We start from the raw sequence: 115343 nt of genomic DNA on the forward strand, positions 1-115343 counted from the left end.
TCGGAGAGGTCGAGCTGGCGCTGGGACGCACCACACGGAACGGCGATTTCGAGGCCTCGTTCAACACCTCGGCACAGCTCGACGGCTCGGGCCGCGTACGGAGGTTGCTGATCTGCCGCACACCCGAGATCTCGTTCCCCCTCTGAAACAGCTGTGAGTACTTGTTAACCGCGGGCGGTTAACAAGTACTCACAGCCGGTTTCGGTCAGGACATGAGGTCGTACAGGGTCACGCCGTCGACGGTGACGGCGGTGAAGTTCTCCTGCACCCAGGTGGAGATCTCCGATGCCGTTCCGTCTCCACCCATTCCGCCGCCTCGGCCGCCGGAGATGAAGTAGTGGATCTTGCCGTCCGCCACGTACTGCTGGAACTGCTCCGGCGTGGGTGACGGATCGCTGCCGTTGAATCCGCCGATCGGCATGACCGGATCCTCGGTGGCGAGCTGGTAGCCGGATGCACTGTTGGATCCGATGGCCGCTGCCACCCAGGTGTAGTTGCCGGAATCCTGTTCGAGCAACGCCACCAGCTCGGCGCCCGGCTCGCTGCCGGAGAGCAGTCCCCCGGCGGCGCCGCCCATGGCACCCATACCGCCCATGCCGTCGGTGGCTCCTGCCGCCGCGCCGTCCGTTGCGCCGGCAAGGGCACCGCCCGGCAAGGTGGGCACCGCGGCACCGTCGGTGCGTCCAGCACCCCCCATGCCGCCAGGGCCACCCATCCCGCCGGGGCCTCCGTGGGCGCCTTCGACGTTGGGTCCGGCCGAGACGATCGAACCGGTGTGCGGCGTCGCGATGGTGTCGACGGCGTAGGCCGTCGGACCGGCGAGGCCGGTGAACAGCGCGGCCAGCGTGACCACGGCACCGATCCGGCCTCGGGTCAGCGCCGGGACGAGCACGGCAACCGCAGCGACGACGCCGACGACGACCACGGCCCACTTCAGCCACGGCACGAACGACGCGCTGCGTCCGAGCAGAACCCAGGACATGGCAGCGGTGGCCAGCAGTGTCGTGGCGAGAACCGCTCGCACCCACAGCGTGTCCCGTCGACGCCACAGCGTCGCCGAACCGATCGCCACCAGCGCGGCCACGGCAGGTGCGAGTGCGACGGTATAGTACGCGTGGAAGATGCCCGCCATGAAGCTGAAGGTCAGTCCGGTCACGAGCAGCCAAAGACCCCACACGAGGAACGACGCACGCTGGGTGTCGACGCGAGGTGCCCTGCCGCGCAGTGCGAGACCGGCGACCAGCAGGATCAGTGCGGCCGGCATCAGCCAGGCGATCTGACCGCCCTGAGCCGACTCGAACATCCGCGTGATGCCGGTGCTACCCCACATACCGCCACCGCCGGGGGCGCCTCCTCCGGGGAAGCGGCCGCCCGCCATGGCCTCGCCGGCACCGCCCATGGCCGCTGCCACCTCCCCTCGACCGCCCCCGGGCATGACACTGCCGGTCTCCTCACCGTTCAACCGGCCGAGACCGTTGTAGCCCAGCGTGAGTTCGAGGATCGAATTGTTCTGCGAACCGCCGATCCAGGGCCGCGACGACGCCGGCCACAGTTCGACGATCAGCAACCACCAGCCCGCGGAGACGATCATCGCGCCGAGCGCCGCGAAGCACTGGGCGAGGCGCTTGCCGAACTTCGGCGGTCCCGCGACGAGATAGGTCAGAGCGAGCGGCGGGACGACGAGCATCACCTGAAGCTGCTTGGTCAGGAACCCCAAACCGACGAACACGCCGGTCAGCACCATCCACCGGGTGCGTCCCTCCTCCACGGCCCGCAGCATCGCCCACACGGAGGCGATCATCAGCAGCACCAGCAGGGCGTCGGGGTTGTTGAACCGGAACATCAGCACCGCGATCGGCGTCAGCGCCAGCACGAGACCCGCGAGCAGACCCGCCGGGGCGCCGAACCACCGCTTCACCGTGGCGTACAGCAGGGCGACGGAACCGACCCCGAGGAGGGCCTGCGGTACCAGCATCGCCCACGAGCTGAGCCCGAAGACCCGGACCGACAGCGACATCAGCCACAGCGACATCGGGGGCTTGTCGACGGTGATGGAGTTGGCGGCATCGGAGGATCCGAAGAAGAACGCCTTCCACGACTCCGAACCCGCCTGGACCGCGGCGGCGTAGAACGAGTTGGCCCAGCCGGAGGCGCCGAGCCCCCAGATGTACGCGACCGCGGTCCCGACCAGGAGTGCGGCGAGCGCCCACGGCTCCCACCGCATGCGGGCGGGAGGTGGTTCGGCCCCTTCGACCTTCGGTTGTTCGAGGGTCGTCGTCATGCGTGAGCTCCTTCGGGGCGTGCGTTCCGGAACACCCAGCGAAGGGCTATGAAACGACTGATGGTGGCAACGAGATTGGCGAGGACGAGGACGGCGAGTTCGACGTGCTTGGACACGTCCGGGGCCGCCGAGTGGAGGACGTACAGCGAACCGCTGGTGAGCAGCAGTCCGAAGGCGAACACGAGCAGCCCCTGCATCTGATGCCGGGCGGCGCCCTGGGATCCGCGGACACCGAACGTGAACGCGCGGTTCGCGGCCGTGTTGAGCACGGCCGTGACGAGCAGTGAGACGGCGTTGGCCCACTGCGCGCCCACGATCGGATGCAGGATCAGGTAGAGCAGCGCGTACGCGACGGTCGACGCGACGCCGATCACGGCGAACCGGGCCAGCTGCCCGACCATGCCACGCGGAACTCCGGGCACCAGCGGCTCGCGGCCGAAACTGTCGCGCAGGCTGCCGATGGGCAGCGATCCGGTGGACAGTGCCCGGCCCACCCGCCACACGCCCTTGAGGTCGGCGACGGCGGTCGCGACGATGTCGACGCGACTGTCCGGGTCGTCGACCCAGTCGACGGGGACCTCGTGGATGCGCAGGCCGGCGCGTTCCGCGAGCACCAGCAGCTCGGTGTCGAAGAACCATCCGGTGTCCTCGACCAGCGGCAGCAGGCGCTGCGCGACGTCCGCCCGCATGGCCTTGAACCCGCACTGCGCGTCGGAGAACCGCGCGTGCAACGCGCTGCGGAGGATGAGGTTGTAGCTGCGGGAGATGAACTCGCGCTTCGGTCCCCGGACCACCCGCGACGAGCGGGCGAGACGGGACCCGATCGCGATGTCCGAATGCCCCGACAACAGGGGCGCAACGAGCGGCATCAGGGCGTTGAGGTCCGTCGACAGGTCGACGTCCATGTACGCCACCACCTCGGCGTCGGAGCCGCTCCACACCGCACGCAGAGCACGGCCGCGCCCTTTCTCGTCGAGGTGCACGACACGGACGCCGTCGATCTCGGCGGCCAGACGGTGCGCCACTGCGAGGGTGGCGTCGACGCTGGCATTGTCGGCGATGGTGATCCGGGCGGAGTAGGGAACGTTCTCGTCGAGGTGCCGCCGCAGCCGGCGCACGCAACGTTCGAGTCCGGCTTCCTCGTTGTAGACCGGCACGACAACGTCGAGCACGGGCGCGGTCTCGGAGGTTTCGGGGGTCTCGAGTCGTCCCATGGCGCCCGGTGCGCGGGAGAGGGAATTCGTCGTCATGCGTCCAAGATTCGTCCCGTACGCTCCGATGACTCTGGACGCAGGCTGGGAGTTTCCTGTGCGCTTCGCGCCCGTGAGTACTTGTTAACCGCGGGAGGTTAATAAGTACTCACGGGGGGCGAAGCCGCATAATGGCGGCCATGGGATCTGTATTCAGCGCCATCATCAACGGAGATCTGCCCGGACGTTTCGTGTGGGAGGACGAGGACGTCGTCGCGTTCCTCACGATCGCCCCCGTCACGCAGGGCCATGCGCTCGTCGTACCCCGCAAGGAGGTGGACCAGTGGCAGGACGTCGACGGTGAGATCTGGACGAAGGTCATGGACGTCGCCCGCACGATCGGACAGGCCGTCCGCCCCGCTTTCGACGCACCGCGGGCGGGTCTGCTCATCGCCGGTCTCGAGGTGCCGCACCTGCACGTACACGTCTTCCCGGCCTACGACCTCGGCGATTTCAACATCAGCAACGCCGAGCAGAATCCGTCCCAGGAATCGCTCGACGAGGCGCAGTCGAAGCTCAAGGCGGCGCTGCGCGAACTCGGCCACGGCGGCAACGTCCCCGACTGACGGTCAGCTCGACCGCGGCAGTTCCACCCGGAACGTGGCACCCTCACCGGGCCGGCTGTCGACGGTCACCGACCCGCGGTGGGCGGCGACCAGGGCCGCCACGATCGACAGGCCCAGCCCGCTGCCGCCGCTCTCCCGGGTGCGGGAGGCGTCGGTGCGGTAGAACCTCTCGAACACCCGGGCCGCGTCCTCCTCGCTGAGTCCGGGTCCGGTGTCGGCCACCTCGAGCACGACGCTGTGTTCGGTGGTGCTCAGCCGCACCGTCACGTCCGCGGTGGCGGGGGTGTGTTTGACGGCGTTGGCGAGCAGGTTGCCGAGGACCTGCCGCAGCCGGGCCTCGTCACCGATCACCTCCGGTGTCCCGGGTCCGGGGCGGACGTCGAGCGCGATGGACCGATCGGGGGCGAGAGCGCGTGCCCCGTGCACGGCGTCCGAGGCCACCGACAGCAGGTCGACGGGCCGGGTCTCGAGGGGGCGCTGGGCATCGAGCCGGGCGAGCATCAGGAGATCCTCCACGAGGAGTCCCATCCGCGACGCCTCCCCTTCGATGCGACTCATCAGGGTTTCGGTGTCGGTCATCGCGCCTTGTCGATACAGTTCGGCGAAGCCGCGGATCGTGGTGAGCGGGGTGCGCAGCTCGTGGCTCGCGTCGGCGACGAATCGCCGCATCTTCTCCTCGGAGCGCCGCGCCGATTCCTCCGACGCCTCGGTGGCGGCGAACGCGTGCTGGATCTGAGCGAGCATTCCGTTGAGCGCCACGGACAGTCGTCCGATCTCGGTACGGTCGTCCCGTTCCGGAACACGCCGGTGCAAGTCACCCGACGCGATCGCCGCTGCGGTCTCCTCCACTTCGACGAGGGGTCGCAGACTGCGCCGGACCACGAAGTACGCGACCACTCCCAGCGCGATCAGCACCACCACACCGATGATGAGTTGCAGGACGATCAAACGGTTCACCGTTTCGTCGTTCTCGGTGAGTGTCATCGCGACGGTGGTCTCGGTTCCGTCCGGCGCGGTCGTCGTCAGCACCCGCCACCGCACGTCGGAGTCGTCGGTCGAGCCGACCGTGTCGGGCCCGGCCGCCGGGTTCTCGGGCAGCGCGGGGGAGACGGATTCGTCGTTGATCTCGCGCAGGACCGTTCCGTTCGGCAGCGTCGTGCGGACGTAGAACGGGCTCGGTGGGCGGCCGAGGTTCGGTTCGACCGGCGGCGGCAGCGGGCGCGATTTGCCAGGCTTCGCCCACCCCTGAGCCGCGTCGTGCAGTTGGTGATCGACGCGGTTGGTCAGCGAATTTTCGAGCGCCGACGTCACTGCGACACCGGATGCGAGGAGCCCGAGCGCAGCGAGCAGGAGCACGGCACCGACGAGGGTGATGCGCAGCGGCATCGAGCGAATCCACCGTCGCGCAGGCCTGTTCGGGACAGCGGCGACCGCCTCGGCCGACTCCCGCGGAGCCGCAGGCGCGGTCATCGCCGCGGTTCTCGCATCACGTAGCCGACTCCGCGGAGGGTGTGGATCAGCGGCGTCTCACCCGTGTCGACCTTCCGGCGAAGGTAGGACACGTACGACTCGACCACCCCGACCTCACCGCCGAAGTCGTAGTTCCAGACGTGGTCGAGGATCCGCGGCTTGCTCAGCACGGTGCCGGCGTTGACCATGAAGTACCGCAGCAGCGTGAACTCCGTCGGCGACAGCGACACCAGGTCACCCGCCTTCCAGACCTCCCGCGTGTCGTCGTCGAGTTCGATGTCGGCGAACTTGATGCGGGCGGACTGTTCCTCCACCGACACCTTGCCTGCCCGCCGCAGGATGACGCGCAGCCGGGTCACCACTTCTTCGAGGCTGAACGGCTTGGTGACGTAGTCGTCCGCGCCGAGGGTGAGTCCGCTGATCTTGTCCTCCACCGCGTCCTTCGCGGTGAGGAACAGCACCGGAGCGTCCACACCGTCGGCGCGCAGCCGCTTGAGCAGGCCGAACCCGTCCATTCCCGGCATCATGACGTCGAGGATGACAGCGTCCGGGCGGAACGTGCGGGCCGTGTCGAGTCCCTCGGCCCCGGTCGACGCCGTCGCCACCTCGAATCCCTGAAACCGCAGACTCACGGACAGCAACTCGAGGATGTTCGGTTCGTCGTCGACGACGAGGACGCGGGCTTCGACAGGCTTCTCATTCACGCAACCCATCATCACTCGCGCCGCTGGATCGTCGCTGTAGGTTTCCTGGGAGATTCCTGGGAGCCGGTACCGTCGGCCCGTGCGGTCGGTTTCCGGTCGTCAGTTCACCACGATGTTGAGGTTGAGTACTACCCCGCCGAACGTCAGGATCGTGTTGGCCAATCCGAGTGTGACACCGCTGTTGAGTGCCCCGAGCAGTCCGAGCATCGTGACCTCCATCGTTGCCCCTGGGAAGGGGTGGTTGCGCGCTGTCCGTGCGCGTTGCAGATGACACTAGGTCAACTCCGATGAATTCGCGGCGACACACGCACGCGAATTCCCCGAATAAAATCACCCATTCTTCTTTACCGAAAAAGGGGGAAATTCTCGGCGCATGAGCAAGGATGGGAAAGTTGCGCTCCGCGTGCCGTCGCCTCCGGTCGTCGAACGCACGAGACAACCCCGCCGTCTATCCGACAGCGGGGTTGTGGGAGCGGAGTTGCCTTGACAGGCAGGAAGTTCAGGCTACGACGTTCAGGTTGAGTACCACTCCACCGAACGTCCCGATCGTGTTGGCGAGTCCGAGGGTGAATGCGCTGTTGATTGCCGCGAGCAGTCCGAGCATCATGATGTGCCTCGTTATCTTCCGTGGTATATGCACAGAATTCACTGTTTCGCTCGACAATAAATGAGGCGACCTCGATCTGCGAGATAATCGGCGCATTCGCAACCCGTGCGCGTCCGAGGAGTGTGTGTACTCGCTCACCACTCACAGGCGCGGAGCGCCCCGTTGGGTACCGTGGAAATCGTCGACACGACATCCGGACGAGCGCACCGTACCCGGCCAGCGACAAGACGGTGCCCGGAGGTTTGTCATGGCGTGGATCGTGCTTGTGCTGTCGGGAGTCCTGGAGGCCGTCTGGGCCACCGCCCTCGGCCGATCGGACGGGTTCAGCAAACTCGGACCCAGTGTCGTGTTCGGCGTCGCGTTGATTCTCAGCATGGCGGGTCTGGCGTTCGCGATGCGCAGTCTCCCCATCGGAACGTCGTACGCGGTCTGGGTCGGCATCGGCGCAGCCCTCACGGTCGGGTTCGCGATGGTGACCGGCGCCGAGAGTTCCTCGCTGGTGAAGATCCTCCTGATCCTGGGCATCGTGGGATGCGTCGTCGGACTGAAGGTTCTGCACTGACCGGATCGCGACACTCGATGCTTGTGTGTCGCGGGTTACAGTAATTCCATGAACCTGGTGTCGTTGATGACCCTCCCGGTGCGTGTCGGTCTCGCGGCGGCCGATGTCGGTCTCGGAATCGCCGAAGCGAGCCTGGTGACCGTCCGGACGGCGGTCGCCGGAACCGGTGTGGTCACGGGGATGAGCACCCAGGGCAGCCCGCTGCAGGTGATCAGCCAGCTGTCGTCGCTCGCGGCCAACGACCGGCCGCTCGGGCAGGCCCTCCAGCCGGGTGGTCCGCTCGACCGCCTGCTCGCTCCGGGTGGTCCCGTCGACCGACTCACCTCGGAGGGCGGCACCCTCGAACGGTTGCTCGAGCCGGGCGGCCCGCTCGAGCGGGTTCTCGCCAAGGACGGCCCGCTCGACCGGGTGCTCGCCGAGGACGGAACCCTGGAACGGCTTCTCGCGAAAGACGGCCTGCTCGACCGTCTCACCGCCGAACAGGGACCGCTCGAACGGCTGACCGCGCAGGACGGTGCGGTCGAGCGGCTCACGGCGCCGGGTGGACTCGTGGACCGGGCGCTCGCCGAGAACGGCATCCTCGAGACCCTGCTGTCGGAGGGTGGCGCGTTCGAACGTCTCATCGCCGAGGGCGGCCCGCTCGACCAGATCGTGGCGCTGTCCGAGACGCTGACGGCGCTGGCTCCCAACCTCGAGCGGATGAGCGCCAGCATCGACCTGCTGCAGGAAACGGTGGGGATTCTCAGCGCCGCGGTCGGGCCGCTCGGCGACCTCGCCGGCAAGTTGCCAGGACGCTGGCTCAAGGGCAAGGGCGACCGCCCAGGCGTCGACTACACACTCGGGCCCGCCTGACGCCTTGACCTGAACGTGACTCGAGGTTTTACGGTCGGTTGATGACTCGCATCGAAGGCCTCGGACCAATCGGCATCTCCCTGAACATCTCACCGGACGAGACGTACCTCGACGAGGCGGCCCGGCTGGAATCCCTCGGCTATTCGGCGATCTGGCTGCGGGGCGGTCAGATCGACAGCCTGGACCGGATCTCGGCTGTCGTCCGGGCGACCGACTCGATCCCCGTCGCGACCGGCATCATCCCGGTCGGCGTGTACGACTCGGGCGCCGTCGCACAGCTTCATGCGGATCTGCAGACCACGGCGCCGGACCGGTTCGTCGTCGGACTGGGTGGCCCGCAGGTCCCCCGGCCGTTCCGGGCGTTGAACGACTATCTCGACAGGCTCGACCGGTTCGATCCGCCGGTGCCGGCGGAGCGACGGATTCTGGCCGCGCTGGGCCCGCGCAAGCTGGAACTCGCGCGGGACAGGGCCGCGGGGGCCGTCTTGCTCCTCGTCACCCCCGACTACACCGCCGAGGCGCGGCGCATCCTCGGTCCGGACGCCACGCTCGTCGTCTCGCTGATGACGGTGCTCGGCGCCGACGCCGCGCAGGCCCGCGACACGGCCCGCGTTCCGCTCCGCTTCCTGTCCGGGGTGGGCGGCTACGCCACCAACTTCGTACGGATGGGTTTCGGCGCCGACGACATCGCGGGGTTGAGCGACCCGCTCGTCGACGACCTGGTCGCCTGGGGCGACGCGGACGCGATCGTCGCGCGGGTCCACAGCCACCTCGCGGCCGGTGCCGATCATGTCGTCGTCAACGAACTGGGTGAGCGGCCGGACGAGGCGGCCCGGCAGCTCGCGAGACTGCTGCCACTTCGTGCATAGGACCGACCGGCCGACAGCAGCCGACCCGTGCCTCTGGTATGTATTTCGCATGACACGAACCATCGTTGCGCTGTTGATCCCTGCCGCCCTGCTGCTCGGGGCATGCAGTTCCGAATCGACCACCACCCAGGCCGAGTCCCCGGCGAGCGCAACGATCGAGGCCACCGAGGCATCCTCCGCAGACCTGCCCGCCGTCGCGGACCTGTGCAAAGGCCTGCTCCAGTACGCGAACGGCGCGGAGGCTCGCGCGCAGCAGAGCGGCGAGACGTTCGACCGCACGAAGGCCCTCGACGACCTGTTCACCCAGTCGGCCGAGACGCCGGAGTGGAAGGACGCCCCGCAGGAGCGCAAGGACCAGATGATCCAGGCCTACGACGCCGCCAAGACCGGGGCCTGCTGACCCGGATCGCAATCGAGGACCGGAACTGTCCTCAACCCTTCGTAGCGTGCCCGGTATGACCGACACGACGAAGACCATCCGTCCGTTTCGCATCGACATCGCGCAGGAGCAACTCGACGATCTCGCCGATCGCCTCGCGCGCACCCGGTTCGGCACACCCCTCCCGGGTGACGACTGGGCGAGCGGTGTGCCCACGTCCTACCTGGTCGAACTCGTCACGTACTGGCGCGACGAGTTCGACTGGCGAGCGCAGGAGAAGTCGCTCGACACCATCCCGCAGTTCGTCACCGAGATCGACGGTCAGAACATCCACTTCCTCCATGTGCGCTCACCCGAACCGGACGCATTGGCCCTCGTCCTCACCCACGGCTGGCCGGGTTCGTTCGTCGAGTTCCTCGACGTGATCGGGCCCCTCACCGACCCCGCAGCGCACGGGGGCAACCCCGCCGACGCGTTCCACGTGGTCGTGCCGTCGCTGCCCGGATTCGGGTTCTCCGGACCGGTCCGCGAATCGGGCTGGGACACTACCCGTATCGCCACGGCGTGGGCTGAGCTGATGAGCCGGCTCGGCTACCACCGCTACGGTGTCGCGGGATCGCCTGAACCGGGTGTCCCGGTACATGTCCGAGGAGTTCGGCTACATCTCCATCCAGTCCACGGGACCCGCGACTCTCGGTGCCGCGCTGGCTGATTCGCCGGTGGGGCCAGCTCGCCTGGATCGTCGACAAGTTCCGCGAGTGGACGCATCCCCGCGAGGCGCTCCCCCACGACGTCGTCGGCATCGACCGGCTGCTCACCAACGTCATGCTGTACTGGCTCACCGACACCGCGTCTTCGTCCGCGTACGTCGGCTACATGCAGGAATCATCCTGGGGCGCCGCCAAATCCGCGTCCGGGATCCCGACCGCGGTCATCGTCTTCGCCCACGACGTCGGCATCCGTCGCTACGCCGAGCAGGAACACGCGATCACGCGGTGGACCGACGTCGAGGACCGTGGCGGTCAACTTCGCCGCACTCGAAGAGCCCGAGACCTTGACCGCGGACATCCAGGAGTTCTTCGCCGGACTCCGCTGAGCGGGACACGACGAACTCGCCGGCCCCGGGCATCGGGACCGGCGAGTTCGTCGACGGTGTTGCGTCAGTTGCCGATACCGGCAACCTCCTGGGCAATGCCGGCCAGTCGCGTCTGGGCCGCGGAGACCACGCCCTGACGGTCCTTGTGGGCTTCCTCGTAGGCGACGACGGTGCGCACGTCGGAGGGATCGGTCAGTTCCTTGACGGCGGCGACGGCCTGGGACACGTTGAGGTCGTCGTAGTCGGCGATCGGGAGTTCATCCGCCTCCAGGACGCCACCGGCGGCGCGTGCGGAATGAATCGCGTCTGCGACTCCATCAGCGCCTTCGTTGCGAGTGACCTGCTCGGCCGTTTCGAGGGCGGCATCACGCGATGCCGCGAGCGTCTTCACCGCGACGTCGCCCGCGTGGGCGCCTCGCCCGAGCAACGCGCTCAGCATCGGCGGGGTGGTGCGGGCCGTGTCGAGAGCACGGTCGATGCCGCGCGCGGACCACGAGACGGGGACGTTGATCAGCCGGATCGTGGCGCCGGTCGCCGCCTGGAACAGGGTGCGTCGCAGTGCCGCCGGTCCGCCGAGCGCCTCCTCCGCGAGCACCGTGGTCAACCAGTCGACGGTCGCGGCGTGCGCGGTGACCAGCCGATCGGCCAACCGGACGACGTCCTGCTTCCCAGCCGCGGTCGCGAGGGCCTTCACGTACCGCGCCCGGTCGAGCAGCTGGTGCTCGAGGGCGAGGTCGCCGAGCAGGGCCTCGTCGAACGGCTGTGCCTGCTCCGCCATCGCCTTCAGCGCCGCTGCCACCCGGCCGAGCAGGGGGCCGACGATCTCCGGCACTCCCCCGAGATCGCGGATGGCGCGTGAGATCGCCTCCGCGCGGAGGCGTCCGTTTTCGGCGTTCTCGGTCAGTTCTCGGCGCACGGCCTCCGTGCGCGCCTGCGTGACGCGCGTTTCGGCAACCTGGATTTCGGTATTGGTGAGATCGAGGACGGCGTGCAGCTGGGTGATCAGTGTGGGGACGGTGGTGACGGTCATGGTGTGTCCTTCCAGTACGTGGGATGCGGTCAGATCAGGCTGGAGATGAGATATGCCGCGAGTAGGACGCCGATCAGAACGGACGCACCGGTGACGGCCGCGAGGACCGCCGATCCGGTCACGGACACCGCGGGCACGGCGGCAACGAGCGCAGCGATGAGAGCGGTCCCGAGCGAGAAACGACGGTCGGGCTCGTCCTGCTGATTCTTCGCGTGCCGGGGAGTGCGCGTGCGGAGTGCATTGTGGGCAAGGGTCATGGTTCGATTTCCCGTCTGGAGTCGAATGCGGACCAGAGTCGGGACTACACGAGAGGACGTTCGCCGGACGACGCTGTCGGCGCCTTCGCGCAGTGCCCGGGTTTCGCGATATACAGCGGTAGCGCGCTGACGACATCGACTGGACGGGCAGTGTCTCGTTCGGCCATTGCTTGTTCTCTCCCTGCCGCAACGTCACATGCTCATATGCGTGCGGCTCGTTCGGGTCGTCAACTTATCTGCTCTGGCTGATACAGATTTCATCATAACTACTCGACAGTAAAGTTCAACCCTTGCGAGCAAGAGAATCGACCGACGCGAGGATCACCGCTCTGAAACCCACCAGGACCAGCAAAGATGCTCTCGAATGTCGGAGGCCGAGACCGACGTCGATCGTGGAATTCGTCGATCCCCAATGGCATGGCCGTACGGATCACTCTCCGGCCGAGTCGCCCCCCGAGCCTTCCAACCGGGACGCCAGATCCGCATTCTCGGATTCGAGCGCGAGGATCCTCCGAATACCCGGGACGTTCACTCCGTCCTCCATGAGCTGCGCTATGCGCGCCAGCCTGACCAGATCGTCTTCGCTGTATCTACGGGTGCCGCCGCTGGTCCGGGCAGGGGTCAGCAATCCGCGACGTTCGTACAGCCGCAGGGTCTGCGGGCCGATGCCCGTCAACTCCGACGCCACCGCAATTCCGTAGACCCCGCGACACGAGCGAGGTAGGGCATCGATGGTCATAACAGGCTCCCTTCTGCTTAAGGAACACCTGATGTTAACAAACGAATGAAACGAATCTGCAATTGGAGATATAGATTTTGCATATTGCACTCAGCACGCACCCTCGGCTGCGGCGAGGATCAGGACCGGGTGACGTAATCTCGGATCCGAACCGAACACGAACCGAGGCCGTCCAGGCAGGGTTCGTGGAGGTGTCGTGGCCGCGAGTGCCACGGCCTCTGCCCCAGAGACGAGAAGACGGTGCCCCGCACTCAGGAACACGCAGACCGCTACCGCGACGCTCTCACCGCGCTCGCCGCGGCAACTCAGCGACCGGCAAATGTGGTCAACACCGGTGCGGGCTATGCGATCCGGGTCGATTTCGAGTACAACCGCTACCTTCTCGCATCCAACGCCGCCGACGGACTGACCGACACGGTCGAGAACACGTCCGAATGGCGGGTCAGCCTCTACCAGGGCGTCACCGACGGAACGTCCGACGAACTTCTTGCCGCCGCCGAGCACGCATGGCTGGTGGACGCGTTCGACCTCGCGTTCGCCGATATCCGGGCGAAGGGCAAATGGCAGTCGGCCGACGCGTCGTTCGACGAGTTCACCCCCACCAACGACCAGTCTGCGAGCTGAGCCGGTAGGCGCGGCTCAGGCGCGATCCGGAACCTCGGACTGCACGAGCCGCTCGAGTTCGGCGTTGCGCGCCGCAAGGATCGCGTTCTCGGCTTCGAGCTGAAGGATCTGACCGATTCCGATCAGATTGACACCGGCCGCGACGAGTTCGGTGATCTTCTGGAGGCGCGCGACATCGTCCTCGCTGTACCGGCGTGTTCCACCGCCCGTGCGAGTCGGTGTGATCAACCCTCGCCGCTCGTACAAGCGCAGCGTCTGCGGCCCGATACCCGTCAACTCCGACGTTACCGAGATCCCGTACACACCCCGCTGCGAACGAAGCGGCACATGAGAGGACGTCACCGGATCTCCCTTCTTCTCAGGGCGCATCAATCCTACCAAGGTTCGGTAGACACAATGTGCCGCAGGGGGTGCAGGTTCGCTCCGCCCTGCGCGTACCGCGCTGTCCCCACTCCTGCATCGCAGTTCTCGGCAGCCGGAGGGCCACCCGGCGTCATCTGATCTCTTCCCGGTCCGGTTCTCCGGCCCGGCGAAGCACCGTCTCGAGCAGCTATCTTGCCGATTCCGCTTGAACTTCCTGCGCTATGACTGTAGAACAAATCTATATCCTTCAACGCAGATAAGTTCTCACCACGAGTTGGGCACCAAGGAGAAGCGATGACCACACACAACCCGCAGAACGCTCCCCACGACGGCGAAGTCCTCGTTCTCGGCGCACGCAGTGGTGGAGCGATCGCCGGCGGCCTGATCGCCACGCTGGCCCTCAGCGCACTCACCCTCCTCTCCTCCCTGCCGACCTGACGGCCGGCCCGGCCACCGCTCTCCGTCTCATACCGCCCCTTCACACCCGACAGGACACATCGCTCATGCCCGCCAGTTCCACATCCCACGCTTCCGCCACCACTACTGCCTCGCGAGGCGGAGCAACGATGAGCACCGAGGAAATCAAGGCCCGGATCGAGGCGATGTTCGCCGACGAGGCCGCCGACACCTCACCCGCACTCGTCGAATAGCGACGCCATTGCCGATGCCGGCCGGTCAGAGAAGGGCAGAGCCATGAATGTGTCCACCCAGCTCCTAGCACCATCCTGCGAGATCCGTCGCATCCCCCCGAGGACGACGCCGACGCGTCGCACGAAGCCTGCGGCGGAGGTCGCAACAGACGAACGACGACTGGAACGCCCGCAGGCCGCGCGCGGCGAGCGCGACCAGTACCGTGACGTGCCCGCACAGTGCGAGGCCATCGGCCGGCTCGCCGCCTCCGACCCCCGCCGCGAAGTGTTGCGACAGCGACTGATCGAACGTTGCCTGCCGCTCGCCGAACACATCGCCCGGCGTTTCCACGGTCGCGGCGAACCACTCGACGACCTGATCCAGGTCGCCCGCCTCGGCCTGGTCAAGGCCGTCGACCGCTTCGACGCCCGCTGCGGAGGGAACTTCGTGTCCTACGCCGTCCCGACCATCACCGGCGAGGTGCGCAGGCACTTCCGCGACACGGGCTGGGCCATGCGCGTCCCGCGCAGCATGCAGGAACTGCACCTCTCCCTCACCAACGCGACAACCGACCTGACCACGACGCTCGGACGCGCTCCGACGGCGAGCGAACTGGCCGAGGCCCTCGGGATCGACAAGGACGAAGTAGTCCAGGGGCTCCGGGTCGCCGACGCGTACAGCACCCTGTCCGTCGATTTCCCGCTCGGTGAGAACGAACGCCCGCTGTCGGAGACGATCGGCGACGTCGACCCCGCCCTCGCGCACGTCGAGGACCACGTGGTCCTCGCACCTCTGCTGGAATCACTTCCCGACCTCGAACGCACTGTGCTGGTCCTGCGCTTCTTCGGCAACATGACCCAGTCGCAGATCGCAGCGCGGGTGGGTGTCTCGCAGATGCAGGTGTCTCGGCTCCTGACCAAGACCCTGGCGGATCTGCGCGGGAAACTCGCCGACGTCGGCGGTCAGATGCTCTCGTAGTCGGCCAGGAAATCCTCCCACGTCCGCTTGCCCGTCGCTGCGACGTCGAGTGACAGGTTCGCGCCCTCCCGGTACGCGCGGCCGGCCTTTCCCGGCATCCGGACCGGCATCATCAGCCGATGCCTTCCGGTCGCCTTCAGGTATCCGCGCATCAGATCGGCCATGCCGTACACGGTCGGCCCGGGCAGGTCGGGTACGAGGCCGGCCGGTGCCGCGAGCGTCAGTTCCACCAGTCGCGCCGCGACCTCCCCCGAATCGACCGGCTGGAAGCGCAGTCCGCCCGGCACCGGGATCACCGGCAGTTTCACCATCTTCTGCAGCATGGTCAGCACCAAATCGTGGAACTGGGCCGCGCGCAGCGTCGTCCACGGCACACCCGAGTCGGCCACCGCTCGTTCCGCTGCCAGCTTGGATCCGAACCAGCCGAGCGGAACGCCGTCGGCGCCGATCACCGAGATGTACACGAGGTGCTGCACCCCGGCGCGCGAGGCGGCCTCCACCAGGTTCCGCGTCGCGACCTCGTCACCCTTGGGTCCGCCCGCCAAGTGCAGAACGATCTCGACCCCCTCCAGCGCAGGCTCTATTCCCTTGCCCTCGAACAAGTCACCGGCCAGGTACTCGACGCCGTCGCCGGGCTCGCGGCCGTGCCTGCTGAGAACCCGCACGTCCCGACCCGCTGCCCGCAGCAGTGGGACGACCTGACGTCCGAGCGTGCCCGTACCGCCGGTGATCAGAATGGGTGATGTCATGATCTCTCCAGATTCGTTGGATGCGGGACTCGGTTTCCCGGTCTCGGCAGCTGGTTTTCGGTGGATCTACTGCTAAGACACGCGGCGAGGAAGGAATGTGACACGGTGGACGACCGCGATCGGCTGACGGAGCGTTTCGAGGAACACCGGCCCCGGCTGCGGGCCGTCGCGTACCGGATGCTGGGCTCGGTGACCGAAGCCGACGACGCCGTCCAGGAGGCGTGGCTGCGCATGAACCGCGCCGACACCGGCGACGTGGACAATCTCGAGGCGTGGCTGATCACCGTGGTGTCGCGGGTGTGCCTGAACGTGCTGCGATCACGCGAGCAGCGGCGCGAGGAACCTCTCGACGTGCAGGCGCACGATCCGGTCGTCGGTCACGAGGACGGTGGCGACCCCGAACACGCAGCGATGCTGGCCGACTCGGTCGGGCTGGCCCTGCTCGTGGTGCTCGACACGCTGACCCCGGCCGAGCGGCTCGCGTTCGTGCTGCACGACATGTTCGACGTGCCCTTCGACGACGTGGCTCCCATCGTGGGCCGGTCCTCCACCGCGGTGCGACAGCTCGCCAGCCGCGCCCGCCGACGGGTGAAAGGAGTCTCGCCGGCGCCGGACACGGCGGATCTGGCACGCCAGCGCCGCGTCGTCGACGCCTATCTGGCCGCCACGCGCGGCGGCGACTTCGACGCGCTGGTCGCGCTGCTCGATCCGGATGTTGTGCTCCGCGCGGATCCGGCTGTCGGCCCCACCCCGGCCCCACTCGTGATCCGGGGTGCCCGCGTCGTGGCCAGGGGCGCGCTCGCCTCCTCGGAACGGGCCAGGTTCACCCAGGTCGCCCTGGTGAACGGGGCGGCCGGGCTCGTAATGGCCCTCCACGGGCGGTTGCACGTGGTGCTGGCGTTCACCATCGCGGACGGCCGGATCACCGAGATCGACGTCATCGCGGAACCCGATCGGGTCCGCCGACTCGATCTCGCGGTTCTCGGTGACTGACGGGACCCCGGTCACCCGTACAGGGTGATGACCCTGCGCGCCCCGACCCGCAGCATGGAGGTGGCCGACACTGCCGGGAGAGGGGCGCGAACGTGACTACTGCCTCGGACGACGACGCCCCACCCCAGAGCGCGGCCGCGCCGTCGCCGTTCCCGCCCATCGCCGACTACGCCTTCCTCTCGAACTGTCACACCGGGGCGCTGATCGCGCCGGACGGTTCCGTCGACTGGCTGTGCGTGCCCCGTTTCGACTCGCCCAGCGTGTTCGGTTCCCTCCTCGACCGCGAGGCCGGGATGTTCCGGATCGGCCCGTTCGGGCTCAACGTTCCGGCATCCCGGCAGTACGAGCCGGGAAGCAACACCATTTCGGCGGTGTGGAACACGCCGACCGGCTGGGTGACCGTGCGCAGTGCACTGACGATGGGGCCGAGCCGCGGCGAGGACACGATCACTCCCCACACGCGGCCGCCTGCAGACGAGGACGCCGATCACATGCTGGTCCGCACGGTCACCTGCCTCGACGGCACTGTGGAGGTGGAGTTGGTGTGCGAGCCCGTGTTCGACTACGGGAGAACACCGGCGGAGTGGGTTCTCGTGGACGGCGATCGGCACACCGCCGACGCGAGCGGCGCGGGGCGGACCCTGCGTCTGCAGACGGACATGGCGCTCGGCATCGAGGGTGGGCGGGTGCGCGCCCGGCACGTGCTCGAGAAGGGTGAAACCCTCTACTGCGCGCTGTCGTGGGCGGCGGAACTCGCCGCACCGGAAACTGCGGAAGAGGCTGTCGCGCAACTCGATGCAACCTCGGCGTTCTGGCGGCGCTGGTTCAGCCACGCACGTTTTCCCGATCACCGGTGGCGGGAGGCGATTCAGCGGTCCGCCCTCACCATCAAGGGACTCACGTACATGCCGACCGGCGCCACCGTCGCAGCCCTCACCACCTCCCTACCGGAAACTCCGGGCGGCGAACGCAATTGGGACTACCGGTACACGTGGATGCGGGACTCCACGTTCACACTGCAGGCTCTGCACTATCTGAACCTGGACTGGGAGGCCGACGAATTCATGCAGTTCATCGCAGACCTCGAGTCGAACGGCGATGGCGCACTGCAGATCATGTACGGGATCGACGGCACCCGCGACCTGACGGAGTCGACCCGCGACGACCTGTCCGGCTACGCGGGCGCGCGTCCGGTGCGCATCGGCAACGGCGCGTTCGACCAGCGGCAGAACGACGTGTTCGGCGCCGTCCTCGACTCGATCCTGTTGCACACGGTGCGCAGCAAGCGCCTCCCCCGCCGGCTGTGGCCGCTCGTACAGCAGCAGGCGACGTGCGCGTCCGCGGTGTGGCGCAACCCCGATCAGGGGATCTGGGAGGCTCGCGGCGCACCGCAGCACTACGTGTCGTCGAAGCTGATGTGCTGGGTGGCACTCGACCGGGCGTCGAAGATCGCGGGCATCCGCGGCGATCGCTCGGCCGAGGAAACCTGGCGCGCCACAGCCGAAGAGATCCGCGCTGACATCCTCGAGCACGGGGTGAAGAACGGGGTTCTGCGCCAGCACTACGACACCGAGGCGCTGGACGCGTCGACCCTGCTCGCCGCGGTCTTCGGCTTCCTTCCCCGCGGGGACGCCCGCCTGCGCGCCACCGTCGACGCCATCGCGAACGATCTCACCGAAGACGGATTCGTCCTGCGCTACCGCACCGGCGAAACCGACGACGGGTTGTCGGGCAAGGAAGGCAGTTTCCTGATCTGCTCGTTCTGGCTGGTGTCGGCACTGACCGTGGTCGAACAGGTGCAGGAGGCAACCGATTTGATGGAGCGGTTGGTCAGCGTGTCCTCTCCCCTCGGGCTGTACGCCGAGGAGTTCGACACGAGCACCGGCCGTCATCTCGGCAATTTTCCGCAGGCGTTCTCCCACCTCGCGCTGATCGAGGCCGCGGGGCGCATCATCCTGCACGAACGGATGCGGGAACTGATGTGAGCCGAGGCGGACCTCGACGTCCCGTCACCGTAGGCTGAGATCGTGTCCCGAGCAGAGTCGAATCGGACGTACAGCGGCCAACCGGTTGCGGAACGTCGCGTAGCCCGCCGGGCACGGTTCCTCGACTCCGCCCTGTCGGTCTTCGCGGAGAAGACGTACGCCCACAGTTCGATCAGTGACATCTGCGCCCACGCCGGACTGTCGCGTCGCCAGTTCTACGAGGAGTTCGGCAGCCGCGAGGACATCCTCCTCGCGCTCTACGACACGATTCAGGACGAGGCCCGGGACGCGGTGCTCGCCGCGAACGACCGGGCGCCCTCGCGCGATCCCCGGACCGTCGCCGGCACCGTCATGACGGCCTACATCGAATCGGTCGGCACGGACGAGCGGCGGGCCAGGATCATCTTCGTGGAGGTGGTCGGCGCGGGCCCCCGGGTGGAGCAGTACCGCCTCGCGCGCCGCACGCAGTGGGCCGAACTCTTCGAAGCGGTCACCCGCACGATCGACGGTGGCGTCGTCGACCCGCCCGAGCGGTTCGCGATGGTGTCGATCGCCTTCATCGGGGCGGTCAACGATCTCGCCCATCACTGGAGCACCGCCTCCCCCAGACCGTCCGCCTCGGTCCTGGTGGACGTTCTGAGCACGATGCTCATCGCGCTGGTCACCGACCAGACCTGAGCCGAACTTACTCGCGAGTATTGCGATACCCGTCACACCTGATCTATGGTCTGCTCTCAAAGTGAGACATAGACGTCTCACTTCGGCCCGGGGAGGACCACATGATCGGAACGAGAGCGCTACGACGTCGAATGCTGCTGGTGGGAGCGATGGTGGTGGGCGCACAACTCGCCGTCGCCACGCCGTCGGTCGGGGCTCCCACCGACGGCGGAACGTCGGTGGACGTGCAGCCGGCCCTTACCGTTCCCGCCTGGCCCGAGGTCGGCCGGGGTTTCTACGAACCGCCTGCGGACGTGGTCGCGGCGGCCGAGCCGGGCGAGATCATCGCCGCCCGCGAAGTGCACCTGGCGAACCTGTCGGTACTTCCGGTGAACGTCGACGCGTGGCAGCTGTCGTATCGCTCCAACAATTCGCGGGACGAGGCGATCCCTGCGGTCGCGACGGTCGTCAAGCCCCGGGGCACGATCGACGGCGTCCGTAATCTGCTCTCGCTCCAGCCGGCGGAGGACTCCCTCGGCAAGTACTGCGCCGCCTCGTACGCACTGCAGCAGTGGTCCGTTCCCGCGCCGTTGACCGGTCAGATCGTCGCGCCGCTGCAGTTCCTCGAGGCGCAGGCCGCCCTCGCCCAGGGATGGGCCGTCGTGATGCCGGATCACCAGGGCCCGAACGCCGCGTATGCGGCCGGGCCCCTCGCGGGCCGCATCACCCTGGACGGGATCCGCGCGGCGGAGAACTTCGACCCCCTGGGTCTGACGGGCCGGCAGACTCCGGTCGGGTTGATGGGCTACTCCGGAGGCGCGATCGCGACGGGTCACGCCGCCGAACTCCACGCGAGCTACGCACCGGACCTGAACATCGTCGGCGCGGCCGAAGGCGGCATCCCCGCCGATCTCGGCGCCCTCGTCGATCTCGCCGACAACAATCTGGGCGCGGGAATCGTGCTGGGCGGCGTGTTCGGCGTGAGCCGTGACTATCCCGAGCTCGCGGAGTATCTCGACACGCACCTGAACCCACTCGGCAAGCAGCTCCTTGCCGCCAAGAGCAACCTCTGCGTCAGCTACCAGTCGGCGCTACTGCCGTTTGCGAACCTGAGGGGCCTGTTCGACAGCCCGAGCGGCGACCCGCTTCGCGATCCGGTGGTCGAATCGGTACTCGACCGGACCGAGATGGGTCACCGGGTCCCGGACGTGCCGATGTTCATGTACCAGGCGAATCCGGACTGGCTGGTGCCGGTCGGGCCCGTCGACACACTCGTCGACACCTACTGCCAGGACCCGAACGCCCGGGTGACGTACACCCGCGACCACGCCAGTGAGCATCTGTCCCTCGAACCGGTCGCAGCCGCGAGCGCTCTGATGTGGCTGCGGGACCGGTTCGCCGGGGTGCCCACCGACGCCGGATGCATCACCCACGACGTGGGATCGATGGCCCTCGACCAGGCGACGTGGCCGGTGTGGTCGTCGATCGTCGGCGACACGATCGCGAGCCTGCTCGGTCAGCCGATCGGCACGTGAGGGCGCGGTCCCGATCAGAGGTCGCCGACACCGGCGAGCAGTCTGCGCGCCCCCTCGTGAAGGCGGTCCCGGACGGTGGCGACGCTGATCTGCATCGTGTCCGCCACCTCGTCGCAGGACATTCCCCGGTAATACACGAGGGCCAGTGTCTCCCGCTCGAGGGCGGGCAGCGCTTCCACCGCGTCCAGTACCACCGACCTGCACGAATTCACTTGCATGCACTCATCGTCAATGACCGGCGGGGTCGGAGACAGGGACCCCAGGGTGACGAACTGCCCACCCAGGGGTGAGCGTGCGGGAAACACAGAGGGCCACCTTCCCGGGAGAAGGTGGCCCTCTGTGTGCGGAGGTAATTCCGCGGTGGAGCCTCCTGTCAGGATTGAACTGACGACCGCTCGCTTACAAGGCGAGTGCTCTACCACTGAGCTAAGGAGGCGGACACGCGCGCCCATCATATCCATTGCAGGAACGACGGCTACTTCCGCCCACATTGGATAGCGTTGGAGCCATGAGTACCTCGGAGATCGCCACTGTCCTCGCTTGGCACGACGCCCTCAACTCCGGCGACATCGACACTCTGCTGTCGCTGTCGAGCGACGACATCGAGATGGGTGGGCCGAAAGGCGCCACCCAGGGCCTGGCGGCGCTGCGGGAATGGGCGTCTACCGCGGGCATCACGCTGATTCCGCAGCGAATGTATTACTACGACGGGGTGCTGGTGGTCGAACAGCAGGCCACGTGGGCCACGGACCCCGAGGAGACGCGTATCCTGGCCTCTGCATTCCGTGTCGTCCACGATCAGGTCATCTCCACGTTCCGCCACGAGACACTCGAGTCTGCACTCTCCGCCACCGATTTGACCGAGAAAGATCTTGTCTCCGACACGTAGTATGGCCAAGCTCACAGAATCCCTCCAACGTCTCACAGGCGACCGTCGCGCAACGGTCGATGCGGTCACCGCTGCACCCACACCGCTGCAGCCGATCGACCTCACCGACGACGCGGTGGTCGCCGAAGTACTCGACCTCGCCGTGCGAGTCGGTGAAGTGCTCCTCGCGTCCGGCACCGGTGCGATGGACACCGCCGAGCAGGTGCAGTTCATCGCCGCCACGTACGGCCTCGCTCAGTGCGATGTGGATGTCACGTACAACTCCATCGTGCTGTCCGCGTACCGCGGGCCGACGCTCCCGCCGGCGAGCACGATGCGGATAGTGCACTACCGCTCGATGGACTTCACCCGCCTCGCGGCGGTGGACCGGCTCACGCGGCGGATCCGCCGGGAGGCCGTCACCCCCAGCGAGGCGCACGAGGCCCTGACCGCGGTCACCACGGCGCCGCACCCGTACAACCGCTGGATCGCGACGCTCGCCTGGGCGTCCATGGCCGCGTCGGTCTCCGTGTTGATGGGTGGTGGTGTGCTGGTCGCATCGGTCGCCTTCCTGACGACGATGGTGATCTACCGGGTCAACCGCGTCCTCAACCGCATCGGTCTGCCGTTCTTCTTCCAGCAGGTGGCGGGCGGTCTGGTGGCGGCGACCCCGGCGGCGACGCTGTACACGTTCCAGGATCAGCTGGGTGTCGAGATCAGACCCTCACAGATCATTTCGGCCGGTGTGGTGGTGCTGTTGTCCGGGTTGTCGCTGGTCGGTTCCGTGCAGGACGCCATCACCGGAGCACCGATCACCGCGGCGGCGCGATTCTTCGAAGTGGTCATGATGACCGGCGGCATCATCGCCGGTGTGGCCATCTCGTTGCGTCTGACCGGTGTGCTGGGTTCGACCCTGCCACCCGTCAACGTCGAGATCACGGAACTCGTGCAGCTACCCGTCCTGGTGATGTCGGGCGCTTTCGCGTCGATGTTCTATGCATTGGCCTGCTACGCCGAGCAGCGTGCCCTCACGGCCGCGTGGTTCGGTGGCGCGGCCGGCGCCCTGGTCTACATGGTGGCGCACCAGTTCGGCATCGGCCCCATCATCGGTTCGGCACTCGCGGCCACGGTGGTCGGTTTCGCCGGTGGTCTGATGGCCCGCCGCGCGCTCACGCCGCCGCTGGTCGTCGTGGTGGCGGGTATCACGCCACTGCTGCCGGGTCTGTCTCTGTACCGGGGTCTGTACGCCCTGCTCAACAACGAGGTGGTGATCGGACTCAGCTCGCTGCTGGCGGCGTTCGGTATCGGCTGCGCGCTCGCGGCGGGCGTCACGCTGGGCGAGTGGATCGCCCGGACCCTGCGGAGGCCGCGCATCCTGCGTCGCACAGACGACATCCGCCGCCCCGTCTTCAAGACGAGGCGGCGGAAGCCGGTCGAAACACACACACAGAAGGCGGCCTGAGGCAGTTTCAGGTGACGGCCTCTCGGCCGTCTGCCGGGTACGACCGCCGGTGTCTCACCGGACGGTCGTCCCGGCACATCGTCGCCGAAACGCGGCGCCCGGGGAGGTCAGCTCTTGTCGACGCTGTGCCGTCCGCCCGACTTCTCGTCGGCCTCCATGGCCTCACGCAGGCTCTTCGGCCGCATGTCGGTCCAGTTCTTCTCCACGTACTCGAGGCACGCGGCCCGGCTTTCCTCGCCGAAAACTACGCGCCAGCCTGCCGGCACCTCAGAGAACGTGGGCCACAGTGAGTGCTGGTCCTCATCGTTCACCAGCACGTAGAAGCGGCCTTCTTCGTCATCGAATGGATTGGTGCTCATCTCGCCTCGCTTGTCGCATACGTGTCCTGTGCGTTCACACTAGCAAGCGTGCCGTTGCGGCCACGCCTTGTTACGACAGATGTAACGATCTCTCCCGCCCGCACGGCAACGTTCGACAGGAGCGACGACGTGATTCCGTGCGTTTTCTCCGTGCCGCCCTGCAGATAGATTCCCGCTGTGACGTCCGGTGAAACCGCCAATCTGTAATCTCGGCCCACGTCGCGCGGCGGGTGGGTTTGCGGCGCGAGATCGCCGAGTAGAGGTTCGAGGGGTGCGGGGGTGAAACCGGTGGCCAGAATCAGTGCGTCGCAAGCGAGAGTGTCGGTGAGGCCGTCCACGCCGCTGCGGACAGCCACCTCGATTCCGTCCGAAGTCTCGTCGACGGCAATGATCTCCGACGCGCGACGCATGAACAGGCGACGACGCCCACGAACGCGTTCCTGGTATTCGGTCGCGTAGAGCTCGTTGATGAGCTCGATGTCGACCACCGAATAGTTAGTACTCCTATGGACATCCAGCAATCGCAGACGCTCCGCCTCCGGGGCACCGTGCAGATCGTCCACCGCCTCCGGATCGAAGATGCGGTTGGCGTACGGACTGTCGTCGGCCGGGCTGTACCCGTACCGCGAGAAGACGCTGTGGACTTCGGCTTCGGGGTAGTTTCCGTGCAGGTACTGCACAATCTCGGCGGCACTCTGACCCGCTCCGAGGACGACGAACCGATGGTGGACCGGGGCCGGCATCTCACCGAGCCGGAACAGGAACTGGTGGTTGTGGAAGCACCGCGCAGAGGGGTTGGCCCACTCGGGGATTCGTTCCCGCAGACCGGCGCCCATCACGACGTTGCGCGCGATCACCGTGCTGCCGTCGGCGGCGCGGACCTCGAAACGGTCGATCACCCCGTCGTCGCCGCGGATTCCGCGCACGGTCTCCACCGCGGTGCCGTATCGCACGTCGGCGTCCACTCGGCGTGCCGCCCACTGCAAGTAGTCGTGAAACTCGTGACGAGTCGGGAAGAAGGTCTGGTGATTGACGAAGTCGACGAGGCGACCCTGATCGAAAAGGTAATTGAAGAAGGTGAATGCGCTACGCGGATTCCGGAACGTCACCAGGTCCTTCGGAAACGCGATCTGCATCGTCGCGCCGTCGAGAAGCATCCCAGGATGCCACCCGAACCGATCCTGCTTCTCGAAGAACTGCGCGCTGATCCGCTCGCGCGGGGGGCACTCCGCATTGTGCTCCTCGATGGCAATGGCCAGGGCGAGGTTAGCGGGACCGAATCCGACACCCACGACATCTCGCACCGGGAGATCTGTACCGACCGTTTCCGGCGATTCACTCATAGCTCGTTGTCCGTCCTCGACGCCGCGCCGCACCCGACCCAGCCGCCGTCCGCCTTCGAAAAGATAGTGAAGCCTATCCTTATTTCCAGCACAGTACCAAGTACTTCCGGCCCTCGCGGCGGCGAACTCCGCCCCGGAACTGCGATCTGGATCACTCTTGATCATCGGGATCCTTCCGCCCACACGGTGACCAGCGACGACAACTCCGACGCCCAGCCACGAACCGTCTCGGCGTCCAGCACATCCGAGGAGAACGAGAAATACGCGTGGACGGGTCCGTCGCCGATCGGCTCGTAGAAACTCAGCGTCAGGTCCGAATCCGGAACACCCACCGGCACCGGCATCAACCCACCCAGCGCGTCGAGACGACCGAGCCTGGCCTGCTCGTGATGAACGAGCATGACCTGCGGACGCAGCACCGCGGTCTCACCGACCGCCTCCACGACGTCGGCGAACGCCACATCCTGGTTGTCCAGCGCGTCGAGATTCGCGGTACGGACACGCCGCAGCAACTCCACGGGATCGGGATCACCGCTCGTATCCGTTCGCAACAGAACGATATTGAAGAAGCAGCCGACCAGCGCGTCCAGCGCCTCCTCCGTGCGTCCCGCGACGAGTGACCCCAGCGGAATGTCCGTGCCCGCGCCGTGCCGTGTCAGCACGGTGGCGAGTGCGGCCTGCAACACCATGAACAGGCTGGTGCCCGTGTCGCTCGCGAACCTCCGGGCCGCGCTGTGGAGTTCCGCGTCGATCTCGACCGGCACGATCTCCGCCGTCCGCGGTCCGCGCCCGGCCGGGGCGGGCAGGTCGAGCCGGGACGGCATGCCGTCCAGCGTCTCCCGCCAGTAGTCGAGCTGACGCGACCGACGGCTGTCCGGGTCCTCGGGATCGCCGACGAGTGCCTGCGACCACACGACGTAGTCGGCGTATCCGACGGGCAGCGGTTCCCACCCGGGTTCCTCGCCGTGCGAGCGCGCTGCGTATGCGCCCATCAGATCACCGAGCAACGGCACCACGGACCACTCGTCGACGGCGATGTAGTGCATCGCGAGGAGCAACACCTGGGTGCCGTCGGCGCCGGTCACGAGATGCACCCGGAGCGGTGCGTGCTCGGTGAGATCGAGGGGTTCCTGCGCCAATTCGAAGACGGTGCGGTGAACGTCTCCGTCCCCGACGTCGACGAGTTCGAGGGCGGGCCGCACCGCTTCCTGCGCGACGACGGTGTCCCCGGCCTCTACGTACACGGTCCGCAGCGGTTCGTGCCGGGACGTGACGTCGTCGAGAGCCTGCGCCAGGATCTCGACATCGACGGTATCGCGAAGCTGCAGCGACAGTGCGTGACTGGCCCGCGCCTCGGCGCCGGCCGCCCGGAACTGCTTCCAGAACCGGCGTTGCGGCCCGGACAACGGCAGCGCCTCCGGTCTCGGGTCCGCTGCCGTCAGCACCGGCCTGCCGGTGGACGAGGCCCCCGCGACGAGTGCGGCGAGTTCGGCCACCGTGGAATTGTCGAACACGTCCCGGATACCGATGTCGACGGCGAACCGCCCGCGGATCCGTCCCACCACCCGCATCGACGCCATGGAGTTGCCGCCGAGGTCGAAGAAGTTGTCGTGGATGCCCACCGACGGCAGATGCAGGATGTCGGCGAACACTGCGGCGATCTCCTTCTGCTCCGACGTCTGCGGGGCGCCGTCCCCGGTCAGGGCCGACCAGTCCGGCAGCGGAAGCGCCTTGCGGTCGAGTTTGCCGTTGGGTGTCAACGGGAGATCGCCGTCCAGCACGACCACGAGAGTCGGCACCATGTAGTCGGGCAACCGCGCGGCGGCGTGTTCCCGCACCGCCTGCGGATCGATCTGCCCGGCTCCGTGACCGTCGGCCGGTGTCACATAGCCCACGAGCCGGACGATGTCGCCGGACCGGTCCGCGACGACCGCCGACTGCTTCACCACCGGATGGCTTCCGAGGGCCGCGATGATCTCGCCGAGTTCGATGCGGAATCCGCGGATCTTCACCTGGTCGTCGACGCGTCCGAGGAAGTCGATGTTGCCGTCGGCCCGCCAGCGCGCCCGGTCACCGGTCCGGTACATCCGGGTGCCCGCGTCGCCGAAGGGGCTGGGCAGGAACCGTACCGACGTGAGGTCGGGCCGGCCGAGGTAGCCGCGGGCCAGTCCGCGTCCGGCGATGTACAACTCGCCCGCCACTCCCGGCGGTACCGGCTGCAGGCGGTCGTCGAGGACGTACGCCTGCTCGTTGGGATCGGGGATGCCGATCGGCACGGCCGAGTTCCATCCGGGTTGCGCCTGCCACAGCGTGTTGTTGACGGTGGCCTCGGTGAGGCCGTACGCGGCCAGCAGGTTGAGCCGTTCCGCCCAGCGTCCGATCAGTTCCGGCGGCACGGTCTCGGTGCCCACCAGCACGGTGCAGCCCTCGGGGACGTCACACCCCGACGGCAACGCCGCCAGCAGTGACGGCGGAATGATCGCGTGCGTCACGGCGTGTGCGGCCATGAAGTCGGTGAGTTCCGGTCCGGCGACGCGGGACTCGTCGGGCACGATCACCAGGCGGGATCCCGTGCACAGTGCCATCGACAACTCGAAGACCGCGACGTCGAATCCGATCGACGCGAACTGCATCACCACCGAACCGGGGACGAGCTTCATCCGCTGTTCGGCGGTCGCGACGAGGCTGGGGATCCCGTCGTGAGTGAGGATCGCGCCCTTGGGTTTACCGGTGGAGCCCGACGTGTAGATGACGTACGCGGCGTGGTCCAAGCCCTGCGGGGGCTGCGGCACCTGCGGGGCGGGGCCGGTCTCGAGTTCCGCGACGACGGACGCGTCGTCGAGGAGAACGCGAGCGAGGCTGCCGACGTCCGCGATGCGCGGGCTCTCCCCCACCGTGGTCACCAGCACCCGCGCGGCGGAGTCGGCGAGCATGTAGGAGATGCGGTCGGATGGGTGGTTCAGGTCGAGCGGAAGGTACGCGGCCCCGAGTTTCAGCACCCCGAGCACGACCGAAACCATCTGCGCCGACCTCGGGACCGCGAGTCCCACAACGTCTTCGGCGCAGACGCCGCGGCGATGCAGCAGTGCGGCGATTCGGTCGGCGCGAACACTCAGTTCCGCGTAGGTAACCTCGCCGTCGCCGTCGACGACGGCCACGACGTCCGGGGTCGCGGCCACGTGGCGGGCGAATGCCTCGTAGAACGTCTCCTCCGCCACCGGCTGTGCGGTGTCGTTGAACCCGCGCACCACGAGTTCGCGTTCGTCGCCGAGGAACACGTCGAGGTCGCCGACCGTGCGACCCGAGTCCGACGCGAGGGCGTCCAGCACCACGACCTGCCTGCGCGCGATCTTCTCCGCGGTGGCCCGGTCGAACAGGTCGGAGCCGTATTCGAAACGCAGCTCGACCCGGTCGTCGTCGAGGTACTCGGTGAAGTTGAACACCAGGTCGAACTTGGCGGTGCGTTCCTCGAACGCCACCGGGGCGAGGGCCAGTCCGGGTGCGAGCGCCGAATCGGACGTCCGGCTGTGGTAGCCGACCATCACCTGGAACAGCGGGTTCCGGGCCAGGGTCCGCGCCGGATTCACCTTCTCCACGACGGTTTCGAAAGGGACGTCCGCATGCGAGAACGCCGCCAGGTCGGTGTCGCGGACCCGTGCCAGCAGCTCGTCGAACGTGGGGTTGCCGGACACGTCCGTCCGCAGCACCACGGTGTTGACGAAGAATCCGATCAGGTCGTCGAGACCCTGTTCGCTGCGACCGGCGACCGGCGCGCCGATCGGCAGGTCGTCGCCCGCTCCGAGACGGTGCAGCAACGCCGCCGACGCCGCGTGCAGCACCATGAACATGCTGGTTCCCGACGTCCGCGCGAGCGCACGCAGGGCCCGTGTCGTCGCGGCGTCGAGCGTCGTCTCGATCGCGCCACCGGCGAAGCTGGGCCGCGCGGGCCGGGTGCGGTCGGTGGGGAGCACCAACTCCTCCGGCGCACCGTCGAGAGTCGTCGCCCAGTAGTCGAGTTGACGGCTGACGAGGCTGGACGGGTCCTGCGGATCACCCAGAACGTCGCGCTGCCACAGCGTGTAGTCGGCGTACTGCACGCCGAGCGGCTCCCACGCCGGCGCCGAACCCTGCGCGCGAGCGGCGTACGCCGTCATCAGGTCCCGCAGGAACGGGCGGTCCGACCATTCGTCGGTGGCGATGTGGTGCAGCACGATGGCCAGCACGTGTTCGTCCGCGACCCGGATGAGGCTCGCGCGCACCGGGATCTCCGTGGCCAGGTCGAACGGGCGGCCGACGGTCTCGGTGATCAGCCGGACCAGATCGGCCTCGGTGCCGTCCACCACCGCGACGTCGGGGCGGGCGTCGTCCAGGATCACCTGCACCGGTTCACCGTCGTGCTCCCCGAACACCGTTCGCAGCGATTCGTGCCGCGACACGACGTCGGTCAGCGCCTGCTCGAACAACCCGGGGTCCAGTGCACCCTGCAGTCGCAGGACGATCGGGAAGTTGTACGCGACGGCGGGGCCCGCCCCATCCCGAACCGACGCGCCCTCCATCTGCTGGAGCAGCCACAGTCGTTGCTGCGCAGCGGAGAGCGGCAGGTGCTCGGGACGCGGCCGAGCCACCAGTACCGGACGCGTCGATCCGGTGTCGTCGCCGATCCGGGCGGCGAGTTCCGCCACGGTCGGTGCCTCGAACAGGTCGCGCATGGTGAGGTCGGTGTCGAGTGCGGCCCGTGCCCGGCTGATCAGCCTGGTGGCCAGCAACGAGTGACCGCCGAGGTCGAAGAAGTCGTCGTCGACCCCGGGGGCGGGGACGCCGAGGACCTCACCGAACAAGGCGGACAGCACCCGTTCGGTGTCGGTGCGCGGTTCCGTGCGCGCGCCGCCGCTGCGGCCGAGCACGTCGTCCGCCGACGGCAGCGCCTTGACGTCGAGCTTGCCGTTGACCGTCATCGGCAGGCTGTCGACCTTGATGACCGCGGCGGGCACCATGTAGTCCGGCAACGTTGCGCGCAGCGCCTGTGAGTACTTGTCAACGTCCCGCGGTTGATAAGTACTCACGGGGACGGCGTAGCCGACCAGTCGCTTGAATCCACCCGCACCGGAGTCGACCACGACAGCCGCCTGGCGCACGCCGTCCAGCGCTTCGAGCGCGGACGCGATTTCGCCGAGTTCCACCCGGTGACCGCGGATCTTCACCTGATCGTCGGTCCGGCCGAGAAAGTCGAGATTCCCGTCCTCACGTCTCCGGACGAGATCACCCGTCCGATACATACGTACGGATTCCCGGAACGGGTCGGCGACGAACCGCTCCGCCGTCAGTGCGAACCGGTCGAGGTAGCCGCGCGCCAACCCGACCCCGGAGATGTACAACTCACCGGGAACGCCGTCCGGGACCGGACGCAACCAGGCGTCCAGCACGTAGGCGGACGTATTCCAAATCGGGGTGCCGACGGTGGGTGTCGCGCTGTCCGCGGTGCCGGCGCCGAGGGTGTTGATCGTGTACTCGGTGGGACCGTACAGGTTGTACCCGACCGTTCCGTCCGTGTCGCGCAACCGGTTCCACACCGAATCCGGCACTGCCTCACCGCCGAGGAGCACCAGCGGCGGCCGGTGCCGCCCCGGACCGTCGTCGAGCAGACCCTCCTCGACGAGGTGCTGGGCGTACGTCGGCGTCACGTTGACGACGTCGATCGCGTGGGCGTCGCAATAGGTCACGAGCGCCTCGGCGTCACGCCGCAGATTCTCGTCGCAGATGTGGACCTCGTGACCTTCGACCAGCCACAGCAGTTCCTCCCACGACATGTCGAACGCGAACGACACGCTGTGCGCGATGCGCAGTCGCCGGCCGCCCGCAGCGGCCACGACGGGTTCGAAGATCGCCTCACGATGGTTGAACTGCATGTTGGTCAGGCCGCGGTACGGGGTGACGACGCCCTTCGGCTTGCCCGTGGACCCGGACGTGTAGATGACATACGCCGGATGGTCCAGGCGCCCGGGGGTTCCGGGCGCGAATCCGCCGAGTTCGGCCTCCGACAGCGGTCCGGACGCGACCGCGCCGACGTCCAGAGTGTCGACGGTCAGCGTGTCGACCGTCGCAGCGGCGAGGGTTCCCGCGACGTCCGACGTGGTGACCAGGACCGTCGGACGCGCGTCGTCGAGCATCGCGACGAGGCGCTCGGCGGGGTGGTCCAGTTCGAGCGGCAGATACGCGGATCCGGTGCGCAGCACGGCGAACAGCGCGACCACCATCTCCACCGCCCGCGGCAGCGCGAGTGCGACGATCCGCTCCGGGCCCGCGCCGCGGCCCAGCAGGAGCCGGGCCATCCGGTTCACGTCGGCGTCGAGTTCGGCGTAACTCACGGTGCGGTCCCCGAACACCAGGGCCGTCTCGTCCGGTCGGAGTCGGGCCGCGTCGGCGAACAGATCGGCGATGGTTCTGTCGGGCAGAGCCTTCCGTTCGAACGGCGCGGGCGTTGCGGCACCGGCGATTCCGCCGACCACACCCGACAGGTCGGTGGACCACTCCTCGAGCACGGTCAGGTACCGCGACAGCATACGTTCGACCCGCGACTCCGAGATCTTCTCGGGGTGGAACTCGAACTTCACCTTCACGCTCGCGCCCGGCGTCACGACGACCGTGACCGGGTAGTGCGTGTGATCGATGCTGTCGCCGCCGCTGATGTCGTGCGCCGCATCGAGCGCCGCCACCTGCTTCTCGTCCACGAAGTTCTGCAGGACGTACAGCACGTCGAACAGCTGCCGGTGCTCGGAGACCCGCTGGATGGAGGCGAGCCCGAGGTAGTCGTACGGGGTCAGCGCCAACCTCTCCGACTGGATTCGCCGGAGCAGGTCGGCGACGGTCTCGCCGGCGCGCAGCGTCGTCCGGACGGGGACGGTGTTGAGGAACATTCCCGCCACCGCGTCGATGCCCGGGACCTCCGGTGGGCGCCCGGCCACGGTGGTGCCGAACACCAGGTCCCGGCGTCCGGTCTCGATTCCGAGCACGACGGCCAGCGCGGCATTGAGCACCGCGTTGAACGTGACACCGGCACCGCGGGCACCGGCACGGAGCCGTTCGCTCAGTTCCTCGGACAGCACCGCGTCCCGGCGCTGGGGTGGCTGCGGCTCCCCCACGACGGTCGCGGCCAGCAGCGTCGGTTCGTCGAGCCCGCCGAGCGCGTCGGTCCACGCCGACTGCGCGGCACCGGAGTCCCGGGTGGCCAGCCACTGCAGGTAGTCCTCGAAAGATCCTTCCGGGGCGGCGAACCCGGAGTCGTCGCCGCCCGATTCGTAGAGGGCGAGCAGCTGGCTGACGACGAGGCCGTTGGACCATCCGTCCCACAGCAGGAACTGCCGGTTGATCACCAGTCGGTCGTGGGAGTCGCCGAGCCGCAGCACCATTGCCCGCCACAGCGGCGGGGAGGTGAGGTCGAACGGTGTCAGCCGGTCCTGTGCGGTCAGCTGTTCGGCGTAGGACGCACGTTCAGGCTCGTCGAGTTCCCGGAGGTCGAACTCGGCGATGGGCACGTCCAGGCCGGCGGCGAAGAACTGCACCGGCGCGGGCAGGCCGGCACTGACGAATCCCGCTCGCAGCGTGGGGTTGCGTCGCTGCAGGGTGCGCAGCGCGGCGGCGAGCCTGTCGGTGTCGAGGCGGTGCGCGAAGTCGAGTGAGAACTGTGCCGTGTAGATGTCGGCGCCGGAGTCGAACCCGGCCTGGAAGTAGAGGCCCTCCTGCAGCGGCGACAGCGGCAGCACCGTGTCGACCCCACTCGGGCTCGCCTCGACGATCCGGGCGATCTCCTCCTGCGTCAGCTCCACGAGGGGAAGGTCGGACGGTGTGAGCATCGCCGGTCCGTCGTGTTCTCCTGCGGCGTCGGCCAGTTCACGAAGTGCCGACACCCAGCCGTCGCTCAACGCGACGACGTCGGCCTCGCTCAGGTCTGCGTCCGACCAGGCGAAGACGGCCTGCAGTTCGGTGCCCCGCTCGGACTCCTCGCACAGGGCGTTGATCACCAGCCGGTAAGGGCCACCGAGATCGGCATCGGGATCGGTTGCCAGCGAGTCGGATTCGACCGCGGGCGTCCAGGGTCCGGGCACCGCGTGCGGCATGCGGCCCAGGTAGTTGAACAGCACCTGCGATTCCGCCCGTGCCGCCAGAAGACCCGCGGTGCGCGCGTTGACGTACCGCAGCATGCCGTAGCCGATGCCGCCGTCGGGGGCGCCGCGCAGCTGTTCCTTGACGTCCTGGAGCGTCTCGAGTGCGCCCGTCCGGCTGCGCAGCCGGACGGGGGTGACGTTGGTGATCCAGCCGACGGTCCGGGAGAGATCCACGCCCTCGGTGAGTTCTTCGCGGCCGTGCCGCTCGAGGTCCACCAGCAGGTCGTTCTCGCGTCCACGGCCGGCGAACCACCGGTCGGCCGACAGTCGTAGCGCCGCGAGCAGCACATCGGTGACGTCGGCGCCGACCACGGCGGGAACGGTGGTCAGCAGCGCCGTCGTGAGTTGCGGGTCCAGGAGGACCGTCCGCCGTGCGCCGCTGCTCACGACCGCGTGCCCGTCGGTGTCGGCCACCAGGTCGGCACCGGGTTCGGTGACGCGCAGCCAGTGGTCGAGTTCGGCGAGCCGGGCGGGGTCCTGCGCCTGCTCGGTGACGATGCGGGCGAATCCGCGCAGCGACGTGGGCACCGGGTCGAGCGCGGCGTCCTGGCCGCTGTCGGCCGCCACCCACGCCATGGCGAGGTCCTCGATCAGCGTCCGCCACGACACCCCGTCGATCACCAGATGGTGTGCGACGAGGAGGAGCCTGCCCAGCTCCTGCGGGCCGGCGTCGAACCACACCGCCGACAGCATGGTGCCGTCGTCGGGGTCGAGCCGATCGGTGGCGGCGTCGGATTCTGCTGCGACGGTTTCGCGCAGCGCGGCGGCGTCGAGTCCGGTGACGTCGACGCGACGCAGTTCCAGGTCTGCGGATTCGGTGATCTCGAGCGACCACACACCCGGCGCGTGCCGGGTGAGCTTCTGCCGCAGGCCGTCGTGGTGACCGATCACCGAGTGCAGGGCGGCCGTCAGGACGGTAGTGCTGGTTCCCGCCGGTGTGTGGAGCAGAACGGCCTGGTTGAAGCGGTTCTTTCCGCCACTCCATTCGGACAGCCGATGGACCACCGGTAGCGGCGGCAGGACACCGGTGCCCGACTCCTCCACGCGCGGGGCCGACGCGACGACGGTGGCCGCGACCAGCCGCGCGAGCGCGGCCGGCGTCCGCTGTTCGAAGATCTGCCGCGGGGTGACGGTGATTCCCTCCCGGCGAGCGAGATTCACCAGGCGGATGGCGAGGATGCTGTCGCCGCCGAGCGCGAAGAAGTCGTCGTCCACCCCGACGGTCCCGAGACCGAGAACCTCGGCGTAGTGGGCGGCCAGCACCCCCGCCGGTCCGCTGTCCACGACCGGCGCGGACGTCGCCTGCGCGGAGAAGTCCGGTGCGGGGAGGGCTTTACGGTTCAGCTTGCCGCTGGGGCCGAGCGGAAACTCGTCCAGCATCACGAACGCGACGGGCACCATGAATTCCGGCAGCGCCGTGGCCAACTGCGCACGGACGTCGTCGGGGTCGGCGTCGCCGACGACGTATCCGACCAGCTGCTGCTGACCGGGCCGGTCCGAGCGCACGACGGCGGCAGCCTGCCGCACTCCGGGGCAGGCGGCCATCTGGGCTTCGATCTCGCCCAGTTCGATGCGGAAGCCGCGCAACTTCACCTGATCGTCGATCCGGCCGAGGTATTCGACCGCACCGTCGGCGTTGACCCGGGCGACGTCCCCGGTGCGGTACATGCGGGACCCGGTGTGGGAGAACGGGTCGGCGACGAAGCGCTCGGCGCTCAGCCCGGGCCTGCCCAGGTAGCCGCGGGCCAGCTGTGGCCCCGACAGGTACAGCTCACCGGCCGCACCCGCGGGCACCGGCTGCAGATACCGATCGAGCACGTAGAGACCGGTGTTGGACGTGGGCAGGCCGATCGGCACGGACGGCGCGGCCGCGTCGATTCCCTGCACCGACGCGGCGTAGCTGACGTCGACCGACGCCTCGGTCGGACCGTAGAGGTTGTCGAGTTCCACTCCCGGCAGGAGTTCGGCGACGCGCCGCGCGGATGCCACGGGAAGCGCCTCACCACTGCACGAGATGATCCGCAGCCCGGTGCACCGGGCTGCGGCGGGCTCGGCAAGGAACACCTCGAGCATCGAGGGCACGAAATGCACACGCGTGATCGACTGCCGGACGATGACGTCGGCGAGGTACGCCGGGTCCTTGTGGCCGTCCGGCCGCGCCAGCACGAGGGTCGCCCCGGCGAGGAGCGGTCCGAAGAACTCCAGCACCGACACGTCGAAGCTGGACGGCGTCTTCTGGAACACGTTGTCCGTAGCGGTGATCGGACGGAACCGCTGAACCCACAACAGACGGTTGACGATGCCGGCGTGCGGCACGACGACCCCCTTGGGCCGTCCCGTCGAGCCCGACGTGTAGATCACGTAGGCGGGGTGCTGGGGCACGAGCGCGACACCGGTCAGCGGCTCGGGCGAGTACCGGTCGGCGTCCGACACCCGGACCTGCGGAACATCGGACCCGGAGAACGGCACGGTGCCGTCGGTGAGGACGCACACCGGTTCCGCGTCCTCCAGCATGAACGCCAGCCGGTCGGCGGGGTAACCGGTGTCGAGTGGAACGTAGGCGCCGCCCGCCTTCCCGACCGCGAGGAGCGCCACCATCAGTTCCAGCGAACGGGGCAGTGCCACCGCCACCTTCGACTCGGGTGTCACCCCGCGGTCGACGAGCAGCCGGGCGAGGCGGTTCGCGCGCGCGTGCAGTTCGGCGTAGGTGAGGTGTTCGTCCTCGAACACGACGGCCACCGCGTCGGGTGTCCGGGCGGCCTGCTCCTCGAGCAGCGCCGTCACCGTCGTCTCGGGGAACTCCGCCTCGACGTCGCGCAGTGCCGCGTCGATCGGCTCACGCGACGCCAGCACGACGGAAGACACGTTCTGGTCGACGTCCCGCGTCAGCTCCGCGAGATACGCCACCGTCGACTCCGCGAATCGGGTCGCGGTCGCCGCATCGATGCGGGCGACGTCGTATTTCAGCTCGAGCGTCAGCGCGTCACCGGGCACGACGATCAGCGTCATCGGGTACGGCGGGTGCTCGTCGAACCGGATGCCGGTCAACTGCACCGCACCGGTGGGATCCGCCACCGCGCCGTCGCCGAGCGGATAGTTCTCGAACACGACGAGCGTCTCGAACAGGTCCTGCAGTCCCGCTTCCCGGCGCAGCTCGGGCAGGCCCAGGTACTGGTGGTCGAGCAGCGTCGACTGCTCCTGCTGCCACCGGGCGAGGGTCTCGGCCACCGTGTCGGTCGGCCGGTACCGCAGCCGGGTGGGCACGGTGTTGATGAACAGGCCCACCATGGTCTCGATACCGGGAAGGTCGCCGCCGCGGCCCGACACCGTCGAACCGAACACCACGTCCTCCCGGCCGGTGAGGCGACCGAGGACCAGACCCCACGTGCCGTGCACGAGCGTGCTGAGCGTCAATCCGCGGGCCCGGCCCACCGCGGACAGCGCGACGGTGGCGTCCGACGGCAGTGTCGCCCGGACACTGTGTATCCCGGACTCTCCCTTCGACGACGGCTTCGGAAGTTCCACCGGCTCGGAGGCATCGGCGAGCGCCTCCCGCCACACGGCGAGCGACGCCCGACGGTCGCGCGCATCCAGCCATTCGAGGTAGCTCCGGTACGGCGTGGGCGTCGGCAGCGCCAGCAGCTTCCCCTCGACGCTGTAGAGGGCCATCAATTCCCGCAGCATCACCGGCACCGACCATCCGTCGGCGACGATGTGGTGAATCGACTGCAGCAGAAGAAACTTTTGGTGTTTCACCCGCGCGAGCGTGTAGCGCAGCAGGGGGCCGCGACCGAAGTCGAAGCCCCGGGCCCGATCCGCCGCCAGCACCTGTTCCACGCGCTGCTCCGGATCCGCGACGCCGGTCAGATCGAGCACCTCCATCGGCACCTGGACGTTCTCGCCGACCACCTGCACGACTCTGCCGTCCGAGACCGCCCGCACTCCGACGCGGAGGGCAGCGTGCCGGTCGACGACCGCCTGCAGCCCACGGTGCAACGCCGCCGCGTCGACGGGCCCGGTCAGTTCGATCACCTGCTGCACCACGTACGGGTCCGTGCCCGTGTCCTCGAATGCCGACTGGAAGTAGATGCCCTCCTGCAGCGGTGTCAACGGAAGCACGTCGGCCGCCCCCGCCAGCGCGTCCACGTCCGGCTGTGTCAGCGACACCAGTGGGAAGTCCGACGGCGTGTGACCGCCGAGACGGTCGACTCCGGCCAGCACCCGCAGCACCGCGGTCCACTCGTCGGCGAGCGCCAGGACGGCGTCACGGGTGAGCACACCGGGCGCCCACGTCAATGTCGTGCGCAGGACTGGGCCGTCGGCGCCGTCCTCGGCGATCACGTCGAACGCCAAGGCGTGTCCGAGCGGCATCCGCGAATCGTCCGCGCCGCCCATCGCTCGGGGCAGCCAGTCGACGCCCGCCGCGGACGTCACCCGACCGAGATAGTTGAACAGCACCTGCGGGGTCGGCGCGTTCGCGAGTTCCGGCTTCGGGACACCGAGGTAGCGCAGCGCGCCGTAGCCGAACCCGGAACCCGGGATGCGGCGCAACTGCTCCTTCACCGCCTTCAGCGCGTCGGCGATTCCAACCTCGTCCGCCGCTGCGCCGGGGTCGAGCACCACCGGGTAGACGGTGGTGAACCAGCCGACGGTCCGGGAGAGGTCGAGGGCGGGTCCGTCGCTGCGGCGCACGAGGTCTTCCTCGCGTCCGTGCCCCTCGAGATCGAGGAGCACGGGGCCCGGCTCTCCGTCTCGCCACCTCTGCAGCGCCACCGCGGCCCCGGTGAGGAGCGCGTCGTTGACGTGGCCGTGGAACGCTGCGGGCACGGTGGAGAGCAGCGGCCGGGTGAACTCCGGAGGCAATGTCACCGTGAGGGTTTCGGCGTCGCCGGCGAGGTCGAGGGCGGGATCGAGCGCACGCGACCCGAGGAGCGGGTCTTCCGTGGTCGCCGCGTCCGCCCAGAAGGACAGTTCGTGGTCGAAGGCACCCGACCGCGTCTGCTCGTCGAGCAGCTCGGACCAGCGGCGCAGCGACGTTCCGACCGGAGCGAGTTCGGGAACGCCGCCCGCCGCCACCGCTGATCCCGCGCGGGCGAGGTCTTCGAGGATGATGCGCCAGGACACCCCGTCGACCACCAGGTGGTGTCCGATCAGCAGTAACCGGCCGGGACCGTCGGCCGCGACGAAGAGGACGGCCTGCACCATCGTGCCCGCATCCGGGTCGAGCCTTCCGACGGCCGCCCGTGTCTCGATGTCGAGTTGGTCCGCGCTGCCGTCGAATTCGACCACCCGCAGGATTCCGTCGACCGCCGCCGGGGACGGTTCCGGCACGGACAGCGTCCAGCGGTCGCCCCCGCGGCGGAGGCCGCTTCCGTTACCGCGGACGAGGGTCGCGCGCAGGGCGTCGTGCCGCGCGAGAACCGCGGCGAGCGCCGCCGTCGCGGCGTGCTCGTCGAGGGCGGCGGGAGTCTGCACGAGCACCGACTGGTGGAACGCGGCGATCTCGCCGCCCCGCTCAGCGGTGCGGGCGACGATCGGGGTGCTGCGGACTTCACCGATTGCGACGTCGTCGGAGTCCACGGCGGCCGCGGTCCGGCCGTCCTGGACCCGGGCGAGCGCCTCGGCGGTACGGAGCTGGAAGATCTCCCGCGGGCTGATCGAAAGACCTTCCCGCCGAGCGTGGTTGACCAGCTGGATCGCGACGATGCTGTCGCCACCCAACGCGAAGAAGTCGTCGGTGACACCCACCGACTCCACCCCGAGAACACCCGCCATCAGCGCACACAGGGTTTCCTCGGCGGCGGTGCGGGGCGCGACGTTCTCGCCGGCCGCGCCGAGGTCCGGCTCGGGTAGTGCACGCCGGTCCAATTTTCCGTTGGGGGTGAGCGGGAACCGATCGAGGACGACGAACGCCGACGGCACCATGTACTCCGGCAGCTTCGACGACGCCCAGACCCGCAGTTCGGCGACGTCCGGTACCGTATCCTGCTTCGGCACCACGTAGGCCGCGAGATACTTTGCCCCCGAGGGCGTCTCCCGCACGACGACGGCACTGTGCCGGACGTCGGGATGGGACACGATGCCCACCTCGACGTCCTCGAGTTCGAGTCGCATGCCCCGGATCTTCACCTGATTGTCGGCGCGGCCGAGGAAGTCGAGGGACCCGTCCGGCGCCCACCGCGCGAGGTCACCTGTTCGATACAACCGGGATCCGTCGTTCGCGAACGGGTTGGCGACGAAGCGGGACGCCGTGAGCCCCGGAGCGTCCACGTAACCGCGGCCGAGAAGGAATCCGCCGGCGTACAGCTCACCGCCGGTGCCGAGCGGCACCGGGTTCAGGTGTTCGTCCAGCACATACAGCTGCGTGTTGGGGTTCGGGCGGCCGATCGACGTCGCGATCCGCTCGGAGTCCTCCCGATAGATCACGTGCGACACCCCGATCGTCGCCTCCGCGGGGCCGTAGCCGTGGTACAGCGTGATGGCGAGCTGCGATCGGAACCTCTCGAACAGGCGCGGAGTGAGAACCTCACCGCCGCACCACACATGCTTCAGCGCCGCCAGCCGATCCGTAGCCCGTGACAAGTCGAGTAGCACGTCCAGCATCGACGACACGAGATAGACGAACGTCACCGACTCGCCGGCGATCAGGTCCAGCAGATACTGCGGGTCCCGTTCCCCACCGGGTTCGGCCACCACCAGCCGGCCACCCGCCACCAGGGGCAGCAGGATCTCGTTCACGGAGATGTCGAACGACAGTGGCGCCTTGAACAGCGACGCGTCCGAGGGTCCGAAGCCCAGGATCTGGTCGCGTTGCCACAGCAGCCGCGCGCAGACGGCCTCGTGACGGATCATGGCGCCCTTGGGCCTGCCCGTCGAACCCGACGTGAAGATGACATACGCCAGCCGCGAACCCTGCACGGTCACTGCGGGCGGCTCGGTGGACTGGTCGGCGTACGCCCACGCCGCGAGGTCGACCGGCACGGCCCGCTCCCCCGCGTCGGTGACTCCGCCGGGTCCGGTGAGAACGAGCGCCGCCCCGGCGTCCGCGAGGACCGAGGTCCGGCGGTCCTCCGGCCACGACGGGTCGAGGGGCACGAACGCCCCACCCGAGCACATGACGGCGAGCAGTCCGATCACCATCTCCGCCGATCGCGGAAGACCCACCGCCATAACTGTTTCCGAGTCGACACCGCGGGCGCGCAGGTGGTGGGACAGCTGCGCCACGCGTTGCCCGAGTTCCCGGTAGGTGAGCCGGATGTCGCCGGCGATCAGGGCCTCGGCATCCGGTGTCCGCGACACCTGAGCATGGAACAGGTCGGGAACCGTCACCGATTCCTGCGGGGACGCCGTGTCGTTGAACTCCACCAGCAACTGCCTGCGCTCGGCCTCGGTCATCGGATCGAGCGACGCGATGGGCTGCGACGGGTCGGCGACGAACTGCCCGACGAAGTGCTCGAGCCGGCGGCGATGCTCCTCGAGCTCGGCGCCGAGACCGGCCGGGGCCCGGAGGTCGATCTGGATGGGCTCCGAATCCTGCCCACCGCGGATGGAGAAATCGAGGTCACGGACCGGTCCGGTGGCCGAACCCCGCACCCACGCCGGGAAACCGCCGAACGTCAGCGAGTGCTCGAACATCATGGAATTGATTCCGGGACCGAAGATCTGACGGTCCGGATCGATCGACCGCAGATCGCGGGCGAGGTCCTCGCCGCGATAGCGCCCGTGCCGCAGCACCGAGATCAGCGTCGTGTCGATGCGGGTGGCGAGTTCGCCCACGGTCATCTCAGGATCCACCTGCACCCGGAGCGGCAGGATCGTCGAGCACATACCCGGGATGCGGCGCAGCTCGCGTCCGACCCGCGCCGTCATCGGCAGCGACAAGGTGAGGTCGCCGCGGCCGGTGAACCGGTGGATGTACGCCACGACCGCGGCGAGCGGCAGCCGGGTGCGCCTGATCCCGGCGTCGGAGGCGAAGGTGTAGATCGCGTCGGCGTCGTCCCCGTCGATCTCGACGAGGGCGGAGATCGGCGACCCGGAGTGGTCGACGACCTGCGGGAGCAGCCGAGGCGGCTCCGGGGCGTCGATCACCTGCTGGATCCAGAAGGCGCGGTCGGACTCGAAGCGCGCCGACGCACGGTAGTCGCGGTCGGACGTCACGAGAGTGTCGAGGGGCCACGGCGCCGTGGACGTCTCGAGTTCCGGGTGCTCGTATCGATCGACGACATCGGCCACGAGGAGGGTGATGCCGTATCCGTCGATGAGGCTGTGGTGGTAGCGCTGATACCAGATCACCGACTCGTCCCCGGTGCGCAGCAGGGCGTGCCGGAACAACGGTTCGCCGCAGTCGATGTCGACCACGGTCTCCATGTCGCGATCCATCCACGCGCGCGCACTCGCTTCGGGATCCTCGTCGCCACGCAGGTCTACGACATCGAGGGTCCACTGGCCCGGAGCCGTCGGCACCTGCAGCAGTTCGGTGTCGGCGCCTCGCTCGAAACGCACGTGCAAGGCTTCGGCTCGTTCGACGGTCTTCCGGATCGCCGCGGAGGTACGGTCCAGGTCGATCCGGCCCGCGACCTCGACGACGAGCGAGAGGTTGTAGACCGGGCTGCCCGGGTTCAACTGCTGCCCGACCCACACCTCGGACTGCGCGGCCGTCACCGGCAACGCGACAGACGTCGAACTGACGCGAGCCGAGTGAGAAGTGCCCTCAGCCGAAGTGCGCTGTGGGCGAGCAGCCGCCGAGTGGTCCGGAGACATGGGTGATCCGATCGTCCGTCGAGAGCGCCCGTCCAACGACGGGCACCCGAAGGAGTTTAGGTTAGGCTACCCACTAGCAACAAGCCGGTTGCCGGCAAGTTCACAGGCGCGGGTTATCACAGCGGTAATTCGTGTTCAATCACCACGAACGCGTGTCCCTCGCACCGCCGGCAGCTTTTACCGCACCGAAGCGGTCCCGGCGTCGAGTTCGACCGTGTAAACATACCGCTCGTTCGCGGCGTTGGCACACGAGCGGCGGCGTCGACACCCAGGGGCAGCCGCCCAGCAACCTACTGGTGCCAGACCGCGGTGTTCCCACCTCGACGCTTGGCTGCGTATAGGGCGGTGTCCGCATGATGGAGCAGTTCGTCGACCGTGAGAGCCGACGTGCTGCGCGCCATCCCCACGCTGATCGTCACGACGAGGAGTTCGTCGCCGACGTCGATCGGCGTCGTGATCGACGCAAGCATCCGGGTGACCACGTCGTCGACGTCGAGTTCGTCGATGTCGGGCAGGATGGCGACGAACTCGTCGCCGCCGAGCCTGCCGACCGCGGACGGAGCGCGCATCGCGTGGCGCAAATGCTCGGACACCCCCTGCAGGATGCGATCACCGACGCGATGCCCCCGGGTGTCGTTGACGTCCTTGAACCCGTCGACGTCGAGGAACAACGCGACCGCAGGCCCCGCACCGGGCTCGAACAGGCGCTGCAGATGCTCGGTGATGGCGGCGCGATTGAGCAGTCCGGTGAGACTGTCGTGCGTGGCCTCGTGCAGAAGAAGGGCGTGTGCCTCCGCCGCCTGCTGCTGGGCGGTGACTTCCGCGGTGACGTTCCGGAAATGCACGACCAGTGCACCGGAGTCGGCTGCCGCGGTCACCTCGATCGTCATCCCGGGCGAATACAGCGAGTCCACCCGCGTCTGCTGCTCCCGGCCGGTGGCGAGAACCTTGCGGCACAGTGCGTCGAAGTAGCTGCCGCGCGTTTCCGGAAGAACCTCGGTGACGACACGGCCGAGCAGTTCGTCCCGCGACCGCCGCACGTGCCGCAGGCAGCCGGAGTTGACGTAGATGATCCGAAGGTCCCCGTCGAGCGCCATGAACCCCAGGGCCACCCGATCGAGCAACGACGCGAGCTGCGCGTCCCGGCCGGCCACGTGCCCGAGTTCGATGACCACTCCCGTCAGCTCCACAGGGGCGCCGGACGCATCGGTGGTGACGTCGATGCTGCGGGTGAGGATGTACCGGGTCGACCGATCTGCCAGCACGATACGGAACACACACTCCGCGCCGACGGATCCGGCGGTGTCACCGAACATGCGACGCACCGCACCGATGTCTTCGGAATGGACCCGCTCCCGCCACAATTCGAGCGGTGGGCGGGAACCGTCGTCCTCGAAGATGGCGGCGGCCTTTTCATCCCACCACAACGCCCCGTTCACGATGTCGTACCGGACGATGCCCACCCCGAGGCGCGGAATACCCAACGCCATCAGAATCTCGCCGTCACCGTGATCGCCCCCCCAGCCGCTCGGAACTGTCAGTTGGCGAGGAACTCGAGCAGCACCTTGTTCACCACTTCAGGCTGTTCGAGGTAGCCGTAGTGCCCCACGTCGGGGATCTCGTAGTACCGAGCCGACGGGATGGCCTCGGCCACCTCACGCGACAGATACGGCGGAATCATCCTGTCGTCGGCGAAACCGATGGACAGGCACGGCGTCGTGATCGCCCGGTAGGCCTGCCTACGATCGAAGCTGCGGTCCATCTCCATCTGCGCGCGCACGCCGTCCGACGTCCGGCCACCGCTGAACTCGAACAGGTCGAGCCAGTCGCGGGCCGTGTGCGGGTCGACGAGCGAGGCGGGCGACAGATTCATCACGGCAGTCACCGCGGCCCGGTACTTGGCCGGGAGTTCGACCCCACTGTCGTGCAGGGCACGCTCGCCCTCGGTGAGGGTCTGCTGGAAGTAGTCCATGCGGGCGTGACCGGCGAGGAACGCCGCCTTGTGCACGAGGTCGGGCCGGGTCAGGGCCAGTTCCTGCGCGACACGGGCACCCATCGAGGTGCCGACGACACGCGCCGGTCCGCCGCCGAGGTGCTCGATCAGTCCCGCGGTGTCGGCGACGAGATCGTCCATGGTGATCCCGCCGAGGCTCTCACCGGACGGCGCGATGCCCCGGTTGTCGAACGTGCAGACACGGTAGCCGGCGTCGATGAGCGCAGGGGTCTGATGCAGATCCCACACCCGTCCCGGGCTTCCGGTTCCCATGATGAGCACCACTAAATCGCCGGATCCCTTGACCTGGTAATTCAGGGGGATCCCGTTGATCGTGGCGATCGTCATGTTGCCTTCCTTCCATGGGCGGTCTCACCGAATTAGGTTGGATAGCCTAAGCTGGCTTCGCTGCCGCTCGCATGCGGCGCTGACCGACAAGCTCGTCCAGGAGGACCGCGTTGAGAGTCGCCACACTCGGATATCAAACCTGGGGTCACCGTACCCTGCAGGCCCTGCTCCAGTCCGACCATGAGGTCGTCCTCGCGATCACCCACCCCAAGAGCGACCACGTCTACGAACAGATGTGGGCGGACTCCGTCGCCGACCTGGCCACCGAGCACGGGGTGCCCGTGCACATCGCCACCAAGCCGGACGAAAACTTCAAGGCCGCGCTGAAGCAGGCCGACCCCGACATCGTCGTCGCCAACAACTGGCGCACCTGGCTGCCACGGGACGTCTTCGACTCTCCCCGCTACGGCACCCTCAACATTCACGACTCGCTCCTGCCCAAGTACACAGGATTCTCCCCGCTCATCTGGGCGCTCATCAACGGTGAAGAAGAAGTAGGCCTCACCGCGCACCTGATGGACGAAGAACTCGACGCCGGCGACATCGTTTTGCAGAGGTCGACGCCCGTCGGGCCGTCGGACACCGTCACCGATCTGTTCCACCGCACCGTCGACATGATCGGCCCGATCACCCACGACGCACTCGAGCTGATCGCGTCCGGTCGCACGGACTGGACGCCGCAGGACCGCTCGCAGGCCACGTTCTTCCACAAGCGTGCCCCCGAGGACAGCCTCATCGACTGGACGTGGCCCGCCGACGCGATCGAACGGCTCGTCCGCGCGCAGTCCGACCCGTACCCGAACGCCTTCACCCATTACAAGGGACAGCGTGTCCGGGTTCTGAAGGCCGCCGTATCCGAAGGAAATTACGGTGGAACGCCCGGGCGTGTCTTCATCCACGAAGGCGACGGAATGGTCATCGTCGCCGGACCCGACGCTCGCACGGGCCGGAACAAAGGCCTCAAGATCCAGCGCATCCGGCTCGACGACGGCACCGAACTCGCCGGAACCGACTTCTTCCCCCACGGCGGCGGCTACCTCAGCTGACGCCCGTGCGCCTTTCTGGTAGCGGGAGCCACCAGAAAGGCGCACGGGGCGGAACGCCCTACCGACCCTCCCACGCCGACCAGAGTTCGGCGTAGCGTCCGCCGGCAGCGACGAGATCGGCGTGCGGCCCCTGCTCGACGATCCGGCCGTGTTCGAGGACGACGACCCGATCGGCGGCGGCCGCCTGCGTCAACCGGTGGGCCACCACCAGCGTCGTGCGACCACGGGTCGCCGCCTCGGCCGACGCTTCGAGTTCCCGCGCACCCGCGCTGCCTGCTTCGGCCGTCGCCTCGTCCAGGATCGCGACCGCCGGGTTCGCGAGGACCAGTCGCGCCAGAGCCAATTGCTGCGCCTGGGCGGCGGTCAGCTCGTGGCCGCCCTCCCCGACCACGGTCTGGACGCCGTCGTCCAGTGCGTTCACCCAGCCGTCGGCGCCGACGGCTTTCAGTGCCATCGCCGCGTCCTCCTCGGAGGCGTCGGGTGCGCCGAGCCGAAGGTCGTCGATCAGCGGTCCGGCGAACACGTGGACTTCCTGGCTGACGATGGCGACCCGGCGGCGGAGACCACCCGGCTCCAGGTCCGGCAGCGCGGCGCCGCCGATGCGCACCGAGCCGGACGTCGGGACGATCGAGCCGGCCGCAATCGCCGCGACCGTCGTCTTGCCCGCCCCGGTCGAGCCGACGAGGGCGACGCGTTCACCGGACTGCACGTGCAGGCTGATGCCGTGCACCACTTCGTGGCCGCCGTCGTAGGTGTGTCGCACGTCGGCGAGTTCGAGCGTCGAATCCGCGGACTCCCGGACGGCGGCACTCCCGGTGCTCGACTCGTCGTCGAGGTCGACGACGCCGACGAGCCGGGCCAGGCTCGCTCCCGCCGACTGCACCTCGTCGAACGTGTACATCAGCATGCCGATCGGATTGAACAACCGGTGGAAGAGCAGTGCCGCGGTGGTGGTCTGCCCGACGGTGACGATCTCGGCATTCACCAGTGCGAATCCGGCGGCGAGGATGGTGGCGAGCCCCACGAACTCGGCCCGGTTGCCGCGTCCCGCGAACCGGGTGAACAGTGCGAAGACGCCGACGGACAGGTCGCGGGCCTTCTCCGACGCACCGTTGATCTGCGCCAGATGGCTGTCTTCCAGACCGTAAGCGCGCACCGTCCGGGCGCCCTGCATGCTGCTGATCAGGGCCTGCGAACGCTCCCCCATCGCGACACGCTCGGCGGCGTACACCGGCGCGGACCGCGGCAGGTACCAGCGCATCGCCAGCGCATACATCGGCAGCGCCACCATGCCCGCGAGCCCGAGCCGCCAGTCGATGCCGAGCATCGTGACCATGCTGAGCACCACCAGCAGGACAGCCGTGACGAGGTTGGGGACCACGTCGGTGACGGCCTTGCCGATCACCGCGACGTCGTCGCCGACCCGCGACAGCAGGTCGCCCTTGCCGACGCGTTCGACCGTCTGGATCGGCAGCCGGAGCGCCCGGTCGACGGTGCGCTCGCGCAGATCCGCCAGGATTCCCTCGCCGAGACTGCGGATCAGGAACGACGCGAACCCGGCACACACGCCGCCGATCACCGCGGCGGACGCGATCACCGCGACCACCCACCCGATGGTGGACGGCGGCGCACCGTCCTGCACCCGGTCGACGAGGACGCCGAAGACGTAGACGGGAACCAGCGCCATGCCCGCCGCGACGGCGGCGACCAGCAGGGTGAAGACGCTCCGGCCGCGGCGGTGTCCCAGCTCGGACTTCAGCCAGGCCCACGTGTCGCGTGCGTTCGCGATGGGCAGCAGTTCACTCATCGCAGGACCGCCTGACGGTAGTTCGCGTTCTCGGTCGCCAATTGCGAGTGTGTGCCCTCGCCGACCACCGTTCCGTCGTCGAGGACGACGACGCGGTCGGTCACGGACAGCAGCGCGGGGCTGCTCGTGATGAGGATCGTCGTCTGCCGGTCCGCGGAGCCGCGATGCCGCAGGTCCGCGATGCCGCCCGCGATCGTGTGTTCGGTGACCGCGTCCACGGCGGTCGTCGGATCGTGCAGCACCATCACCGGCGACTGCGCCACCAGTGCACGTGCGAGGGCGACCCGCTGCCGCTGACCCCCGGACAGCGAGGACCCGCGGTCGGCGACCTCGTGGTCGAGCCCCTCGGGGTGTGCTTCGACGACGTCCACCGCCGCGGACGCGGACAGCGCCGCCTGCACCTCGGACGCCGTCGCGCCGGGCCTGCCTGCGGTCACGTTCGACGCGACGGTTCCGGAGAACAGGTCGCCGTTGTGCGGTTCGACGAGCAGCGCCCGGCGGGCCAGCGCGAGATCCGCGTCCGACAGCCGCACTCCGCCCACCGTCAGTTCGCCTTCGTACCGGTCGGGCGGAACCTGCCCGGAGAGCAGCGCGGCCAGCGCCTCCGCGTCCTGCGGGCGGTACGCGACGACCCCGAGCAGTTCGCCGGGGGTGACCCGGAGGTCCACCGCGCTCAGGGACCGGTAGGACACCCTGGTCAGGCTGAGCTCGCTGCCGTCGAGTGTCCGGCCCGATCCGGCGGGCAGCAGAGGTTCCGCATCGAGGACCAGGGCGAGGCGGTCCGCCGACGCGCGGGCGAGGGCGAGGAACCCGGGCAGACCGGCCAGGACGCCGAGCGGTTCGATGAAGAACTGGGACAGTCCGACGACGGTGATCAGCTCGCCGATGGTGATGCGCCCCTCGAGGGCGAACCAGCCTGCGACACCCGCGACACCGACGGCGAGGAGGGCGCTGACGGTCATCGACACCCCGGCGAACACGGCGGAACTCTTCGCCGTGTGCAGGGTGGCGCCGAGCGCCTCGCGGCTGGCCGTCCGGTATCGCCGCGACGCCGACACCTCGGCGCCGATCCCGCGCAAGGGGCGGAGCCCGCTGACGAGGTCGGTGGCCATGGCCGACGCGCGCGCGACGGCGGCCTGCTGATCGGTGGCCCGGCGGGTGATCAGCGGCGCCGCGAGCTGGAGGAGACCGAGGATGACGGGGGTGCCGATCAGAACGGCGAGTCCGAGCGGCACGTCGATCAGCAGGAGGGCGACGGCGGATCCGATCGCCGCGGTGAGGGCCGCCGCGGCCCGCGGTGTGATGTCCGCGATCCAGGCCGCACGGTCGGCGTCCGACGTCGACACGGACAGCAGCTCACCGGCACGCAGGTCGGTGCGCACTCCCCGCGGGTCGAGGATGCGGTGCGCCACCTCCATCCGCAGCTGGTGCGCCTCGTTCTGCATCGCCACGACGATGAACCGGGCACCGAAACGCCACGCCGCGGTGAGCACCAGGAACAGCAGCGCCAGGGCGCACAGCCACACCGCGAGAGCGAACACGTCCCCGGTCGCGACGGCCCGGTCGACGATCACGCCGATCGAGATCGGGACCAGCGTCTCCGCCACCTGATGCAGGCAGACGAGCACGGTGCCGATCCCCAGCCGAACACGATTCCGCACCAGCGTGCGACGCAGAATTGCGGTGCCACCAGTCTTCACGCGCGTAACTCCCAACGCCGACGCTTCCCCACCCACCCACCAACCAAGTAAGCAGACCCTAACTAGATGAACCTTAATCGATGGGCAACTAGCGTTGACATGCCCGGTTCTCATAGAGTCGCCGATACGAACTACTGCGCGTGACGCAGCAGCAAGCCCGAGAGGACAAAGATGGCCGCGAAGACGACCGCCGAAAACGACATCGCGGACGAGGATCTCGAACCCCTAGCCGACGAGACCGCCCGCCAGGCGCAGCGCGTTGTCGCTGCATACGCCGAAGATGCCGACGAGTGCAGGATGCTGCTCTCCATGCTCGGAATCGGACCCACCAGCAAGCTCGACTGAGAATTTCGTCCACTTCGACTGCGAAGGAAGCCCGTGGCTGCCAGTTCGGAATCGTCAGCATCGTCATCACGCTCGACTTCTGATCCTGTGTCCGGGCAAGCCGACTTCGTCGTCGTCGCGAACCGACTCCCCGTCGACCTCGAACGCCTTCCGGACGGCACCACGCGCTGGAAGCGCAGCCCCGGTGGCCTCGTCACCGCGCTCGAGCCGATCCTGCGCCGCAACAAGGGCGCATGGGTCGGCTGGGCGGGGGTCGCGGACGCCGAGCTCGATCCCGTCGTCGAGGACGACCTCGAGCTCTACCCCGTTCCGCTGAGCGCCGCGGAGATCGCCGACTACTACGAGGGCTTCTCCAACGCCACCCTCTGGCCGCTCTACCACGACGTCATCGTCAAGCCCGAGTACAACCGCGACTGGTGGAACGCGTACGTCGAGGTCAACCGGCGCTTCGCGGAGGCCACGTCGAAGGCGGCCGCACACGGCGCCACCGTGTGGATCCAGGACTATCAGCTGCAGCTCGTTCCGAAGATGCTGCGCATGCTCCGCCCCGACCTCACCATCGGGTTCTTCCTGCACATTCCGTTCCCGCCGGTGGAACTGTTCATGCAGATGCCGTGGCGCACCGAGATCATCGAGGGCCTGCTCGGCGCCGACCTGATCGGGTTCCACCTCCCGGGCGGTGCCCAGAACTTCCTGTACCTGGCCCGCAAACTCGCCGGTCAGCAGACGTCCCGCGGCAACGTGGGCGTCCGCTCCAAGTTGGGCGTCGTGCAGGTGGGGTTCCGCACGGTGCGCGTCGGCGCGTTTCCGATCTCCATCGATTCGGGGCAGTTGGACGAGCAGTCCCGGTCCAAGTCGATCCGGGACCGCGCCAAGAAGATCCGCAAGGAACTGGGCAATCCCAAGCACATCATGCTCGGCGTCGACCGCCTCGATTACACGAAGGGCATCGACGTCCGCCTCGCCGCGCTGCACGAACTGCTCGACGAGCAGCGCATCGATCCCGCCGACACGGTGATGGTGCAGCTGGCCACGCCGAGCCGCGAGCGGGTCGACAGCTACGTGCAGATGCGCGACGACATCGAACGCAAGGTGTCGCGGATCAACGGCGAGTACAGCGAGGTCGGCCGGCCGGTGGTGCACTACCTGCACCGGCCGATCCCCCGCGAGGAGCTGATCGCCTTCTTCGTCGCCGCCGACGTGATGCTGGTGACTCCGCTGCGAGACGGCATGAACCTCGTCGCCAAGGAGTACGTGGCGTGCCGCAGTGATCTCGGCGGTGCGCTGCTGCTCAGCGAGTTCACCGGCGCGGCCGCCGAACTCCGTCAGGCGTTCCTGTGCAATCCGCACGATCTCGACAGCGTCAAGGACGCGATGGAGCAGGCCCTGAACCAGCCGAAGGAGGACGGCCGACGCCACATGCGGGCCCTGCGCAGGCAGGTCCTCGCACACGACGTCGACCGGTGGGCCAGGTCCTTCCTCGACGCCCTCGCTCACGGCGGCGCCGCCGGCCCGGCACTGATCGCTCCCGCCGAGGCTTCCGAGTCCGACTACAACGAGGACGCGACCGGGGAGAACTGACCGCCCCGGCTCAGCTGACCGGACGTCACCAGGAAGGCGACGAAGTCGCGGATCGTCTCGTCGGCGGGACGCGGAACGTAGCCGAGTTCGGACCGCGCCTTGGTGCCGTCGATGACGGGCGCCGCGAGCAGCGCCGCCATCGCCGACCGCGACAGCACGTCGGAGCCGAACCGGGTCCCGATCGGTTCGGCGATCGGCAGCACGCGTTCGATGACACTGAGTGGGAACGAGTACAGCGGCCCCCGACGACCCGCCGCACGCGCAGCCCTCCTCACGGCATCGTGCATGCCGAGCATGTGCCCAGAGATCAGATAGTTCTCACCGGTCCGGCCCTTCTCCCCGGCTGCGATCAGTCCGGCGGCGACGTCGCGGACGTCGACGAAGTCGAACCCGCCCTGCACCGCCGCGGGAACGCGGCCGCGAGCGGCGTTGCGCAGCAACGCGTTCACCCGCGACAGTCCATAGTCGACGGGCCCGTACACCCCGGTGGGATTGCAGATCACCGCGTCGAGCCCGGCCTCGACCACCTCGCGGAGTTCGATCTCGCCCGCCCATTTGGACCTGTCGTACACCGGGATCGACGCGTCGACGGACCGGGGCGAGTTCTCGTCGAGCGTCCCGCCGCAACTGCTCTGATCGAAGGAGTGCACGGAACTGCAATGCACCATCCGCCGAACACCCACTGCGAGAGCGGCTTCGGCGACGGTCCGGACGCCCTTGGTGTTGACGGTCCAGGCCAGATCGTCCTTCTGGGCGAGGGTGATCATCGCGACCAGGTGGTAGACCACCTCGGCGCCGTCCAGCGCCCGCTTCATGGATTCGACGTCGAGCACGTCGGCGTTCACCCACGTGACCCCGTATTCGGGTGCGTACCGGGAACGCACGCGGTCGATTGCGGTCACCTCGTGCCCCGCCTCGACCAACAGATTCAGCAGATTGTTGCCCACGAATCCCGCGGCGCCGGTTACTGCAACCTTCATCGACGACTCCCCGTTCGGTTGTGGCCCCGCCACGCAACGTCGTGCGTCGACAATCGGCCAGGAGACCCCGACAGTACTAGAACTTGTTTCATTTTGTGAAGGGGGTGACCGCCTCGACGAACATCCGCACTCGCGAGATCTCATGGGAGCGGTGCGCGAACTCCAGGAGGGCCACACCCTCCCACGCGGCCACGCGCACGGATGCCGTCACGGTGCGCCCCGCCACGATCATCTTGCTCCACTGCAGTTCACGGAGACTTCCCGCGAACTGAGCGCGAGAGAGCGGGGTACCCGGCGACAGCTCGAGAACCGCACCGGGAGCGAGCCTCTCCGACATCGCGGCCGTGTCCTGACTGCGGACGGCCACCAGAAATCCGGTGGCGGCGTTCCTACCCGGACGTCCGACGGTTCGCAGCCCTCGCATGAAACCCGTTACACCGAGTACGCCCTGATTCGAGAGTAGTTGCGGCGCCAGCTTCACCGACGCCGCCGCGCCCCGCCACCCCGCCCTGGCTAATTGGGCGATCATCACGGGCAGTTCCCAGTGCGCATACAACCCGTCGACGGCCACGACACCCGACTCCACCACGAGGTCGTAGCGCAGGTGCATCGGCACCGTCAGCACCACTCCCGTCGACATCCGGGTCTCCAGGTCGAGGTCTCGGACCACCGACATCCCGCACACCACGTCCCGCGTCACATGGAACGTGATCGAATTGGGGGCGATGAACGTGTCGTAGAACCGTTCGATCGCTGCCGTGCCGACGTGTGGCCGCGAGCCCACCGGGTCGTTGACCCGGGCGCCGTCCGAGAACAGCCCGACCCACGCGGCTCGGTCGTGCGCCGCGACCGCGGACGGTGAACGCCCAACGGCATCAAGCAGTTCCGCTACGGTCGGCGTGGGGTCCGGCACCGCTACACCGGGGTCAACTGATCGACGAGCCAGCGGTCGTCGACCTTCTGCAGCGACACCCGCACGCGGCTGCCCGACGTTCGGGCGTCGGGAGCGTCGGCGCTCGTCGTCGTCTGGTTGAGGTACAGCAGGACCACCGCCTCGTCGGGTGTGGTCGACACGGGCGCGGCGGCCTGTACCGACACCTGCACGGTGAGTTGCTTCTCCTTGGCGCCCGGCGCGATGGTCTCCTGCACGAGTGTGGTGTAGTCGTCGCGGAACGAGCCGGTGAGTCCGTCTGCGGCAGCAGCCAACTGGTTGTCGACGTCGGCGAAGTCGTACGCCAGCATCGCGACCGCCTGCTTGCCCGCGGCGTCGACGGCGTCGATGCGCGCCTGCTCCGAGAGTTGATCCTGCCGGTGGCCGTACCAGAGGAAGCCCACTCCGACGGCGAGCGCAACCACCACGACCGCGGCCGCGATCTTCAGCGCTGCCTGCTTGGTGACGGCGAACTTTCGCTTGTCTTCGTTGTTGTCGCTCATGGGACGAACTCCACCTTCGATGCGGTCAACTTGCCGTCGACGTCGCTGACCGTCACTCGCATCCGGAAGTCGCGCGGTGAGGGTTCCGGTTGCTCCTTGCTGCTCACCATCGTCCGGGCGGCCACCAGAACGTTCGCCGAGATCGAGGTCTCGCTCCCGTTCTCGACGCCGGCCTCGATGACCTGGCCCTCGGTGGTCACATTCGCGTCCTGCACGACGCCGACGAACGGATCCTCACGGCCCTGGAACTCTTCGAGGAACTGACCCGACGCGCCGGCGATGATCCGGTCGACGTCTTCCTTCGCGGTCCCGGGATGGATGGTCGTCAGGTTGAGCACCGTCTGCCGGGCCGTGTCGACGAAGGCCTGACGGCGATCGTCCCGTTCCCGTGCGGACTGTCGGTCGAGCAGCAGCATCACCGCCGCGACGACCAGTGCGACGATGACGACCGCGGTAACGCCCCACGCGAGCAACGACTTCAGGGGACGACGCTGCTTCGGTGCGCCGAACGCCGGAGCGTCCTGGGATGCCGCCTTCGTCGTCGAGACCTTCTCCGACTCGGGCTCGGCTTTCGCGTCTGCCTGCTTGGCGAGGACCACCGGCTTCGGCGCCGCGGTCTCCCCCACCGGCGGGCCGGCGTGCCGGACTGCCCTTCGCCTACTCCGGTCCTTCGCCGCGGCCGTCTGCTCGGTCGCCTGCTCCGCGGAGTCGGTTGCGCGCTCGTCTGTGCTGGAACTCAAATCTGCTGACCTGTCATCATCGTCTGCCACGTCGAGTCCTTTCCCTGCACCGCCAGATCCGGTTGGGTGTACGTCTTTCCATCCGAACCAATGAAGCTACCGGTGGCCGGGTCGTAGGGCACGGCCGCGACCGGTGCACCCGCGGCGCCTTCGTAGGAACTCGGAACGGCTGTGTACGAGGGTACATCCGGCGGCATGATCGGCCCGTACGGCGGGTTGTTGCCCGACGCCTCCCAGCCCTCGCGGCACGCCTCGACCGTCGGCGCGCGACGTCCCGGGAACTCCATGCACGGCAGGTTCCGCGCGCCACGCACCACGGCCGGGTCGTCCGGAGCGGCCTTGCAGTACAGGTCGTTCGGTGTCGCGATCGGGTCGGTCTGATCTCCCGACCGGCGTTGCTCCGGGGGCAGGAATCCCGTCGTGCAGGCCGGCGGGTCGTGCAGTTGCAGCGCGAAGTCGACGATCGCGCCGTCCTCCACCGGCCCGCCTGTCGCCGCCGTCACGAGCGCCGCGGTCAGGGGCGGGTAGATGACCAGAACCTGCTCGATGCTCTTGTTGTAGATCACCCCGACCTGGCCGACGCTCACCAGGTTCCGCAGCAGAATCGGCAGTGTCGGCTGCAGGTCCTGGAACAGCTGGGTGGCCTCCTGCGCCGTTCCCGGGCCCTTTTCCAGCACCGACCGCAGGCTCGGGTCGCTCGCCCGCAACTGGTCGGTGAACGTCACCAGGTCCTGGGTCCACGACCGGATGGCGTCGCTGCTGACCGTCTGGGTGTCGAGCAGTGGGCCGACCTGGTCGATCAGGGCCTTCGTCGCGTCGCTGTTCGCGTCGGCTTCCTCCACGAACAACCGGGCCGAGTCGATGAGCCGCTGCAGGTCGGGGCCCGACCCGTTGAACGCCGTGAACGCCTCGTCGATCACCGTCTGCAACCTGGTGTCCGAAATACTCGCGAGCAGTTCGTCCGCCTGGTCGAGCATCTCGCCGACGTCCTGCGGAATGGTCGCACGATCCAACGGGATCACGTCGCCGTTCGCGAGGTACGGGCCGTCGGCCTCGGCGGCGCCGTCCCGGGGGATCAGATCGACGTACTGCTCGCCGACCGCCGACACGCTCTTGACTGCCGCGTCGACGTCGGCCGGAATCTTGTAGTCGCTGTCGAGCGACATCTTCGCTTCCACACCGTCGCCGGTGAGCGTCACGTTCTCGACGACACCGATGTTGGTGCCGCGATAGGCGACATTGGCGTGCGAGTAGAGCCCACCGGTGGACGGCAGTCGGACACTCACCTCGTAGCGCCCGACGCCGAACAGCACCGGCACCTTCACGTACTGGATCGACATCACCACGAGCCCGATGACGGTGAGAATCGAGAAGATGATCAGCTGAATGCGAACGAATCTCGTCATTCTCATGGTGTCGGCGCCCCTCCCAGTTGCGGCGGAAGGCCCGGTATCTGCGGCAGTCCGGGTATCTGCGGAAGCCCCGGAATCACCGGCGGTGCGGGTGCCGGTTTCGGAGCCGGCTGCAGGGGTGCCTGCAGCGGATCGCCCGACTGCCCGGCCACCCCGGCGAGCGATCCCACGGCGCCCTCGACGCCGCCGAGCGATCCGCCGAGGCCGGTGCCGGTCAGGAAGTTGCTGTCGACGCGTTCGTTGGTCATGTCGATCGTCATCATGAGGTTCGCGTAGTCACCCTGAATCGCCTTGTCCATCGTCTTCATCGGGAAGGGGTACGTGAGCATCAGGGTCAGCACCTCGGTCAGCGCGCTACCCGAGTTGGCGAGTTCACGCAGCACCGGTGTCAGGTTTGCCAGGTTCGCTTTCAGTTCCTCGCCGCTGTTCTCCACGAGACGGGAAGCGGTGTCGCTGAGCTTGCCCACCTCGACCAGCGCGGTGGTGAGGTTCTGCCGTTGGGTGACGAGCACTTCCAGCGCGGGCGGGATGCCGTCCAGCGCCGCGTCCAGGGTGGCCTTCTGCTCGTTGACGGTGCCCGCCAGCCGGTCGAGTCCCTCCATCGCGCCGATGATGTCTCCGCGCTGCTGATCCAGGCTCGTGACGAGCTGGTCGAGCTGCGGGAGAAGATCCCGGATCGAGTCCTCCCGGCCGCCCAGTGCGGCGTTGAGTTCCTGGGTGATGTCGTGGATCTGGGCGATGCCGCCACCGTTGAGTACCACCGACAGTGACGACAACGTCTGCTCGGTGGTCGGGTAGGCGCCCGCCCGCTCGATGGGGATCACGTCGCCGTCCACGAGCCTGCCCTCGGGCTCGGTGTCGGTCGGCGGAGCCAGTTCGAGGTGCTGCGAGCCGAGGAGGCTGGTCTGGCCGATCTTGGCGGTCGCGTTGGCAGGCAGTTGGACGTCGCCGTTGATCGAGACGGTGACCAGTGCGTGCCAGTCCTGCACGTCGATGCCCGTCACCGAACCCACCGTCACGTCGTTCACGCGGACCGGCGAGTTCTGCGACAGCGTCGTGACATTGGGCATCTGGATCTCGACCGTGTAGGCGTCGTCGCCCTGCCCTTCGGTGCCCGGCAGCGGAAGCGAGTTCAGCCCTTCCCACTCGCACCCGGTCAGGGTGAGGGACAACGTGATCGCCACGGCCGCGATGGCGCCGCGACGCACCCGTGTGTGCTTCGTCATCGCCCACCTCCCGGCTGCAGCAGATCGTTCAGGTCCTTGGGCACGGCGACGGTCGGCATCCCGGCGAGGGTCCCGGTCATCGGCGGCGCGGACCGCGGAGGTACGGAGGCCTCGAGACTCGGCGGGGTGAATTCGATCTGGTCGGGGAAGGCGTTCACACCCGTCGTCGGGTTGGTGAGTATGGGCAGGTAGTTCGCCGTCAGCGAGTTCAGGACCGGCGACAGGTACTGGGTGCACAGGTCCGCGCTCCGGTTCGCCTCGTTGGCCTGCAGGCTCTGGATGGCACCGCACATGAAGTTCACAGGGTTCCCGAAGTTCGCCATTGCGACCGCACCGACCAGTGAACCCTGCGCCGGCTTGTAGATGTTGCTGAAGTTGGCCAGCGCCGTGGGCGCGACGTGGAGCACCTGCTCGATCTGCGGCCTCTTGTCGGCGAGCACCTGGGTGGCGTCGGCCAGGCGGCCGACCTGTTCGCTGAGACTTGCCCGGTTCTCCACGACGAACCGGTTGACGTCGCCGAGTGCGAGGTCGAGATCGTTCAGGGCGGTTCCGAGTTCGTCGGAGTTGGTGGCAAGCATGTTCGACACGGACGCGAGCCTGCCCTCGAACTGGACGATCTGCTCGTTGCTCGACGAGAGAGCCGCCACGAACGTCTGCAGGTTGCGGATGGTGGAGAACAGGTCGGTCCGGCCGTCGGACAGGGTCCGCATGGTCTCCGACAGTTCCCGCAGCGTGTTCCGCAACGACTCTCCGTTGCCGTCGAGGTTGTCGGCCGCGGTATCGATGAACGTGCCGAGCGAGCCTTGCGGGTCGGCGCCCTGCGGTCCGAGCGCCTCCGACAGCTTGTTCAGCTCGGTCTTGATCTCGTCCCACTCCACCGGGACGGCGGTGCGCTCCACGGGGATGCTCGCACCGTCGCCCATCGTCGGCCCACCCGCGTACACGGGTGTGAGCTGGACGAACCGTCCCGACACCAGGCTGGGTGCGACGATGACGGCCTTCGCGTCGGCGGGAATCTCGACGCTCTTCTTCACGTTCATCGTGACCCGCGCGAAGTCGGCGCCGGGCTCGATCGAATCGATCGTCCCCACCTTCACACCGAGGACGCGGACGTCGTCGCCCGAATACAGCCCGGTGGTCGCCGGGAAGTACGCGGTGATCGTGTTCTGGAAGAGTTTGGGCACGAACATCACTGCGGCGCCGACGATCAGCACCACCACGACCGCCGCGACGCCGCCGCGGATCAGCCACTTCTTCCGCGTGTTGGTGATTTCCGGGTTCGTCGTCATCGCGGCGGTTCCCTCAGCTCGATGGACGGACCTGTCTGCAGGTAGGCCTGGAGGTCGTTGGGGAGATGCTCCGGCCACGTCACCGCGTCGCTGAGCCCCTGGAACAGGTTGCCGATGCCGATGTTGTAGACGTACGCCATGAAGAACGGGCCGCTACCGACCGACTCGCCGAGCTGAGTGGCGTACGGCGCGAGGCCGTCGAGAGCCTGCGAGATGTTGTCCTTGTTCCGCTGCAGGACGTCGACCACCGAGTTCAGCTTGTCGAGCGTCGGTTTCATCTGCTCCTCGTTGTCCTGGACCAGTCCCGTGAGCTGCCGGGACACCGCGGAGATGTTCACGATCAGCTGGCTGATCGCCGTGCGGCGACGGTCGAGCTCGCCGAACAGCTGGTTCCCGTCGACGATCAGCGAGTTGATCTGCCCGCTGCGCTCGGCGAGGATTCCCGTCACGTTCTCGGCACGCGAGAGCAGCTGTCGCAGCGTCTCGTCCCGCGAATTGATGCTCTCCGACAGGCGGGACAGGCCGTCCAGTGCGGTGCGCAACTCGGGCGGTGTGTTCTCGAGAGCGCCGGACATCGCGTTCAACGCGTTGTTGACCTCGTCGGTGTCGAGTTCGGAGACGGTGTTCGACAGATCGCCGAGCGCGTCGTTGAGAGAGTACGGAGAGTTGGTGCGCTCCAACGGAATCGTCGAGCCCACCGGCATCGTGTCGTACCCGAGCGGGGTGACGGCCAGAGACTTGCGTCCGAGAACGGTGTTCGTCTTGATGTTCGCTTCGGTGGCGTCGCCGAGGGCGACGCCGTCCTGGATCGTGAACGTGACGAGCACGTGCTGACCGTCGAGTTCGACCTCGGCGACCTTCCCCACGTCGACGCCGGCGAGCGTCACCGTGTCGCCGGTCATCAGCCCACCCGCGTCCTCGAAGTAGGCGGAGTACTGCGTTCCGCCCGAAAGGAATTGCAGCTGATCATATTGCAGGGTGGCGATCACGATCATGCTCGCGATGGCGACACCGATGATTCCCACCTGTACGGGATTACGTTCGCGCTTCATGGCTACGGTGCACACCTCCCTGCCGTCTGACCGCCCGGCATGTTGAGGAGCAGATCCGATCCGTCCGGGCCGGAGAACTTGAACTTGACCGTGCAGACGTACATCTGGAAGAAGCTGCCGTACGTGCCGATGCGGATGAGCCGCCGGTAGGCGTCGGGCAGATTCTGGAGCACCCAGTCGAGGTCGTCCTCCCCCGCCTGGAGCTGAGTTGCGGTGCGATTGGCCTCGGCGATCGTGCTCTGCAACGGTGGCCGCACACCTTCGAGCAGATTCGCGAGATCCCCCGTCGCCCCGGCGATGCGGGGAATGGCGTCACCGATCTGATCGCGGTCCTGGGACAGCCCGCTGACCAACTGCTGCAACTGGTCGAGCGTCGACCGGAACTGATCGCCGCGGTCGTTGATGGTGCCGAGGACCTGGTTGAGGTTCGTGATCACCTCGCCGATCAACTGGTCCCGGTCGGCCAGGGTGTTCGTGAACGAACTCGTGCTCCCGAGGAGCGAGACGAGCGTTCCGCCCTGCCCCTGGAACACCTGGACGAGGGCCTGGGACAGGTCGTTGACCTGCTGCGGGTCCAATGCCCGCAGCAACGGTTTGAACCCACCCAGCAGAAGGTCGAGATCGAGTGCGGGAGAGGTGTTCTCGACCGGGATGGATCCACCGTCCGGCAGGGGTTCCACCGATCCGGCACCTTCGAGAAGTTCCATGTACCGGTCGCCGACGAGGTTCTCGTACCGCACCGTGGCCTTGGTCCCGTCGAACAGCGAGTACTTGGTGTCGACGGTGAAATCGACGTCGGCGAGGTTGTCGTCGTCGATGCTCACCTTCTCGACGGCGCCGACGGGGACGCCGGCGATGCGCACCTTGTCGCCGGGCTTGAGCCCGGACACGTCGGTGAACGTGGCATGGTAGCCGTCGGAACTGCTGAACCGGTACTGGCTGAACACCAGGGCGAGTCCGGCGAAGATCACCGACATCACCGTCGCGAAGATCAGCAGTTTGACCGTGGTCGCTCGCACAGTCACTGCCCACCCTGCCCGGGGTACACGCCCGCGAACAGCAACTGGAACACCTTGGGCAGGTGCACCTGGACTTCCGTCGACGGCACGAACGGCACCGTTCCGGTGTCGGCCACGACGAAGTTCGCATGCTTGCTGAGATCGGGGTTGGGAAGACCGTGGCAGTTCGGCCCACCTGTCGCGTTCACTTTCGGCAGGTCCTTCGGATAGGTGTACGGCTCCTGCCCGTACATGAAGCTAGCGCTCAGCGCGATACCCGGCTGATTGCCGCCGATGAGCTGTTCGGCGAGGGGGATCACGTTGTTCAGGCCGACGATGAAGCAGGAGATCTCGGGCGAGTACTCGGCCAGCAGATCCGTCGTCGGGAGCAGCAGGTCGAGGGAGGAGTTCAGGTTCTGCTCGTTCTCGGTCAGCACGGTGTTCGCCGTGTCGGCCAGCCCCGTGACGTTGAGCAGCACGGCATCCAGGTTGTCCTGTTCGTCGACGACGGTGGCGCTGGTGGCCGTCGCGTTGTCGAGTACCCGCAGCAGATCTGGTGCGGTGTCGGCGTACACGTCGGTGACCTGCGCGGCCTTCGCCAGATCTTCCTGCAGCTGAGGCAGACTCGGATTCATCTTCGCCAGGTAGCTGTCGCTCTGCTCGAGCAGGGCGCCGAGTTCTTCGCCGCGTCCGCGCAACGCCGAGGAGATGGCCCCGAGCGTGGCGTTCAGCTTCTCCGGCTGCACCTGGGTCAGTACGTCGGACAGGTGCTGGAAGACCGTGTTGAACTCGACGGTGACGTTGTCGGACGCGATGACGGCCCCCGGCTGGAGATGGGTGGACGCCGGGTTCTCCGGCATCACGAAGTTGACGTACTTGGCGCCGAACACGGTGGTGGACTTGATCTCCACGGTGGCGTTGGAGGGTATCAGCGACATCATGTCGGGATACATCGCCAGTTTCAGCTCGGCGCCGTCCGTCACGTGCTCGATGGAGCCGACGCGGCCGACCTCGACGCCGAGGAGCTTGACCTTGGCGTCGGGTTCCATCACCAGCCCGGAGCGATCCGACGTGACGGTGACGGGCGTGGACTCGCTGAAGGTTCCGTTGAACATGGCCAGTGACACACCGATGATCGCGAGAAGACTCACGACGAGGACGAGTGCCGCGAGCTTCTTCTTCCCACCCGAATCAGTCATCTACCGGCACCCCTATCCCGAAAGGTTGAAGTTGCCGGACCCGCCGTAGATGGCGAGCGAGATGAGCAGGGTGACGGTGACGACGGCGATCAGCGAGGAGCGCACCGCGTTGCCGACGGCCACACCGACACCGACCGGACCGCCCGAGGCGTTGAAACCGTAGTAGGTGTGGATGAGCATGATCGCGATCGCCATGACGATGGCCTGGGCGAACGACCACAGGATGTCCGTGGGTATCAGGAACGTCGAGAAGTAGTGGTCGTACACGCCGGACGACTGGTCGTACAGCACCACCGTCGCGAACCGGCTGGCCATGAACGACGCGATCACCGCCAGGGCGTACAGCGGGATGATGGCGATCATGCCCGCCATGACACGTGTGCTGACCAGGTACGGGATCGACGGGATCGCCATCGTCTCGAGCGCGTCGATCTCCTCCGAGACGCGCATGGCGCCGAGCTGGGCGGTGGAGCCGGCGCCGATGGTGGCCGCCAGCCCGATGCCCGCGATGACCGGTGCCGCGATACGCACATTGATGAAGGCCGCGAAGAAGCCGGTGAGGGCTTCGACGCCGATGTTGCCGAGCGAGCTGTAGCCCTGCACCGCGATGGTGCCGCCGGTGAACAGGGTCAGGAAGCCGACGATGACGACCGTTCCGCCGATCACGGCGAGAGCACCCGTGCCCATGCTGATCTCGGCGATGAGCCGCAGCGTCTCCTTCGGGTAGTGCATCAGGGCACGGGGCGCCCATCCGATGGCACGCGCGAAGAACAGCGCCTGCTCACCGAGCCGGTCGATCGAGCGGGACGCCGACGCGAACCGTCTGCGAGTTCGGGGAAAGCGCCCGGCCGCCGCTAGTGCCATCTACTCCACCACCATGTCGATCACCCTGCCGTCAGCTTGATGCCGACGGCGGTGACGAGAACGTTGACCACGAAAAGGGCCATGAACGAGAACACGACGGTCTGGTTGACGGCGTCACCGACGCTCTTCGCGCCACCCCTGACGTTCAGGCCGAGGTAGGCGGCGACGAGGCCGGCGATCATGCCGAACAGACCGGCTTTGACTTCCGAGATCACGAGCTCCCCGAATCCGGTGAGCAGGGTGATGCCGTTGACGAACGCACCCGGGTTGACGTCCTGGATGTAGACCGAGAAGACGAAGCCGCCGAGGATGCCGATGGTGCAGACCAGCCCGTTGAGCAGGAGCGCCACGACGGTCGACGCCAGCACACGTGGCACGACCAGGCGGTGGATCGGATTGATGCCCAGCACCCGCATCGCGTCGATCTCTTCGCGGATGGTGCGGGCGGAGAGGTCTGCGCAGATGGCGGTGGCGCCTGCACCAGCGACGATGAGCACGGTGACGATGGGACCGACCTGGGTCACGGTGCCGAGAGCGGCGCCGGCGCCGCTGAGGTCGGCGGCGCCGATCTCACGGAGGAGGATGTTGATCGTGAAGCTCACCAGCACCGTGAACGGGATGGCCACCAGCACGGTGGGCACCATCGAGACCCGGGCGACGAACCACGCCTGGTCGACGAACTCGCGACGCTGGAAGGGCCTCGAAAAGACTGCCCTCAACGTTTCGCCCGACATCGAGAAGAACCCGCCGACCGCACGCAACGGCACCTCGAGGAGGTCTACCATCCGTCCTCCTCGTCCATGATCTCGCCCAGCACCGACTGTCAGTTCGAGCCCAGCCCCCCGACGGTCTGTGACTCAGGTCATATTAACTAGAACGTGTTCACCTGTCAAAGGTGGTCACTCATCAGCATGAATCGTCCCACATTCAGCACGCCCCGAGGGCCGAATTCAACCGAAACGCCGGGCGTGTCTCCGTCCGATCGGACTCGGCAATTCGCGCCGTGCGGAAATCCGAGTCGCGGACCTAAGATGTTATAGCACAAGAACTTTGAGCGACATCTACCGAGTGCCGACGAAAGCCGGAATCGTTGCCTGCCCCAGTTCTCGGCGACCGCACACGGAGGCCGGAACCGGGAGCTCCCGGGCCGGATGGGCAGGCTCGATCGAACTGCTCGACGGCAGCAGAACTAGAACACGATCTAGTCATATCCGGCACACCTCTCGAACACCCCACCACGGGCACCCGGCCCCCGTTCCGCCGCTCTTCAGTTGCCTTCAGTTGCCTTCAGTATCGCCCATCGCGGGCGCATTACCTGCGGAAACGATACGGAAACAACCTTCGTGTCGGTTCTTCGGCCCCAGAGACGCGGATCAGCCCAGTTCGCGTAGCGCCGCGGAGGCCGAGAACATGGTGGCAGGATCCCGATCCCCGAAGTAGTTCCCGAGTTCCGCCGCGAGCGCACCGGGTGTCCACCGACCGTCCACGGCGTCGAAGCGCCGCTCCACGACCGGTGCCGCCATCAATGCCACCATCGGGCCGTAGACGACGAAGACCTGGCCGTTCACGGAGTCGGCGGCGGGCGATGCGAGGTAGGCGACCAGCGCGGCCACGTGCTCGGGCGACAACGGGTCGACCCCCTCGGCCGGCGCCTGTCCGAAGACGTTCTCCGTCATCGACGTGCGGGCGCGGGGGCAGATCGCGTTGGCTCGGACGCCGTACCGGGACAGCCCACGGGCCGCCGACAGCGTGAGCGCCGTGATGCCTGCTTTGGCGGCGCCGTAGTTCGCTTGCCCCTCGGGGCCGAGCAGTCCTGCCTCGGACGAGGTGTTGACGATGCGCCCGTATACCGGCGCGCCGGCCTCCTTGGACTTGCCCCGCCAGTACGACGCGGCTGCGCGGCACAGCAGGAAGTGGCCGCGCAGATGAACCTTCAGCACCAGATCCCAGTCCTCGTCGGACATGTTGAACAGCATGCGATCCCGCGTGATGCCCGCATTGTTCACCAGGATGTCGAGGCTGCCGAGCCGGCTCTGCGCCGCCTCCATGATCGCGTCGGCGGTGGACCGTTCCCCGATGTCGCCTGCCACGAATTCGACCTTCGCGCCCAGACCCCGGATCTCCTCGAGCGTGGCCTCCACGGCGTCGTTCGCAACCAGGTCGTTGACGACGACGGACGCACCCGCGCGGGCCAATGCGATCGCCTCGTACTTCCCGAGGCCGGATCCGGCGCCGGTCACGACGGCGACCTTGCCGTCCACGTTCACATCGCGGTCAGCCACAGCATTCATGAACACGCTCTCCCGGTTCTGTGCACTCGCCGCAGGTCGCGAACCACGACACGGCGGTAGGTCGACGTCACTGTAGAACGTGTTCTCATTCCGGGCAACAATCCTCAGGGGTGCTCGGTGAGTGCGGCCCTCGGACACTGGGCGATCGCCGTACGCACGTCTTCCTCCCGGTCAGCGGGAGGAACGGCACTCGAAATGTGCAGCTGATCGTCGTCGTCGAGCTCGAAGATGTCGGGTGCGATCCCCACGCACACGCCATTGGCCTCGCAACGGTCGAAATCGACTCTGACCTCCATGGCAACCCTCACTTCTCCTCGTCTCGTCACTCGCGGATCCGGGTGCCGCCGGGCTGCGGCACACTCCGTTCCTGCGATAACACTAGAACCTGTTCCAGTCGTGTGCAATGATTCGTTCCACGACTGCGAGCACGCCTACCGGGCACGCTCCGGGGCCGGCCGGGGCCGGCTCCGCGAATGCACCGCAGAGACTGGAACCTGTGCCAGATTTCAGCTGATTCCGCTCTCGGACTGGAGAGGTATTTCGATGCACATCACCTACACACCGCAGCAGCAGCAGCTGCGGGAAGAGCTGCGCGCGTACTTCGCGAAGCTGATGACGCCGGAGCGTCGAGAGGCACTGGCCGCCACCACCGGCGAATACGGCGAGGGCAACGTCTACCGCGACGTCGTCGCCCAGATGGGCAGGGACGGCTGGCTGACGCTCGGGTGGCCCAAGGAGTACGGCGGCCAGGAACGGTCGGCCATGGAGCAGCTGATCTTCACGGACGAGGCCGCCATCGCCGGCGCCCCGGTCCCCTTCCTCACCATCAACTCGGTGGCGCCGACGATCATGCACTTCGGCACCCCCGAGCAGAAGGCGTTCTTCCTGCCCCAGATCTCGGCCGGCGAACTGCACTTCTCCATCGGCTACTCCGAGCCCGAAGCGGGCACCGACCTCGCCAGCCTCCGGACCACCGCCGTCAAGGACGGCGACGATTACGTCATCAACGGCCAGAAGATGTGGACGAGCCTGATCGCGTACGCCGATTACGTGTGGCTGGCGTGCCGCACCGATCCCGAAGCCAAGAAGCACAAGGGCATCAGCATGCTGATAGTCCCGACCACCGCCGAAGGCTTCTCGTACACCCCGGTCCACACGATGGCGGGTCCGGACACGAGCGCCACCTACTACCAGGACGTGCGGGTTCCGTCGTCCGCGCTGGTCGGCCCCGAACACGGCGGCTGGGCACTGATCACCAATCAGCTCAACCACGAGCGCGTCGCCCTGACATCCGCCGGGCCGGTCCTCACCGCCCAGCGTGAAGTGCGCGAATGGGCGCAGAACACCAAGTTGCCGGACGGGCGCCGCGTCATCGACCAGGAATGGGTGCAGATCAATCTGGCTCGGGTCCACGCCAAGGCCGAGTACCTCAAGTTGATGAACTGGGAGATCGCCTCGTCTACCGACCACGCGCCGGGCCCGGAAGCGGCGTCGGCCAACAAGGTCTACGGCACGGAGTTCGCCACGGAGGCGTACCGGCTGCTGATGGAGATCCTCGGACCTTCGGCCACGCTGCGGCAGAACTCCCCCGGGGTCCTGCTGCGCGGGCGACTCGAACGGATGCACCGGTCGTCGCTGATCCTCACGTTCGGCGGCGGAACCAACGAGGTGCAGCGCGACATCATCGCCATGACCGCCCTCGGCCTGCCCCCAGCGAAGCGTTAGGACTACGACAATGGACTTCACCCCCACCGAGGCCCAGCAGGACCTGGCCGGCCTCACCCGAGGAATCGTCTCGGACCTCGTCACCAACGACCGGCTGCGCGAACTCGACAACGCGGAGGACCGCATCGATCGCCGGCTGTGGTCCGCGCTCGCGTCGTCCGGCGTTTTGAGCGCCGCGCTGCCGGAGTCGGTGGGCGGCGACGGTTTCGGCGTTCTCGAGCAGTGCAGCATCCTCGTCGAACTGGGCCGCGCCGTCGCGCCGGTGCCCTATCTGTCGTCGATCGTGATGGCGGCAGGGGCGATCGCGAAGTTCGGAACCGAACGGCAGCGTTCCGACTGGGGCACTCCGGCCGCGCGTGGCGAGAAGATCCTCACCGTCGCCCTCGACGAGGAACTCAACGACACCCCGGGGGCGCCCGTCACGCGGGCCGAACGCGGCGCGAGCGGCTGGACCCTCGACGGCACCAAGATCGTGGTCGACGCGGCGCCGTCCGCCGACCTCTTCCTGGTCCCGGCGACCACCCCGGACTTTGTGGCCGTCTTCCTCGTCCGCCCCGACGACGCCGGAGTGACCGTCACCCGCCAGCAGACCGTCGATCTGGCCAGCACCGGTGAGGTGACCCTCCGCGGAGTGTCGCTGACCGAGGACCGCGTGCTCGGTGCCGTCGACCAGGGCGGCGAGATCGTGGACCGGCTCGTCGAGCGCGGCTCGCTCGGCGCCTGCGCGTACCAGTACGGCGTCCTCGACGAAGCCCTGAAACTCACTGCGGCCTACGCCCGCGAGCGGGTGCAGTTCGGTCGGCCCATCGGCAGTTTCCAGGCCGTGGCCCAGCGACTCGCCGACGGTTACATCGACGTGAAGGGCGTCCGGCTCACGCTGTGGCAGGCGGCGTGGCGGCTCAGCGAGGGCCTGCCCAGCGAAGGCGACATCCAGACCGCCAACTTCTGGGCGTCCGACGCCGGACACCGGGTGGCCCATACCCTCGTCCACGTCCACGGTGGCGTCGGACTCGACGAGGACCACCCCGTGCATCGGTACTTCCTCGCGGCCAAGGCACTCGAATTCCGGCTCGGTTCGGCCACGCAGCAGTTGCGGATCCTCGGCGCCGAACTGGCCACCGTCCCGGCATGACCGCCACGCTCGCGCGCACGGTATCGGATCTGCTCCTGGGCGTCGCAGAATCGGACGCCCAGGGGCTGTACTTCGAGGACCGGTTCCTGTCGTGGTCCGAACACGTGCGGGCGAGCCTGCGGCGCGCCGCGATCCTCGACGACCTGCTCGATGCACAGCGTCCCCGGCACTTCGGTGTCCTGATGGACAACGTTCCCGAGTTCTCGCTCCTCGCCGGGGCGGCGGCGCTGTCCGGCGCCGTGCTCGTGGGGCTCAACACCACTCGACGCGGGGCGGCGCTGGCCCGCGACATCGCGCTGGCCGACTGCCAGGTGGTCTTCACCGAATCCGGCCGGTCCGCGCTGCTGGACGGTCTCGACCCCTGCGTTCCCGTCGTCGACGTGGATTCACCGGACTGGTCCGCGCTGCTCGCCGGCGAGCGCCCCGAATTCACGCCGAGGGCCGCCGCGGCCGACGACCTGTTCATGCTCATCTTCACGTCGGGCACGAGCGGCGATCCGAAGGCGGTGCGCTGCACCCACGCGAAGATCACCGGACCCGGCATCATGCTCGCCGAACGCTTCGGGCTGACCCCGGATGACGTCGTCTACATGTCGATGCCCATGTTCCATTCCAACGCCATGATGGCGGCATGGTCCGCGGCGCTCGCGGGACACAGCTCGATTGCGCTGCGGCGCAAGTTCTCCGCGTCCCACTTCCTGTCCGACGTGCGGAAGTTCGGCGTCACGTACGCCAACTACGTCGGAAAGCCGCTGTCGTATGTGCTGGCTACCCCGGAGATGCCCGACGACGCCGACAACACACTTCGGGTGATGTACGGCAACGAGGGGTCCGCGCCCGCTGTCGCGGCGTTCTCGCGCCGCTTCGGCACCGCGGTGGTCGACGGATTCGGCTCCACCGAGGGTGGTGTCGCCATCTCCGCCGGCCCCGGGACGCCGGCAGGCTCCCTCGGCAAGCTCCCCGAAGGCATCGCGATCCTCGACCCCGAGACCGGCGATCCTTGTCCCCCAGCCGAATTCGATTCCGCCGGCCGAGTGGCCAACGCCGAGGCCGCGACCGGTGAACTCGTCAACGTCGCGGGGTCGGGTGCGTTCGCGGGCTATTACAACAATCCCGAGGCCGACGCCGAGCGGATCCGCGACGGCAAGTACTGGAGCGGCGACCTCGCCTACCGGGACGCCGACGGATACGTGTACTTCGCGGGACGCAGTTCCGGATGGTTGCGCGTCGACGGCGAGAACATCGGTTCGGCACCCATCGAACGCATCCTGATGCGGTACGACGGCTTCGCCCAGGTGTCGGTGTACGCGGTGCCCGATCCCGACGTCGGGGACCGGGTGATGGCGGCCGTCGTCCCGACGCGTGACTTCGATCCCGCGGCCTTCACGAGCTTCCTCGACGCGCAGTCCGATCTGGGTCCGAAGCAGCGCCCGAGCCTGATCCGGGTGTGTGCCGAGTTCCCGCGGACCGCCACGTTCAAGGTCCTCACCCGCGTGTTGAGCGCCGAGGCCGCCAATTGCACCGATCCGGTGTGGGTCCGCGGCGGAACCGGCTACTCCCGCAGGTGAGTGGCAAAGTGTGCTGACGCATACTTTGCCACTCACATCGGCTACCGGAAGCTGTCGAGGCGGGACACCGCCGAGTCGAAGCCCTTGACGAGTTCGTCCATCACCTCGGCCACCGGCCGGATCTCGTTCATCCGGCCGACGATCTGTCCCACCGGCATCGCGACGACATCCGGGTTCTCCGAGGCGGCGATCCGCTGATGCGCCTCGCTGACCAGCAGATTCTGCAGCGGCATCGGTAGCGGTGCCGGCGCGTCCGGCTTCGACCAGGCGTCGGTCCATTTGGTCTTGAGCAGGCGCGCGGGCTTACCCGAGTAGATCCGGGACCGCACCGTGTCGGCGGACGTCGCACCGAGCAGGGCGCGTTGGATCGCGGACGGCCCCTCGGACGACGCGCTGCCGAGTTTGTACTCGGAGGTGGTGAGCCAGTACGACCCCATCCACACCCCCGCCGCCCCCAGCGACAGCGCAGCCGCGACCTGACGTCCGCTGCCGATACCACCGGCCGCGAGGACCGCGGCGGAATCACCGATGGCATCGACGATCTCGGGAACCAGCACCATCGACGCGATCTCACCGGTGTGCCCACCGGCCTCGTACCCCTGCGCGATGACGATGTCGACACCGTTCGCGACGTGCCTGCGCGCGTGCTCGACGGCGCCGGCCAGCGCGGCCACCGGAACGCCCTTCTCGTGGGCCTGGTCGATGACATCCTTCGGCGGCGAACCGAGGGCGTTGGCGATCAACGCAATTCGATGATTCAGGGCGACGTCCACGTGCGAGCGCGCCACCGAGTGCAGCCAGCCGAGCACACCGGTCGCGTGTTCGGCGCCCGAATCCAACGGCGGCACCCCCAGCTCGGCCAGGGTCCGGTCGACGAACGCGCGGTGTTCCGCGGGGATCAGCGACTCGAGGTCCACCGACGTGCCCTCGGTGGGAACCTTGGCGGGCATCACGATGTCGACGCCGTACGGCTTGCCGTCGGTGTTCTCGTCCATCCACGACAGGACGGCCTCGAGTTCCTCGGGGTCGTTGAACCGGACGCAGCCGAGTACACCCAGACCGCCGGCCCGGGAGATCGCCGCGGCGACGTGTTCGGAGGGAGTGAACCCGAAGACCGGGTACTCGATGCCGAACTTCTCGCTCAAACTCGTGTGCATTTACGCGCCTTTGCTTTCGGGCGAACCGTTGCCGTTGTGATCGTCGGCCGGACGGGTCTCGGTCTGCTCCTTGGCCCAGCGGTAGTCGGGCTTACCCGCCGGTGAGCGCTTGATCTCGTCGACGAACCAGAGGCTGCGCGGAACCTTGTATCCGGCAATCTCCTTGCGTGCCGCGTCGGCGATCTCGTGCAGGCTCGGGCGCGCCCCGCCTCGGGCCTGGATGACGGCGGCGACCCGCTGGCCGAAGCGTTCGTCGGGGATGCCGACCACGATGGCGTCGAAAACGTCGGGATGCGACTTGAGCGCGCCCTCGACCTCCTCGGGGAAGATCTTCTCGCCACCGCTGTTGATGGACACCGAACCGCGGCCGAGCATCGTCACCGTGCCGTCCGCCTCCACCTGCGCGAAGTCGCCGGGGATCGAGTAGCGGATGCCGTTGATCTCCTTGAACGTGGCTTTGGTCTTCTGGTCGTCCTTGTAGTAGCCGATGGGGATGTGCCCCTTGCGCGCCAGGATCCCGATCACGCCGGAGCCGGGTTCGACCGGGTTGCCGTCCTCACCGAGAACGGACGTGGACGCGTCGATCTTCACCGTCGGGCCGCCGCCGTGCGAGTCGCCCTTCGCGACCACGCTGAGGCCGCCGAAACCGGTCTCGGACGACCCGATCGAATCGGTGATCATCCGGTTGGGCAGCAGCTCGAGGTACTTCTCCTTGATGCTGGGCGAGAACAGCGCCGCCGAACTCGCCATCAGGAACAGCGACGACAGGTCGTAGGGTTCGCCGCTCGCCTTGTCGCCCTCCACCAGCGCGTCGAGCATCGGTCGCGCCATCGCGTCGCCGGTGATGAAGATGAGGTTGACCTTGTGCTGATCGACGATCCGCCACACGTCGTGGCCGTCGAATTCGGGGTGCATCACGCACTTTCCGCCGCCGAACAGACTCTGGAACACCGCCCACTGGCTGCCGCCGTGGATCATCGGCGGGATCGGGAAACGGGTCATGCCGGGGCTCTCGGCGCCCAGCTTCGCGAGGTCCCACTCGTCCTCGACGTATTCCCCGGTCATGAAGTTGATGCCGCCGCCGAGAACCCGCCAGACGTCCTCGTGACGCCACATGACGCCCTTGGGTTTGCCGGTGGTGCCACCGGTGTAGAGCATGTACAGGTCATCGTTGCTGCGCTCGCCGAAGTCGCGGTCGGGGGAACCCTGCGCCAGAGCGGCCTCGTATTCGATGCCCTCGTAGTCGAGATCGGTGCCGTCCTCGACCACGACGGTGGTCTTCAGGAGCGGCGTCTCGGGGAGCACGTTCGCCACCTTGTCGGAGTAGCGGCGCTCGTGAACGAGCGCGACCATGTCCGAATTGTCGAAGATGTATTGCAACTCGTTCTCGATGTACCTGTAGTTGACGTTCACCATCACGGCACGGATCTTGAAGACCGCCACCATCGCCTCGATGGCCTCGATGGTGTTCCGGCAGTAGATGCCCACCTTGTCGCCGGGCTGGACACCCTGTTTGCGCAGGTAGTGGCCGAGACGATTGGCCCTCTCCTCCATCTGCGCGTACGTCACTTCCCGGTCGTCGGACACCAACGCGACGCGGTCCGGAACGAGGTCGATTGCGTGCTCTACGAGGTCTGCGATATTAAGGGCCACGTCAACAAAGTAGAACGTGTTACCGTTTCTGGCAAGACCCAATTTGAGAGCCAGCTCACACACCCTTCGGGAGACTTCAGTGTCCTCTACAACGACCGAGAAATCCGACATTTCGGCACAGTCGCCGCACTGCCTCGTGGAGAAGCGCGGGCACGTCCTTATCGTGACGATGAACCGCCCCGAGGCGAAGAACGCGCTGTCCGGCGAAATGATGGCGATCATGCGGGACGCGTGGGATCAGGTCGACTCCGACCCGGACATCCGGGTCGCCATCCTCACCGGCGCAGGCGGCGCATTCTGCGCGGGCGCCGACCTCAAGGCCATGACGTCGCAGCACCCCGGCGACTCGTTCTCGGGCGCGGGCGAGCGGAGCGAGGGAAAGAATTCGTCGGGCTGGGACCTGTCGAAGATAGAGGCGCTTCTCAAGGGACGGCGCCTCACCAAGCCCCTCATCGCCGCAGTCGAGGGTCCCGCCATCGCAGGCGGCACCGAGATCCTGCAGGGCACCGACATCCGAGTCGCCGGAGAGAGCGCCAAATTCGGTGTCTCCGAAGCCAAATGGGGACTCTTCCCCCTCGGCGGCTCCGCCGTGCGCCTCGTCCGGCAGATTCCGTACACCGTCGCCGCCGACATCCTGCTGACCGGACGTCACATCAAGGCCCCCGAGGCCAAGGAAATCGGCCTCATCGGGCACGTCGTCCCCGACGGTCAGGCCCTCGACAAGGCCCTCGAACTCGCCGACCTCATCTCCGCCAACGGCCCCCTCGCCGTCCAGGCGATCCTGAAGACCATCCGCGACACCGAAGGCATGCACGAGGAAGAGGCATTCCAGATCGACGCCGCCCTCGGCACCGAGGTCTTCAAGAGCGCCGACGCGAAGGAAGGCCCCCGAGCCTTCTCCGAAAAGCGCGCGCCGAAATTCGAGGGCCGCTGACCCCGGGTGCACTAGTCCCGGGCGAATGTACCTTTCGGCGCATCTGAGGCGGCGAGAGGTACATTCGGCCAGGATGTGAGGGTTATCCACAGCCCCCTACTTATCCACAGACCTCACCAAATCGCCTGGTGACCAGACCTGCCGCCGACAGCGAGTGCGTCATCATCGACTCCATGCGACGGGGAGAGTGGGGGCATCGCCTCGAAGACCTGTACGGAGTGAGCCGGTCCGGAATCATCCGCACCGCCGAGTTGAGGCAATGGGGCGTATCGAATTCGGCGATCGACGCTCGATGCCGTCCGGGCGGGCCGTGGCAACGCATCCTTCCGGGTGTCGTGATGCTCGGCAACGGCCACCCGACCGCGCGTCAGCGTGCCGTGGCCGCGATCGTGCTCAGCGGCCAGAACGCAGTCCTCACCGGGCGAGCAGCGCTGCACGAATACGGCTACGGAACGTCGTACTCCGGCGACGCCCATGTTCTGATCGCCACGCACCGGCGCGTGCAGTCCACGGGCTTCGTCCTCGTCGAACGTACGACGCGGTTGCCCGTGCCGGTGACACGCAACGGGCTTCCCTGCGCACCGCTTCCACGCGCGTTGCTCGACGCAGCACGACGGTGCCGCACCCTGGACAGCACTCGATCCCTCATCGCCGAGGTGATCCAGCGAGGCGAGGTGAGCGTTGCCGAGCTGATCGCGGAGTTGGACTCGGGTAGTGGCCGGGGTGCAGCACTCCCCCGGACAGTGCTGCGCGAAGTGAGTGCCGACGTCCACTCGGTGTCCGAGGCCGAAGCCCGCAGACTATGGCTGCGCAGCGGACTGCCCCGAATGGTTTTCAACCGCAAGATCGTCGACGCCGACGGACAGTTCATCGCCATGCCGGACGGATGGATCGACGACGTCGCATTCGCCTGGGACATCGACTCACTCGACTGGCATCTGGCACCGAAGGCGTACAAATCGACCGTCGAGCGCCGCACCCGGATGCAGAACCACGGCATCATCGTGCTGCCGACGCTACCGAGCGCCGTCCGGGACGACCCCGACCGCGTGATCGCCGACCTCCGGTCGCACTACCAGCTGGCGTCGTCCCGCCCCCGGCCGGAGGTCCGGATGCTCAGAGCGCCCGGGTGAATGCGCCGTTCAACGCCTCAGGTGCGCCGAAAGGTACATTCGCCCGGCCAGGGGGGAGCCGGCGGCGGGGGAGGTCAGCCGAGGACCGCCGCGGACAGTTCGCGGACGTGGTCGGCGTCGCGGCAGGAGACGAGGAGCATCGTGACGCCGGCGTCGGCCCAGCGTTTGACGTCGGCGCGGACTTCGTCGACGTTGCCGATGATCATGGTCTCGGTGACCATCTCGTCGGGGACGACGGCGGCGGCTTCGTCCTTGCGGCCTGCGCGGAAGAGGCGCCCGATTTCCTCGACCTGTTCGCCGTAGCCCATGCGGGTGTAGACCTGGGCGTGGAAGTTGAGTTCGGGGGCACCCATGCCGCCGACGTACAGGGCGGTGATCGGTTTGAGGCCGGCGATGGCGGTGGTGCGGTCGTCGGTGACGATCACCTGACAGGTGGCCGCGACTTCGAAGTCTTCGCGGCTGCGCCGGGCGCCGGGGCGGGCGAAACCCTCGTCGAGCCATTCGTTGTACATGGGTGCGAGGCGGGGCGAGTAGTAGATGGCGAGCCAGCCGTCGGCGATCTCGGCGGTGAGCGCGACGTTCTTCGGACCTTCGGCGCCGAGCCAGATGGGGATGTCGGCGCGCAGGGGGTGGGTGATCGGCTTGAGCGGTTTCCCGAGGCCGGTGCTGCCGGGCCCGGTGTACGGCAGCGGGAAGTGCGGGCCGTCGCTGGTGACGGGTTCCTCCCGCGACAGGACTTTCCGGATGATGGAGACGTATTCGCGGGTGCGGGCGAGCGGTTTCGTGAACGGCTGCCCGTACCACCCTTCGACGACCTGCGGCCCGGACACGCCGAGCCCGAGAATCGCCCGTCCGCCGCTGAGGTGGTCGAGGGTGAGTGCGTGCATGGCGGTGCTGGTGGGTGTGCGCGCGGAGATCTGGACGACGGACGTGCCCAGCCGGACGCGTTCGGTGCTCGAACCCCACCAGGCGAGGGGGGTGAAGGCGTCGGAACCCCAGGATTCGGCGGCGAAGACGGCGTCGAATCCCTCGGCTTCGGCCGCGGCGATCAACGCCGGGACCTTCGCCGGCGGCTGTGCGCCCCAGTATCCCAGTTGCAACCCGAGCTTCATCGTGTGCCTCCGCATCGACCGTCGTCAGAAGTGACCCTTGCCACAAACACTAGAACCTGTTCTACTCGAAGTTGTGAGCATGGGAAAGAGCGCGGTGGCCGAAAAATTCTCGAACGAACCGTTGAGCGCCCCGCTGAAACTTCAATTCGACTACACCCGATCGGTGGGTCCGACCATCGGAGCCTTCGTGACCGCGCTGCGCGACCGCAAGGTCATCGGCGCCCGCGGCTCGGACGGACGCGTCTACGTCCCGCCGCCCGAATTCGATCCGAACACCGCCGAACCTCTCACCGACTTCGTCGGGGTTTCCGACGCCGGGACCGTGGTGAGCTGGACGTGGATGCCGGAACCGATTGCCGGACAGCCACTCACCACCCCCTTCGCGTGGGCGCTGATCACGCTGGACGGCGCCGACACGTCCCTGGTGCACGCCGTGGACGTCGGCTCCCCCGCCGGGATGAGCACCGGTATGCGGGTCCGGGCACGGTGGGCGCAGGAGCGGGTCGGGCGCATCCAGGACATCGTGTGCTTCGAACCCGGGGAGTCGACCGGCGAACCCGGCCCGTCCGCGGAGTCCGAACCGGTCACGATGGTCACGACGCCGATCGATCTCGACTACATGCACTCCGCCTCCGCCGAGGAGAGCTACTACCTCCGAGGGTTGAAGGCGGGCAAGCTGATCGGTGGCCGCACCGGACCGGACGGCAAGGTGTACATCCCGCCGCGCAGCGCCAACCCCACCGACGGCATCCCGACGAAGGAGCAGGTGGAACTGCCGGACAGGGGCATCGTCACCACGTTCTGCATCGTGAATGTCCCCTTCCTCGGACAGCGGATCAAGCCACCGTACGTCGCCGCCTACGTGCTGCTCGACGGCGCGGACATCGCGTTCCTGCACCTGATCCTCGACTGCGACGCCGCCGACGTGCGGATGGGCATGCGCGTGGAGGCCAAATGGAAGCCGCGCGAGGAGTGGGGCTACACCCTCGAGAACATCGAGTACTTCAGGCCGACGGGTGAGCCCGACGCCGAGTACGACACCTACAAACACCACCTGTAAGGGCGCGGCACAATGACAGATATCGCAGTCGTCGGGTTCGCGCACGCACCACACGTGCGCGAGACCACCGGCACCACCAACGGCGTCGAGATGCTGGTTCCCTGCTTCCAGCAGCTGTACGAGGAGCTCGGAATCACCAAGTCCGACATCGGTTTCTGGTGTTCCGGGTCTTCGGACTACCTGGCCGGCCGTTCGTTCTCCTTCATCTCCGCCGTCGACTCGATCGGCGCGGTGCCGCCGATCAACGAGTCGCACGTCGAGATGGATGCGGCGTGGGCGTTCTACGAGGCCTGGATCAAGATCATGACCGGCGAGGTCGACACCGCCCTCGTCTACGGCTTCGGGAAGTCGTCGGCGGGCAACCTCCGCAAGATCCTGTCGATGCAACTCGACCCCTACCTGGTCACCCCGCTCGCCCTCGACTCCGTGTCGCTCGCCGGACTGCAGGCCCGCCTCGGACTCGACGCCGGAAAGTGGACGGCCGAGGAGATGGCGGCCGTGGCCGCGCGCAGCCGGGCCGCGGCGGAGAGCAATCCGAACACCCAGCTGTCGGGGCACGTCGACATCAACGCGCTGCTCGCCAGTCCGTTCGTCGCGGACCCGTTGCGCGCCCACGACTGCGCACCGATCACGGACGGCGCCGCCGCTGTCGTGCTCGCCGCCGGCGATCGTGCCCGTGAGCTGTGCGAGCGGCCTGCGTGGATCACCGGGATCGAGCATCGGATCGATTCCCCGAACTTCGGCGCCCGTGACCTGACGGTCTCACCGTCGACGACGGCGTCCGCCCGCGCCGCCACCGGAGGGGACGTCGGCGGAATCGACGTAGCCGAACTGCACGGACCGTTCACCCATCAGGAACTGATCCTCCGCGAGGCCATCGGACTGTCCGATGCGACGGCGATCAACCCGTCGGGCGGCCCGCTGAGCGGGAACCCGATGTTCTCGGCGGGTCTGGAACGCATAGGTTACGCAGCAAAGGCCATCATGGACGGCAACGCCGGGCGCACGCTGGCACACGCTACGAGTGGTGCTGTGCTGCAACAGAATCTGGTCGCAGTCTTGGAGGGACGCAACTGATGGCGAATCAATTGGCCGCGGTGCTCGGCACCGGTCAGACGCATTACGTCGCGAAGCGGCACGACGTGTCCATGGCGGGGCTGGTTCGCGAGGCGATCGACCGCGCGATGGAAGACGCCCGGGTGGGCTGGGACGACATCGACGCGGTCGTGATCGGGAAGGCCCCCGACCTCTTCGAGGGGTCGATGATGCCGGAGCTTGCGATGTCGGACGCGCTGGGCGCCAACGGCAAACCACTCCTGCGTGTGCACACCGCAGGCTCGGTCGGCGGTTCGACCGCGGTGGTGGCGTCGAGCCTCGTGAAGTCCGGCGTGCACAAGCGGGTACTGACGGTGGCGTGGGAGAAGCAGTCCGAGTCGAACGCCATGTGGGCGCTGTCCACCCCCATTCCGTTCCACATGCCGGTCGGTGCGGGCGCGGGCGGCTACTTCGCCCCGCACGTCCGCTCGTACATCCGGCGGTCGGGCGCACCCGATCACATCGGCGCGATGGTGGCGGTGAAGGACCGGCTGAACGGCAGCCTCAACCCGTACGCCCACCTCAAGCAACCCGACATCACGCTCGAATCCGTGCAGGCCTCGCAGATGCTGTGGGATCCCATCCGCTACGACGAGACGTGTCCGTCCTCGGACGGCGCCTGCGCGATGGTGATCGGCAACGAGGAGGCGGCCGGGCAGGTCACGACGGACGGTCGTGAGGTGGCCTGGATCCACGCCACCGCGATGCGCACCGAGCCCACCACGTTCGCGGGACGCGACCAGGTGAATCCGCAGGCCGGCCGGGACGCCGCGGCCGCGCTGTGGCAGGCCGCTGGCATCAAGGATCCGCTCGACGAGATCGACGTGGCCGAAATCTACGTCCCCTTCTCCTGGTTCGAACCGATGTGGCTCGAGAATCTGGGGTTCGTCTCCGAGGGCGAGGGCTGGAAACTGACCGAGGCGGGCGAGACCGCCATCGGCGGCCGGCTTCCGCTCAACGCGTCCGGCGGTGTCCTGTCGTCCAACCCCATCGGCGCCTCGGGCATGATCCGGTTCGCCGAGTCGGCGATGCAGGTGATGCACCGCGCCGGCGACCATCAGGTGAAGGACGCACGCAAGGCACTCGGCCACGCCTACGGCGGCGGTTCGCAGTACTTCTCGATGTGGGTGGTCGGTTCCGACCGGCCGAACAACTAGGAGCGGACATCACCATGAAGTTCACCGTCGGCATCGCCATGAATCCCCTCGATCAACTGCCTGCCCTGGCGAAAACAGCCGAGGAGTGCGGGTTCTCGTCCATCGCACTTCCCGACTCACTGTTCTTCATGGAGAAGCAGAGCGCCGACTACCCGTACACACCGGACGGCTCGCGGATGTGGAACGAGGAAACCCCGTGGGTGGATCCGCTGATCGCGGCGGCGGCCATGGGCGCGGTGACGTCGAAGATCGAGTTCTACACCCAGGTCCTCAAACTGGGTTCCCGCAACCCGGTCCTTCTCGCCCGCCAGGTGGGTTCGGTCGCCAACCTCATCGGCAACCGTTTCGGGTTCGGCGTCGGGATCGGCTGGGCACCGGAGGAATTCGAATGGTGCGGCGTGCCGTACAAGAAGCGCGGTGCGCGCGTCGACGAGATGATCGACGTCATCAAGCTGATCCTCGGCGGCGGCATGGTCGAGTACCACGGTGAGTTCTTCGACTTCGACCGCCTGCAGATGAGCCCGGCGCCGACCAAGCCGGTGCCGTTCTACGTCGGCGGACACACCGACGTCGCGCTACGACGCGCCGCCCGGGTGGGCGACGGCTGGACGTCCGCGATGATCAAGTTCGACGATCTCGTTCAGGTCATCGCGCGATTGCGGGAACTCCGGGAGGAGTACGGCCGAGCCGATCTGCCCTACGAGATCCAGACCGTGTGCATCGACCGTTTCGGCAAGGACGGCTACGCCGAATTGGAAGATGCCGGAGTGACCGACACGATCGTCGTCCCGTGGGTTTTCGACGGCATCGGCTTCGACGGACCGCTCGACGCCAAGCAGGAATCGTTGCGCAAATTCGCCGACCAGTACATCGGATAGGGGTGTGGACATGACGACGACGGATCATCCTGCCCGCCTCGCCGGGCAGGCTTCCCGCGAGGCGGCCAGCGGCAGGCGCAAGGACGAGTGGCTGGCCCTGTTCGCCGAGGACGCGTGCGTCGAAGACCCGGTCGGCCCTTCGGGTTTCGACCCCGAAGGCAAGGGTCACCACGGCCTCGACGCGATCTCGCGGTTCTACGACATGACGATCGCGACCACCGAATCGCTCGAGTTCCTCATCACCGATTCACTGGTGTGCGGGAACGAGAACGTGAACATCGGGACCATCCGGTCCACGGTGGCGGGATCTCGGATCGACGCCGAGGGCGTGTTCATCTACCGCGTGAACGAGGACGGCAAGATCACGTCCCTGCGGGCCTTCTGGGAGGTCGAGCGGGCGATGAAGACACTGCGCAAGGTCTGAGCGCCCGGCTCACGTGCCGGCGGCGTCGATGTGCCGGAGGAACAGGATCGCGTCGAGTTCGCCGAGGCCGGCGGGCTCCAGTGGGAAATACGTGGAGTTGTCCGACGGGTCGGCACGCTTCTCCACGTCTCCTGTCCTGCGCGCCACCGGCGCGGCCGGCACGAGACAGCTCTCCCCGACGGCGAAGAGCCGGCCCTCGACGGTGTCGGGTGGCGGCTGTCCGATGCTGTGGCCGGGCGCCTGCCCGACGGCCCCACCGATGACCGCGTAGGCGTCGCCGAGCCGCACACCGAGGTGGGCGCCGGCGCACCACCAGTGCAGATGCAGTCCGGCGAGATCCCAGTGGGTTTCACCTTTCAGCAGGTGGCCGTTGTGGGCGAAGACGAACGTCGGGCCTCGATCGGCTTCCCTCTGCACGAGCGCGGACAGGTTGTCCGCCATGAGGGTGTCGCGGATTCCCAGCAGCCGGGCGATGCGGCGTGGAGAGTTCTCCGCCATTCCTGCGTGATAGCTGAGCAGGCGGGCGGCGACGCGACCGTGAAGCTCGGCCTCCCACAATTCGTCTCGCGTGCCTTCGGCCACGAGGCGAGGCGCCTGTGACGCCAGCAGCGTCATCAGGTCGTCGGCGATGAGACGCAACTCGACGGCCCCGGGCGTGGCACCGACGGCCTGGGTCGGGTCCATCGCGACGGCCGGATTGCTCCAGCGGTCGTCGTCGCCGATCAGTGCGGAGATCCTGTCCGGAGTGCAAGGCAGATCCTGGTCGTCGAGGTGGGTCCGCAGGTAGGTGTCGAGGAAGGTCAGGGCCTGCCTCGGGCTGTCCGCGGACGTCATCTCGATGGGGCCGTCGAATCCGAAGAATCGGAGTTGCTCGTCCGGTTCGCGTCGACGGTTGTATTCGGCCATCCACAGGATCAGATCGCGGTTCGCCGGGGACTCACCGAAGCCGTGGCTGAAACCGTGCTCCATGACGTCGTCGAGCGGCAGGCGGTCCGCACCCCGCACGAACGAGTCGACGAGTATCCCCTTCAGGCAACTGCTTTCGAGCGCGATGGAGCGATAGCCCTCGTGTTCGACGAGGAACCGGAACATCTGATTGCGGAGCTGCAGAAAACTCTCCTCCCCGTGCATGGGCTCGCCGAACCCGAGAAGGCGGGGCGCGGAGTCCAGGCGACGGAGGAATGCGCCGAGGGCGGCGGTGACGGTCGGGTCTCCCGGTGCCGAGAAGACGGCACCCGCGTCATCCACGATGGACTGCACAGTCATGGTGGCTCCCACATTCCCTCGGACACCACGTCGGCGGAAGAGAACAGCGGCGTCGGAGAGGATGAGGGTGCCCTCCGACGCCGCTGAATCAGGGGGTCAGTGTCTGACCGGGCAACCGCCTGACGCAGTCTTGTAATCGACCTGAAACTCCTTGATACCGTTGAGCCAGCCCGAGCGCAACCGCCGCGGATCTCCCAGCTTGGTGATATCGGGCAGGTGATCCGCAATCGCGTTGAAGATCAGGTCGATCTCGAGTCGCGCCAGGTTGGCGCCGAGGCAGAAGTGGGCGCCCGTTCCACCGAATCCGACGTGCGGGTTGTTCTCCCGCATGATGTCGAACTTCTCCGGGTTCTCGAACGCGTCCTCGTCGAAATTCGCCGAGCCGTAGAGCATTACGACTCGCTGCCCCTTCTTGACCTTCACTCCGCCGAGTTCGGTGTCTTCCAGTGCGGTGCGCTGGAACGAGTTGACCGGGGTCGCCCACCGGACGATCTCGTCCGCCGCCGTCTTGGGGCGCTCCTTCTTGTAGAGCTCCCACTGATCGGGATGGTCCAGGAACGCCATCATGCCGTGTGTGATGGCATTGCGCGTGGTCTCGTTGCCGGCAACCGCCAGCAGGATCACGAAGAATCCGAATTCCTCGGGAGACAGCTCATTTCCATCGATGTCCGCTTCGATCAGCGTCGTGACGATGTCGTCGGCGGGGCACTTCTTGCGCTCGTCCGCCATCTGGTACGCGTAGCCGAGGATCTCCATCGACGCGGCCTGCGGGTCGATGTCCAGTTCCGGGTCGTCGTAGCCCGTCATCTGATTCGACCAGTCGAAGACCTTCAGGCGATCCTCCTGCGGCACACCGAGCAGTTCGGCGATCGCCTGCAGCGGAAGCTCACACGCCACCTGGGTGACGAAGTCGCCGGCACCCGATTCGGCGGCCTCCTTCACGATCTTCTCGGCGCGCTCGGTGAGTTCTTCGCGCAGGCTGTTGATCGCGCGGGGTGTGAATCCGCGGGAGACGAGTTTGCGGAGCTTGGTGTGCTCGGGTGCGTCCTTGTTGATGAGGATGAAGCGCTGCATCTCGATGTTCTCGCGCGGAATGTCGTCGGCGAAGCGCACGATCGCGGTGTTCTCGTGTGTGGAGAAGACGTCGCTGCGCCGCGACACCTCCTTGACGTCCTCGAGCTTGCTGACGACCCAGTAGCCGTCGTCGTGGAAGCCACCGATCTCCGGCGGCTGCGGGTTCCACCAGATCGGGGCAGTCTTCCGCAGTTCGGCGAATTCCTGGTACGGGATGCGCTCTGCGTAGATGTCCGGGTCGGTGAAGTCGAAACCCTCTGGAAGATTGGGCTGCGCCACTGCTGTCTCCTGCCCTAAGCCATACACCACTCCGTGATGTGGAACACGTTCTACTAGCATTGAAGCACAAGCCGGGCGACTAGCAAAGGAAAGCTCATACAGACCTTGCCCGGATAGCAGAACCTGTTCTATTTTCTGAGGACAAGGAAAGGAGCCCACCGTGGGCACACCAGTAATCGTCGAGGCAGTACGCACCCCGATCGGAAAGCGCGGTGGCTGGCTGTCCGGATTGCACGCCGCCGAGATCCTCGGCGCCGCTCAGCGGGGCATCCTCGACCGCTCCGGCATCGACCCCGAACTGGTGGAGCAGGTGATCGGTGGTTGCGTCACCCAGGCCGGTGCGCAGTCGAACAACATCACCCGGACCGCGTGGCTGCACGCCGGACTGCCCTGGCAGGTCGGCGCCACCACGATCGACTGCCAGTGCGGCTCCGCCCAGCAGGCCAACCACCTGATCGCGGGCCTGATCGCCACGGACGCGATCGATGTCGGAATCGCCTGCGGCATCGAAGCGATGAGCCAGGTGCCGCTCGGCGCGAACGTCGGCGAGAACGCCGGCCCGCGCAGACCCGCAGACTGGGACATCGACATGCCCAACCAGTTCGAGGCCGCCGAACGCATCGCCCGTCGCCGCGGAATCACCCGCGCCGACGTCGAGGCGCTCGGAGTCCGTTCGCAGGCACGCGCCAAGCAGGCGTGGGACGAAGGGCGTTTCGACCGAGAAGTGCTGCAGGTGACCGCACCCGTGGTGGACAAGGAAGGCCACCTCACCGGGGAGACCCGGGTGGTGACCCGCGATCAGGGTCTGCGCGATACCACCGCCGAGTCGCTCGCCAAGCTGAAGCCCGTTCTCGAGGGCGGCATCCACACGGCGGGCACGTCCTCGCAGATCTCCGACGGCGCCGCCGCCGTCATGCTGATGGACGAATCCAGGGCGCGCACCCTCGGTCTGAAGCCCCGGGCCCGCATCATCTCCCAGGCACTCGTCGGCTCCGAACCCGAATTCCACCTCGACGGACCCGTCCAGGCCACGGCGCGCGTCCTCGAACGCAGCGGCATGAAGATCGGCGACCTCGACCTGTTCGAGGTGAACGAGGCGTTCGCGTCGGTCCTGCTGTCGTGGGCGTCGGTGCACGAGCCCGACATGGACAGGGTCAACGTCAACGGCGGTGCGCTCGCACTCGGACATCCCGTGGGCAGCACCGGGTCTCGACTCATCACCACCGCGCTGCACGAACTCGAGCGCACCGACGGGTCGACGGCACTGATCACGATGTGTGCCGGCGGCGCGCTCGCCACCGGCACCATCATCGAGCGGATCTAGGATCTGCCGATGAACGCACCCGCCGCCGCCCGACCGCCCGGCCTCGACTCGAAGTGGACGGTCTCCTTCATCAAGTGGATGTCGAAGATCAACGTCCTGCTGTACCGGCGGACGGGCGGGCGACTGGGCAGCAAGTGGCGGGTGGGTAGTGCCTTTCCCCGCGGGTTGCCCGTCTGCCTGCTCACCACCACCGGACGGAAGAGCGGCGAGCCGAGGATCAGCCCGCTGCTCTTCCTCGAGGACGGCGACCGCATCATCCTCGTCGCCTCGCAGGGCGGCCTCCCGAAGCACCCGATGTGGTACCTCAACCTGCGCGCGAATTCGGAGGTGACCGTCCAGGTGAAGTCGCGGGTGCGGCCGATGACCGCCCACGTGGCGGATCCCGAGGAACGTGCGCGCCTGTGGCCGCGGCTCGTCGACATGTATCCGGATTTCGACAATTACCAGGCCTGGACCGACCGCACGATCCCCGTCGTGGTCTGCGACCCCCGATAGCGCGTGTATGTACCGCCGGGTAACGGGTGCCATGTCGGAGGACTTCTTGCAGTATTGACGCGTACGGACTTGTACGACGGCCGAGGGCGAGGAATTGCAGACATGAGTACACAGGTTCAAGATCGGATCCACGACCGTCGAGAGCTCACCGCGGTCCTGCTGCGTGCACTCGAGCAGCGCCACGAGGTTCTCGACGCCATCGTCGACAGTGAGGACCACGCCGAGGCCCTCACCACCGTCGCCGGACTCCTCGACACGTCCGAGGCGTACGCGGAAGCCGTCCTCAACCTGACGTTCCGCCGTCTCACCAAGGTCGAACGGCTCCGCATCCAGACGGAACTGAAGGACCTCGACGCCACGCTCGAGTGGACGTCGACGGACCGGCCGGCGAGCACCGGGCGGAACTTCCGCCTCCGTCCGTTCACCGAGACCGAGGAAGACGCCGAACTGTTCCGGCGCCGCTGCGTCGAGCAGGTCGACGACGCGGGCACACAGTGGTCCGAGGAGCGGGTCGAGAAGGAACGCACCGAAGGCCTGACCCGTGTCGACGACGAGTCCGCCGCGTGGTTCGTGTGTGAGGACACCGCGGAGAACACGGCCGTCGGCATGGTGTTCGGCGAGCTGTCGGGACGCGAGGTCGACGTCGCCATCTGGATCTCCCCCGACGCCCGGAAGAAGGGCTACGGCACCGCGGCCGTGAAGCACAGCCGTCAGGAACTCGCCGCGGAGTTCCCGGGAACTGTCCTGGTCGTCCGCGCTCCCGCCTGACCCACACGTGAGTGGCGAAGCGTGCGGGAGCGCGCTTCGCCACTCACGTGCGGTGGTCGGGGTCGCGCTGTGTGGTGAGGCCCTGGGCCCAGCGGTAGTCGGGCTTGCCGCTCGGGGTGCGCTGGACGGTGTCTTCCACCCACACCAGGCGCGGAATCTTGTAGCCGGCCAGGCTCTGCCGCACGTGTTCCTCGAGTCCGGCGAAGTCGACGCCCCGCCCGTCGCGCGCCTGCACCACCGCCGAGACCCGGTGCCCCCACCGTTCGTCGGGGACGCCGACGACGATGGCGTCGTAGACGTCGCGGTACGCCTTCACCGCGCTCTCGACCTCCTCGGCGAACACCTTCTCGCCGCCGGTGTTGATCACCATGTTGCCGCGGCCGAGCAGGGTGATCGATCCGTCGGCCTCGATCCGCGCGCGGTCGCCGGTGACGACGACCGGTCGCCCGTCGACCTCCCGGAAGATCTCCCGCGTCTTCTCCGGGTCGTTGTAGTAGCCCAGCGGGACGTACCCGCCCTTCGCGAACCAGCCGTCCTTCCCCGACCCCGGCTCGACAGGAACGTCGTTCTCGTCGATCACCAGGGCGTACCGTCCGGGAGGCACTCGGGGCCCACCCACCTGCTTCTCCCCCTTGGTCGCGAAACCGATTCCGCCGAAACCTGTCTCCGACGCGCCGATCGAATCGGAAACCAGCAGGCCCGGGAACGCGTCGAGGAAGGCGTCCTTGATCACCGGCGAGAACAGCGCGGCCCCGGATGCCACCACACCCAGACTCGACGTGTCGGTGCGCGACGGCTGATGCGCCTCGATCAGCGGCCGTCCCATCGCGTCGCCGGTGATGATCAGGATCTGCACCTTGTGCCGTTCGACGAGCTCCCACGTCCGCTCGGCGTCGAACTTCGATTCCAGCAGCACGGTGTTCCCGCTGAACAGCGCGGTGAACGTCGGCATCATCGCGGCCGCGTGGATCAACGGCGGCAACGCGAACCACAGGGTCGGCTCCCCCTGCGACCCGACCCGTGACTGCTGGTACTCGTCGTCGATCGCGTCACCGGTGTAGAAGTCGAGACCGCCCGCGAGGACGCGCCAGATCGCCTCGTGCGTCCACACCACACCCTTGGGACGTCCGGTGGTGCCGCCGGTGTACATGATGAACAGGTCTTCGGAGCTGCGTTCGCCGAAGTCCCGGTCGCCACTGCCGGACAGCGCCTCCTCGTACGGCACCGAGTCGCTGGGCACGCCGGCGCCGCCGAGATCGTCCTCGACGACGACGGTGTGCCGGATCCGCGGCAGCGAGGGCAGGACTTCCGCGATGCGCGGCGAGTAGATCCGATGGTGGACCACGGCGTCGAGTTCCGCGTTGCCGTAGACGTAGGCGAGTTCGTCGCTGGTGTAGCGGTAGTTGATGTTGACCGGGACCGCACGAATCTTGTACGCCGCGAGCAATGTCTCCATGGTCTCGATGGAGTTGTGCAGGTGCACGCCGATGTGCGAATCGACGGTCAGCCCGACTTCCAGGAAGTGGTGGGCCAGCCTGTTGGCGCGGTCCTCCAGTTCGCGGTAGGTGACGCGACGGGCGCCGCAGATCAGCGCCACCCGTTCCGGCATCGCGTCGACGGAATGCTCGAAGAGGTCCGCAAGGTTGTAGGCCACGGGGGGCGTCCTCTCTCAGACGACTGTGAGTGGTAGGGGTATTCCTCGATCGGTGAACGCGAAGTCGGCTCCCGTGCTGAACCGGGTGAGCGCCACCTCGGGTGCCTCCTTCGCGGGCGGCTCACCGATCACGATTTCCACGGTCAGCGCCGCATCCGTCTCCTCGACCACCTGCACCGCGAAGCGCGGCGACACCCCGCGCACGAGCGCAGTCAACGGCCCGAGGTGCTCGGCGTCGATCATGGACGGCCACGCCCCGTCCTCCCCGGCTCCGCAGTCCCTGCCGAGGGTCAGCAGCATGCGGTCGCCGAGCGTGACCGTGACGTCCACGTACTGACGGGGGTTGAACGCCGGATGCACGGCGAGGACGACAGCGAGGCCCTCGAGGTCCGCGGGCAGTCCGAGCGCGTTCCGGATCCGCTCCGACGTGAGGCCGGCGATGCCGGTGAGTTGCTTGCGGGCGATGTCGAGCGCGGATTCGGCATCGGTGCGGGCCCGCACCGCGAGCAGGAAACCGAGCGTCAGCAGGTGCTGCTGCACGCACACCTCCTCCGCCATCCGAGTCAGAGCCGAATGGGAGAAGTCCGGGAACCGCAGATCGTCCAGGAGCGCGCCCGCGTAGTCGTGCAGTCCCCGCCCGCCGGTGTCGATCGGCGACAACTCGACTGTCGCCGCCCGCGACTTCCCCACCGTCACCAGTCCTTCCGGAATCGGGGGTGGCACGTTGGTGTCGTCGATGGTGACCGTCCAGAGGCAGTGCGGTGTCCGGTCCGCAGGCCTGCGGGGCGGACGGTGCACGGGACGCACCTGCGCATGCGGGTTGGTCGCCAGTGCGGTGGCGTCGAACGTCGGGTCCTCGATGTCGTGGCACATCGCCGTGACGTACTCGTCGCCCATCGGTTCGACGTCCATCAACGCGCCGCAGTGATCCAGCCAGAACTCGCCGTGATCGTGATCGGTGACGCGGTACCGAAAGTCCATGAACTGGGGCGGCGCACCGATGTCGAGTTGCAGACCCTTGAAGATCGTCACGACGCCGTTGCCCTCGAATCCCAGCGCGCGTTGCATCCGCCGCGTGTAGAGGGGGCTCGACGCCATCCACTCCTCGATCGCGACCTGCGTCATGCCCTCGCGACCGAACGCCCCGATCAGGTGCGGCATACCGGAGCGGTCGATGAGATGACCGCACAGGAGCAATTCCGGCACGAGAATCGCGAGATCCTCGCGGGACAGATCGGCGAACGACGCCGGAACCTTCACCGTACTCACCACAGCGGAACCGGGGCCTTGCCGACCGGATACCACCCCGGCAGCCGACCGGACGTCGCGCGCTGGATCCGCGCGTTCATGCCGTCCGACATCGCGTTGTTCGTGATCATCTCGAGGAACAGGCTCGAGACGTTACCGAAGTCGAAGAAGTCACGCTGCCAAGACCATTGGAAGTTGCCGCCGTACCGGAACCAGCTGCCGCCGATTCCGGTGACCTGATAGTGCGTGCCGTCGTCGCGGGTGCGTTCGGACACCTGCTTCCAGAATCCGATGACGTCGCCGCTGCGATCGTCGATGACGAACTGCTGGTACGGGTACTGCCAGCCCTCGAGCCCGTCCATTTCCTGCCCGAGCGCCAGGTCGCGGATCTCGTCCCGGCCCACGGCCATGAAGTCGTCCTTCGGGCCGTAGTTCCATCCGTACGTGGCGTCCTCGGTGTACATCTCGGCGAGCGGCTTCCAGTCGCCGAGCGACTCGCAGCGCTTGTTCTCGTCCACCCAGCGCTGCACCATCTCATCGAGCTCCGCACGATCGAACTGCACCGCCGGGCCGATCCTTCGATCGAACTGTGTCATCGGGTATCTCCTTCGGAGTCGTTGTCCGCGAGGATCCGCAGGGCCTGGGTCGGGCAGAAGCGCACGGCGCTCTCGACTTCGGCGCGCAGGTTCTCGGGTGGGTCGGTGTCGAGGATCTCGACCTTGCCGTGCTTCGGGACGACGAAGACATCGGGTGCCTCCATCTCGCACACGGCATGACCCTGACACAGGTCGAGATCGGCTTCGACTTTCATCACGTGCTTCGCTTCCGGTACCTCACCGTGCACGGCTGCTGCAGCTGCACCACCATCTTGCTGTGATCGTTGCGGTACGTCTCGGAGGGTTGCGCCATCTCGAACTCCCAGTCCTGCAGGAGAATCGAGAAGATCGCCTTCAACTGCATCAGCGCGAACGCGGCCCCGACGCAGCGGTGCCTGCCTGCACCGAACGGAATCCACGTCCAGCGGTTGACGATGTCTTCCTGGTTGGGGTCGATGTAGCGCTCGGGATCGAACGTGTCCGGGTTCGGGAAATCCTCCGCGATCCGGTTGGAGATCGCGGGCGTGGCCGCCACGAGGTCGTTCTCGGCGATCCGGTAGCCGCCGACCTCGAACTCACCCCGCGCGACGCGCAGCAGGATGATCAGCGGCGGGTGCAACCGCAGCGTCTCCTTCAGCACCGCTTCGAGTTTCGGGATCTGCCTGAGCGCCCCGAAACTGATGTCGGAGCCGTCCGAATAGAGGTCGTCGAGTTCGGCGACCACCTGTTTGGCGTAGTCCGGGTGCCGCAGCAGCTCGATCAGGGTCCAGGCCGCGGTGCCGGACGTGGTGTGGTGCCCGGCGAACATCATCGAGATGAACATGCCGGTGATCTCGTCCGCCGTGAAGCGCTCGTTGCCGTCCTCGTCCTTGATCGAGACGAGCACGTCGAGCATGTCCCGATCCTCCTTGCCCTGAGGGGGGTTCTCGATGCGCCCGTTCATGATCTCCTGGACGAGGGCCACCAACTGCACCCTCGCCTCGTCCCGCCGGCGGAAGCTCTCGATCGGGGCGTAGGCGTCGACGTATGCGATGGGGTCGGTGCCCTGCTCGAGCTCGTGGTACAGGTGCGCGAACCGGCCGTCGAGCTGCTCCCGGAACTTCGTACCGATCAGGCAGGCCGAGGACGTGTAGATGGTCAGCTCCGCGAAGAATTCGAGGAGGTCGATCTCCCCCTCGTCGCCCCACTGCGCCACCATGCGGTCGACCTCGTGGGCGATCGTCGCGGCATGGCCCTTCATCTGCTCGCCGCGCAACGCCTGGTTGTGCAGCATCTCCTTGCGGCGCTCGGGGCTCGCGTCGAACACGACTCCCTCGCCGAAGATCGGCTTCATGAACGGGTAGGCGGCCTGCTGGTCGAGATCCTCGTCGGTGGAGCGGAAGAAGAATTCATTGGCCTCGGCGCCGGACAGCAGCACCACTTTCTTGTCGGCGAGCTGGAAGACACCGACGTTGCCGCACTCCTCCCGGACGCGGCGCATCAGCGCGATCGGGTCGGTGCGCAATTCTTCGAGATGTCCGTGCTCGTGCTCACCACCGGACACACGTTGCGGGGTAGCCAGGTTCATTCTCCATCCTTTCGCAGGGGCGCCTCGGGCTGCACTTCGATCAGCACCAGGTGTGCGCCGCGCGGCGCACTGACGGCGGCGACGACGGCGTCGGCGATCGCGGAGGCGCGCAGGAAGTACGAGTGCCGGGCGAATCCCCATTTCGCCCAGTCTTCGAGGACGGGTCCGATGACCTCCTCGGTGGTGTTCATCCCCATGGATGTCTGGGTGGGGCCCGGACGCACGACCGATGCCCGGACACCGGTGCCTTCCAGTTCCATTCGCATCTGCCGGCCCATCATCTCGACGCCGGCCTTCGCGGCGTTGTAGGCGCCCATCCGGGGCCGGGGGGTGTCGGCGCAATCGGATCCGATCAGGATGAAATCTCCGCGCCGGCGTTCGATCATGCCGGGAAGGAGGCGGTGCGCGAGACGCTGCGCACCGACCAGATGAACGTTGACCTGGCCCAGGAACTGGTCGGGGTCCATCTCGTGTGCGACGGAGAACTCCAGGTCACCTGCCCCCGACAACGCGATCTCGGTGGGGCCGAGCGCTTTCTCCGCCGCGGTGACGAATTCGTCGACGGATGCGGTGTCGGTGACGTCGAGGTAGTGCGCGAACGCTTCTCCCCCGTTGCTGCGGATCTTCTCCGCGATCTCCTCGCATTCGGCCACCCGGCGGGCACCGAGCGCGACGGGGTGACCGGCCTCGGCCAGCGCATAGGCCGTCGCCGTGCCGATTCCCGAAGAGGCCCCGGCGACGACCGACGGGCGTCGCTGCGGGTTGGGCTCGAACCTAGGCATCGCGGACCTGCACTTTCATGGGGAGGGTGGCGAAACCGCGCACGTTGGTCGAGTGGACGCGCGCACTGTTCGCCTCGTCGATGTCGTAGTCGTCGATGCGGGAGACGAGTTCGGTGAGTGCGATTCGCGCTTCGAGCCTGGCCATGTGGGCGCCGAGGCAGAAGTGGGTGCCGCCGCCGAAGCTCGCGAGCTTGTTGGACGTGTCCCTGCCGATCCGGTATTCGTCGGCGTCCTCGAACACCGCCGAGTCGCGGTTCGCGGAGCCGATGAGGATCAGCACCTTGTCGCCGGCGGGAATCGTCCGGTCGTGGAAGTCCAGGTCGACGGACGCCGTCCGGGCGACCATCTGGCTGGACGTGTCGAAACGCAGGGTCTCCTCCACCCACTCCGGCACTCGACTCGCATCCTCGAAGACCTGCCTGGCCTCGCCCGGATAGCGGAAACCCCAGTACAGCGCGTTGCCGAGGAGTTTGGTGGTGGTCTCGTTGCCTGCCACCACCATCAGGAACATGAACGCGATGACCTCGTCGTCGGTGAGCCGGTCGCCGTCGATCTCAGCCTCGAGCAGTGCGGACGTGAGGTCCTCGGTCGGCTTTCTGCGGCGCTCCGCCAGCATGTCGGCGTAGTAGCCGACGAGGTAGAGCGACGCCTCCATCGCGGCGTGGGGCACGTCGAGAACGCCTTCCTCGCGGTGCACCACGAGGTCGGCGAGCCGGCGGAGTTCCACGCGGTCGGCCTCCGGCACCCCCATCAGTTCCGAGATCACGTCCATCGGGAGCTTGCCGGCGAACTCGGCGATCCAGTCGAACTCGCCCGCCGCGAGCGCCGGGTCGAGGTACTGCCGGGTCAGATCCAGGATCCGCCCCTCGAGTTCGTTCACCCGCCTCGGCGTGAAGCCGCGGGACACCAACTGCCGCATCCGCATGTGCCGCGGATCGTCCAGCGCGAGAAAGGACATCGTCTTGTGGGCGTGCGGTCCGTACGCCGCCGGGTCGAGCGACACCCCGTTCGCGCTCGACAGGCGCTGGTTGTCGCGGAACGCCGCGACGACGTCCTCGTGCCGGGACAACGCCCAGAAGTCGAGTTCCTCGTTGTAGTAGAGGGGTGCCTCTTCCCGCAGTCTTCGATACGTGACGTACGGATCTTCGTGGAAGCCATAGTCGTACGGATTGAACGTCACCGGATTGTGTGACACCCCGGGCATCGAGGCTGCGGTCATGGCATCTACTCCAGAATCAGCTTGGCGGAAGTTTCGAGTCGATCGGCGAATTGGGCATAGGACCCGTATCCCATTCCCGCGCGGACCAGGCCGCCGGCGTACAGCAGCTCCAGTGCCTCGAGGACGTCGGGATCGTGGCCGTCGCCCAGTGCGGTGGCGAGCCGGTCGCGGATCTCCAGCCCGATGCGGGCGCGGAGGTGCTCCACGTCGGGGTCGCGGCCGAGCAGCGCGTTGGTGACGGCTCCGGCGAGTTCGGGTTCGTCCGCCACCAGGAGAGCGATGTGACGGAGCACGGCGACCACGCGTCCAGTGCGATCGAGTCCCTCGTCCAGCGGCTGCGGCGAGGCGGCGAGACGCCGCCAGAAGACCTCGGCGACGAGGTGCTCCTTGGACGAGAAGTACGTGTAGGCCGTCGCGGGCGCGACCCCGGCGATGCCGGCCACCGAGCGAACGGTGAGTCCCGCGAATCCCTCTTCACGCAGTACTTCGACTGCCGCTTTGGTGAGGCGGTCGACGGTATCGGCCTGCTTCTCGGTCAGACGGCGGCGGGTGGACTCGAAATTCATACTACTGGACACGTGTCTGGACGCTACTACAGTTACCGGCGACTGGCAACGAAAATCGGACTCTCACACCGGACTGCGCGGGTGAATTCGCACGGGCATCGTCTTGATGCCGCTGATGAAATTCGACCGCAGCCGGGCGACCGGGCCAGTGGGTTCCACCCGGTCGATCCGCGCGGCGAGAGTCTCGAACAGGATCTTCAATTCGAGCCGCGCCAGGTGGGCGCCGAGGCAGAAGTGCACCCCGCTACCGCCGAACGCGATCTGCGGGTTGGGGCTCCGGCCGATGTCGAACCGGTACGGCTCGTCGAAGACGTCCTCGTCCCGGTTGGCGCTCGGGTAGTAGATCACCACCTTGTCGCCGGCCCTGACCAACTGATCGCCGATGTAGGCGTCCCGGGTGGCGGTTCGCCGGAAGTCCATCACCGGGGTCACCCACCGCAGGATCTCCTCCACCGCACTCGCAGCCAGTTCCGGCTCGGACTGCAGTCGTCGCCACTGATCGGGATGATCGATGAAGGCCTGCATCCCACCGGCGGTCGCGTTGCGCGTCGTTTCGTTCCCCGCCACCACGAGCAGGACGAAGAACATGTTGAATTCCATCTCGGTGAGCGTGTCGCCATTCCCGTCCGGCTGCACGAGCCTGGTGACGATGTCGTCGCGAGGCTCGATGCGGCGTTGCGCTGCAAGCTCGTTGGCGTACAGGAAGATCTCCGCCGCGGCCATCTCACCGTCGGCCTGGGTGGTGCCGTACTCGGGGTCGTCGAAGCCGATCATCCGGTTGGACCAGTCGTAGAGCCTGTCGACGTCCCCGGCAGGCGCACCCAGCAGCGCCGCGATGACCTCGAGCGGCAACGGCGCTGCCGCCTCGGGAACGAAGTCGACGTCGCGTGCGTCGAGAAGCCGATCGACGATCCGCGCACAGATGTCGCGGATGTGCCCCTCGAGCACTTTGACCGTGCGCGGGGTGAATCCGCGGCTGACGAGCTGCCGGAGCCGGGTGTGGTCGGGAGGGTCGAGGTTGACGAGCATGGCGGCCTGCTTCGCGCGGGTCTGCTCGTCGAAATCGTCGATCTGGGTGGTGCCCACCGCCGACGAGAACGTCGCGCTGTCGCGGGACACGGCGACGACGTCGGCATGCTTGGTCACCGCCCAGAACCCGGTGCCGTTCTCCTCGGGCTGCCAATAGACGGGTTCGCTCGCCCGCAGATGGTCGAAGAACGCGTAGGGGACCCCTTCCGCGTAGACGTCGGGGGATTTGAGATCAATCCGAGACGCGGTCATACACTGCTCCTCGATCGATAAACGAATGGGATGCGTCTTAAACTACACACTTTCATTTATAATGGAAGCCCTTATGCTGGACCCATGATGAAAGGGCAAAACGGACCGATCCGACGTCGCACACTCACGCGAGACAAGGTCGTGGATGCCGCGATCGAGATCATCGACGAACTCGGCTGGGAGCCACTGTCGATGACGAGTCTCTCCGCCCGGCTGAACGTCGTCACCGCGTCGCTCTACAACCACGTCCGCAACCTCGACGACATCCGCGGTGCCGTCCAGGTGCGCACCATGGCGGAACTCGGTGCCCACCTGCGCGAGATCGCCATGGGCCGAAGCGGTCCGGACGGCCTTCGTGCGCTCGTCGACGCGCACCGCGTCTGGGCGACCGAGCATCCGCATCGGTATCAGACGCTGACCACCAGCCCGGTGGACCGGGACGCCTTCATCACCGCGGCACTGGACGCGAACACAGCGCTGCGCACGATGCTGGCGTCGTGCGGACTGCCGCCCGAGGACACCCTCGACGCGGCAGTGAGCATCTTCGCCGCGATGCACGGCTTCGTGATGCTGGTGAACACCGACTTCCTCGGCGACGAACTGGACCTGGACTCGATCTACGAATCGGTGCTGCGCGGAGCACTGTCCAGCGTCGGGTGGCCGGAGCGAACGCACACCCCGTCCTGAAAGGCCACCACCCCTCCTGCTGCCGTTCTCAGGCCCAGGCGTCAGAAGGGTTCGGCCGCCACGTCGAGATCGCCCAGATCACCACCACGTCGAGCGCGATGATGAGCACCGACCACCACGGGTAGTGCGGCAGCCACAGGAAATTGGCCACGATCGAGATCGCGGCGATCACGATCGCCGACACCCGGGCCCACGCGGCGCCGGTGAACAACGCGAGGCCGGTCACCGCGACCAACGCACCCAGCACGAGATGGATCCAGCCCCACACCGTGAAGTCGAACTTGTAGAGGTACTCCACCCCCACCACGAACTCCTCGTTCTCATAGACCGCGGCGAGCCCTTGGAAGAACTGCAGGAGTCCGACGGTGACCATGATGACCGCTGCACCCATCGCGGTCCCCGCCGCGACGCCCTGTTTGACCGACGAACTTTCGGACATGACGCCCCTTCCCCGCCGCAACCCACTGCCGGGTGAATTCATTGTCCGCCGATTCGGTGTGCGTTCGCGTCGGAACCGCGGGGTTTCCCACCCACCTGGAATCGGATTGCTCCGGCCGAGGAGGCCACCCGACACAGCCTGCGAGACCGTTCGGTTGCCGCGAATCCCTCGCGCGCCCCGGCCGCTTCGCTCGGTCCACAACTGCGCACCGAAAGTAAACGAACCGAATCGAGGCGATGTTCGCCGATCCCGACAACCCCGGCTCGGACGGCACCGACTCGGAGTCGTCGCCCACCTGAACTCGCCACGCATGCTCATCCTCGGTACTGCGAGGAAACCGGGCGAGCTCATCACTCGAATTCGGGGGCCCGCCCACCGCCCCACAACTGCTCTGTGAGGTCCTGGAAGCACACGAACGTGACGGGGTCATCCTTCCTGCGCAACACCGACCTGCTCACCGCTGCACGCACAACGAAACCTTCGCGATGGGCGAGTTCGATTACCTTTCCCGCAAAGTCCCGCAGCAACGCCACCGATGCGGGGCCGCCCGACGACGACGCCGGAACGACCACGTCCGCGACCGAGCACCCGGCGAACCAGTGCTCGGGGTACCCCAGCATCCGCTCGAGCGCCGGGTTGGCATGCACAATCACCCCCTCTTCATCGACAGCGAGGGCGGGAACCGGAAGCCGCTCGAGCAACCTCAGTGCCGGAAGCTGCTCCAAATAACCCAGCGCGGTGTTCGGGTCCGACCGTCGCCTGTCCCTACCCGGCCCTGCCGACGCCCACCTCCGTCTCCCCCAGCGGACCAACACATCGAACCGTGCCAGACCGAACAGTGGAGGCAACGTCGATCGTCGGCCAGATCGTCGAATTATCGTTGCCCGCGATCGTCCGTCACCAGCACATTCACCAGGAGGACACTGTCGAACAATTTTGGTGCAAAACAACATACATTCTCTCCGTGCGTAATTCCGATACAAAGCGCTCGGCTATCCGCGGGCCTCTGCGTCAGCTTCATTGGGCCGCTTTCGCCCAGGCACAAGTCGATTCCACGAGCCGCTATCCGCCGCCAGAGCGACGTGATTACCGAGAGTCGTTGCGCTCGTCTTATTTTCGACCTTGATCCGTACGCGGCGTCGCCCGCCGTGTGCGGCGGGACGACTTCACTCGCCCGTGTGGGACGCGGGTTCTGCCGATGTAGGCGTCGAGTTCCCGCGGCGTGATGCATTCCATAGTAGCGGCACGGAATCCGAAAGACTTATCCCTACGGGACGTAGGCCTGATCTTTCCGGGACACGCCGCCGGCCGCCTACGACGAAGTCTCGGCCCCTGTGATGCCGGACAATTCAATCACCGCTCACCGTGAGCGGAACCCACCAACTTCGCGAGCTCGTCGAGCGACCACGGCGGCTCGGTCTCGTGGTCGCGGTAGGCCAGCACAGTCGGAGCCGGCCGGTCGAATCTGCCGACGAAGCACCCTGATCCGGCGAAGATCCCGCCGGTGATGCCGGCGGCGAGGTCGCTGGCCAGGAACGCGTACAGCTGGGCGACGTAGTCGGCGGGTGCCGGATGCAGCGAGCCGTAGCGCGTTGCGTCGTCGAGCATCCCCCGCCTGTGCAGTTCCTCGATGTGCTGCTCGTACTCCGCTCCCACGGACAGGCGGGTCTTGGCACCGGGGCACACGACGTTGGCGCGGACGCCGGATCCGGCCAGTTCGGCCGCGATGGCGAGGGTCAGACTGTTGACCGCTCCCTTGCCGGCGGGATATCCGGTTCCGCCGTAGTCACCGAGGAACGCGAACGAACTCGTGTTCACGATCGCTCCGCGCCCCCGTTCCGCCATCAGGGGCGCCGCGGCCCGGCATGTGCGGAACGTCGCCGTCAGGTGCGCATCGACGAGTTCGCGCCACTGCTCGTCGGTGACGGTGAGGATGGACGACCCGGCGGGCTCCGCGACGCCGGCGCAGTTGATCAGCACATCCACCTGGCCGAACGCACATTCCGCGGCGTCGACCAGCGCCTCCGCGACGCCGTGGGCGGCGGCCGATCCAGCCACCGCGATCGCCCGGCCACCACCGAGCACGATCTCGTCGGCAACCTTCTCCGCCGCGTCCGGATCACGGCCGTTGACCACCACGCCGGCTCCCTCCGCCGCGAGCGCGTGCGCGACGGCCCTGCCGATCCCCCGGCTCGAGCCGGTGACGACGGCGCCTCGCCCGTCCAGCCGTCTCACGTCGCGTGAATTCATCGCACCTCCGTCGAACTCGTCATTGCGGCATCCAGTTGTTCAAACTATAGTCCAGACACATGTCCAGTTTTCGGAGATCGCTGTGACACTCACCCGATTCGGAAGCGAAAATCCATGACTCTGCGCCCCACCGACAGCTCTGCTCTCCTGATCGACGGCAAACTGATTCCCGGTTCCGGCGGCACGTTCGAGGTGATCAACCCGGCCACCGAGGAGGTGCTCGGGAGAGCCGCCGACGCCACCGCGTCCGACATGGACGCCGCGATCGCCGCGGCCCGGCGGGCCTTCGACGACACCACGTGGTCCCGCGACCACGCCTTCCGCACCCGCTGCCTGCGGCAGCTGCGCGACGTGCTGCAGTCCCACATCGAGGAACTGCGCGACATCACCATCGCCGAAGTCGGCGCCCCCGCCTTCCTCACCAGCGGACCGCAACTCGAAGGCCCGGTCGCCGACCTCGGGTATTTCGCGGACCTCGCCGAAAGCTATTTCTGGGAACAGGATCTGGGCATCGCCGAGCCGATGGGCATCAAGACCCGCCGACGCGTTCTCAAGGAGGCCGTCGGCGTCGTCGGGGCAATCACGCCGTGGAACTTCCCGCACCAGATCAACTTCGCCAAGATCGGCCCCGCACTCGCGGCCGGAAACACGGTGGTCCTCAAGCCCGCGCCCGACACTCCCTGGTGCGCCGCCCTCGTCGGGCACCTGATCGCCGAGGAGACCGACCTCCCGGCCGGCGTGGTCAACATCGTCACGTCGAGCGACCACTCCCTCGGCGCTCAGCTCTCCACCGACCCCCGCGTCGACCTCGTGTCGTTCACCGGTTCGACCGCCACGGGCAAGGCCGTCATGGCGGCGGCGTCCGAGTCGCTGAAGAAGGTGTTCCTCGAACTCGGCGGCAAATCGGCGTTCATCGTGCTCGACGACGCCGACCTCGCGGGTGCGTGCGGGGTCGCCGCGTTCACGGTGTCCACTCACGCGGGGCAGGGCTGCGCCATCACCACCCGGCTGCTCGTTCCCCGCGACAGGTACGACGAGGCGGTCGAGGCCACGGCCCGGACCCTCGGCGGATTGCACGCGGGCGATCCCGCGAAACCCGGCACCATCTGCGGTCCCCTCATCTCCGCACGGCAACGCGCCCGCGTCGAGGACTACCTGCGGCTTGCGCGGGAGGAAGGCGGCACGATCGTGGTCGGTGGTGGCCGACCGGCCGATCGGGACCGTGGATTCTTCGTCGAACCCACCCTGATCGCCGGCCTCGACAACACCGCCCGGGTGGCTCGGGAAGAGATCTTCGGACCCGTGCTGGTGATCATTCCCCACGACGGCGACGAGGACGCGATCAGCATCGCGAACGACTCGCCGTACGGGCTGTCCGGATCGGTGTGGGGCACAGACCCCGCACGCGTGAAGCGAGTAGTCGACGGCGTGCGCACCGGAACGCTCAGCGTCAACGGTGGCGTCTGGTATTCCGCCGACGCCCCGTTCGGCGGTTACAAGCAGTCCGGAATCGGCCGCGAGATGGGCGTGGCCGGATTCGAGGAATACCTGGAAACCAAGCTGGTCGCGGAACCGGCCCAATAGTACGCCGGCGAGCCGGCCCGACAACACAGGAGTCAATCGATATGGGACGTTTCGACGGGAAGACCGCCATCGTCACCGGCGCCGCACAGGGCATCGGCGAGGGCTACGCGCGTGCCCTCGCCCGCGAGGGCGCGAACGTGGTGGTGGCCGATCTCAATGCGGAGCTCGGTGAGACCGTGGCCAAGCAGATCAGCGCGGACGGCGGGACTGCGGTGTTCAAGGACGTCGACGTCGCCGACGAGGATTCGGCGAAGCAACTCGCCGAGTTCACGGTCGAGAAGTTCGGCGGCATCGACCATCTCGTGAACAACGCCGCGATCTACGGCGGTATGAAGCTCGATCTCCTCATCACCGTGCCGTGGGACTACTACAAGAAGTTCATGGCCGTGAACTTCGACGGCGCCCTCAACGTGACCCGGGCCGTGTGGCCGCACATGAACAGCGGCGGTGGCGGCTCCATCGTCAACCAGTCGTCCACGGCCGCCTGGCTGTACTCCGGCTTCTACGGCCTCGCGAAGGTCGGGATCAACGGCCTCACCCAGCAACTCGCCCACGAGGTGGGCGGCATGAACATCCGGGTCAACGCCATCGCGCCCGGACCGATCGACACCGAAGCCACCCGCACCGTCACGCCGGGAAATATGGTGGCAGACATGGTCGAGACGTTGCCGCTGAAGCGGATGGGCACCCCCGACGACCTCGTCGGCGCCTGCCTGTTCCTGCTCTCCGACGAGGCGAGCTGGATCACCGGGCAGATCTTCAACGTCGACGGCGGACAGATCTTCCGGTCATGACCACGACCGAGCAGGTATCCGTCGGCTACATCGGCCTCGGCAACATGGGTGCGCCCATGGCGAAGCGGCTGCTGGACCGGCCGGGAGGGCTCATCGTGTGCGACACCCGGCCGGAGGCGCTGGAGCCGTTCGGCAAGGCGGGCGCGAAGGTGACGTCGAGTCCGCGGGAGGTGGCGGAGAACGCGGACGTCATCTCGGTGACCGTGCTGAACGACGAGCAGGTCCGCGCGGTCGTCACGCAGCTCCTCGACACCGCGCGGCCGGGCACCGTCGTGGCGGTGCACTCCACCATCAGCGACGTCACCGCCGTCGAACTCGCCGACCGCTGCCGTGCGCACGGCGTCGACCTGATCGACGCGCCCGTCAGCGGCGGCGCACCCGGTGCGCACAAGGGGAAGCTCGCCGTCATGGTCGGGGCGAGCGACGACGCGTTCGAGAAAGTGCGGGAGCCGTTCGGGCACTGGGCCGAACTCGTCGTACACGCCGGAGACGTGGGCGCGGGAACGCGGATGAAGCTGGCCCGCAACCTGCTTCACTTCGTCTCGTTCACGGCCGCCGCCGAGGCGCAGCGGCTCGCCGAGGCCGCCGGTCTCGACATCACCGAACTCGGAAAGGTCGTCCGGCACACCGACGCGATCACCGGTGGCGCCGGAGCGATCATGCTCCGCGACACCACCGACGCTCTCGACGAGACCGACAACTGGTACCCGATCATGACCCACGTCCGGGACCTCGGGGAGAAGGACCTGTCGCTGGCGATCGGGCTCGGCGAACGACTCGACGTCGCGCTGCCGCTCGCCCGACTCGCGCTCACGGGCCTGGGTCCTGGACTCGGCGTCGACAGCACCGTCGACAAGAAGGAGCAACCATGACCGACGACACCCGCACCCGTGGCCTGGCCATGATGGAGAAGGTCTACGGATTCGAGATGCAGGACGGGCCCGGCGCGCATTTCGCCGTCACCGCCGACCACCTGTTCGCCGACATCTGGTCGCGGCCCGGGCTGAGCATCCGCGACCGCCGGCTTCTCCTCCTCGGTGCGCTCACCGCACAGGGGCTCGTCGACGTGGCCGAGATCCAGGTGGGGGCGGCCCTGCACAACGAGGAACTGGACGAGGACCAACTCCGGGAGATCGCGCTGTTCCTGTGCCACTACGTGGGCTGGCCGTTGGGGACGAAACTCGACTCGATGATCGGCGGGGTGCTACACAAGCGGAAGAAAGCGGCCAGAGCGGCTGCCCCGGACGCAGAGGCCACATGAGCACCGAACACCTGACACCAGAGCTTCTCCGACTCGCCGACTCCACCCCCGGCTTCATGCCGGAAGACGAGGGGACGGCCCTGCACGAGGCCGCGATGCAGTACCTGACCCCCGGCGGGGTGGGCGTCGAGATCGGCACGTACTGCGGTCGTTCGACGATCTATCTCGGGGCGGCGGCGAAGGCGCGGGGCGCCCGCATCGTCACCATCGATCATCATCACGGTTCCGAGGAGCATCAGCCCGGCTGGGAGTACCATGAACCGGCGTTCGTCGACCCGCACACCGGTCTGCTCGACACGGTCGGCCGGTTCCGGCACACGATGGCCGACTCCGGACTCGAGGAGTACGTCGTGGGTGTGCTGGGCCGGTCGTCGACGGTGGCGACGTTCTGGCGCACTCCCGTGAACTTCGTCTTCATCGACGGCGGACACACGTCGGAGGCGGCGTCGGCGGATCTCGAGGGGTGGGCGCCGTGGGTGAACGTCGGCGGCGCCCTGGTGATCCACGACGTGTTCCCGGACCCCGCGGACGGCGGACGACCACCGTTCGAGATCTACGAACGGGCTTTGGGGACAGGGCAATTCAAGGAGACGTCCGTCACCGGGTCGCTGCGTGTTCTCGAGCGGGTGGGCGGTCAGACGGGCGAACCGCTGGCGTGACAATAGTCGCCACAGCGGTCGAGGCCGATCGGTAGTCCCACGGGCAGCGCCGCGTCCCGGAAGATTCCGTGTCCGGGCGTGGTGCGGGACAGCGCGTCCGCGGCGAGGATCATCGCCCCGCCCGTCCACGTGGTCTGCTCGACCGGCCACCGCTTGCCGTCGCTGTAGACGAGCCCCGTCCAGTACGAGCCGTCCGGATCCCGCAGGTGCTGCATGGCGGCGAACTGTGCGAGCGCGCGAGTGTGTTCCCCCATCGCGTCGAGAGCCAGCACCAGTTCGCACGTCTCGGCGCCGGTCACCCACGGCCGGTGGTCCACGCAGCGGATACCGAGTCCCTCGACCACGAAGTCGTCCCACCGCGACGCGATGCGGTCCGACGCGACCTCACCGCGGACGGCGCCCCCGAGGATCGGGTAGTACCAGTCCATGGAGTACTCGTCCTTGATCGCGAACGCCTCCGGGTGCTGCCTGATCGCGTGGCCCAGCGTGTATTTCGCGAACTCCCATTCCGGTTGCGGGTCGTCGACCAGCCGGGCGAGGAGCAGCCCGCAGTGCAGGCTGTGATGGATGCTGGAGTTCCCGGTCAGCAGCGCCTCGGGGCAGTCCTGACCGTTCTCGCCGCGGGCCCACCAGATTTCTCCGCTCGACGACTGCATGTCGACGACGAAATCGAGACCACCCTGCACGGACGGCCACAGGGTGTCGACGAAATCCCGGTCACCGGTGATCAGGTAGTGGTGCCACACCCCCACCGCGAGGTAGGCGCAGAAGTTGCTGTCGGAATCGTGATTCTCCACGGCCCCGTCGCGGAACTTCATCGGCCACGAACCGTCCGGGCGTTGCGTCCGCCGCGACCACTCGTACGCGCCCACCGCCTCGTCGATCAGGCCGGCGGCAGTGAGGGCCATGGCGGATTCGACGTGATCCCACGGGTCGGTGTGCCCACCGGGAAACCACGGCAGCGCCCCCGACGACTCCTGCGCTGCCGCGATCGACCGTGCTGTCTGCCTGACCTGGCTCTCCGACAACACGTTCGGTACCGACGGGACGCCGGCGGCTCTCACCGCGGCGCCTTCACCACGCTCGGTTCCCTCGGCTTCTCGAGGTAGAACACGACGCTCTTGCCGACCACGGGGTTGAGGACCTTCTCGGCGGTGCGCGTGAGCCAGGGGGCTTTCATCATGTCCCACACCAGAACCTGGTGGTAGGCCTTCGCGAGGGGGTTGTCGTTGTTCTCCACCCCGACCGCGCACTTGAGCCACCAGTACGGCGAATGCAGGGCGTGGGCGTGATCCCGGCCCCGGACCTGCAGGCCGGCGGCCGTCAGCTTCTCCGCCAGCTCGTCGGCGCGGTAGATGCGGACGTGGCCACCCTCCACCTCGTGGTACGCGTCGGACAGCGCCCAGCAGATCTTCTCCGGAAGCCACCGCGGAACCGTCACCGCCGCAATACCACCCGGCTTGAGGATGCGGGTCAGCTCGGCGATGGCGCGGCCGTCGCGGGGCACGTGTTCGAGGACCTCGGAGATGAGGACGACGTCGAACGTCGCATCCTCGTACGGCAGGTTCAGCGCGTCGCCGACCTCGACGCGGGCGGAGGCACCCGCCGGGACCTCACCGACCTCGGCCATCGCCACGAACATCTTCTCGACGTCCGCGAGTTCGTCGGCGTTCTGGTCGAAGGCGATGACGTCGGCGCCGCGTCGATACAGCTCGAACGAGTGCCGTCCGGCGCCCGCCCCGATGTCGATCACCTTGTCGCCGGGCTTCACACCCAGCCGGTCGAAGTCCACGGTCAGCACGGTCGGCCTCCTTCACGGGTCTGCGCTATCGCTTCGGCATACGTCTGCGCGGTTCTCGCCGCCACGGCGGCCCAGCTGTAGCGCTCGAGCACACGTCGGCGGCCACCGTCGCCGAGCCGGGCCCGGCGCTGCGGATCGTCGAGCAACGCGCCCAGCACGTCCGCGAGTTCCTGTGGGTCGCCGGGCGTCACCAGCACACACGCCTCCTCGTCCGTTCCCACCACCTCGGGAATGGCGCCGGCGCGGCTCGCCACCAGCGGGGTGCCACACGCCATCGCCTCGACGGCGGGCAGCGAGAAGCCTTCGTACAGCGACGGGACGCACGCGACGTCGGCCGATGCCAGCAGCGACGCCAGTTCGGCGTCGTCGATACCCGACACCGTCCGGACGACGTCGCCGATGGCCAGCTCCTCGATGAGCTTCTCCGTCACTCCCCCGGGTGCGAGTTTGGTGACCAGCACCAGTTCGACGGCCCGCTCCGTGTGCACCTTCGCGACCGCCTCGAGGAGTGTCGACACCCCCTTGAGGGGCATGTCGGCGCTGGCGACGCACACGACGCGGCCCGGAACCCGGGCGGCGGCCGGGGGCCGGAAAACCTCGGTGTCCACGCCCAGTGGGATGGTCTGCAGGTTGTCGGCGGGAACGTCGAAGGCCGCGCTGATGTCGTCGGCGGAGGACTGCGACACCGTCAGCAGCGCGGGGATGGCACGCGCCACCCGCTTCTGCATGCGCAGGAAGCCGTACCAGCGCCGGACCGTCACCTGGCGCCACCATTTCGCCGACGCCAGGTCCAGTTCGCGGTCGCGGGTGATCGGGTGGTGGATGGTCGCGACGACCGGAAGTCCGGCCTTCTGGAGCTGCAGCAGCCCGTAGCCGAGGCACTGGTTGTCGTGCACCACGTCGAACTCGTCGGCGCGCTCCTTCAGCAGTCGCGCCGCGCGGAGGCTGAACGTGAGCGGCTCCGGGAAGCCGGCCGTCCACATCGTCGCGACCTCCAGCACGTCGACGGCGTCGCGGAACTCGCGTGGGTGCGGCGTTCTGAACGGATCCGGCTCGCGATACAGGTCGAGGCTGGGGACCTTCGTCAACGTCACCCGCGGGTCGACGTCCGGGTACGGCTGCCCCGAGAACACCTCGACCTGATGACCGAGTTCGACCAGCTCACGGCTGAGATGGCGAACGTACACACCCTGCCCACCACAGTGGGGCTTACTTCGATACGACAAGAGTGCGATGCGCACGGACTTCGGCCTCTCCTCGAGCAGTTGGCTAGCAATACTAGAACACGTTCTTACTCGAGTGTGCCCTCATCCCATCCAACCGCACTCACTCACCTCACCGCGGTCGACTCGCGCAATCCCTCGAGTTTTCCGGACAGGCGCCCCAGGTACGCCAGGACGTCCTCCTCGCTCCGGTCGGGCAGTCCGTACACAACCTCGGTGACACCGAGGCCCTTCCACCGCCGCAACTTGTCCACGTCCGGCTTGCCGTCGAGCACGACGATCCGCGGTTCGCCGTCCCGGCCGGCCTCACGCCACATCCGTCGTAGCGTTACGACGCGGTCGTCGATGTCCTGCTCGATCGGTGTGGTCATCCACCCGTCGGCCGATTTCACGATCCACCGGAAATTCTTGTCGTTACCGGCGGCGCCGACGATCACCGGAGGCACCCGGGCCGGCTTGGGCCACGCCCAGCTCGGACCGAAGTTCACGAACTCGCCGTCGTAGGACGCCTCGTCCTGCGTCCACAGCGCACGCATGGCCTCGAGGTACTCGCGCAGCATCGTCCGGCGACGTGCCGGCGGAACGTTGTGATCGGTGAGTTCGTCGAGATTCCAGCCGTACCCCACGCCGAGGGTGACCCGTCCGCCGCTGAGGTGGTCGAGGGAGGCGATCGTCTTGGCCAGCGTGATCGGGTCGTGCTCGACCGGTAGCGCGACCGATGTCCCGAGTTCGATGCGCTCCGTGACCGCCGACGCCGAGGCCAGCGCCACCCACGGGTCGAGGGTGCGCATGTAGCGGTCGTCGGGCAGCGACGCGTCACCCGTCTGAGGATGCGCCGCATCGCGTTTCACCGGAATGTGCGTGTGCTCGGGCACGTAGAACGAGTCGAATCCGTTGGCCTCTGCACCCCTCGCGGCCGAGGCCGGCCCGATCCCGCGGTCACTCGTAAACAACGTAATGCCGAATTTCACGAATTCTCCTTGGCCGAGAGCCTTTTCCTTCTTGCACACTAACTTCTGGACACCTGTTTATCAATGTGTCCAAACAACTCTCCAGTTCCCCGAGCAGCCGGACGAACGGGACGCTCGTTCGATCTGAGGCAACGGGCGTCCCGTTCGTCCGGTGCAGGTGAGTGGCAATGCGTGCCCCAGCACACTTCGCCACTCACCTGCTCAGGCGCCGTACACCGGGAGCGGGGTTTCGGCCTTGGCGAGAAGGTCGGCGACGACGGGTCCGATCTCCTTCGGTTCCCAGCGCGCACCCTTGTCCTGGGTGGGACCGTGCCGCCAGCCCTCGGCGACGGTGATCTTGCCTCCCTCCACCTCGAACACGCGTCCGGTGACGTCCTTCGACTCCGTGCTGCCCAGCCACACGACGAGCGGGGAGATGTTCTCCGGCGCCATCGCGTCGAACCCCTCCTCGGGCGCGGCCATCGCCTCCGCCATCGCGCCGCCCGCGCCGACCGTCATCCGGGTGCGTGCGGCCGGGGCGATCGCGTTGACGGTGACGCCGTAGTTGTTCAATTCCGCGGCCGCCTGGATGGTCATCTCCGCGATCCCCGCCTTCGCGGCGGCGTAATTGCCCTGCCCGATCGAACCCTGCAGTCCGGCACCGGAACTGGTGTTGACGATCCGGGCGTCGACCGGGTTGCCCGCCTTCGCCTCGGCCCGCCAGTACGCGGCGGCGTGGCGCAGCGTCGCGAAATGCCCCTTCAAATGGACGCGCACGACGGCGTCCCACTCCTGCTCGCTCATCCCGACGAGCATGCGGTCGCGCAGGAACCCGGCATTGTTCACCAGCACGTCCAGGCGTCCGTACGCGTCGATGGCGGTGTTGATCAGATTCTCGGCGCCTGCCCAGTCCGCGACGTCGTCGCCGTTCACGACGGCCTCGCCGCCCGCGGCGACGATCTCCGCGACCACCTGTTCGGCGGGACTCTCCCCGGTGGCGGAACCGTCGATGCCGGCTCCGATGTCGTTGACCACCACCTTCGCGCCCTCGGCGGCGAACGCCAGCGCGTGGGCGCGTCCGATTCCGCGTCCGGCGCCCGTCACGATGACGACGCGACCGTCGACCACTCCACTCATGCCTTCTCCTCTGTAGATGCTGTAGCTGCCGCCAGGAAGGCGGGACGTTCTCCGCCGCCGTGGACGGTCAGCGTCGAACCGCTGACGTACGCCGCCAGCGGTGAAGCCAGGAACACCGCACAGTTGCCGATGTCCTCCGGGCAGGCCATCCGGCCCAGCGGGACCGTGTCCCCGACCGCCGCGATCCCCGCCTCGTCGCCGTAGTGCAGATGCGCGAGTTCGGTACGGACCAGGCCGACGACCACCGAGTTGACCCGCACCTTGGGCGCCCACTCGACCGCGAGACTGCCGGTGAGACTGTCGACCCCGGCCTTCGCCGCACCGTACGCCGCGGTCCCGGGCGACGGTCGCGAGCCGCTGACGCTGGAGATGTTCACGATCGCGCCACCCGAATCCTGTCTCTGCATCACCGCATTCGCGACCTGCGACACCAGGAGCGGGGCGAGCAGATTCAGCTCGACGATCTTGGAGTGGAACTTCGGACTCGCATCCGCGGCGAGCGCGAACGGGGCGCCGCCGGCATTGTTGACCAGGACATCGAGCCGGCCGTGCCGCTCGACGATCCGGTCGACGAGGCCCTGCACCTGCTCCGGATCGCGGATGTCGCACGGCAGGAATTCGACGGCCCGGCCGTCCACCTCCACCGGCGCCTCTCCGGGCCGGCGGGCGCAGGCCACCACCGTCGCGCCCGCCCGCAGGAAGGTGCGGCTGATGCCCGCGCCCACCCCGCGAACACCGCCGGTCACCAGCACGACACTTCCGGTCATGTTAGAACCTGTTTCCATCGTGCTACCCTACCAAGCAATTGCTTGGTGAGTGAAGTCGCGGCGTGGAGGAGAAAAGAAAATGGGGATCCGGACTGAAATTGAGACCGGGGGCATCACCACGGTCACCGTCGACTACCCGCCCGTGAACGCCATCCCGTCCCGGGGCTGGTTCGAGTTGGCCGACGCCGTACTCGACGCGGGGCGGAATCCGGACACCCACGTGGTGATCCTGAGAGCGGAGGGACGCGGGTTCAACGCCGGCGTCGACATCAAGGAAATGCAGGCCACCGACGGCTACGGCGCGCTGGTCGACGCCAACCGGGGCTGCGCGGCCGCGTTCGCCGCCGTCTACGACTGCGCCGTGCCCGTGGTGGTCGCGGTCAACGGATTCTGCGTCGGCGGCGGCGTCGGCCTGGTCGGGAACGCCGACGTGATCGTCGCGTCCGACGACGCCGTCTTCGGACTGCCCGAGGTCGACCGCGGCGCACTCGGCGCCGCCACCCATCTCGCCCGGCTCGTCCCCCAGCACATGATGCGCACGCTGTACTACACGGCGCAGAACGTCACCGCCCAGCAACTCCAGCACTTCGGATCGGTGTACGAGGTGGTGCCGCGCGAGAAACTCGACGACACCGCCCGCGACATCGCCGCCAAGATCGCAGCCAAGGACACCCGGGTCATCCGCTGCGCCAAGGAAGCCATCAACGGCATCGACCCCGTCGACGTGAAGACCAGTTACCGCCTCGAGCAGGGCTACACCTTCGAACTCAACCTGGCCGGCGTCTCGGACGAGCACCGCGACGAGTTCATCGAAACCGGCAAGCCCCGCTCCCACTCGAACAACAGGAAAGGCTGACATCCATGGCGAGCAAGCGCGACAAGAGGATGTCGCTCGACGACGCGGTCGGGGAACTGCGCAGCGGAATGACCATCGGCATCGGCGGCTGGGGTTCGCGCCGCAAGCCGATGGCGCTGGTCCGGGCGCTGCTGCGCTCGGATGTCACCGACCTCACCGTCGTCACCTACGGCGGCCCCGACCTGGGGTTGCTGTGCTCGGCGGGCAAGGTCACGAAGGCGTACTACGGTTTCGTGTCCCTCGATTCGGCCCCGTTCTACGACCCGTGGTTCGCGAAGGCGCGCACCGCGGGTGAGATCGAGGTCCGCGAAATGGACGAGGGCATGGTCAAGTGCGGCCTCGAGGCCGCCGCCGCCCGGCTGCCGTTCCTGCCGATCCGTGCCGGGCTCGGCTCCGACGTCCGGGGATTCTGGGGCGACGAACTGCGCACCGTCACCTCCCCCTACCCGGACGCGTCCGGCAAGCCGGAGACGCTGATCGCGATGCCGGCCCTCAATCTCGATGCGGCACTGGTTCATCTGAACCTCGGCGACAAGCACGGCAACGCCGCCTACACCGGAGTCGACCCCTACTTCGACGACCTGTACTGCGCGGCCGCGGAGAAGCGGTTCGTCTCCGTCGAGCGGGTGGTGGAAACCGAGGAACTGGTGAAAACCGTTCCACTGCAGAACCTCATCCTCAACCGCATGATGGTCGACGGCGTGGTCGAGGCCCCGAACGGGGCCCACTTCACCCTCGCCGGCGACAGCTACGGCCGCGACGAGAAGTTCCAGCGCCACTACGCGGAATCGGCGAAGACCCCCGAGGCGTGGCAGCAGTTCGTCGACACCTACCTGTCCGGCAGCGAGGACGACTACCAGGGCGCCGTGAAGAAATTTGCAGAGGAGCAGGCATGAGCGAGACGATCACCGAAGTCACCCGCGCGGAGTACTGCGCGATCGCGTGCGCCGACATCTTCTCCGGGGCAGGCGAGATCATGGCCAGCCCGATGGCGACCCTGCCCCTGATCGGCGCCCGCCTCGCGCGACTGACCACCGAACCCGACCTGCTGATCACCGACGGCGAGGCCCTGATCTTCGCCGACACCCCCGCCGTCGGCGCGAAGGCCCCGATCGAGGGCTGGATGCCGTTCCGAAAGGTCTTCGACGTCGTCGCCTCCGGTCGCCGCCATGTGGTGATGGGCGCCAACCAGATCGACCGGCACGGAAACCAGAACCTGTCGGCGTTCGGTCCGCTGCAGCAGCCCACGCGGCAGATGTTCGGCGTCCGCGGCGCTCCCGGCAACACGATCAACCACCCCACCAGCTACTGGGTGGGCAAGCACTCGTCGCGGGTGTTCTGCGACAAGGTCGACATCGTCTCGGGCGTCGGCTACGACCAGATCGACCCGGAAAACCCCGCATACCGCTTCCACCACCTGCACCGGGTGGTGAGCAACCTCGGGGTGTTCGACTTCGGCGGACCCGACCACACGTTCCGCGCGCTGTCGCTGCACCCCGGCGTCACCGCCGACCAGGTCGCCCAGAACACCTCGTTCGAGGTGGCAGGGCTCACCGACGCCGGCGTCACCCGCGAACCCACCGACGAGGAACTGCGGCTGATCCGCGAGGTCCTCGACCCCCGCAGCCTGCGCGACCGGGAGGTGTCGGTATGAGCACGCTCCGCACCGCGCTGACCGAGCTGGTCGGCGTCGAGCACCCGGTGGTCCAGACCGGGATGGGCTGGGTGGCCGGACCGCGGCTCGTCGCCGCCACCGCCAACGCCGGCGGTCTCGGCATCCTGGCATCGGCGACGATGACCTACACCGAACTCGAATCGGCGATCGCGAAGACGAAGACCCTCACCGACAAACCATTCGGGGTCAACATCCGCGCCGACGCCTCCGACGCCCCGCAACGCATCGACCTGCTCATCCGGGAGAACGTGCGCGTCGCGTCGTTCGCGCTGGCACCGAAGCAGGAACTGATCGCGAAGCTGAAAGCCGCCGGCGTGGTGGTCATCCCGTCGATCGGCGCCGCCAAACACGCAAAGAAGGTCGCCTCGTGGGGCGCCGACGCGGTGATCGTGCAGGGCGGCGAGGGCGGCGGGCACACCGGCCCCGTGGCCACCACACTGCTGCTGCCGTCGGTGCTCGACGCCGTCGACATCCCCGTCATCGCGGCGGGCGGCTTCTACGACGGACGCGGACTCGCCGCCGCCCTCGCCTACGGCGCCGCCGGCATCGCGATGGGCACCCGCTTCCTGCTCACCCAGGAATCGACGGTCCCCGACTCCGTCAAACAGCAATACCTCGCCCGGGGACTGCAGGACACCACCGTCTCCCGCAAGGTCGACGGCATGCCCCACCGGGTCCTCAACACCGACCTCGTCAACAGCCTCGAACACTCCGGCAACGTCCGCGGCCTCGTCGCGGCCGCCCGCAACGCGTCCAAGTTCAAGGCCATGACCGGCATGAAATGGTCGACGCTCGTCAAGGACGGCCTCGCCATGAAAAAGTCCAGCGACCGCACCTGGCAGCAGATCATCATGGCCGCCAACACCCCGATGCTGCTCAAGGCCGGGCTCGTCGAAGGCAACACCCACGCCGGCGTCCTCGCCTCCGGACAGGTCGTGGGACTGCTCGACGACCTGCCCACATGCAAGGACCTCATCGACGGCATCATCGCCGACGCGATCAAACGCATCGACGCACTCGGCGCCCTGCGCGCCTGAACCAACGGGACGCTCGTTCGATCTGACGCAACGAGCGTCCCGTTCGTCCGGCTAGGGGGTGGCAGCCTTCGCCGCGCTCAGCTGGATGACGCGGCCTTCGCCGCGCTCAGCTGGATGACGCGGCCTTCGCCGCGATGCGCGCCCGGACCTCCGGCCGTCGCAGCGGGGGCACCGTCTGCGGCGGCTGCTTCCGCGGCGGCAGTGCCGCGAGCAGCTTCGTGGTGGCCTCGGTGACGACGGCTACCGCCTCCTCGAAGGGCTCACGGTTGGCGTCCGACAGCTTCTGGATTCCGCTGACCTTCCGGACGTACTGACGCGCCGCCGCCTCGATCTCCTCCGCGGTGGCAGCCGGTTCGAGTCCGCGCAGCTCGGTGATGTTTCGGCACATGACTCGACGATAGCGCCGCACCGCCCTCGTCGCGGCTCCTCGGCGCTGGGCGAATGTACCTTTCGGCGCATCTGAGGCGCCGGAAGGTACATTCGCCCGTCGGGGTAGCGCGGCCTCAGCTGCGGGCGGGCTCCAGCGCGTCTTCGTCCGCGGGCACGGCGTCCGTCTCGACGTCCGGGAGCGGGGTGCGGGACCGCGCGGCCACGACTGCCGCGCCGAGCAGGACCAGCGCGATGAGGCACTGCGAGCTTCCGATCACCTCACGCACGGCCGCCTCCACCCAGCCGGACGACGAGGACTGCAGGACGAAGTTCGGGCCGATCAGGAAGATCAGGGTCGCGGCGCCGATCAGCGGACGCCAGCTGCGGTACTGCGGTGCGATCAGAATCGGAATCAACAGGATGCTGTATGCCCAGTGGTGCGTGACGGCGAACGGCGCGGCGAGCAGGGATGCCAGGGCCACGACCGACAGCGCGATCAGGTGCTCACCGGACCGGGTGAAGCGGTACGCCGACCACGCCGCGGCGGACACGATGACGGCTGCGCTGAGCACCCAGAGAATGCTGGCCAGGCGGCCCTCCGCCCCGAGCCGGGCGATGACGCCGGTGACGGCCTGGTTGCGGAAGAAGTCGGGTGCCCCCGCACGGCCGGTGGCGAAGAATTCGGTGGTCCAGAACCACACCGACGACTGCGGCAGCATCCAGAAGCCGAGGCCGACGGTGACCAGGATCGTGGCGAGGGATCGTCCGATCGAGCGGAAGTCGCGGCGGACGAGCAGGACCAGCAGAAAGGCCGCCGGGGTGATCTTGACGGCCGCGGCGAGACCGATCGCGACTCCGCGGAACCGCTTCGGGATCACACCGGTGCAGTCGGCGACCACGAGCGCCATCAGAATGATGTTGATCTGACCGAAGTCGAAGTTCGAGCGCATCGGCTCGAGGAGAAGTACCGGGCCCATCGACAGCAGAGCGAGAAGTTCGGGGCGTGCGACGTCGAGCTTCGACAGCGCCACCTTGACCATCCACCACACGAGTCCGAGGTTGAGGGCGCACCACAGCGCCTGCAGGACCGCGGGGTCGATCTCCGCCATCGGCGCGAAGAGGATCGCCGCGAAGGGTGCGTAGATGAACCTGAACCCGGAACTGCTCGGGAAGTCCGCGGAGTAGAGCGGCAGGCCGCTGACGAAGGCGTAGCCGGCGTCGCGGAACACGGAGAGGTCCATCAGGTAGCCCGTCGCCGCATCGAACTCTCGGTAGGCCACCGCCCCCAAGGAGAGGACGCCCACGAGGAGCGCGACGGCGTGGAGACGATAAGCCCTGAACTGCGATTCACTCTGTACCAAGAATTTGTTCTTTCATGATCGGCGTCGTGGTCAACGATCCACCGTAGCGGGCCGTGACCCAATCGTGACAAAGGCGAGGTCGCGGCGTCCGAACCGCGCACTTCGTCATAGTTTATTTAGACTGATATATTTCGATCATGCCTGCGCGTACTCTCGACAATCCCCTCGTCCTGCCGGTGCTCGGCCTGCTCCTCGAATCGCCGATGCACCCGTACCAGGTGGAAGTCACGCTGCGCGAGCGCAGCGAGGAGGGCCAGTGGCCGCTCAATCGCGGCTCGCTGAACAATGTGGTCGCGGCCCTCGCCTCGGCGGGCTGGATCGAGGAACACGAACGTGCGCAACGGGAAGGTCGGCCCGCCCGCACCGTCTACGCCCTCACCGAGGCCGGGCACGCGGAACTCGTGAGCCGACTCGACCTCCAGATCCGCAGTGCCGCACGAGAGTTCTCCCCGTTCTTCGCGGCGATCAGCTACCTCGGCGCGCTGGGACGCGAGGGCGCCGTGGACGCGCTCACCGAACGCGCCGAACGACTTACCGCGAGAATCGAATCCGACCAGGCACGGCACACCCGAGCGCTCGACGACGGAGTGCCTGCGCTGTTCGTCGTCGAAGCGGACTACGCACTCCACGCGGCGCGGGGCGAACTCGCCTGGATCGCGTCGACGATCTCCGACATCCACTCGGGCCGCCTCACCTGGCCCGCACCGCAGACGAAGGACGTGCGGGCGTGAGCCTCCGGTTCGGTATCTACCCCGGTCAGCCGGTCCCGAACGTCCCTTCGAGCCGATTCCGGGACCCGGGGTGGACGAGACGCGCGGCACTGACGAGGCCTCGCGAGGACCACGTGCGGCGCCGGATCATCAGGCACGGTTCGGCGCGCTCGATGTGGAGGAGCCGGCATTCCTCGGGTGACGCGAGGATCGCTTCGACCACGTGCTCGCCCCTCGTCAGGGGAGCCTCCACGCTCAGATAGTGATTGGGCGTCTGCTGGGTGAAGTCCTGATCGAGATACCCGGGCGCCTCGGCGGGATTGACGAACCGGTCTTCGAGCTGGATCGGTGTGTCGTCCTCGTAGTGGATCATCAGGGAGTGGAACACCTTGCCGCGGATCGAATCCCGGATGAAGGCGTTCGCCGGATCGGCGTCTTCCTCACGCACGTACACCACTTCGGTTCGATGGCGGTGTCCGCGTTGCTGGATCTCGTCCGCGATGTTCTTGACCTCGAACAGAGACGACGCCGTCTTCGTGGCCGCCACGAACGTCCCCACACCCATCAGGCGCACCACGAGACCCTCGGCGCTGAGTTCGCGCAGCGCGCGGTTGATGGTCATGCGGGAGAGGCCGAGAGCGCCGACGAGCTGATTCTCCGAGGGCAGCTGATCGCCCTCCTGCCAGCGGCCGGCGTTGATCTGCGACACGATCAACTGCTTGACGCGCTCGTACGCCGGGGCCGACTCCGTCCCCGGTCCGTTGTACAACGCAGCAAGCTCCGCGTCGACTACTGCGATCTCCACCACCACTGACACCCATCCCTCTGCAACACCGATGAACTTCCCGTGCAGTCGGCCGTTGCAGTCTATCGGCCGACTGCACGGGTAAGCCCTCATCGCGGTGCGCCCGGTGTCACCTCACCATGCTGCGGAGTTGCCTGGTCGCGACGGAGAGGGCCGCCAGGTCGTGCTCCCCCGACTCCGTGACGGCGTCGAGCGTGTGCCGGGCGCGCGCCAGCCGGGCCGCGTTGCGGTCCTCCCACTCCCCGATCTTCTGCTCCGCCGTGTCCACCACTTCACTGCCCGAGATCACGTCGAGGCACAGTGCCCGGACCGTGTCGTACAACTCGTCGCGCAACGACAACCGGGCCAGCGCGTTCCACCGGGTTCCCCGTCCCAGCTGCGAGACCCCCACCAGGAGGTGCACCAACCCGAGGCACTCCCCGAGCCGGTAGTACACCTCGGCCACTTCGCGGGGATCGCGTTGGGTGATGTCGGCGATCTCGACGATGTCCAGCAACGCGAACCGGTCCAGGAGCAGTTGCACCCGCCCGGCCAGGTCCGCGGGGACACCACGGGCCACCAGCGCGGCCGTGCGACTCCGGAGGTTCTCCGCGTCCTCACCGCAGAGCCAGCCCGCGACGCGCGGTGTCAGGTCCGCGACGCGGTCACGGAATCGGGCGATCTCCGCCCCGACCGCGAGCGGCTGGGGCCTGCGGGTCAGCATCCATCGCGACGCCCGGTCGAGCAGCCGCCGGGTGAACAGCGTGAGGTCGTCCGAGAGCGCGGCGTCGAGGTCGGCGTCCCGGATGTCGCGCCGGAGCGACGGCAGGTCGAACACGGCCGACACCACCGCGAACGCCCGCACGGCGTCGGCGCTGCTCGCTCCGGCCTCCTCGCCCAGCCGGAACGCGTAGGTGATGCCGCCGTTGTCGACGACGTCGTTGGTGAGGACCGTCGCGACGATCTCCCGGCGCAGCGGATGGTCGCCGATGGCGTCGCCGAAGGACTCCCGGAGCCTGCGCGGGAAGTACCCGGCGAGGGCGTCCGCGAAAGCCGGGCTGTCGGGCAGGTCGCCGGCCAGCAGGTCCGACTTCAGCGCCAGCTTCACGTGTGCCATGAGGGTCGCGAGTTCGGGTGAGGTGAGTCCCGTCTCCGCGCGCTCCCGGGCGGCGATCTCCTTCCTGGACGGCAGCACCTCGATGGCGCGGTCCAGACCGTAGCGGCCTTCCAGATGGCCGATGAGCCGTCCGTGCACCGTGAGGGATGCGGTTGCGTCGGCCCGGCACGTGCCCAGCACGTCGTTCTGGGCGACGTTGTCGGAGAGCACGAGACGCGACACCTCCCCGGACATCTCGGCGAGCAGACCCGTACGGTCGTCGGCGGCGAGACGGCCGCCGCTGACCAGGGCGTCGAGCAG

The 115343-nt window shown here is 67.6% G+C and carries 102 protein-coding genes, 1 tRNA gene and 1 riboswitch (1 of these 104 running past the window's edge); of the genes, 44 read left to right on the forward strand and 59 right to left on the reverse strand.

All coding sequences use genetic code 11. The features are described from left to right. Positions 1–205 precede the first annotated feature (205 nt). Entirely contained in the window at positions 206–2281 is a 2076-nt protein-coding gene (locus tag HGB39_RS10845; protein WP_005573359.1) for an ArnT family glycosyltransferase, read from the reverse strand. Then, the gene (locus tag HGB39_RS10850; RefSeq protein WP_005573358.1) at positions 2278–3531 is read right to left on the reverse strand and encodes a bifunctional glycosyltransferase family 2/GtrA family protein; all 1254 of its coding nucleotides are present in this window, start codon (positions 3529–3531) and stop codon (positions 2278–2280) included. Before HGB39_RS10850 ends, HGB39_RS10845 begins: the two co-directional genes overlap by 4 nt. Before the next feature lie 140 nt (positions 3532–3671). Between HGB39_RS10850 and HGB39_RS10855 the strand changes: the two genes are divergently transcribed. Beyond that, positions 3672–4097, forward strand: a complete 426-nt coding sequence (locus HGB39_RS10855) for an HIT family protein (RefSeq protein ID WP_182623624.1) — start codon at positions 3672–3674, stop codon at positions 4095–4097. A 3-nt stretch (positions 4098–4100) separates the two neighbouring features. On the opposite strand, the gene HGB39_RS10860 is transcribed toward HGB39_RS10855, so the two are convergent. Beyond that, on the reverse strand, positions 4101–5483 hold the full coding sequence (locus HGB39_RS10860; protein ID WP_007300968.1) for a sensor histidine kinase: 1383 nt from the start codon (positions 5481–5483) through the stop codon (positions 4101–4103). Between the two features lie 80 nt (positions 5484–5563). Next, a complete protein-coding gene (locus HGB39_RS10865; RefSeq protein WP_005561510.1) occupies positions 5564–6280 on the reverse strand; it encodes a response regulator transcription factor in 717 nt (238 codons plus the stop codon). A gap of 773 nt (positions 6281–7053) precedes the next feature. Further along, positions 7054–7115: riboswitch (guanidine-III (ykkC-III) riboswitch) on the forward strand. Positions 7116–7125: 10 nt separating this feature from the next. Here HGB39_RS10865 and HGB39_RS10870 point away from each other — a divergent pair. From HGB39_RS10870 to HGB39_RS40190, 6 genes are read left to right on the forward strand one after another with little or no spacing between them, the layout of a single operon-like run. Continuing rightward, the gene (locus HGB39_RS10870) at positions 7126–7440 is read left to right on the forward strand and encodes a DMT family transporter (protein WP_005262845.1); all 315 of its coding nucleotides are present in this window, start codon (positions 7126–7128) and stop codon (positions 7438–7440) included. A 48-nt stretch (positions 7441–7488) separates the two neighbouring features. Beyond that, a complete protein-coding gene (locus HGB39_RS10875) occupies positions 7489–8292 on the forward strand; it encodes a hypothetical protein (RefSeq protein WP_005244499.1) in 804 nt (267 codons plus the stop codon). 41 nt (positions 8293–8333) lie between these two features. Further along, positions 8334–9161 carry a TIGR03620 family F420-dependent LLM class oxidoreductase gene (locus HGB39_RS10880; RefSeq protein WP_005561506.1) on the forward strand — a complete coding sequence of 276 codons (828 nt, stop codon included), beginning with the start codon at positions 8334–8336 and terminating at the stop codon, positions 9159–9161. Between the two features lie 49 nt (positions 9162–9210). After that, entirely contained in the window at positions 9211–9561 is a 351-nt protein-coding gene (locus tag HGB39_RS10885; protein ID WP_005561504.1) for a hypothetical protein, read from the forward strand. A 55-nt stretch (positions 9562–9616) separates the two neighbouring features. Next, on the forward strand, positions 9617–10252 hold the full coding sequence (locus HGB39_RS40185) for an epoxide hydrolase family protein (protein ID WP_005561502.1): 636 nt from the start codon (positions 9617–9619) through the stop codon (positions 10250–10252). Next, a complete protein-coding gene (locus HGB39_RS40190; protein WP_155756009.1) occupies positions 10237–10773 on the forward strand; it encodes a hypothetical protein in 537 nt (178 codons plus the stop codon). The genes HGB39_RS40185 and HGB39_RS40190 overlap by 16 nt, the downstream gene beginning before the upstream one ends. Here HGB39_RS40190 and HGB39_RS10900 read toward each other — a convergent pair. The 3 genes from HGB39_RS10900 to HGB39_RS10910 form a co-directional block, all read right to left on the reverse strand. Beyond that, a complete protein-coding gene (locus HGB39_RS10900) occupies positions 10701–11666 on the reverse strand; it encodes a DUF8129 domain-containing protein (protein ID WP_005561500.1) in 966 nt (321 codons plus the stop codon). The two genes, HGB39_RS40190 and HGB39_RS10900, sit on opposite strands and share 73 nt — an antisense overlap. Before the next feature lie 29 nt (positions 11667–11695). Continuing rightward, complete coding sequence (locus HGB39_RS10905) at positions 11696–11923, reverse strand: hypothetical protein (protein WP_005262851.1); 228 nt, start codon at positions 11921–11923, stop codon at positions 11696–11698. Between the two features lie 430 nt (positions 11924–12353). Then, complete coding sequence (locus HGB39_RS10910) at positions 12354–12662, reverse strand: MerR family transcriptional regulator (RefSeq protein WP_005262852.1); 309 nt, start codon at positions 12660–12662, stop codon at positions 12354–12356. Positions 12663–12902: 240 nt separating this feature from the next. Between HGB39_RS10910 and HGB39_RS10915 the strand changes: the two genes are divergently transcribed. Next, on the forward strand, positions 12903–13286 hold the full coding sequence (locus HGB39_RS10915) for a hypothetical protein (RefSeq protein ID WP_005262853.1): 384 nt from the start codon (positions 12903–12905) through the stop codon (positions 13284–13286). Positions 13287–13301: 15 nt separating this feature from the next. Here the strand turns inward: HGB39_RS10915 and HGB39_RS10920 are convergent, their stop codons facing one another. After that, positions 13302–13628 carry a MerR family transcriptional regulator gene (locus tag HGB39_RS10920; protein WP_005262854.1) on the reverse strand — a complete coding sequence of 109 codons (327 nt, stop codon included), beginning with the start codon at positions 13626–13628 and terminating at the stop codon, positions 13302–13304. 315 nt (positions 13629–13943) lie between these two features. On the opposite strand from HGB39_RS10920, the gene HGB39_RS10925 reads away from it, so the two are divergent. From HGB39_RS10925 to HGB39_RS10935, 3 genes are all read left to right on the forward strand, one after another. Beyond that, the gene (locus HGB39_RS10925; RefSeq protein ID WP_037206481.1) at positions 13944–14087 is read left to right on the forward strand and encodes a hypothetical protein; all 144 of its coding nucleotides are present in this window, start codon (positions 13944–13946) and stop codon (positions 14085–14087) included. Positions 14088–14152: 65 nt separating this feature from the next. Next, on the forward strand, positions 14153–14299 hold the full coding sequence (locus tag HGB39_RS10930) for a hypothetical protein (RefSeq protein ID WP_164709551.1): 147 nt from the start codon (positions 14153–14155) through the stop codon (positions 14297–14299). 43 nt (positions 14300–14342) lie between these two features. Next, complete coding sequence (locus HGB39_RS10935; RefSeq protein ID WP_005561495.1) at positions 14343–15257, forward strand: SigB/SigF/SigG family RNA polymerase sigma factor; 915 nt, start codon at positions 14343–14345, stop codon at positions 15255–15257. On the opposite strand, the gene HGB39_RS10940 is transcribed toward HGB39_RS10935, so the two are convergent. Then, positions 15242–16006, reverse strand: a complete 765-nt coding sequence (locus tag HGB39_RS10940; protein WP_005561492.1) for an SDR family oxidoreductase — start codon at positions 16004–16006, stop codon at positions 15242–15244. The two genes, HGB39_RS10935 and HGB39_RS10940, sit on opposite strands and share 16 nt — an antisense overlap. Before the next feature lie 105 nt (positions 16007–16111). On the opposite strand from HGB39_RS10940, the gene HGB39_RS10945 reads away from it, so the two are divergent. The 4 genes from HGB39_RS10945 (at position 16112) to HGB39_RS10960 (ending at position 21176) form a co-directional block, all read left to right on the forward strand. Then, entirely contained in the window at positions 16112–16999 is an 888-nt protein-coding gene (locus tag HGB39_RS10945; RefSeq protein WP_005561491.1) for a sigma-70 family RNA polymerase sigma factor, read from the forward strand. Positions 17000–17091: 92 nt separating this feature from the next. After that, entirely contained in the window at positions 17092–18984 is a 1893-nt protein-coding gene (locus tag HGB39_RS10950; RefSeq protein WP_005561489.1) for a glycoside hydrolase family 15 protein, read from the forward strand. A 42-nt stretch (positions 18985–19026) separates the two neighbouring features. Next, positions 19027–19662 carry a TetR/AcrR family transcriptional regulator gene (locus HGB39_RS10955; RefSeq protein WP_005244512.1) on the forward strand — a complete coding sequence of 212 codons (636 nt, stop codon included), beginning with the start codon at positions 19027–19029 and terminating at the stop codon, positions 19660–19662. 101 nt (positions 19663–19763) lie between these two features. Further along, positions 19764–21176 (forward strand): lipase family protein, encoded by a 1413-nt coding sequence (locus HGB39_RS10960; protein ID WP_052023902.1) that lies wholly within the window; start codon positions 19764–19766, stop codon positions 21174–21176. A gap of 14 nt (positions 21177–21190) precedes the next feature. Here HGB39_RS10960 and HGB39_RS10965 read toward each other — a convergent pair whose 3' ends face one another. Together HGB39_RS10965 and HGB39_RS10970 are read right to left on the reverse strand one after the other, a co-directional pair. Further along, positions 21191–21394 carry an RNA polymerase sigma factor gene (locus HGB39_RS10965; RefSeq protein WP_037206487.1) on the reverse strand — a complete coding sequence of 68 codons (204 nt, stop codon included), beginning with the start codon at positions 21392–21394 and terminating at the stop codon, positions 21191–21193. Between the two features lie 143 nt (positions 21395–21537). Further along, positions 21538–21612 (reverse strand) — tRNA-Thr (locus HGB39_RS10970). Between the two features lie 72 nt (positions 21613–21684). On the opposite strand from HGB39_RS10970, the gene HGB39_RS10975 reads away from it, so the two are divergent. Continuing rightward, positions 21685–22065 (forward strand): nuclear transport factor 2 family protein, encoded by a 381-nt coding sequence (locus HGB39_RS10975; RefSeq protein WP_005262863.1) that lies wholly within the window; start codon positions 21685–21687, stop codon positions 22063–22065. A 1-nt stretch (position 22066) separates the two neighbouring features. After that, positions 22067–23506, forward strand: a complete 1440-nt coding sequence (locus tag HGB39_RS10980; RefSeq protein ID WP_005561483.1) for a threonine/serine exporter family protein — start codon at positions 22067–22069, stop codon at positions 23504–23506. A 107-nt stretch (positions 23507–23613) separates the two neighbouring features. Here the strand turns inward: HGB39_RS10980 and HGB39_RS10985 are convergent, their stop codons facing one another. From HGB39_RS10985 to HGB39_RS11005, 5 genes are all read right to left on the reverse strand, one after another. Further along, positions 23614–23865 carry an MbtH family protein gene (locus tag HGB39_RS10985; protein WP_005244517.1) on the reverse strand — a complete coding sequence of 84 codons (252 nt, stop codon included), beginning with the start codon at positions 23863–23865 and terminating at the stop codon, positions 23614–23616. Then, the gene (locus HGB39_RS10990; RefSeq protein ID WP_005561481.1) at positions 23862–25208 is read right to left on the reverse strand and encodes a lysine N(6)-hydroxylase/L-ornithine N(5)-oxygenase family protein; all 1347 of its coding nucleotides are present in this window, start codon (positions 25206–25208) and stop codon (positions 23862–23864) included. Before HGB39_RS10990 ends, HGB39_RS10985 begins: the two co-directional genes overlap by 4 nt. 161 nt (positions 25209–25369) lie before the next feature. Next, positions 25370–42130 (reverse strand): non-ribosomal peptide synthetase, encoded by a 16761-nt coding sequence (locus HGB39_RS10995; protein ID WP_064080301.1) that lies wholly within the window; start codon positions 42128–42130, stop codon positions 25370–25372. 290 nt (positions 42131–42420) lie between these two features. Then, the gene (locus HGB39_RS11000) at positions 42421–43620 is read right to left on the reverse strand and encodes a sensor domain-containing diguanylate cyclase (RefSeq protein WP_054245870.1); all 1200 of its coding nucleotides are present in this window, start codon (positions 43618–43620) and stop codon (positions 42421–42423) included. A 47-nt stretch (positions 43621–43667) separates the two neighbouring features. After that, positions 43668–44471, reverse strand: coding sequence for an alpha/beta fold hydrolase (locus tag HGB39_RS11005; RefSeq protein ID WP_005244521.1), 804 nt, complete (start codon positions 44469–44471; stop codon positions 43668–43670). Between the two features lie 110 nt (positions 44472–44581). Here HGB39_RS11005 and HGB39_RS11010 point away from each other — a divergent pair, with 110 nt between their 5' ends. Then, positions 44582–45517, forward strand: a complete 936-nt coding sequence (locus HGB39_RS11010) for a methionyl-tRNA formyltransferase (protein WP_064080302.1) — start codon at positions 44582–44584, stop codon at positions 45515–45517. A gap of 58 nt (positions 45518–45575) precedes the next feature. Here the strand turns inward: HGB39_RS11010 and HGB39_RS11015 are convergent, their stop codons facing one another. Together HGB39_RS11015 and HGB39_RS11020 are read right to left on the reverse strand one after the other, a co-directional pair. Continuing rightward, a complete protein-coding gene (locus HGB39_RS11015; RefSeq protein ID WP_005562676.1) occupies positions 45576–47324 on the reverse strand; it encodes an ABC transporter ATP-binding protein in 1749 nt (582 codons plus the stop codon). Then, positions 47321–49024 carry an ABC transporter ATP-binding protein gene (locus HGB39_RS11020; RefSeq protein WP_005562674.1) on the reverse strand — a complete coding sequence of 568 codons (1704 nt, stop codon included), beginning with the start codon at positions 49022–49024 and terminating at the stop codon, positions 47321–47323. The genes HGB39_RS11015 and HGB39_RS11020 overlap by 4 nt, the downstream gene beginning before the upstream one ends. A gap of 171 nt (positions 49025–49195) precedes the next feature. Between HGB39_RS11020 and HGB39_RS11025 the strand changes: the two genes are divergently transcribed. Continuing rightward, positions 49196–49369 (forward strand): hypothetical protein, encoded by a 174-nt coding sequence (locus tag HGB39_RS11025; protein ID WP_005262874.1) that lies wholly within the window; start codon positions 49196–49198, stop codon positions 49367–49369. A gap of 33 nt (positions 49370–49402) precedes the next feature. Further along, positions 49403–50950, forward strand: coding sequence for an alpha,alpha-trehalose-phosphate synthase (UDP-forming) (locus tag HGB39_RS11030; protein WP_043787817.1), 1548 nt, complete (start codon positions 49403–49405; stop codon positions 50948–50950). Here HGB39_RS11030 and HGB39_RS11035 read toward each other — a convergent pair. The 14 genes from HGB39_RS11035 to HGB39_RS11100 form a co-directional block, all read right to left on the reverse strand. Further along, positions 50920–51930 (reverse strand): NAD-dependent epimerase/dehydratase family protein, encoded by a 1011-nt coding sequence (locus HGB39_RS11035; protein WP_005562670.1) that lies wholly within the window; start codon positions 51928–51930, stop codon positions 50920–50922. The two genes, HGB39_RS11030 and HGB39_RS11035, sit on opposite strands and share 31 nt — an antisense overlap. An 88-nt stretch (positions 51931–52018) precedes the next feature. Beyond that, on the reverse strand, positions 52019–52843 hold the full coding sequence (locus HGB39_RS11040; RefSeq protein ID WP_005562669.1) for a nuclear transport factor 2 family protein: 825 nt from the start codon (positions 52841–52843) through the stop codon (positions 52019–52021). 2 nt (positions 52844–52845) lie between these two features. Then, on the reverse strand, positions 52846–53364 hold the full coding sequence (locus tag HGB39_RS11045; RefSeq protein WP_005262880.1) for an Rv1363c family protein: 519 nt from the start codon (positions 53362–53364) through the stop codon (positions 52846–52848). Then, positions 53361–54104, reverse strand: a complete 744-nt coding sequence (locus HGB39_RS11050; RefSeq protein ID WP_005562666.1) for an Rv1363c family protein — start codon at positions 54102–54104, stop codon at positions 53361–53363. Before HGB39_RS11050 ends, HGB39_RS11045 begins: the two co-directional genes overlap by 4 nt. Further along, complete coding sequence (locus HGB39_RS11055) at positions 54101–55516, reverse strand: MCE family protein (RefSeq protein WP_005244531.1); 1416 nt, start codon at positions 55514–55516, stop codon at positions 54101–54103. Before HGB39_RS11055 ends, HGB39_RS11050 begins: the two co-directional genes overlap by 4 nt. After that, the gene (locus HGB39_RS11060; RefSeq protein WP_043787813.1) at positions 55513–56742 is read right to left on the reverse strand and encodes an MCE family protein; all 1230 of its coding nucleotides are present in this window, start codon (positions 56740–56742) and stop codon (positions 55513–55515) included. Before HGB39_RS11060 ends, HGB39_RS11055 begins: the two co-directional genes overlap by 4 nt. Further along, positions 56739–58031, reverse strand: coding sequence for an MCE family protein (locus HGB39_RS11065; protein ID WP_005262885.1), 1293 nt, complete (start codon positions 58029–58031; stop codon positions 56739–56741). Before HGB39_RS11065 ends, HGB39_RS11060 begins: the two co-directional genes overlap by 4 nt. Next, positions 58028–59083, reverse strand: coding sequence for an MCE family protein (locus HGB39_RS11070; RefSeq protein WP_007300936.1), 1056 nt, complete (start codon positions 59081–59083; stop codon positions 58028–58030). The genes HGB39_RS11065 and HGB39_RS11070 overlap by 4 nt, the downstream gene beginning before the upstream one ends. Before the next feature lie 2 nt (positions 59084–59085). Further along, a complete protein-coding gene (locus HGB39_RS11075) occupies positions 59086–60108 on the reverse strand; it encodes an MCE family protein (RefSeq protein WP_005562660.1) in 1023 nt (340 codons plus the stop codon). Continuing rightward, positions 60105–61280 carry an MCE family protein gene (locus tag HGB39_RS11080; RefSeq protein WP_005244537.1) on the reverse strand — a complete coding sequence of 392 codons (1176 nt, stop codon included), beginning with the start codon at positions 61278–61280 and terminating at the stop codon, positions 60105–60107. Before HGB39_RS11080 ends, HGB39_RS11075 begins: the two co-directional genes overlap by 4 nt. A gap of 12 nt (positions 61281–61292) precedes the next feature. Then, the gene (locus HGB39_RS11085; protein WP_005262888.1) at positions 61293–62144 is read right to left on the reverse strand and encodes an MlaE family ABC transporter permease; all 852 of its coding nucleotides are present in this window, start codon (positions 62142–62144) and stop codon (positions 61293–61295) included. Between the two features lie 20 nt (positions 62145–62164). Continuing rightward, a complete protein-coding gene (locus HGB39_RS11090; protein ID WP_005262890.1) occupies positions 62165–62929 on the reverse strand; it encodes an MlaE family ABC transporter permease in 765 nt (254 codons plus the stop codon). 588 nt (positions 62930–63517) lie between these two features. Next, positions 63518–64435, reverse strand: coding sequence for a 3-oxoacyl-ACP reductase (locus tag HGB39_RS11095; RefSeq protein ID WP_043787822.1), 918 nt, complete (start codon positions 64433–64435; stop codon positions 63518–63520). A 104-nt stretch (positions 64436–64539) separates the two neighbouring features. Then, entirely contained in the window at positions 64540–64731 is a 192-nt protein-coding gene (locus tag HGB39_RS11100) for a ferredoxin (protein WP_005262894.1), read from the reverse strand. A gap of 247 nt (positions 64732–64978) precedes the next feature. Between HGB39_RS11100 and HGB39_RS11105 the strand changes: the two genes are divergently transcribed. From HGB39_RS11105 to HGB39_RS11115, 3 genes are read left to right on the forward strand one after another with little or no spacing between them, the layout of a single operon-like run. Next, positions 64979–66160 carry an acyl-CoA dehydrogenase family protein gene (locus HGB39_RS11105; protein ID WP_005562657.1) on the forward strand — a complete coding sequence of 394 codons (1182 nt, stop codon included), beginning with the start codon at positions 64979–64981 and terminating at the stop codon, positions 66158–66160. Between the two features lie 10 nt (positions 66161–66170). Further along, a complete protein-coding gene (locus HGB39_RS11110) occupies positions 66171–67292 on the forward strand; it encodes an acyl-CoA dehydrogenase family protein (protein ID WP_064080303.1) in 1122 nt (373 codons plus the stop codon). Beyond that, complete coding sequence (locus HGB39_RS11115; protein ID WP_064080304.1) at positions 67289–68860, forward strand: long-chain-fatty-acid--CoA ligase; 1572 nt, start codon at positions 67289–67291, stop codon at positions 68858–68860. Before HGB39_RS11110 ends, HGB39_RS11115 begins: the two co-directional genes overlap by 4 nt. A 41-nt stretch (positions 68861–68901) precedes the next feature. Here the strand turns inward: HGB39_RS11115 and HGB39_RS11120 are convergent, their stop codons facing one another. Both HGB39_RS11120 and HGB39_RS11125 read right to left on the reverse strand, forming a co-directional pair. Further along, on the reverse strand, positions 68902–70017 hold the full coding sequence (locus tag HGB39_RS11120) for an NAD(P)H-dependent flavin oxidoreductase (protein WP_005262901.1): 1116 nt from the start codon (positions 70015–70017) through the stop codon (positions 68902–68904). Continuing rightward, a complete protein-coding gene (locus HGB39_RS11125; RefSeq protein WP_005563783.1) occupies positions 70018–71670 on the reverse strand; it encodes an acyl-CoA synthetase in 1653 nt (550 codons plus the stop codon). A 79-nt stretch (positions 71671–71749) separates the two neighbouring features. On the opposite strand from HGB39_RS11125, the gene HGB39_RS11130 reads away from it, so the two are divergent. Next, on the forward strand, positions 71750–72604 hold the full coding sequence (locus tag HGB39_RS11130) for a crotonase/enoyl-CoA hydratase family protein (RefSeq protein ID WP_005563782.1): 855 nt from the start codon (positions 71750–71752) through the stop codon (positions 72602–72604). A gap of 173 nt (positions 72605–72777) precedes the next feature. Next, the gene (locus HGB39_RS11135) at positions 72778–73737 is read left to right on the forward strand and encodes a hypothetical protein (protein WP_043788335.1); all 960 of its coding nucleotides are present in this window, start codon (positions 72778–72780) and stop codon (positions 73735–73737) included. A 74-nt stretch (positions 73738–73811) separates the two neighbouring features. Here the strand turns inward: HGB39_RS11135 and HGB39_RS11140 are convergent, their stop codons facing one another. After that, on the reverse strand, positions 73812–74849 hold the full coding sequence (locus HGB39_RS11140) for an LLM class F420-dependent oxidoreductase (RefSeq protein ID WP_005563780.1): 1038 nt from the start codon (positions 74847–74849) through the stop codon (positions 73812–73814). A 79-nt stretch (positions 74850–74928) separates the two neighbouring features. Between HGB39_RS11140 and HGB39_RS11145 the strand changes: the two genes are divergently transcribed. From HGB39_RS11145 to HGB39_RS11165, 5 genes are read left to right on the forward strand one after another with little or no spacing between them, the layout of a single operon-like run. Beyond that, complete coding sequence (locus HGB39_RS11145) at positions 74929–75909, forward strand: Zn-ribbon domain-containing OB-fold protein (RefSeq protein WP_043788334.1); 981 nt, start codon at positions 74929–74931, stop codon at positions 75907–75909. Between the two features lie 12 nt (positions 75910–75921). Beyond that, complete coding sequence (locus HGB39_RS11150) at positions 75922–76986, forward strand: thiolase family protein (RefSeq protein WP_005563778.1); 1065 nt, start codon at positions 75922–75924, stop codon at positions 76984–76986. Further along, positions 76986–78161: a thiolase family protein gene (locus tag HGB39_RS11155; RefSeq protein ID WP_005563777.1), complete on the forward strand. Its 1176-nt coding sequence runs from the start codon at positions 76986–76988 to the stop codon at positions 78159–78161. Before HGB39_RS11150 ends, HGB39_RS11155 begins: the two co-directional genes overlap by 1 nt. A 14-nt stretch (positions 78162–78175) precedes the next feature. Next, positions 78176–79039: a TIGR03619 family F420-dependent LLM class oxidoreductase gene (locus HGB39_RS11160; RefSeq protein WP_005262910.1), complete on the forward strand. Its 864-nt coding sequence runs from the start codon at positions 78176–78178 to the stop codon at positions 79037–79039. Between the two features lie 10 nt (positions 79040–79049). Then, entirely contained in the window at positions 79050–79463 is a 414-nt protein-coding gene (locus tag HGB39_RS11165) for a nuclear transport factor 2 family protein (protein ID WP_039952948.1), read from the forward strand. A gap of 9 nt (positions 79464–79472) precedes the next feature. Here the strand turns inward: HGB39_RS11165 and HGB39_RS11170 are convergent, their stop codons facing one another. Both HGB39_RS11170 and HGB39_RS11175 read right to left on the reverse strand, forming a co-directional pair. Then, positions 79473–80729, reverse strand: a complete 1257-nt coding sequence (locus tag HGB39_RS11170; protein WP_005563774.1) for an erythromycin esterase family protein — start codon at positions 80727–80729, stop codon at positions 79473–79475. A gap of 96 nt (positions 80730–80825) precedes the next feature. Further along, a complete protein-coding gene (locus tag HGB39_RS11175; protein WP_005563773.1) occupies positions 80826–82082 on the reverse strand; it encodes a cytochrome P450 in 1257 nt (418 codons plus the stop codon). Between the two features lie 160 nt (positions 82083–82242). Here HGB39_RS11175 and HGB39_RS11180 point away from each other — a divergent pair, with 160 nt between their 5' ends. The 3 genes from HGB39_RS11180 (at position 82243) to HGB39_RS11190 (ending at position 84669) form a co-directional block, all read left to right on the forward strand. Next, a complete protein-coding gene (locus tag HGB39_RS11180; RefSeq protein WP_005563772.1) occupies positions 82243–83406 on the forward strand; it encodes a steroid 3-ketoacyl-CoA thiolase in 1164 nt (387 codons plus the stop codon). Positions 83407–83415: 9 nt separating this feature from the next. Continuing rightward, a complete protein-coding gene (locus HGB39_RS11185) occupies positions 83416–83901 on the forward strand; it encodes a nitroreductase family deazaflavin-dependent oxidoreductase (protein ID WP_005563771.1) in 486 nt (161 codons plus the stop codon). Positions 83902–84003: 102 nt separating this feature from the next. Beyond that, complete coding sequence (locus HGB39_RS11190; RefSeq protein WP_005563770.1) at positions 84004–84669, forward strand: GNAT family N-acetyltransferase; 666 nt, start codon at positions 84004–84006, stop codon at positions 84667–84669. 43 nt (positions 84670–84712) lie between these two features. Here HGB39_RS11190 and HGB39_RS11195 read toward each other — a convergent pair whose 3' ends face one another. The 9 genes from HGB39_RS11195 to HGB39_RS11235 form a co-directional block, all read right to left on the reverse strand. Next, the gene (locus HGB39_RS11195; protein WP_005563769.1) at positions 84713–86323 is read right to left on the reverse strand and encodes an acyl-CoA synthetase; all 1611 of its coding nucleotides are present in this window, start codon (positions 86321–86323) and stop codon (positions 84713–84715) included. A gap of 15 nt (positions 86324–86338) precedes the next feature. Further along, entirely contained in the window at positions 86339–87595 is a 1257-nt protein-coding gene (locus HGB39_RS11200; RefSeq protein ID WP_005563768.1) for a hypothetical protein, read from the reverse strand. Beyond that, the gene (locus HGB39_RS11205; protein ID WP_005563767.1) at positions 87589–88167 is read right to left on the reverse strand and encodes a hypothetical protein; all 579 of its coding nucleotides are present in this window, start codon (positions 88165–88167) and stop codon (positions 87589–87591) included. The genes HGB39_RS11200 and HGB39_RS11205 overlap by 7 nt, the downstream gene beginning before the upstream one ends. Next, positions 88164–88382, reverse strand: a complete 219-nt coding sequence (locus HGB39_RS11210; protein WP_005262923.1) for a ferredoxin — start codon at positions 88380–88382, stop codon at positions 88164–88166. Before HGB39_RS11210 ends, HGB39_RS11205 begins: the two co-directional genes overlap by 4 nt. Further along, positions 88382–89734 carry a lanosterol 14-alpha demethylase gene (gene cyp51 / locus HGB39_RS11215; protein WP_005262924.1) on the reverse strand — a complete coding sequence of 451 codons (1353 nt, stop codon included), beginning with the start codon at positions 89732–89734 and terminating at the stop codon, positions 88382–88384. Before cyp51 ends, HGB39_RS11210 begins: the two co-directional genes overlap by 1 nt. Then, positions 89731–90516: an SDR family oxidoreductase gene (locus tag HGB39_RS11220; protein ID WP_005262926.1), complete on the reverse strand. Its 786-nt coding sequence runs from the start codon at positions 90514–90516 to the stop codon at positions 89731–89733. The genes cyp51 and HGB39_RS11220 overlap by 4 nt, the downstream gene beginning before the upstream one ends. Further along, positions 90509–91735: a cytochrome P450 gene (locus tag HGB39_RS11225; protein ID WP_005563765.1), complete on the reverse strand. Its 1227-nt coding sequence runs from the start codon at positions 91733–91735 to the stop codon at positions 90509–90511. The genes HGB39_RS11220 and HGB39_RS11225 overlap by 8 nt, the downstream gene beginning before the upstream one ends. A 5-nt stretch (positions 91736–91740) precedes the next feature. Continuing rightward, positions 91741–92301, reverse strand: coding sequence for a TetR/AcrR family transcriptional regulator (locus HGB39_RS11230; protein WP_005563763.1), 561 nt, complete (start codon positions 92299–92301; stop codon positions 91741–91743). A gap of 63 nt (positions 92302–92364) precedes the next feature. Further along, positions 92365–93582 carry a cytochrome P450 gene (locus HGB39_RS11235; protein ID WP_005262930.1) on the reverse strand — a complete coding sequence of 406 codons (1218 nt, stop codon included), beginning with the start codon at positions 93580–93582 and terminating at the stop codon, positions 92365–92367. Between the two features lie 84 nt (positions 93583–93666). Here HGB39_RS11235 and HGB39_RS11240 point away from each other — a divergent pair, with 84 nt between their 5' ends. Then, entirely contained in the window at positions 93667–94269 is a 603-nt protein-coding gene (locus HGB39_RS11240) for a TetR/AcrR family transcriptional regulator (protein ID WP_005563761.1), read from the forward strand. 28 nt (positions 94270–94297) lie between these two features. On the opposite strand, the gene HGB39_RS11245 is transcribed toward HGB39_RS11240, so the two are convergent. The 3 genes from HGB39_RS11245 to HGB39_RS11255 form a co-directional block, all read right to left on the reverse strand. Beyond that, entirely contained in the window at positions 94298–94708 is a 411-nt protein-coding gene (locus HGB39_RS11245) for a DUF7144 family membrane protein (protein WP_005262932.1), read from the reverse strand. A gap of 350 nt (positions 94709–95058) precedes the next feature. Beyond that, entirely contained in the window at positions 95059–95523 is a 465-nt protein-coding gene (locus tag HGB39_RS11250) for a PAS domain-containing protein (protein WP_169692891.1), read from the reverse strand. 538 nt (positions 95524–96061) lie between these two features. After that, entirely contained in the window at positions 96062–96958 is an 897-nt protein-coding gene (locus HGB39_RS11255) for an SDR family NAD(P)-dependent oxidoreductase (RefSeq protein WP_005563758.1), read from the reverse strand. Between the two features lie 114 nt (positions 96959–97072). Between HGB39_RS11255 and HGB39_RS11260 the strand changes: the two genes are divergently transcribed. From HGB39_RS11260 to HGB39_RS11280, 5 genes are read left to right on the forward strand one after another with little or no spacing between them, the layout of a single operon-like run. Beyond that, on the forward strand, positions 97073–98542 hold the full coding sequence (locus HGB39_RS11260) for an aldehyde dehydrogenase (RefSeq protein WP_064080305.1): 1470 nt from the start codon (positions 97073–97075) through the stop codon (positions 98540–98542). A 41-nt stretch (positions 98543–98583) separates the two neighbouring features. Then, complete coding sequence (locus tag HGB39_RS11265; RefSeq protein WP_005262937.1) at positions 98584–99336, forward strand: SDR family oxidoreductase; 753 nt, start codon at positions 98584–98586, stop codon at positions 99334–99336. Further along, entirely contained in the window at positions 99333–100208 is an 876-nt protein-coding gene (locus tag HGB39_RS11270) for an NAD(P)-dependent oxidoreductase (RefSeq protein ID WP_005563754.1), read from the forward strand. The genes HGB39_RS11265 and HGB39_RS11270 overlap by 4 nt, the downstream gene beginning before the upstream one ends. Next, a complete protein-coding gene (locus HGB39_RS11275) occupies positions 100205–100597 on the forward strand; it encodes a carboxymuconolactone decarboxylase family protein (protein WP_005244588.1) in 393 nt (130 codons plus the stop codon). Before HGB39_RS11270 ends, HGB39_RS11275 begins: the two co-directional genes overlap by 4 nt. After that, positions 100594–101256, forward strand: coding sequence for a class I SAM-dependent methyltransferase (locus HGB39_RS11280; RefSeq protein ID WP_005244589.1), 663 nt, complete (start codon positions 100594–100596; stop codon positions 101254–101256). The genes HGB39_RS11275 and HGB39_RS11280 overlap by 4 nt, the downstream gene beginning before the upstream one ends. On the opposite strand, the gene HGB39_RS11285 is transcribed toward HGB39_RS11280, so the two are convergent. The 6 genes from HGB39_RS11285 to HGB39_RS11310 form a co-directional block, all read right to left on the reverse strand. Then, positions 101232–102320 (reverse strand): prenyltransferase/squalene oxidase repeat-containing protein, encoded by a 1089-nt coding sequence (locus HGB39_RS11285; RefSeq protein WP_005563753.1) that lies wholly within the window; start codon positions 102318–102320, stop codon positions 101232–101234. The genes HGB39_RS11280 and HGB39_RS11285 overlap by 25 nt on opposite strands. Continuing rightward, on the reverse strand, positions 102317–103057 hold the full coding sequence (locus HGB39_RS11290) for a class I SAM-dependent methyltransferase (RefSeq protein WP_005563752.1): 741 nt from the start codon (positions 103055–103057) through the stop codon (positions 102317–102319). Before HGB39_RS11290 ends, HGB39_RS11285 begins: the two co-directional genes overlap by 4 nt. Continuing rightward, complete coding sequence (locus HGB39_RS11295; RefSeq protein ID WP_005262944.1) at positions 103051–104298, reverse strand: glycosyltransferase family 4 protein; 1248 nt, start codon at positions 104296–104298, stop codon at positions 103051–103053. The genes HGB39_RS11290 and HGB39_RS11295 overlap by 7 nt, the downstream gene beginning before the upstream one ends. A gap of 89 nt (positions 104299–104387) precedes the next feature. Then, positions 104388–105251 (reverse strand): LLM class F420-dependent oxidoreductase, encoded by an 864-nt coding sequence (locus HGB39_RS11300; RefSeq protein ID WP_007300905.1) that lies wholly within the window; start codon positions 105249–105251, stop codon positions 104388–104390. Between the two features lie 201 nt (positions 105252–105452). Continuing rightward, a complete protein-coding gene (locus tag HGB39_RS11305; RefSeq protein WP_005563748.1) occupies positions 105453–106367 on the reverse strand; it encodes an SDR family oxidoreductase in 915 nt (304 codons plus the stop codon). After that, positions 106364–107134, reverse strand: coding sequence for an SDR family oxidoreductase (locus HGB39_RS11310; protein WP_005563746.1), 771 nt, complete (start codon positions 107132–107134; stop codon positions 106364–106366). The genes HGB39_RS11305 and HGB39_RS11310 overlap by 4 nt, the downstream gene beginning before the upstream one ends. Positions 107135–107213: 79 nt before the next feature. On the opposite strand from HGB39_RS11310, the gene echA20 reads away from it, so the two are divergent. From echA20 to ipdC, 4 genes are read left to right on the forward strand one after another with little or no spacing between them, the layout of a single operon-like run. Further along, positions 107214–107990 (forward strand): (7aS)-7a-methyl-1,5-dioxo-2,3,5,6,7,7a-hexahydro-1H-indene-carboxyl-CoA hydrolase, encoded by a 777-nt coding sequence (echA20, locus tag HGB39_RS11315; RefSeq protein WP_005563743.1) that lies wholly within the window; start codon positions 107214–107216, stop codon positions 107988–107990. Between the two features lie 5 nt (positions 107991–107995). Next, positions 107996–108886, forward strand: a complete 891-nt coding sequence (ipdA, locus tag HGB39_RS11320) for a cholesterol ring-cleaving hydrolase subunit IpdA (protein ID WP_005563742.1) — start codon at positions 107996–107998, stop codon at positions 108884–108886. Then, positions 108883–109644 carry a cholesterol ring-cleaving hydrolase subunit IpdB gene (ipdB, locus tag HGB39_RS11325; RefSeq protein ID WP_005563741.1) on the forward strand — a complete coding sequence of 254 codons (762 nt, stop codon included), beginning with the start codon at positions 108883–108885 and terminating at the stop codon, positions 109642–109644. The genes ipdA and ipdB overlap by 4 nt, the downstream gene beginning before the upstream one ends. Continuing rightward, on the forward strand, positions 109641–110702 hold the full coding sequence (gene ipdC / locus HGB39_RS11330) for a (3aS,4S,5R,7aS)-5-hydroxy-7a-methyl-1-oxo-octahydro-1H-indene-4-carboxyl-CoA dehydrogenase (RefSeq protein ID WP_005563740.1): 1062 nt from the start codon (positions 109641–109643) through the stop codon (positions 110700–110702). The genes ipdB and ipdC overlap by 4 nt, the downstream gene beginning before the upstream one ends. Before the next feature lie 106 nt (positions 110703–110808). On the opposite strand, the gene HGB39_RS11335 is transcribed toward ipdC, so the two are convergent. Beyond that, positions 110809–111090 carry a DUF2277 domain-containing protein gene (locus HGB39_RS11335; RefSeq protein ID WP_005258716.1) on the reverse strand — a complete coding sequence of 94 codons (282 nt, stop codon included), beginning with the start codon at positions 111088–111090 and terminating at the stop codon, positions 110809–110811. A gap of 115 nt (positions 111091–111205) precedes the next feature. Further along, positions 111206–112432 carry a glycosyltransferase family 87 protein gene (locus tag HGB39_RS11340; protein ID WP_064080739.1) on the reverse strand — a complete coding sequence of 409 codons (1227 nt, stop codon included), beginning with the start codon at positions 112430–112432 and terminating at the stop codon, positions 111206–111208. 137 nt (positions 112433–112569) lie between these two features. On the opposite strand from HGB39_RS11340, the gene HGB39_RS11345 reads away from it, so the two are divergent. Next, positions 112570–113163: a PadR family transcriptional regulator gene (locus HGB39_RS11345; RefSeq protein WP_043790879.1), complete on the forward strand. Its 594-nt coding sequence runs from the start codon at positions 112570–112572 to the stop codon at positions 113161–113163. A gap of 25 nt (positions 113164–113188) precedes the next feature. Here HGB39_RS11345 and hutC read toward each other — a convergent pair whose 3' ends face one another. Together hutC and HGB39_RS11355 are read right to left on the reverse strand one after the other, a co-directional pair. Further along, entirely contained in the window at positions 113189–113953 is a 765-nt protein-coding gene (gene hutC / locus HGB39_RS11350; RefSeq protein WP_005258713.1) for a histidine utilization transcriptional repressor HutC, read from the reverse strand. A gap of 103 nt (positions 113954–114056) precedes the next feature. Further along, on the reverse strand, positions 114057–115343 hold the 3' portion of the coding sequence (locus tag HGB39_RS11355; protein WP_005568934.1) for an NAD-glutamate dehydrogenase. Its footprint extends 3423 nt past the window's final position; only the last 1287 of its 4710 coding nucleotides appear in the window; its start codon lies off the right edge, out of view; it ends in the stop codon at positions 114057–114059.

Source organism: Rhodococcus opacus (assembly GCF_012396235.1).
In the GTDB taxonomy this organism is placed as follows: domain Bacteria; phylum Actinomycetota; class Actinomycetes; order Mycobacteriales; family Mycobacteriaceae; genus Rhodococcus_F; species Rhodococcus_F opacus.

What these genes read in the sequence shown, in the direction of transcription:
- HGB39_RS10990 (WP_005561481.1), bottom strand. Translation starts at nt 25,208, where the DNA reads ATGAGTGAATCGCCGGAAACGGTCGGTACAGATCTCCCGGTGCGAGAT.
- HGB39_RS11305 (WP_005563748.1), bottom strand. Translation starts at nt 106,367, where the DNA reads ATGAGTGGAGTGGTCGACGGTCGCGTCGTCATCGTGACGGGCGCCGGA.
- HGB39_RS11140 (WP_005563780.1), bottom strand. Translation starts at nt 74,849, where the DNA reads ATGAAGCTCGGGTTGCAACTGGGATACTGGGGCGCACAGCCGCCGGCG.
- HGB39_RS11205 (WP_005563767.1), bottom strand. Translation starts at nt 88,167, where the DNA reads ATGACACAGTTCGATCGAAGGATCGGCCCGGCGGTGCAGTTCGATCGT.
- HGB39_RS11190 (WP_005563770.1), top strand. Translation starts at nt 84,004, where the DNA reads ATGAGTACACAGGTTCAAGATCGGATCCACGACCGTCGAGAGCTCACC.
- HGB39_RS10910 (WP_005262852.1), bottom strand. Translation starts at nt 12,662, where the DNA reads ATGACCATCGATGCCCTACCTCGCTCGTGTCGCGGGGTCTACGGAATT.
- HGB39_RS11210 (WP_005262923.1), bottom strand. Translation starts at nt 88,382, where the DNA reads ATGAAAGTCGAAGCCGATCTCGACCTGTGTCAGGGTCATGCCGTGTGC.
- HGB39_RS11135 (WP_043788335.1), top strand. Translation starts at nt 72,778, where the DNA reads ATGCGACGGGGAGAGTGGGGGCATCGCCTCGAAGACCTGTACGGAGTG.
- HGB39_RS11090 (WP_005262890.1), bottom strand. Translation starts at nt 62,929, where the DNA reads ATGGTAGACCTCCTCGAGGTGCCGTTGCGTGCGGTCGGCGGGTTCTTC.
- HGB39_RS11270 (WP_005563754.1), top strand. Translation starts at nt 99,333, where the DNA reads ATGACCACGACCGAGCAGGTATCCGTCGGCTACATCGGCCTCGGCAAC.
- HGB39_RS11095 (WP_043787822.1), bottom strand. Translation starts at nt 64,435, where the DNA reads ATGAATGCTGTGGCTGACCGCGATGTGAACGTGGACGGCAAGGTCGCC.
- HGB39_RS11005 (WP_005244521.1), bottom strand. Translation starts at nt 44,471, where the DNA reads ATGACGATCGCCACGATCAACGGGATCCCCCTGAATTACCAGGTCAAG.
- HGB39_RS11150 (WP_005563778.1), top strand. Translation starts at nt 75,922, where the DNA reads ATGACAGATATCGCAGTCGTCGGGTTCGCGCACGCACCACACGTGCGC.
- HGB39_RS11000 (WP_054245870.1), bottom strand. Translation starts at nt 43,620, where the DNA reads ATGGCGTTGGGTATTCCGCGCCTCGGGGTGGGCATCGTCCGGTACGAC.
- HGB39_RS11065 (WP_005262885.1), bottom strand. Translation starts at nt 58,031, where the DNA reads ATGACGACGAACCCGGAAATCACCAACACGCGGAAGAAGTGGCTGATC.
- HGB39_RS11055 (WP_005244531.1), bottom strand. Translation starts at nt 55,516, where the DNA reads ATGAGAATGACGAGATTCGTTCGCATTCAGCTGATCATCTTCTCGATT.
- HGB39_RS11110 (WP_064080303.1), top strand. Translation starts at nt 66,171, where the DNA reads ATGGACTTCACCCCCACCGAGGCCCAGCAGGACCTGGCCGGCCTCACC.
- echA20 (WP_005563743.1), top strand. Translation starts at nt 107,214, where the DNA reads ATGGGGATCCGGACTGAAATTGAGACCGGGGGCATCACCACGGTCACC.
- ipdB (WP_005563741.1), top strand. Translation starts at nt 108,883, where the DNA reads ATGAGCGAGACGATCACCGAAGTCACCCGCGCGGAGTACTGCGCGATC.
- HGB39_RS11100 (WP_005262894.1), bottom strand. Translation starts at nt 64,731, where the DNA reads ATGGAGGTCAGAGTCGATTTCGACCGTTGCGAGGCCAATGGCGTGTGC.
- HGB39_RS11115 (WP_064080304.1), top strand. Translation starts at nt 67,289, where the DNA reads ATGACCGCCACGCTCGCGCGCACGGTATCGGATCTGCTCCTGGGCGTC.
- HGB39_RS10965 (WP_037206487.1), bottom strand. Translation starts at nt 21,394, where the DNA reads ATGCAAGTGAATTCGTGCAGGTCGGTGGTACTGGACGCGGTGGAAGCG.
- HGB39_RS11060 (WP_043787813.1), bottom strand. Translation starts at nt 56,742, where the DNA reads ATGACGAAGCACACACGGGTGCGTCGCGGCGCCATCGCGGCCGTGGCG.
- ipdA (WP_005563742.1), top strand. Translation starts at nt 107,996, where the DNA reads ATGGCGAGCAAGCGCGACAAGAGGATGTCGCTCGACGACGCGGTCGGG.
- HGB39_RS11015 (WP_005562676.1), bottom strand. Translation starts at nt 47,324, where the DNA reads ATGAGTGAACTGCTGCCCATCGCGAACGCACGCGACACGTGGGCCTGG.
- HGB39_RS11035 (WP_005562670.1), bottom strand. Translation starts at nt 51,930, where the DNA reads ATGAAGGTTGCAGTAACCGGCGCCGCGGGATTCGTGGGCAACAATCTG.
- HGB39_RS10960 (WP_052023902.1), top strand. Translation starts at nt 19,764, where the DNA reads ATGATCGGAACGAGAGCGCTACGACGTCGAATGCTGCTGGTGGGAGCG.
- HGB39_RS11225 (WP_005563765.1), bottom strand. Translation starts at nt 91,735, where the DNA reads ATGACCGCAGCCTCGATGCCCGGGGTGTCACACAATCCGGTGACGTTC.
- HGB39_RS11025 (WP_005262874.1), top strand. Translation starts at nt 49,196, where the DNA reads ATGGCCGCGAAGACGACCGCCGAAAACGACATCGCGGACGAGGATCTC.
- HGB39_RS11255 (WP_005563758.1), bottom strand. Translation starts at nt 96,958, where the DNA reads ATGAATTCACGCGACGTGAGACGGCTGGACGGGCGAGGCGCCGTCGTC.
- HGB39_RS11155 (WP_005563777.1), top strand. Translation starts at nt 76,986, where the DNA reads ATGGCGAATCAATTGGCCGCGGTGCTCGGCACCGGTCAGACGCATTAC.
- HGB39_RS11260 (WP_064080305.1), top strand. Translation starts at nt 97,073, where the DNA reads ATGACTCTGCGCCCCACCGACAGCTCTGCTCTCCTGATCGACGGCAAA.
- HGB39_RS11105 (WP_005562657.1), top strand. Translation starts at nt 64,979, where the DNA reads ATGCACATCACCTACACACCGCAGCAGCAGCAGCTGCGGGAAGAGCTG.
- HGB39_RS11160 (WP_005262910.1), top strand. Translation starts at nt 78,176, where the DNA reads ATGAAGTTCACCGTCGGCATCGCCATGAATCCCCTCGATCAACTGCCT.
- HGB39_RS11080 (WP_005244537.1), bottom strand. Translation starts at nt 61,280, where the DNA reads ATGACTGATTCGGGTGGGAAGAAGAAGCTCGCGGCACTCGTCCTCGTC.
- HGB39_RS10925 (WP_037206481.1), top strand. Translation starts at nt 13,944, where the DNA reads ATGACCACACACAACCCGCAGAACGCTCCCCACGACGGCGAAGTCCTC.
- HGB39_RS11310 (WP_005563746.1), bottom strand. Translation starts at nt 107,134, where the DNA reads ATGACCGGAAGTGTCGTGCTGGTGACCGGCGGTGTTCGCGGGGTGGGC.
- HGB39_RS11070 (WP_007300936.1), bottom strand. Translation starts at nt 59,083, where the DNA reads ATGAAGCGCGAACGTAATCCCGTACAGGTGGGAATCATCGGTGTCGCC.
- HGB39_RS11345 (WP_043790879.1), top strand. Translation starts at nt 112,570, where the DNA reads ATGCCTGCGCGTACTCTCGACAATCCCCTCGTCCTGCCGGTGCTCGGC.
- HGB39_RS10855 (WP_182623624.1), top strand. Translation starts at nt 3,672, where the DNA reads ATGGGATCTGTATTCAGCGCCATCATCAACGGAGATCTGCCCGGACGT.
- HGB39_RS11230 (WP_005563763.1), bottom strand. Translation starts at nt 92,301, where the DNA reads ATGAATTTCGAGTCCACCCGCCGCCGTCTGACCGAGAAGCAGGCCGAT.
- HGB39_RS10870 (WP_005262845.1), top strand. Translation starts at nt 7,126, where the DNA reads ATGGCGTGGATCGTGCTTGTGCTGTCGGGAGTCCTGGAGGCCGTCTGG.
- HGB39_RS10860 (WP_007300968.1), bottom strand. Translation starts at nt 5,483, where the DNA reads ATGCCGCTGCGCATCACCCTCGTCGGTGCCGTGCTCCTGCTCGCTGCG.
- ipdC (WP_005563740.1), top strand. Translation starts at nt 109,641, where the DNA reads ATGAGCACGCTCCGCACCGCGCTGACCGAGCTGGTCGGCGTCGAGCAC.
- HGB39_RS11085 (WP_005262888.1), bottom strand. Translation starts at nt 62,144, where the DNA reads ATGGCACTAGCGGCGGCCGGGCGCTTTCCCCGAACTCGCAGACGGTTC.
- HGB39_RS10975 (WP_005262863.1), top strand. Translation starts at nt 21,685, where the DNA reads ATGAGTACCTCGGAGATCGCCACTGTCCTCGCTTGGCACGACGCCCTC.
- HGB39_RS10900 (WP_005561500.1), bottom strand. Translation starts at nt 11,666, where the DNA reads ATGACCGTCACCACCGTCCCCACACTGATCACCCAGCTGCACGCCGTC.
- HGB39_RS11220 (WP_005262926.1), bottom strand. Translation starts at nt 90,516, where the DNA reads ATGCCTAGGTTCGAGCCCAACCCGCAGCGACGCCCGTCGGTCGTCGCC.
- HGB39_RS11045 (WP_005262880.1), bottom strand. Translation starts at nt 53,364, where the DNA reads ATGAGCGACAACAACGAAGACAAGCGAAAGTTCGCCGTCACCAAGCAG.
- HGB39_RS10850 (WP_005573358.1), bottom strand. Translation starts at nt 3,531, where the DNA reads ATGACGACGAATTCCCTCTCCCGCGCACCGGGCGCCATGGGACGACTC.
- HGB39_RS11245 (WP_005262932.1), bottom strand. Translation starts at nt 94,708, where the DNA reads ATGTCCGAAAGTTCGTCGGTCAAACAGGGCGTCGCGGCGGGGACCGCG.
- HGB39_RS10885 (WP_005561504.1), top strand. Translation starts at nt 9,211, where the DNA reads ATGACACGAACCATCGTTGCGCTGTTGATCCCTGCCGCCCTGCTGCTC.
- HGB39_RS10930 (WP_164709551.1), top strand. Translation starts at nt 14,153, where the DNA reads ATGCCCGCCAGTTCCACATCCCACGCTTCCGCCACCACTACTGCCTCG.
- HGB39_RS10880 (WP_005561506.1), top strand. Translation starts at nt 8,334, where the DNA reads ATGACTCGCATCGAAGGCCTCGGACCAATCGGCATCTCCCTGAACATC.
- HGB39_RS11280 (WP_005244589.1), top strand. Translation starts at nt 100,594, where the DNA reads ATGAGCACCGAACACCTGACACCAGAGCTTCTCCGACTCGCCGACTCC.
- HGB39_RS10980 (WP_005561483.1), top strand. Translation starts at nt 22,067, where the DNA reads ATGGCCAAGCTCACAGAATCCCTCCAACGTCTCACAGGCGACCGTCGC.
- HGB39_RS11170 (WP_005563774.1), bottom strand. Translation starts at nt 80,729, where the DNA reads ATGACTGTGCAGTCCATCGTGGATGACGCGGGTGCCGTCTTCTCGGCA.
- HGB39_RS40185 (WP_005561502.1), top strand. Translation starts at nt 9,617, where the DNA reads ATGACCGACACGACGAAGACCATCCGTCCGTTTCGCATCGACATCGCG.
- HGB39_RS10905 (WP_005262851.1), bottom strand. Translation starts at nt 11,923, where the DNA reads ATGACCCTTGCCCACAATGCACTCCGCACGCGCACTCCCCGGCACGCG.
- HGB39_RS10935 (WP_005561495.1), top strand. Translation starts at nt 14,343, where the DNA reads ATGAATGTGTCCACCCAGCTCCTAGCACCATCCTGCGAGATCCGTCGC.
- HGB39_RS11165 (WP_039952948.1), top strand. Translation starts at nt 79,050, where the DNA reads ATGACGACGACGGATCATCCTGCCCGCCTCGCCGGGCAGGCTTCCCGC.
- HGB39_RS11265 (WP_005262937.1), top strand. Translation starts at nt 98,584, where the DNA reads ATGGGACGTTTCGACGGGAAGACCGCCATCGTCACCGGCGCCGCACAG.
- HGB39_RS10865 (WP_005561510.1), bottom strand. Translation starts at nt 6,280, where the DNA reads ATGGGTTGCGTGAATGAGAAGCCTGTCGAAGCCCGCGTCCTCGTCGTC.
- HGB39_RS11335 (WP_005258716.1), bottom strand. Translation starts at nt 111,090, where the DNA reads ATGTGCCGAAACATCACCGAGCTGCGCGGACTCGAACCGGCTGCCACC.
- HGB39_RS11275 (WP_005244588.1), top strand. Translation starts at nt 100,205, where the DNA reads ATGACCGACGACACCCGCACCCGTGGCCTGGCCATGATGGAGAAGGTC.
- HGB39_RS11235 (WP_005262930.1), bottom strand. Translation starts at nt 93,582, where the DNA reads ATGACCGCGTCTCGGATTGATCTCAAATCCCCCGACGTCTACGCGGAA.
- HGB39_RS10995 (WP_064080301.1), bottom strand. Translation starts at nt 42,130, where the DNA reads ATGTCTCCGGACCACTCGGCGGCTGCTCGCCCACAGCGCACTTCGGCT.
- HGB39_RS10985 (WP_005244517.1), bottom strand. Translation starts at nt 23,865, where the DNA reads ATGAGCACCAATCCATTCGATGACGAAGAAGGCCGCTTCTACGTGCTG.
- cyp51 (WP_005262924.1), bottom strand. Translation starts at nt 89,734, where the DNA reads ATGAACCTGGCTACCCCGCAACGTGTGTCCGGTGGTGAGCACGAGCAC.
- HGB39_RS10940 (WP_005561492.1), bottom strand. Translation starts at nt 16,006, where the DNA reads ATGACATCACCCATTCTGATCACCGGCGGTACGGGCACGCTCGGACGT.
- HGB39_RS10845 (WP_005573359.1), bottom strand. Translation starts at nt 2,281, where the DNA reads ATGACGACGACCCTCGAACAACCGAAGGTCGAAGGGGCCGAACCACCT.
- HGB39_RS11240 (WP_005563761.1), top strand. Translation starts at nt 93,667, where the DNA reads ATGATGAAAGGGCAAAACGGACCGATCCGACGTCGCACACTCACGCGA.
- HGB39_RS10875 (WP_005244499.1), top strand. Translation starts at nt 7,489, where the DNA reads ATGAACCTGGTGTCGTTGATGACCCTCCCGGTGCGTGTCGGTCTCGCG.
- HGB39_RS11120 (WP_005262901.1), bottom strand. Translation starts at nt 70,017, where the DNA reads ATGCACACGAGTTTGAGCGAGAAGTTCGGCATCGAGTACCCGGTCTTC.
- HGB39_RS11185 (WP_005563771.1), top strand. Translation starts at nt 83,416, where the DNA reads ATGAACGCACCCGCCGCCGCCCGACCGCCCGGCCTCGACTCGAAGTGG.
- HGB39_RS11145 (WP_043788334.1), top strand. Translation starts at nt 74,929, where the DNA reads ATGGGAAAGAGCGCGGTGGCCGAAAAATTCTCGAACGAACCGTTGAGC.